Here is a 115,343-nt window from a genome sequence, read left to right on the forward strand (position 1 = left end):
ACGGACTCCGACAAGAACGGATCGACGGGACACCGCCCGCAATCCGGCAACCGACCTAACTGGTCTTACCACTTGACCACTTGACCACACGGGTCTTAGGGTTGCGACATGCCGTTCGAGCCCATCGCGCCGCGGAGCGTGCCCGAGGACGTCTACGAGCAGATCGTCGACGGTGTGTTGTCCGGTGATCTGCCCGCCGGTGACACGCTGCCGAGCGAACGCGATCTCGCGCGCATGCTCGGCGTGTCCCGCCCTGCCGTCCGGGAGGCCCTCCGTCGCGTCGCCGCCGCCGGACTGGTGTCGATCCGTCAAGGCCAGGGCACCAGGATCCTCGACCCCGCTGCGACCGGGGGCCTCGACCTGCTGCCGCGGCTGCTCGTCCGAGAGGGCCGCCTGGTGCCCGCGGTGGCGCGTTCGATCGTGGAGGCCAGGGCGCTCGTGGGGCCGAAAGTGGCCGAGCTCGCCGCGGAACGCGCCGACGAGCACGCCGTCGTCCGGCTCCGCGACTGTCTGGCGGAACTGACCGCCGATCTCGACCCGGTGCAACAGCAGGTTGTCGCCCTGGAGTTCTGGAGCCGGGTCATCGACGCGGCGGATTCGGTCGCGTTCCGCCTCATGTACAACTCGCTGCGCGCCGCATACGAACCAGCCCTTCCGGCGCTCGCGGCCGTGCTGGAGCCGGAGGTCCGGAACGTGGCCGGCTATCGCGACGTCGTCGACGCCATCGAACACCGACGGCCCGGCGAGGCGGCACGGGCCGCGCAGATCCTGCTCGCCCCGGCGACGGCCACTCTGCTCGCCCTGTGTACCGCGCTCGCCGAGGTTGAAGCGGCCGAGACCGCAGCGGCCGAGACCGATGGGGTCGAGACCGATGGGGCCGAGACCGAGAGGGCGACGAGCCCCGCACCACCCGAAGGTTGACCAGGGGCGTGCAGCCTCGGTCTGACCGCGATCCGGACAAGGGAGACCACGAATGTCAGAGACGACGAACGCCGGCACCGGTGGGTCGGGATCGATCGATGCACGCGCCCGACGCCGCGTCGACGCTGACGAACGACGACTGCGTACCTCTCGCCGCACCGTCACCCTGCGATCGGCGTTCGCCGAGTTCGTACGACATCCGTCGCCCTGGATGATCGGCGCCCTTCTGCTCGGTGCCGTCGTCGCACGAGTCTGGATCGGCGGATGGGGACTCGCCGATCTCCTCGTCCCCGTCGTGATGGTGGCGGTCTTCCCACTCGCGGAATGGCTGATCCACGTCTTCGTCCTGCACTGGCGTCCCAAGCGGATGGGACCCGTGACCCTCGACACCCTGCTGGCCCGAAAGCATCGTGAGCACCACAACGACCCGCGCGACATCCCGCTGATCTTCATCCCGTGGCGCGCCCTGATCCCGGTCCTGATCGTGGCGCTCGTCGTGGCCCTGGTGGTCTTCCGCAGCGTCGAGCGGGGGCTGACCTTCCTGGTGGTGCTCGGTCTGCTCGGCATCGTCTACGAATGGACCCACTACCTCATCCACACCGACTACAAGCCGCGCTCACGGTTCTATCGCGCGACCTGGCGCAACCATCGATTCCACCACTACCGCAACGAGCACTACTGGTTCACGGTGACCACATCGGGCACCGCCGATCGGTTGCTGCGGACCTACCCCGATCCGGACTCGGTGGACAAGTCGCCGACTGCGAAGAACCTGCACGCGCTCACCCCATCAGGTCCCGCAGATCGCGATCCATCGTCCAGATGAGGACCTCGGCGTCGACGACGGCGGTGAGGCGCTCGCCGCCGAGGTCCTCGCCACGGACCGCGTCACCCTCGTCGATCCGTGTGCCGTCGAACTCGAGTCCGCCGGCAACCACGAACAGGTGCGAGTACCGTCCCGCCGGCACCACGATCGACGTCCCCGCGCCCAGTCGCGCGACGTGCAGTCTCGCCGAGCGGTTCGCGATGCGGATGGCCGAATCGCACCCCGGATCCCCCGATGCGATGGCCACCAGCCCCCCGTCTCGCAGCTGATCCGAGATGTCGGCGTGGGCGTACGTCGGCGTGAGTCCGGGCTCGTCCGGCATGACCCACATCTGGACGAACCGGGCGGGGACCGTGCCCGCGCCCGGCCGATCGGACCAGGTGTCGTTTCGCTCCGAGTGCAGCACGCCCGTTCCCGCGCTCATCCGTTGTGCCAGACCGGGATAGACGATCCCGGTGTTCCCCTCGGAATCCTGGTGAACCAATGAGCCGGAAGTGACCCAGGTGACGATTTCAGACTCGCGGTGCGCATGTTGGTCAAAGCCCTGTAACGGAGCGACCACATCATCGTTATTCACCAACAGGACACCGTGATGGGTGTTGGATGGGTCGTAGTGATCGCCGAAGGAGAAGCTATGGCGGGACGTCAGCCAGTCGGTTGTGGTCACCACTCGGTCCTCGGCTGCAATCACTCGAAAGCCCATGCCTCATTATGGGCCGGATCAACGGGTCCCGACGCCGCGGCCCGCGCCCATCCGAGCAGTCTCGGACCGGCGGCCCGGATACTCGAGACAGGATCGTGACCGCTCTGATCCCCGAATGGAAGCTGGCAGGATCGATATCCGCTGTGACAAGAGTGAAAATTGTGAACATGAAGATCTGGGTGAAGCGTGCGCCGACAGTGGCCTGCGCTGCGGCCACATGCAGTATCGCCCTGGCGATCAGCGCGTGTGGGATCGGTGCGTCGGCCGACGACGACGACGCCGCGGGCGCGGTGCGGGCGTTCGCTGCTGCGATGGAGCGCCAGGACCCCGGTGGTGCCGCGAAGTACACCACCGCGCCCGGTCAGGCGACCGAGGCGCTGACCCTGACGCTGAACGGCATGAACGCCGAGCACCTGGACATGGCTGTCGAGAGACCCGTCGAATACAGCGACGGGACCGCCTCGTTCTCCCTGAAGAGCACCTATCGCTGGGCCAAGGACCGAACCTTCGAGACGACGAGTTCCGGCACGGCGCGGCATCTGTCGACCGGTTGGAAGGTCACCTGGGAGCCGTCGATCATCTACCCGGGCCTGCCCTACGGTGGTCAGCTCCGCGAGATCCGCACCGACGCGACCCCGCCCCCGACCGTGAACAGCCGGTCCGGCAAGACGTTCATGTATCTGCAGCCGGTCAACGAGATCGTCCTCGACCCGGCGCAGACCCGCGACCTCACGGCGTCGGCACGGGCGTTGGCGCGCACGCTGGAGCCGATCGCGCCGCTGATCACGGCGCAGGTGATCACCGAGAAGCTGGGGCAGGCGTCGGGCAAGCCGATCACCGCGGTGACGCTGCGTGACCCGGACATGCAGGTGCTTCAGTCCAATCCGGCCGCCGTGCCCGGGGTGACCGTCCGCAAGAGCGGCAAGCTCGTGATGGCGGATCGCCGCCTGTCGTCGCCGATGGAACCGGGTCTGACCAACTACTGGCAGGCCATCCGCGACGCCACCGCGGGGTGGCAGGTCCAGATGCTCGGTCCCGGTCTCAAGCCGCGCAAGCTCGCCGGTGAGCAGGGTCCGCCCGGACCGGACGTCGAGACCACCGTCGACCAGAATCTGCAGTTGTCGCTGGGTGACGCGGCCGTCGAGGTCGGCCAGCCGGCGACCATCATGGCCCTCGATGCGGGCACCGGCGCGATCCTCGGTATGGCGCAGAACAGCTATGCGGTCGAGCGCGGCATCAATGCCAACACCCCGTATCCGGTCGGCAGCACGCTGAACCCGGTGCTGGCCGGCGTCGATCGGGTCGCGAACGCGAATCAGGGTGCGGCCGAGACCGTTCTGGACCGTCTGGGCCTCGGCGTGCAGTTCACCGTGCCGGGTCTGAGCACCCCGACCCCGGATCGGCCGGGAGTGCAGACCGTCGACTTCCGGTCAGGGGGAGCGAGCTACTCGATGACGAACATGGGTGCTCTGGGCGTTGCGATGGCGCGCGCGTCGGCCGGTCAGATGTCCTCGGTCGTCCCGTACGTCATCAAGGGTGTCCCGACGAGTGTCGTCGGCGGGAAGCTTGGCGAACTCGACGGTGCGACGACGGGTCCGGTTCTGGCCGCGATGACACAGACCGCGAAGACCGGAGATGCCAGCGACCTCACCGCGGCGCCCGGGCTGAAGGCGCTGGTCGGCACCAACGGACCGCAGGGTCCGGGGTGGTTCGTCGGGCTCCAGGGCGGCAAGGTGCTGGTGGTGTACTGCGAGGGCGAGAAGTCCGGGACGGCTGCGCTGCAGGTCGCGCAGAAGTACTTCCGCATCAAGTGACCGACCGATCGGGCCGCGTCACGAGGACCGCTTGGCGACGAACGCCGCCACCGCACGCCATCCGATCAGGAAGACGCCGAGTGAGATGGTGGCGACGATGATGAAGCTGAACGCGACGCCCTGGTGGAGCAGGTAGCGCAGGACCATTGCGATCGCGACGGCACAGGACCAGACGATCAGGCCGGCCGGCACGATCCGTTCGGGCCGGAAATCGTGGCCGAAGCTGTCGTCGCTGGAGCGGACATGGGACAGGACATAGGCGATCGACCACCCGGCCGCCGCGCCGATCGCGAACGGCCAGAGGGTCTGCAGGATGCCGACGACGGTCAGGCCTTCTTCATGGCTGGACCGGCCGATCATCACGAACACGGTGATCGCGACGAGATCGAGGAGCGCGGTCACGGGCATCGGCAGTTGACGCCGGCCCGGGAGGTCGCCGACGTCGGCGACGGCTGGGGACTCCGACATGGTTTTCTACGGTAGCGGGTCGTCGGGCCTGCGGGAACTCTCCGGCTCCCCGTCCCTGCCCCCGTCCGTGTCCGCGTCGTTCATGTCCGCGTCGTTCATGTCCGCGGTGTCGTCCACTGTGTCCGCCGTATCGTCGGCGGCGTTGTCGGGTGGGTCGCCGTCCGGCTTGTCCTCGGGATCGGCCGGCCGATCATCCGGGCCGTCCTCGCTGACGTCGTCGTCGATCTCGTCCTCGAGGCTATCGCCTTGTTTGAAGCTGTTGCGGAACATCACCAGCACGACGACCCAGCCGATGGCGGCGATGAAGACGTAGCTGATCAGCCGGTAGACGAGCACCGCGGTGATGGCGTCTGCGGCGGGCATGCCGGCGCTGGTCAGTGCGGGTACGAGGACGGCGTCGACCACGCCGATCCCGCCCGGCAGCAAGGGGACCGCGGTGCCGACCGCCTTACCCGCCGCATAGGCGACCATCAGGCCGGCGATGCTGGGGTGCGCGCCGACCGCCCAGCACGCGAACGCGAGGCAGGCGACGTCGGTGACCCAGTTGAACAGGCTCCAGCCGAACGAGATCCCCAGGTCGCGCTGCGTCAGCTGGACTGCGCGCAGCTGCTCGAGCGTCTCGATGACCCGGCCGTGGCCGTGGTCGCGCGGCTTGTTGCGGACCTGATTGGTCCACTCCACGATCCGTAGGACCGTACTCTGCAACGACTCGGGGTGGCTGGCCAGGTACTGGAAGACGACCGCGACCGCGACGAAACCGACCACCGAGAAGAACACGGAGAACGGGCTGGTCTTGGCGCCGGCCAGGAGTGCACCACCGAAACCGAGGACGGCCAGGCCGACGCCGGCGAGCAGTCCCGACATCACGACCTGCCACGACGCGACGACGGGGGTGGCGCCCCACTTGCGCGTCTCCCGGTAGACGAACGCCGGCGACAACACCGGGCCACCGGGCATCGTCTGGCTCACCGAGTTCGATGCCAGGATCACCGACAGTGACTGCCATTGCGTCACCCGCACCCCCGCTGATCGCAGCAGAGCCCGCTGGACCTGCGCGAAACTGTCCATCGACAACAGGGCGGCGCCGATGCTCGCGAGAATCCACACCCAGTCGAGATCACCGATCCGGTGCCATGCCTCTTCGAGGCTGGGTGAGATCAGGACGATCTCGGCAGCCAGGATGACCAGCACGATCGCCAGCAGGAGCCACCGAAGCCACCAGAAGCGCGACCGCGTGGCCACACCTCCGGAACCGGTCCCCTCCGACGACATGTGCACACCCTATCCACAGGAACGCTCAGGATCGGTATCCGCGGCTACGCTGGCAGGCGTGAGCGATGCCGACACCGACGGCCCATCGCGACGCGAGGCTGCCCGCAGGGCCGTCGCCGTCGCGGACCGCGAAAAGGTTCATCCCTTGGTCCGGGCGACCGCCGAGTGGACGTGGCGACTGCTCGTCATCGCGGCCGGTGCCTTCGTGCTGCTCCGCATCTTCCACGAGTTCGAAGAGGTCCTGGTGCCGGTGGCGCTCGCGATCCTCGGCGCCGCGATGCTCGTGCCGGTGGTCGACGCGATGGACCGTCGGCGGGTCCCGCGCTCGCTCGCGGTCCTCGTGACCATCATCGTCGCGCTCGGGCTGCTGGCCGCGGTGATGACCTTTGTCGTGCAGGAGTTCATCCGCGGATTCCCGGAGCTGACCAAACAGATCACCGTCACCGTCGACCGCACCCGTGACTGGCTCGTCAACGGGCCCATCGGGGTCGACGACGACCAGGTGCGCAATCTGGGCAACGAGGTCACCACCTTCCTCGAGCACAACCAGGACAAGGTGACCAGCGGTGCGCTGGCCACCGCCACGACGGCGACCGAGATCATCACCGGCGCCCTGTTGTCGGTGTTCCTGCTCATCTTCTTCCTGTACGGCGGCGGACAGATCTGGACGTTCGTCACGAAACTCGTGCCGCGCCACACCCGCGGCCGGGTGCGGGCGGCCGGCACCGCCGGGTTCGGGACGCTCGTCGGCTATGTCCGGGCCACCGTGGCGGTGGCCTTTGTCGACGCACTCGGCATCGGCGTGGGGCTTGCGATTCTGAGTGTGCCGCTGGCGCTTCCGCTCGCGTCGCTGGTGTTCCTGGGCGCCTTCATCCCTATTGTCGGTGCACTCATCACCGGAACCCTGGCCGTGATGGTCGCACTGGTCACGCAGGGCTGGATCGCCGCCGTCATCGCGCTGGCGATCGTGATCGGTGTCATGCAGGTGGAAAGCCATGTGCTGCAGCCGTTCCTGTTGGGCCGATCGGTGCGTCTGCATCCGGTTGCGGTGGTGCTGGCGATCGCCGCAGGCATCGTGTCGGCGGGGATCATCGGCGGCCTGCTCGCGGTGCCGCTGATCGCCTTCGCCAACACTGCGATCCGCCACCTCGCCGACAGCGCGGCCACAGTGCGGGAGCGCGCCGCCGACCGCGACGGGAGGATGTACGTCGCCGAGCCGGATGAGCCGCGCTGGGATCGGATCGACGCCCCGGCGGAGGCCGACGAGGAGGCGCGGTCTGTCATCGCCGGACATGATGCCGAGGAGTCCGATTCGGCGGACTCCGGTGAGCGTGAGGCGACGACAGAGTCCACGACGCCGGATGCCGCGACCGCGAAGGACGACCCCGACCGGTCCGGCGACGACCGGCCCGGCGACGACCGGGCCTGACCATGGGCGGCGGGGCGCAGGCGGACGGTCGGTCGGGTCCCAGTCGTGCAGCGCAGATCGCCCGGGCCGCCGACACCGATCCGGTCGGACCGCTGTGGCGGGCCGCGCAACTGTTCCGATTCCTGTCCTACCTGTACGCGCTGGGCTTCCAGATCGCCATCAACGACGACCTCCTGCACGATGATGCGGCGTGGGTGCTCTTCGGCGTGCTGAGCGCGTGGTCGCTGGCGTCCGGGATCGCCTACCACGTCGGATTCGGCCGCACCGTGTACTGGGTGAGCGCCGACGTCGTCGTCGCCTGCGCGCTCATGCTGTCGACGTCGTATGTCGCCGAGACCTCGTGGGCGCTGAACAACCAGACGTGGCCGACGACGCTGTGGGCGGTGAACGCCGTCATCTCCGTTGCCCTGCTGGCCGGTCCGATCTGGGGAATCGTCGGCGGGCTCGTCGTCGGTGGGACGAGTTCGTTCGTCAAGGGTGCGTTCGACCTCAACTTCGGGCGCAACGCGACGATCATCATCATCGTCGCGACCGGGATGGCGGTCGGGCTCGCGGCGGTCATCGCGCGCCGCGCCCACGCCGTGCTCACCCAGGCGGCGGCGGTCGCCGCGGCGACCGAGGAACGCGAACGACTCTCGCGCGAGGTCCACGACGGGGTGCTGCAGGTGCTGTCGCTGATCGCGAAACGCGGACGGGAGATCGGCGGCGACACCGCGGAACTGGCCGAGCTCGCGGGTCAGCAGGAACGTGCCCTGCGCCGCCTGATCTCCGATGCCGACGACGACATCGACGTCGCGACCGAGGCCGTCGACCTCGCCACGATCCTTCGATCGTTCGCGGGCGAGCGGGTGTCGGTCAGTTCACCGGGGTCCGCCGTCGTCGTCGATGTTGTTGTCGCCGAACAACTCCGGTCGGTGGTGCGCAACGCGCTAGACAACGTCGCGCATCATGCCGGCGACGGTGCCCGGGCATTCGTGCTGCTCGAGGATCTCGGTGACCGCGTGGTGGTCAGCGTGCGCGACGATGGCGTCGGCATCGCCCCGGGGCGACTCGACGAAGCGCACCGGCAAGGGCGGATGGGGATCTCGAAGTCGATCGTCGGACGTGTCGAGGCACTCGGCGGTACCGCGGTCCTCGATTCAGGGCCGGGCCTGGGCACAGAATGGGAACTGACGATTCCGGTGGAGCGGGAGGGCTGAACGATGATGCGGTCGGACGACGGAGACGCTGCGGCACCGGATCGCCTGCGGGTGATGGTCGTCGACGATCATCCGATGTGGCGCGACGGGGTGGCCCGCGATCTCGAGGAGGAGGGGTTCGAGGTGGTGGCGACTGCCGACGGGGTGGGCAGCGCCGGTCGGCGTGCGGGGGCGGTGACCCCGGACGTCGTGCTGATGGACATGCAATTGCCGGACGGCAGTGGCGCGGAGGCGACCGCGGCGGTGCTCGAGGCGTCCCCGGCATCGCGGGTGCTCGTGTTGTCGGCGTCGGACGAGCGCGACGATGTGCTACAGGCCGTGAAAGCAGGTGCCAGTGGGTATCTGGTGAAGAGTTCGTCGCGGGCTGAGCTCGTGGTGGCCGTCCGCGCCACCGCCGACGGTCAGGCCGTGTTCACGCCCGGGCTGGCCGGACTGATCCTCGGCGAGTACCGGCGGATGTCCGCCGAGCCCGATCCGGATCAGACCCGGCCGTCGCTCACCGAGCGGGAGACCGAGGTGCTGCGGTACGTGGCGAAAGGATTGAGCGCCAAGCAGATCGCCAGCCGGCTGTCGCTGAGTCACCGGACCGTCGAGAATCACGTGCAGGCCACACTGCGAAAGCTCCAGCTCGGAAACCGAGTGGAGCTGACGCGGTACGCGATCGAACACGGACTGGACGGATGAACGAGCCCTACTCGACGAACGTCGTCGGCGCAGGAATCTGCGGAACGTCCTGCCCCCGGGACGATTTCCGTGTCCGGCGCGGTCGCGTTGCCTCCTGGTGGGTGTAGCGGGGAGACAATCCTGCGAGGCTGTGCGGCTGATCACGCCCGGTCTTGACCCCGTCTTGACCAAGGAGGTCATCGATACCGGTCGGCGGTGGATTGACGGGTGTGGGTGGGCAGCTGTCCGAGATGGCGGTCCGGGGTTGGTCCCGGGAAGGCGCCCGGGGGATGCGCCCGACTCAGAGGCGGCGCTGACATATTGCCGCCGGCCGCTCAGCTCTCCGACCGGCTGCGGCGCAGCAGATCCTGCACGCTGATCTGGCCGCCGTCGCCGTCGCCGTCGGCCTCGGAGCGGGCGTGCCGATCGGTGCCGCGGCGCTTGCCGGACCCGTTGCTCGTGCCGTTTCCGGTGCCGGTGCCGTCCGTGCCGTCGGGAGCCGGGCGGTCATCGTCGGCGGTGCGATCGCCGGTGAGCGACGGGTCGGCGTCGCTCAGACCGCGATCCATCGGCGAACCGCCGCTGCGGGGCGCCGGGGTCGGGCCGGGACGCTGATCCTCCGGCGCGAGTGACGCCGCGAGCGGACGTTTGCCGGTGCTGTCGAGCGCCGGGCGCCGACCGAGCGGGGAGTCGTCACGACGCCGCGGCGGGGATGTCGGACCCGACGGCGGTGTCGGGGGCGCAGGCGGCGCAGCGGGGGAAGGGCCCGGTGTGGGTGCGCGGGGCGGCTCGTCGCCACCCATGCGGATTCCGCTGGCACCGAGCCGCCAGCTACCGGTGTCGGGGCCACCCGACCGGGAGCGGGACGACCGGCCACGCATCGCCGCCGACGTCTGTGGCGGGCCGGCAGGTCGTGGCGCACCTGATCCCGGCGTGCCTGATGCGGGTGCACCAGATCCGGGCGCGCCCGCGCCGGGATCACTCGGTCGCCGGTCGGAGGGCCGCTGGCTCTGCTGACGGTCCGCAGGCGACGGCGCAGGTGCCGGTCCGGATCGCGCCGGGCCGGGAGCCGGCATCGGACGGTTCCGGGCCGACGTGCGGTCAGGTGCGGGACGGTCGGGTGCGCGGCGGGCCGGCGGTTCCGACGTCCGCGCGGGACCACGCCCCTGCGGGGATCGCGGACCCGGCCGGGGGCCGGGCGCGGCGGATCGTGTCGCGGTGGCGGTTCCGGCCGCAGCGGCCCCGACGGCCGCCGTCGCGGCAGCAGCGCGCGGCGCGGCAGACATCGCCGACGTCGGCGCCTCGGCCACGATCGTGCCCGCCGAGCGTGAACGGGCGGCCCGGGCGCTGTCGCGCATCTCGTCGGGTTCGTCGTCGAGGACGGTCTCGCCCAGGCCGATCTTGCGCTGCAGTGTCTGCATCCAGCGCGGCGCCCACCAGCAGTCGTCGCCGAGCAGCTTCATCACCGACGGCACCAGCAGCATGCGGATGATGGTCGCGTCGAGGATGAGCGCCGCGATCATGCCGTAGGCGATGTACTTCATCATCACGATCTCGGACAGCCCGAAGGCGCCGGTGACGACGACGAGGATCGCGGCGGCCGCGGTGATGATACGGCCGGTATAGGCGGTGCCGACCCGGACCGCCTCCGTCGTGGTCGCGCCCTTCTGTCTCGCCTCGACCATGCGGGACAACAGGAATATCTCGTAGTCGGTGGACAGACCGAAGATGATCGCGATGATCAGCACGAGAATCGCCGCGAACAGCGGACCGGGGGTGAAGTTCGCGAGTCCGGCGCCGTGACCGTCGACGAAGATCCAGGTGAGGATGCCGAGTGTGGCGCCGAGTCCGAGTGCGGTCATCAACGCCGCCTTGATCGGCAGGACCAGGGAGCCGAACGCCAGGAACATGAGGAACCCGGTCACCAGCACCAGGAGGATCGCCATGATCGGCAATCTCGACATCAGTGCGTCGATCGAATCCTGCGTCAGCGTCGGCGTGCCGGCGACCCACATGGTGAGCCCCTGCGTGTCGATGGCACGGAGGTCCTTGATCGCCGCGGCGGCGGTGTCACGATTGACCAGCCCCGCCGACATCTGCAGGATCTGCGGTCCGTTGTCGCCGTACTGACCGGTCAGCGCGCCGCCGTCGGAACTCGGGCTGAACTGCTTGGTGAACCCGGGGATCTTGTTGGCCTCGTCGGCGATCGAGGTGATCTTGTCGCCGCTCGCGTTGTCGTTCGGGTCATAGGCGATGACGAGCTTGATCTCTTCGGTGCGCTCGGTCGGGAAGAACTTGTCGAAGTTCTCCTGCGCGACACGGTTCGGGTTGTCGGGCGGGAGGTAGGCCTCGCTGATGCCGCCGAACTTGATGCCACCGAACGGGATCGTCAGCACGAGCAGGATCAGCACGGTCGGCACCGCGGTCGCGACCGGATGCTGCATCACCCAGCCGGCCAGCCGGCCCCAGAACCCGTTCTCGATCTCTTCCTTGGTCTTCGTGCGCCGCAGGAAGGGCAGGCCGAGCGCGTCGATCCGTGGACCCAGGATCGACAGGATCGCCGGCAGCACGGTGATCGACAGGATCGCCGCCAGCGACACCGACGCGATCGCGCCGTAGGCGACTGACTTGAGGAAGCCCTGCGGCATGATCAGCAGACACGCCAGGGCCGCGACGATGATGGTCGCCGAGAACACCACCGTCTGACCCGAGGTCATCACGGTTCTTCGGACCGCGGCCTTGGTCGAATAGCCCTCCGCGAGTTCCTCTCGGAACCGGCTGACGATGAACAGTCCGTAGTCGATCGCGATACCCAGGCCGATCAGCGTGACCACCGACTGCGCGAAGATGTTCAGCTCGGTGACCTGGGCCAGCACCTTCATGATGCCGAGCGATCCGGCGATGGTCAGGCCGCCGATGAGGACGGGCAGACAGGCCGCGACCACTCCGCCGAAGATGAAGAACAGCATGATCGCCACCAAGGGCAGGGCGATCACCTCGGCCCGGTGGATGTCCTTGTCCATACCGTCGGCCATCGATCCGGCGACCGGTTGGAGGCCGGCCATCTCGAAGGTCGTGCCCTCGAGATTGAATCTGTCCGGGATGTCGTCGAAGAACGGTTCGATCGTCTGATAGTTCTTCAGGATCGTGGTGTCGTCGTCGCCCTTGACGCCGATGCTGATGAACGCGTGCTGTTTGTCGTCGGTGAAGGTGCGCGACCGGATGGTTTCCTGTGCGGCCTTCGACGTCGCGGTCTGATCCCGCAGGTAGAAGGGGTCGATGACGCCCGGGTCCTCGCGGTTGACGATGTCACCGTGCTGCGAGATCAGATCGTCGACGAAGTTCTCCACCTTCGCGCCGAACTCGGGATCGTCGACGGTGGTGCCCTGCGGCGGGGTGATCAGCAGGATCACGTCGGAGCGGTGGTCGCGACCGAGCGAGGTGTCCGCGACCTGCGATCCCTTCACCGACTCCGACGTCGGGTCGAACCAGCCGCTCTGGCTGAGGTACTTACCCAGGTCCAGTCCGTAGAGACCGAGACCGGCCATCATCGCGATGAGTACGGCGATGACCGCGAAGCGCATTCGATAGACGAAAGTGCCGATGGCTCCGAACACGCCTGGGTCCTTCCTCTCGTCGTGAGTGGTGCTGATCGTGGTGAACAGGGGATCGATCGGTCCTGGGGCGCAGGATGACGGTTGATTCTTGCAGGTCGTCCTGATAGCTCGCTGAGTCGGCGCGCGTCGGTGTGTCCGTCGCCGTGGCGGCAGCGCGAACTCAGTGCAGCAGTGCGCGCAGCGGCCGGAACGGCGTGAGCCATGCCCCGTCGTCGGGAAGCGAATCGAGCCCGATGCGTGGCAGCGGCTCCCGGAACACCGCCGGGATGTCCTCGAGGTCGACGAACTCCAGTTCTTCGGTGGTCAGGGCCCAGCTGGCGTGCTCCCGGAACCCGATCACGGTGACCGGGAGGCCGTCGGCCGCCACCTCGAGCAGCGGCTCGCGGAACGCCTGTCCGTCCGCCGAGGCGACGATGAGGCCAGCTAGTCCCACAGTGTGCCTGCGAAGTTCGATGTGGTCGAGCATGTCGGCGTCGACATCGCTGTCGTCGGTCAGTTTGGGCTTCGCGAACACGGCATATCCGACGTTGCGCAGGGCGTCGACCCAGGGCCGCACGACGTCGGCGCTGCCGGGGACGATGTTGGTGAAGACCGTCGCCTCGGGTTCCACGGGGGTGTCGGGGAGCCCGCCGGAGATGTCGGCGGTCCGCTGCAGCAGCCATCGGCCCAACGCGTCGAACCGCGGGCGGTGCGCGGCCGTCGGGCGACCTCCGAGGATGGCGCCGAGGCCCATGTCCATGTTGGGTGCGTCCCACACCAGCAGGACCCGTGCCGACCCGGAACGGCCGGCGATCGATTCCCCGAATCCGCTGGGGGACGGGGTATCCGGGGTGTCGTCGGTCATGTCGGGTCGCTTTCGGTCGACGCGGCGGGTCTCGGTTGCGGCTTCACGTACACGAACTCGTTGACGCCGCGGCCCTCGCGTTCGGCGCGACCCTCGAACTTGGTGGTGGGCCGGGTCAGCGAGATGGGGGCGTCGAAGGTCAGCGGTATCACGTGCGGACGGTCGGCCCGCTGGGTGGCCAGACGCTCGGCGATCCACTCCGCATAGTCGGCGTGGTCGGTGGCGATGTGCAGGATGCCGCCGGGGGCGAGCCGATCGGCCATCAGTTCGATCGTGCCGCTCTGCAGCAGACGTCGCTTGTGATGCCGTGATTTCGGCCACGGATCCGGGAAGAACACCCGGACACCGGTGAGGCTGTCCGGCCCGAGCAGCTCACGCAGCACGACGACGGCGTCACCGCGCACCATCCGGATGTTGGTCAGCCCCTCCCGGTCGATGAGGCCCAGCAACTGGGCGAGTCCGGGCTTGTAGACCTCGACGGCGACGACGTCGACGTCGGGTTCCTCGGTCGCCATGGCCGCTGTCGAGATGCCCGTGCCGCTCCCGATCTCGAGGACGCGAGGTGCCTCCCGGCCGAACAGTCCCGGCAGGTCGAGCGGTGGCTCGGGCACCTGGTCGGGACCGATCGCGAGGTCGCGGCCCAGCCGGGGCCAGAGCGTCTCCCAGTTGCGTTGCTGACCGGTCGTCAGGGTGCCCCGCCGGAACCGGAAACTGGTCACCCGCGGGTACAGACGTGACTGGTCGACACTGTCGTTCACCCGACCATCGTTGCGCATCGAGGGCCGTCGAGGACAGTCGGTGCGCCTGAGCCGCCGGTCAGCAGCGCGGGCGGAGGGCAGGAACGCTACATTGCGAGGCATGCCGCACGCTGCGCCGATCGCTTCCCCGGGTGCCCTGTCGGGTATCCGGTCGAGTGCGCTCGCGCGTGCCGTCGAGTCGGGGGAGCTGGCCGCCGTCGTCGGACCGGACTCACCCGTGCGTGCCGACCTCGCCGACGCCGCCGGCCGGTACGCCCGGCCACTGCAGATCGCGGTCTGCGGGCGACCCGGCACCGGGCGCGACACCGTCGCCCGGGCGCTGCGTGAACGGCTGTCGGTCACCGCGATCGGACCCGGTGAGGTGGGCGAGGGAGCCGCCGACGCCGACCTGTGGCTGTATGTGCTGTCGGGGCCCCCACGCCGCGCCGACCACACCCTCCTCGCCACGGTCCCGCGAGACCGGACGATCGTCGTCCTCGGCAAGGCGGACACGCACGGCCTCGGCGACGCCACGGTCGCCGACGCCGTCGCGGCCGAGTGCGCCGAGACGATCGGACTGCCCGTTCACCCGATGTCGGCGCTGCTGGCGTGCGCCGATCTGTCCGACGACGAGACCGATTTCCTCCGCGGGCTGGCCGCGGCGGGCGAGACGATGCCGTCGATGGCGGCGCAGTTCCTCACCGCCTCGACGCAGAGTGCGGAGACATCTGTCGGCGATGAGCGGACCGTGCGGGCGGGTCTGCTGCGCCGGATCGATCAGCGCGGCATCGACATCGCGCTCGCCGTGCTCGCCGAGTGCGCGGGCGACGAGCCGACGGCCTCCACGGTGAACCGAGAGTTGCATGCGGAGAGCGGGATTCACGCTCTGGTACCGGCCATCCGGGAGCGGGTGGAGATCGTGCGGTACTGGCGGCTGGTCGAACTGCGGGCCCGCGTCGAGTTGCTCGCCGCGCGAGGTGCGGATCGCGACGTCCTCGAGCACCTGCTGCAGATCGGTGAGGCCGCGTGATGTCGGCGCCCGCGGGGTCGTCGGGGGCGGGACTGCTGTCGCGGGTGCACGGGCTCACCGGGTTCGATGCGGCCGCGGTCGCGGGTACCGGCACCGTGGTCGCCGTGTTCGGGGTGGGCGGCACCGGCGTGACGTGCCTCGTCGAGGCCTGCCACCTGATCGACCCGTCCGCCCCGGTCGTCGAGGGCCGGTGGGGCCGACAGCACGACGACCGCACGGTCGGTATCGCGCTGATGGTCCTCGACCCGACGTCGTCGGTGGGTGAGGAGGAGCGCGAGGCCGTCGACGAGCTGCGGTCGCGGTTCGGCATCGTCGCGCTCGTCGGTACCAAGATCGACGCCTTCTGGGAGTGGCCACGCATCCTGCGTGCGCATCGCGCGCTGCTCGACCCGCACGAGGAGCTACCGGTGTTCGCCGTGTCGTCGCTGGCCGCGCTGTCCGGGGCGCCCGACGAGTCCGGGGTCTCCGCGGTCCTCGAGTGGGCCGGCGAGCACCTTGCGGCGCCCGGCGACCTGCGGGCCGAGCGTGCCCGGGTCGCGGCCGCGCTCGGCGCCGTCGACCACGCGGAGGCCGGCCTGTACCGGCAGACCGATGCCGATGCCGCCGCGGAGGAGGCCGAGGCGCTGACGCGTCGTCGGCGGCAGCTGCTGGAATCGCGTGATCGCGGACGCGGCGACCGGTTGACCGCGGCCCGCACCGGCCTGGCCTCCGTGCGCGGGCAATCGCACGCCGACGTCGCCGCGGGCACCCGTGCCCTCGCCGCCGCGGCCACGACCCGGTCGGCGTCGCTGAACCGCCGCACCCTCGACGACTACGTGCACTGGCTGGGCGCCGAGACCGTCGCGTTGCGCGACCGCGTCGACGAGGCGACCGACGACCGTGTCGACGAGGTCCGGGCCGCGGCGCTGCTCGGCCTCGACGCCGGGCCCACCGAGGCGGGAGCGCCGGAGGTCCCGCCCGAGGAGCGCAGCCCGGAACCGCCGTTCTCGCGCCCGGTGCCGAGCGGCCGGCGCGGCGGCGAGGACGCCCTGGTGGTGGTGATCGGCGCATCGACCGGTCTGGGCCTCGGACGTCTCATCGTCGCTCCGATGGCCTCGGTCCAGACACTGCAGTGGATCAGCATGCCCCTGACCCTGCTGCTCGGGGTGGCGGCCGCCGCGCTGGTGATCCGTGTGCGGCGCGTCGCGGCACTGCGTGCGGAGATCCGCGGCTGGAGCAACGACGCCCTCGGGGAGACGCGGGGACGCCTCGATCACCGGGTGGGTGCACGGGTGGCCGCCGTCGAGCCGTATCTGATCAGTCAGATCAGCCGCTACTACGACCGCCGGGCCCGACACGTGGCCGGTCAGGTCGCCGAGATCGACGAACGACTCCGCGGCCTGCGGTCCGGCGCCGCCGACCAGGTGCATCGGGATCGGCTGGGTCGTGTGCGCAGCACGCGTCGTGAACTCGCCGCGCTCGCGGACGCGCTCGCCGGGGAGGACGATGGACCGCAGCGGTGACCGTCGCGGGCGGGACGGTCGTGAATGAGGTCGTACCCGATGGAACCGAACGGGCTCCGCGTGCGTCCTATCATCACGGTGGTGTGCGGTGGTGCCGGTACGGACGAGGCCGATACGGACGAGGGGAGTGCACGGGATGGACATGTCGTTTCTGGGCGGTGAGCCGCTTGACGGCGGGCACTACGGTGACGGGCAGGGCGGGCAGACCGGTGACGTCGATCGCGTCTCGATCGATGCCGGCGGAGGGTTCACGGCCGACCAGGTCGGATACGTCGCCCCCGCCGACGACGCGCACGCATCGACGTTCCCCGAGCCGACCTCTCCCGCGGACCACCTCTGGATGCACTCCGACGGGCGGGTCTGGGACCTCGGTCCGGCCGACGTCGACACCGATGCCGACGGCATCCGCGACTCACTGACGCGCAGCGGTGCCGGCGGCGTGACGGTCTACACCGACTCCGACCACGACGGTCAGGTCGACAAGATCACCGAGGTAGACGCCGACGGCATGTTCTCGTCGCGCACGCTCGACCCGACGAGTGGCACCTGGGTCCCGACCGACAGCGGCCGCCTCGGCTGAGGCGGACCCGCGGACCCCGCCAGACCTCGCCCGGGGGGGTTGCGAACGCCCGGAGTGTGGGATATACCGCATCTCGATCACCCCGGTACCTAGCGGGCGCTCGGTAAACGTATCCTGTGGTGACGACGACATCGCGACGGCCCTGCATCCCGCCGTCACCTCGGAGGAGACCCCATCATGACCTCAGCCACCATTCCCGGCCTCGACCCGAACACCGCCCCGACGAAACACGCCGGACTGCTGGCGTGGGTCACCGAGGTCGCCGAGCTGACACAGCCGGATCGGGTGGTCTGGTCGGACGGCAGCGATGCCGAATGGGAGCGGCTGACCACGCAGCTGGTGGACTCCGGCACCCTCATCAAACTGAACGAGGAGAAGAAGCCGAACTCGTTCCTCGCGCAATCCGATCCCGCCGATGTCGCCCGCGTGGAGTCGCGTACCTACATCTGCTCGGCCACCAAGGAAGACGCCGGGCCCACCAACAACTGGGTCGATCCGGCGGAGATGCGCGCCACGATGACCGACCTGTACCGCGGATGCATGCGCGGCCGCACGATGTTCGTCATCCCGTTCTGCATGGGCCCCCTCGGTTCCGACGACCCGAAGCTGGGCGTGGAGATCACCGACTCCGAATACGTCGTCCTGTCCATGAAGATCATGACCCGCGTCGGACCGCAGGTCCTCGAACTGCTCGGCGACGACGGGTTCTTCGTCAAGGCCCTGCACTCGGTCGGTGCGCCGCTCGAACCCGGCCAGGCCGACGTCCGGTGGCCGTGCAACTCGGAGAAGTACATCTCGCACTTCCCGGAGGACCGCGAGATCTGGTCGTTCGGTTCCGGATACGGCGGCAACGCCCTCCTCGGCAAGAAGTGCTACGCGCTGCGCATCGCCTCGGTCCTGGCTCATGACGAGGGCTGGCTGGCGGAGCACATGCTGATCCTCAAGCTGACCAGCCCGCAGAAGAAGGTCTACTACGTCGCGGCCGCGTTCCCGAGCGCCTGCGGCAAGACGAACCTCGCGATGATCCAGCCCACCATCCCGGGCTGGGAGGCCGAGACGGTTGGCGACGACATCGCCTGGATGCGCTTCGGCGACGACGGTCGTCTGTACGCGATCAACCCGGAGTTCGGCTTCTTCGGTGTCGCACCCGGCACCAGCGACGACTCCAACCCGAACGCGATGAGGACCATCGAAGCCGGCAACACCCTGTACACGAACGTCGCACTGACCGACGACGGTGACATCTGGTGGGAGGGCATCGGCGGCGAGAAGCCGGCGCACCTGACCGACTGGCTGGGCAACGACTGGACGCCCGCGTCCGACGCGAAGGCCGCACACCCGAACTCGCGCTACTGCACCCCGCTGGACCAGTGCCCGTCGCTGGCCCCGGAGTGGGATGACCCGAAGGGCGTGCCGATCTCGGCGATCCTGTTCGGCGGTCGTCGTAAGACCACCGTCCCGCTGGTGACCGAGGCGCGCGACTGGCAGCACGGCGTGTTCATGGGCGCCACCGTCGGCTCCGAGCAGACCGCCGCGGCCGAGGGCAAGGTCGGCACCGTGCGTCGCGACCCGATGGCGATGCTGCCGTTCCTCGGCTACCACATCGGCGACTACTTCGCGCACTGGCTCGACCTCGGCAAGAACGCCGACGCCGACAAGCTGCCGAAGGTGTTCTACGTCAACTGGTTCCGTCGCGGCGACGACGGCCGCTTCCTGTGGCCCGGTTTCGGCGAGAACAGCCGTGTGCTCGAGTGGATCGTCGGACGCATCGAGGGGCAGAACGAGGGCATCTCGACCCCGATCGGCATCGTCGCGAAGCCGGAGGAGATCGACGTCGACGGCCTCGGTGACGTGCCCGCCGAGGACATCGCCGCCGCGCTCGCGGTCGACGCCGACGAGTGGCGTCAGGAGATCCCGCTGATCGAGGAGCTCTTCGAGTTCGTCGGCGACAAGCTGCCGACCTCGCTGCGCGACGAACTCGATCACCTCAAGCAGCGCCTCGCCTGATCGCGCTCTAGATCCCACGCTGTCGTACGCTGGTCGCACCGTCCGCGCGGAGCTGTGACGGATGATGCGGTAGGGTCTTCCCCCATGGGACTTCGCTTGTGGGGGGCGGCGCTCGTGTCCGCTTGTGCCGTAGGTCTTTCCGTGGTGTCCGCGGGCGGTGCCGTCGCGGCCCCGTCGGATGTCGGCGCGATGTACCGCGATTCGACGGTCATCAACGGTGCGCCCACGTTCGGTGCGATCTCCGGCATCGACCGGACCGACAACGGCAGCTATGCACTGATCTCGACGGACGTGGGCCGGCTGGGGCCGGCCCGCGTCTACACCGCGAATCTGGCGTTCCGGTCCGACATCGGTTTCCTCGGCAACGGGACGATCAACGGAGGCGGTCCGATCCTGGGACCGTTCCAGATCCCGCCTCTGCCCGGTCAGGCGCAGTTCGAGGGCATCCGCCGCGTGGGCGCGGACTACGTCGTCGCGAGCGGCGGAGCCAACCAGTTCGTCCGGCAGATCGGACGATTCGGCAACCACATCCGCGACCTGGGACTGCCCAGCGCCTACCGGACCACCGCGAAGTCCGGACTGAACGGTCAGCGCGGCCTCACCGGCGTGGCGGTCGGCCCGGGCAGCCGGATCAGCGCCATCACCGCGGGCGGGCTGAAGCAGGACCCGCGCACCTCGGCGCGACTGATCACCTGGGCGGGCAAGGGCACCTCGGAGCACGTCTATCGCACCGACGGCGACAAGGTGGCCGCCGACGTCCTGTCGGTCAACAACACCGACTTCCTCGTCCTCGAACGCGGCAAGGGACGGGTCACCCGCATCTACTGGACCACCACGCGTGGAGCGCAGTCGGTCTCGGGCGCGGCGAAGCTGTCCGGCCGCGAACGCGCGATGCCGAAGAAACTCATCTTCTCCACCGCGCCGCTGTCCGGTCTGACCACCGGAAACATGTCCGGGTTGGGTTGGGGCAACTGGCTTCCCGACCGTCCGTGGCAGAACTACCGAGGACGCATCCTCTACGTCGTCACCAACAACGCGTTCGCCGGTCCGACCCGCGTCCACGCCCTCGAAGTGCACCTGCCGAAGGGCTGAGGACACACCCCGAGATCGACTCAGGGATTTTCCCGATGGCCAACCGGCTCGAGATTTGGCACGGTTGATGCCATGACTTCGGCTTCCACGGACGACCCGCACGTCGAAACACGATCGATCGCCGCCGGTGCGGCGGATCTGACCAAGGTGTACGGCACGGGTGACACCGTCGTCGAGGCCCTGAGGGGGGTCAGCATCGAGTTCCCCGCGGGGGAGTTCACCGCCATCATGGGCCCGTCGGGCTCGGGCAAGTCGACCCTGATGCACTGCCTCGCGGGGCTCGACGTCGCCACCGGCGGACGTGTGCACATCGGTGACGTCGACCTCACCGGTCTGTCGGACAAGGCGATGACCATGCTGCGGCGGGACCGCATCGGATTCGTCTTCCAGTCGTTCAACCTCGTCCCGACGCTGACCGCCGCGGAGAACATCACCCTGCCCGTCGACATCGCGGGTCGCGACGTCGACAAGGAGTGGTTCGACGCGGTGGTCGACCGACTCGGCATCACCGAACGACTGAGCCATCTGCCGAGCGAGCTCTCCGGCGGACAGCAGCAGCGTGTGGCGTGTGCGCGGGCACTCGTCGGCAAGCCGGACATCATCTTCGGCGACGAGCCGACCGGCAACCTGGATTCGCGCTCGTCGGGTGAGGTGCTGTCGATCCTGCGCGCCGCGACCGACGAGTTCGGGCAGACCGTCGTGATCGTGACGCACGATCCGCGGGCCGCCTCCTACGCCGATCGTGTGGTCTTCCTCGCCGACGGCCAGATCGTCCGCGAGCTGTCGCGCCCGTCGGCCGACGACGTGTTCGAGGTGATGAAGAACCTCGACGACGGGCCGGACGTGAATGCGGCGAGCGGGAGCGGGGCGAGCGGAGCGAGCGGGGCGAGTGAGACCGCCGCCGGGAGCGGAGCGAGCGGGGCGAGTGAGACCGCCGCCGGCGCGCATGAGGCCGACCCCGGCGACTCCGCCACGACCGCAACGGATCAGGCCACCGGCGATCACACGCCCAAACACGCGGCTCCCGCCCCCGAGGTGCGCTGAGACCATGGCGTCGTCCTCGGTGATGCGCCGGGTCTCCCTGCGGAACCTGCGCGCACACAAACTCCGTCTCTTCCTCACGGTGTTCTCGATCGTCCTGGGCACGTCCTTCGTCGCCGGGTCGATCGTGTTCACGTCGACGATCTCGAAGGCGTTCAACGACATCTTCGACTCGGCTGCGCCGGGTGTCTCCGTTCAGGTGACGCCGGAGAACAGTCAATCACCCGGTGTGCCGCAGTCGGTCTACGACGATCTGAACGCCCAGAAACAGCAGTTGGGCATCGATCGGATCGTCGCGAACTACGAGGGCCTGGTCACCATCGCGAACTCGGAGGGCAAGGCCCTGCAGACGGGGGGTGCCCCGAGTATCGGGACCGCCTACCTGCCGCCCGACGTCGCGTTGTCTCCCGACGCCGGCAAGGTCCTGCCCGGTGGTCGCGGGCCGGCGAATGCCGGTGAGATCGCACTGAATTCGTCGGCGGCGGAGAATGCGGGCCTGGCGGTGGGGTCGACGACGAAGCTCGTGCTCGGGCAGGGTTCGGCCGAACCCCGTGAGGTGAAGGTCGTCGGCCTGCTCGACCTGCCGGGCGCCACGAGTGGCTATGTGAACGTCCAGTTCGACCAGGCGACCGCGCGTGCCCTGTTCTCCGACGGCTCGCATTCGGCGAACGTGGACATGTCCGCCGTCGCCGGGGTGAGTCCGGAGCAGTTGCAGGAACGCGTGGAGAAGGCGCTTCCCGCGAACACCTACACGGTGCGGACCGGGGAGGAGGTGCGTCAGGACCAGAAGGACCAGGTCAACCAGTTTCTCACCATCTTCACCGGAATCCTGTTGGCGTTCGCGGCGATCGGCCTGATCGTCGGCACGTTCATCATCTACAACACCTTCTCGATGATCGTCGCCCAGCGGAACCGTGAGTTGGCGTTGCTGCGCGCGGTCGGTGCGAGCCAGAAGCAGGTGTCGCGATCGGTCCTGTTCGAGGCGTTCGTCGTCGGTGTCCTCGGCGGTGCCGTCGGGCTGGGCATCGGCGTCGCCCTGGCTGCGGCGTTGAAGGCGTGGACGCAGTCGTCGTCGGGTCTGCCCGACGCCCCGCTGCAGATCGGTGCGCCCGCGGTGCTGGCGGCGCTGTTCGTCGGTGTCGTGGTGACGATGATCAGCGCCTGGGTGCCGGCGGCCCGCGCGTCGCGGGTGCCACCGGTGGAGGCGATGCGCGCCGGCATGGCGGAGGGCTCGGCGCCGCTGCGGGTGCGCACGCTGATCGGTGCCGTCGTCGGGGTGGCGGCGTTGGCCGCCATCGTGATCGGGGCGATGGGCGAGGGCTTGGGGCCGGCGATCGCCGTCGGCGCGGGTGCCGCGGGGGCGATCGCCGCGGTCGTGCTGGCCGGTCCGGCCCTGTCGCAGCCGATCGTCGGCGGGCTCGGTACGGTTCTGGGGGCGCCCTTCGGCAAGCTCGGCCGTCTGGCCCGCACCAACGCCGTGCGCAACCCGCGCCGGACCGCGGCGACGGCGTTCGCGTTGACGCTGGGACTCATGCTGGTCGCCGTCATCGGCACGCTGGGGTCGTCGTTCAAGGGCACGATCGACGATGCCGTGGACACCGGATTGAAGGCCGAGTTCATCGTTGCCGGTGCCAATCAGCTCCCGGTGCCCGGCTCGGTGTCCGGCGTGGTCGCCGACACCGAGGGCGTCGGGTCGTCGGTCAGCTTCGGCATCGTGCAGTCCACGGTCGGGGACAAGTCGGTCACCGGTTACGCCGCAGTCGGCGGACAACCCGACGACGTCGCGATCCTGAACATGAAAGACGGTGCGCCCGAACAACTCCCGGACGACGGGATGATCGTCAGCGAACGCACGCAGAAGACGGAGGGCTGGAATCGCGGGGATGTGGTGAGCTTCACCGGCCCGACCGGACAGCAGGTCCCGGTCACCGTGTCGGGGGTCTACGAGGACAACGAGGCGCTGCAACCGTGGCTCGTCGGCCCCGACGTGTACGCCAAGCTGATCCCGCCGTCGGCGCAGGTGAGCGCGATGATCTTCGTGACGCCAGCGCCGGACGTGCCGGCCGAGGAGCTGCGCACGAACCTGGAGAACGCCACCGACTCGTATCTGACCGTGCAGGTTCAGGACCGCGACCAGTTCAAGAGCTCGGTGTCGTCCCAGATCGACCAGATGCTGGCCACCCTGTACGCGATGCTCGGACTCGCGCTGCTGATCGCGGTGCTCGGCATCGTCAACACGCTGGCGTTGTCGGTGGTGGAACGCAAACGGGAGATCGGCATGCTGCGGGCCGTCGGCATGTTGCGGGCGCAGGTGCGGCGCAGCATTTACCTGGAGTCGGTGCTCATCGCCATCTTCGGTGCGATCCTCGGCGTGATCCTGGGCAGCGTGATCGGGTGGGCCCTGGTGCGGACCCTGGCCAAGTGGGGACTGGGTACCCCCGTCGTGCCGTGGAGCCTGATCGGCATCACGCTGATCGCCTCGGCCGTCGTCGGTGTCCTCGCGGCGCTGTGGCCGGCGGTCCGTGCCGCTCGGACCAGGCCGTTGGAGGCGATCGCCGAGGCATGACGGGGCTCGACGCGTCACCTCGACGGCCGGCCGGTGCCGGGATGACACAATCGGTCGCATGACCCGACCCCCCGACGACCGCTGGGACCCGAACCGCGAGCATCCCGACACGCGGCGGTTCGAGCCTTCCGACGAGACCTCCGCGTACGGGCCGGACGATCCGACGGCGCCGTACGGACCGCCGCAGGCCTACACCGAGGCGGCGTCATACGGGTCCGGCTACCCACCGCCGGGCGGTCCGGGTGAACCGCCGGACGAACCGCAGCCGCCGAAGAAGAACACCGGCCGCACCGTCGGGCTGGCACTGGCGGTCATCGCCGCACTGGTCGTGCTGGCCCTCGTCGGGGTACTGATCGCGCGCGGATCCGGCGACGACGGCGGCACCGGCGCCGGGTCGAGCTCGTCGCCGGAGCCGTCGACGACGTCGTCGCGCAGCACCACCACCACGACGACCACGACCACCGAGGAGACGACGACCACGACGACACCGACGGTGCCGCCCGGTCAGGTCGTCTACCAGCTGACCGGCAACGGCGACGTCATCGGCATCCGCTTCCTCGACGGCAGCCGCTCGACGGTCGTCGCCGCGGCCGGGACGCCGTGGTCGCAGGCCGCGACCGTCACCGGGGCGACCGCCGAGATCAGTGCGATCGTCATCCGCGGTCCGGTCACCTGCAACATCCTGCGCGGGGAGGATCTGCTGTCGTCATCGACGAGCAACGGCGGACCGCTGCGCTGCGCGGCGCCGATCGGGTGAGCTGGTCCGCAGTCTCGGTGGTTGCCCCGCGTCTCAGTGTTTTCGCAGCACCAGCACGAGATTCGTGCCGAGCACCTCACGCAGTCCGGGTACGCGCATGAGCCACCACAACCGGTGCGGGAGGTAGCGGGGGAAGGCGGCGACGAGTTCGGCACGCGATCCCGCACCGGCGGCCCAGGCGAACCCCTGCGCGGCGGTCACCGGGAACAGTGAGGTGCCGAAGAGATTCTTCGGCGGGTGGCCGTGGCGGCGGGTGTACCAGCGGGCGGCGCGATGGCCGCCGGCATAGTGGGTGAGACCCATCTCGTGCCCGCCGAACGGACCCCACCACAGGGTGTAGCTGATGATCACGGTGCCGGCCGGGCGGGTGACCCGCAGCATCTCGTCGGCCATCGCCCACGGTGCGGGTGTGTGTTCGACGACGTTCGACGAGAACGTGACATCCATCGAGTCGTCGGCGAACGGGAGATGCTGGCCGGAGCCGCGGACGCCTGCGCGGTGGTCGAGCCCGCCCGCATGCATCTCGGCGGCATCGGGCTCCACCGAGATGTAGTGCGCTCCACGCAGTTCGAACGCATCGGCGAAGTAGCCGGGCCCGCCGCCGACGTCGAGGATCACGGCGTCGTCGAGCCCCGCGCCGTGCCAGTCCGCGACCATCTGCGCGGTGTCGATGGCGATCGCGCCGTAGAAGCGCGCGGGATCGGTCTGCTCGAACCGGAAGTCGTCGAGCAACCTGATCGCGCGCGACCACGTCGCGTACCGGGCGAACGTCGGCCTGCCGGTACCGGTCCTGTTGTGTCCGATCCTGCTGCGTCGGATCCCATTGCGTCCGATCCAGCGTTCGATCGCTGAGCGCCGGATTCCGTTGCGGCCCATCCCTGGTGGTCAGCCTTCCTGGTCGGCGGGAACGCCGTTCCCGGTGTCGGCGACGAGATGCCGCAGTCCCGCCATGAAGGTTCGCAGAGCGAAGACGAACTCGGCCCGCAGAGCCTCCGGCAGCGCCGGGACGACGGTCGCCACCGACGGGTAGTCGGCGGCGTCGAGCCGACGATAGTACTCGGACACCATCGCGCGGCTGGGGGACTCCTCGGCCGCCGCCTGCAGCGCGTATCCGACGATGAGTCTGGCCAGGGCGTGGTCGGCGGCGACCGCGTCCGTCGGGGACAATCCGGCGCCGAGCAGCAGACGCAGTGACTCCTCGTAGCGGATCATCCCCATCGGGCCGAAGTGCACCTGACCGGCGAACAGCGCCGCCGAATGCGGATGCCGTTCCAGCACATCGAAGGTGATGATCGCCGAACGCTCCAGGATCGTGTCCCACACGTCGTCGAGGTCCGCGTCGGCGACGGTGGTGATGATCTCGGCCATCACCTGCTCGGCCAGGCGTTGGCACAGTTCGTCCTTGCCGCCCGGGAACTGGCGGTACAGCGTCGACGTCGATGAGCCCAGTCGGCGGGCCAGCGCCCGCATCCCGAGGGCGCCGGGCCCGCCGGTGGCCAGCAGCGCGAGCGCCTCACCGAGGATCTCCTCGATCGGTAGCGGTGGACGGCCACGCGTCGGCTCGGTCATGAGTGGCGTCCTCGTTTTCGGTGATCGTCCCGGTCGCAGGTCGCCGATCGTGCGGATGACCTGCGTCGACGGCGGAACTCCATCATCGCAGCAGTGCTCAACTTCAGTTGTAGACGCCCAACGTGATTTCGGCTACAGTGTAGCCGCAACGAGGTTCTACCCCGTGGTCGGGGGACGAGGTCCTCAGGGTTCGGACGCGGTGTGGAGGGGATGCCACGTACGACCTCTGGGGGCCTCTTCTTCTGTGGTCGGTACGCTGATCTGCGATGACCGAAGCCATTCATGCGCTCCTGCTCTGCTGGCGTGACACGACGCATCCGCAGGGCGGCGGAAGCGAGCGCTATCTCGAGCGTGTGGGCGCCGAACTGGTCGCGCGCGGCATGCGGGTCACACTGCTGACCGCCTCCCACGACGGCGCCGACGCCGAGGAGATCCGCGACGGCGTCCGCATCCTGCGCGCCGGGGGCCGGCTGTCGGTGTATCCCCGCGCGGCCGCCACCATCTTCGCCGCCCGCATCGGTCGCGGACGTCTCGGTGCGAGTGCACCCGACGTGATCGTCGACACCCAGAACGGCATCCCGTTCTTCGCGGCGCTGGCCTCACCGGCCCCGACGGTGGTCCTCGTCCATCACTGTCATCGCGAGCAGTGGCCCGTCGCCGGGCGGTGGCTCGGGCGCCTCGGCTGGTTCCTCGAGTCCCGGGTGTCTCCACGCGTGCATCGCCACAACCGCTACGTCACGGTGTCCGGACCGTCGGCGGCCGAATTGTCGGCCCTGGGGGTGGATGCCGAACGGATCACCGTGATCCGCAACGGCGTGGATCCCGTGCCCGCCGCCGAGTCGGGTCCGTTTGCCGTGTCACCCTCGTCTGTGTCGCCGTCGGTCGTGTCCCCGTCCGGAGCTGACACCGGGACGGATCGCACGCCGAGGCTGTGCGTGTTGTCCCGTCTGGTGCCGCACAAGCAGGTCGAAGACGCGCTCGAGGTGGTCGCGGAGCTGCGTCACAGCCGTCCCGAGCTCGCCCTCGACGTCATCGGCGGTGGCTGGTGGGCAGACGAATTGCGCAGCCACGCACGAGAACTCGGGGTGGAACGACATGTGGTCTTCCACGGACACGTGGACGAGCGGCGCAAGCACGAACTCCTCGCACGCGCCGATGTGCACCTGATGCCCTCTCGCAAGGAGGGGTGGGGGCTCGCGGTGATGGAGGCCGCCCAGCATCGGGTCCCGACCATCGGCTATCGCAGTTCCGTCGGCCTCGTCGAGTCGATCGACGACGACGAGACCGGCCTGCTGGTGGACGGGGTCGACGAACTCGTCAGTGCCACAAGAAAACTCATCGACAACCCGGACGAGGCTGCCCGGCTCGGCCGCAATGCGCAGGCCAAGGCGTCGCGGTACTCGTGGTCGGCGACGGCGGACGGCTTCATCGCGGTGTTCGACGACGTGCGGCGCCGCGGGCCGACGCCGCGGTGATCGCGGTGGCCGCCAGGGCGAGCAGGATCGTCGACACCCAGATCACGTGGGCGGCGAGTACGGTGACCCGCGCCGCCGTCGATGCGTCGAGATCGGCGATCGGGCCCGGTATCCGGTAGAGGGTCAGGTCGTCCCCGCGGAACACGACGGTCGCCGAGGAAGCGAGATCGGCAGGTGGCGAAGCATTTTCGACGACGACCCAGCCGACTCCGAGGCCGGCCAGCGTCGACGGTGATCCACCGTCGGCCAGCGTCTTGTCGACCTCGGCTCCGCGGCCGGATGCCGGATCCACGACGACGCCGTCAACGGTGAGCAGGCCGGACTCCGTCACCGGGGCGCGGACCATGCGAGGCAGCGGATTCAGCGACGGACCGTCGGCGAACGCGTAGCGGCGAACCGCCCCCGTCGGCCAGACGGCGACGGCGCCGTGGTCGGCGGAGACCGCTGCCGACACGCGCGCCCAGTCGCCCGGATAGGTGATCGGACGGATGCTGCCGCCCACACCCCACGCCAGGTCGGGCAAGGGGGCGACGATGAGCAACGCGGCCGCGGCCATGGCGAACCCGGCCGGGACCCATCGTCGTGCGTAGGCGACCGCGCCGGCCGCGGCCACGGTGAAGTACGGCACCAGCAGCGCCAGGTACTTCTGGGTGTCGCGGAACAGGCCGATGCCGGGGACGTGGGTGGAGAGCGTCGACAGCCCGTCGGCGACCGGACCCACCGCCGTCAGCGTCACCAGGCCCGCCGTCAGCAGCGCGATCCCGGCGAGCACGGCGATCAGCCGGGTCTGCGCAGTCCGGTGCCGCCACAGCCACGCGGAACCGACCGTCACGATCAGGAGCATCGCGAGCGTCGCGACGGCGGCCCACCAGATCGTGCGGCTTGCGGGGACGGCGTCGGCGTTCCAGATGCCGCCGAGCCCGGCGACCGTCCCGAGCGTGCCGAGTCCCGGTTCGGCGCGTACACCGAAGACGGCGAAACCGCCGGCACCGGTCGTCGACGGCGCGGTGCCGAGCGCCGTCGCGGTCAGCCACGGCAGGGCGCCCAGTACCCAGATGCCCGCGGTGGCGGCGCATCCCGTCCACCGCCGTCGCCGCAGCAGTGGTGCTATCAGGATCACCGTGAGCATCACGGCGGCCAGCACGGAGCCGGTGGGGATGAATCCCGCGGCGGCCGTCGCCAAGGCCAGGTGCGCCCAGGGTGCGACATCGCGGCGGCCACTGCCTCGGCGGATGTCGTCGGCGGCGACGACGATCCAGCCGAGCGCGGCAAACGGGACCAGCAGACTCCAGTGGCCCTGCAGGAGACGTTCGGCCACATAGGGATTCCAGATCGCCAGGCCGGCGGCGACGCATGCGCCCGCGGTTCCGGCCGACGGCACCAGCCGTGCCGCGAGGCGCCCGTACCCGACACCGGCGAGAATGAGTGCGCCACCGGTGATCACGACCACGACGATCCCGCCGTCGACGACCCGGCTCGCGGCCGCGACGACCGCGTCCTGCGGAGTGGCCCGGGCGGCCACTCCGCCGAGGCCCAGCGTGGTGTCGGTGAGGAAGGACCGCGGAGTCGACACCGCATCGCGGTACAGCAGATGCCCGGACCGCAGGAGCGGGCCCAGGATGATCGCGGTCAATGCGGCCGAGACGACGGTCAGTGTCGGCAGCAGGTACCGCGGGCCGGCCACGGCCTCAGTAGTGATAGGTGTCCGACGGTGCGGGCGAGTGCACCGGGTCGTCGTCGTAGTCGGTGGCCTCGATGCCGTACGCCCGCGCCAGGTCGAGGATCTTCGTCGCGCGTGCGATACGCGGCAGGTCGGAGCCGTTGCGGATCTCGCCGCCGTCGCGTTCGAACTCGGCGAAGAACTCTCGCGCCCAGCTGATCTCGTCCTGCGATGGGGAAAGTCCCTCGTTGACGGGATGACACTGGTCGGGCGTGAGGCAGATCTTGCCGGTCATGCCGAACTCGGCGCTCACCGCGGTCGCCTCCGACAGCTTCAGGGCGCCCGATCCGACGGTCGGGCCGTCGATCGCGCTGGGCAGGTGAGCGGCCTTGGCGGCGATGGTGAATCGGGACCGCGCATAGGCGAGGGTGGCCGGGTCGTCGCCGAATCCGGTGTCCCGGCGGAAGTCGCCGATGCCGAAGGCGAGTCGGAATGTGCCCTTCGCCGAAGCGATCTCACTGATGCGTTCGAGTCCGCGGGCGGTCTCGACGAGGGCGACGATCGGCACGCCGGGCAGCCGCTTGGCGGTCTCGGACACGTGATCGACCGACTCCACCATCGCCAGCATGACGCCCCCGACGGAGGTCGTCGCCAGTGTGGCGAGGTCGTCGGCCCACCACGGCGTCCCGAATCCGTTGACCCGCACCCAGTCGGCGTTGCCTGCGGTCAGCCAGGTCATGACGTTGTCGCGGGCGGCCAGCTTGTCCTTGGGCGCGACCGCGTCCTCGATGTCGAGGACGACGATGTCGGCGCGGGAGCGCGAGGCAGGTGCGAAACGTCCCGCCTGGGCGCCGTTCACCAGCAGCCAGCTGCGAGCGAGGACCGGATCGATCCGGAAACCCTCGGGATCGGACGGGTGGTCGTCCGCGCTGTCGTCGGTCGAGGTCTGGTCGTACACCCCACCATCGTTGCCCATGGCCCGTGCGCTGCGCAAAGCGGCCCGACGGTGGCGCGGGGCGGTCGACGAGCCGGGTGTGTCACCGCGCCGGACGTCGGCGGGCGGGTGCGAGGAGTGCACACTTGATCGCATGGTGGCACGGACTCGGAGGGGCGGCGTGGCCGGTGCTCTCGGCTGGGTGGCCGCCGGTTCGATGCTCGCCAACGCGTGCGCGTACCTCATCCATCTGGCCGCGAGTCGTTGGTGGCTCGACACCGCCGACTACGGCGAGTTCGCCGTGGGGATGTCGGCGATGCTGGTGCTCGGTGTCGCGGCGCTGGGGCTGCAGGCGGTCATCGCCCGCGCCGTCGTCCGGCACACCGACCTCCGCCGGATCGGACGGGTCACGATCCTGACCACCGCATCCGTCACCGTGCTCGCGGTCGTCGCGTCACCGGTGCTGGCCGTCGCGGCGTCGGTGGGTGTCGGGACGGCCGCTGCGGCGTTGTCGGCGGCCCCGATGCTCGTCCTCATCGGCGCGGGTGAGGGGGTGCTGCAGGGCCACGGTTCGTTCCGGCTGCTCGGGTGGGTGCTGGCCACAGTCGGTGTACTGCGGACCGTCCCGGTGATCGGCGCCCTCACCGCCGGTGCAGGGCCCGCGGGAGCACTCGTCGCGGGTACGGTCGGCTCGGCGGTCGCCGCGCTGGCGGTGTTCTGGGCGGTGCGGACCGAGGGGCGCGAACGCGAGGCTCGTCCCGGTGTCGCCCCGGTGCCGGACGGACTCGATCTCCTCGACGTCGTGCGGGCGTCCGGGGTGCAGCTGGTCCTGATCATCGCCGCGTCCGTCGACCTGTTGCTGTCACGGAGCGTGCTGTCGGCCGGGGATGCGGGCATCTATGCGCTGGGCGCGATCGCCACCAAGGTGGCGTTCTGGCTGCCGCAGGCCGTCGGCGTCGTGTTCTACCCTCGGCTGGCGGATCCGGCGACGTCGCGACGCTCGCTGATGCACGCGGTCGCGGTGGTGGCCGCGATCGGTGTGGTGCTGACCGCGGGGGCCGCACTCGCCGGACCGCTGGTGCCCATCCTGATCCGTCCCGACTACGCGCCGCTCGTCGGTCTGCTGTGGCTGTTCGCGTACACCGGAGCGATGCTCGCCGCGCTGCAGGTCGCGCTGTTGTCGGCGATCGCGCGGTCCGCGACGGCGTTGTCGGCCGTGACGTGGGCGGCGGTGGCGGCCGAGGTGGTCGTCATCCTGACCGTGGTGCACAGCATCGTCACGCTCGCCGCCACCGCCGCGGTGACCGCGACCGTCGCCGCGGTCACGACGATGCTGGTGGGTCTGCGCCGGGATCAGGTTGCGGACGGTCGGTGTACGACGGATCGTCGGTTTGCGGATCGTCGGGTTCGAGACGGTCGGGCGTCGGACGGCCGGTCTCCGGATCGTCGGGTTCGGGTCGGTCGGTCATCTCACGGCCGGGTACCGGATCGCTCTCATCCGACCGGCGGCGCGGCCGGCGCAGACGGCGCGGACGCCACGCGGGATTGACGATCGCCAACCCCGCACCGATCGCGGCGATCCCGGCAATGGCCGCGAGCAGCGGGATGACCCGGCCCCAGATCGTCACGGGTGAGGCCAGCGCGGTGGCGTGGTTGCTCATCCGGCGCTGGGTCGCCTCGTCGAAGGAGAAGGTCGCCGACAGGTTCGTGACGCGGTGATCGGGCAGGCTGGGGTCGATCTGCCGATAGCTCTCGTCGACGGCGATCCGGGCGTTCAGTATGGTGCCGGTCGCGGTGTCGACGTCGAGTTGCCACGACCCGCGGTGATGCAACGTGGCGGTGACCTCGCGGCCCGGATCCACCCCCGGGATGCCGAACCACCCTGCTGGCCGCGTGATGATCGTCGGCGGCGTGCTCTGTGCGTCACCATTGCGGATCTGATGCAGGTCGGTGTCGGGGACGTCGGCGACGAAGCGTGCCGCGTCCCGTCCGTGCACGGTGACCTCGCCGGTGTGGCGCAGCGGGACCGACCGGCGAGTGGTCACGTCGAAGAACGTGTGGTCGGTGGGCGAGACGTCGAACGGCAGCAGGTAGGTGTAGCCGCGGCGGTCGGGGACCGCGACGGGTGCGGCGTTGCTGTCGTACTGGATCTCCGAGCTACCCGGCGGGCCGTCGGCGGGTGCGGTGAGCTCGGTCAGCGCGGTGGTGCGGTTGATGGTCACGCGATCGCGCACCGCCGTGACCGTCGGGTCGGTGCAGGTCGCCGCGCCGGCCGGTGTCGTGGCGTCGCTGCCCGGTCGCGGGGCCTGCGGATCGACCTCGCGGTCGTCGACCGTCAGGTTCTCCGCCCGGATGGACGTACCCGACTGCAGCGTGACGCGACGGGCGTCGGCGGGCCGGACGGCGACGACCCGTTGCTGCCGGGTCAGATCGGCGCCGACGACACGCGCCGTCGGCGAGTTCAGTGAGCAGCGGTCGAGGACGCGGGCCGCTGCGGGTGTGTCGGTCGTCTCGCCGGTGCCGGTGCCGGTGCTGGAGGCCGTGGTGGTGAGGTCGGTGCTGAGCGGGATGGTGCGTAGGTTGTCGACGAACAGCGTCGGCAGGGCGATGGCCACGGCGACCAGGAATCCGCCCACAAAGATCAGCACCGGTCCGATGAGGTCGATGGTCGACAGACGACTCGGCCCGGGTGTTGACATAGGGGCGAGGGTACTGGGCGGCCCAGCACGCGCGGCTACCCTGTTGACCAGCATGAGCATCACCGAATCTTCGGCCACCCCTGACGACGACCTCGGCAGGAGCCCCGACCGCGGCTCCGGCGGGGGCCCCGACCGCGGCTCCGGCGGGGGCGACGACCGTGGCCCCTCGACCGGTCGCGTCGGCACTCCTGAGGAGACTGCGCCGCGTGAGGAGACTGCGCCGCGTCGCTTCTTCGGGCAGCTCGAGGGCATGCGGGCCCTCGCGGCGATCGGGGTGCTCACCACCCACGTCGCCTTTCAGACGCGTGCGGTGGAGCTGCCCGTCCTGGGGCCGGTACTCGGACGGCTCGATCTCGCGGTGGCCCTGTTCTTCGGGCTGTCGGGGTTCCTGCTGTGGCGGCCATGGGTGGCGGCCGCGCACGGCGCTGCGCCGACGCCGTCGGTGCGGCGGTACCTGACGCACCGGTTCGTGCGGATCTGGCCCGCGTATCTGGTCGTCGTCGTCCTCGTCCTGACCTTGCTGCCGGACGCCAAGAACGCCGACCTCACCGTCTGGGCCGCGAATCTGACGCTGACCCAGGTGTTCGTGCCGCTGTCGCTGACCGCCGGCCTGACCCAGATGTGGAGTCTGTCGGTCGAGGTCGCCTTCTATGCCCTGCTGCCGGTCATCGGGTGGGCACTGCTGCGGCTGCGCGTCGACCGCCGCATCGATCACCGTGTCGATCACCGGGTCGGCGGCCCCACGAGTGCCGACGAGTCCGGCCGCGCCGCCTGGCGCATTCCCGCGCTGGTGGCGCTGGGCGTGGTGAGTCTGGGGTGGGCGTGGGTGGCGATGGTGCTGCCGGTCGCGGCCGGTGTCGAACCGAAGAACTGGGTGTTCGGTCACCTGCCGTGGTTCGTCGCCGGGCTCGTGCTGGCCGAACTCGTCGGCGCGATCGAGCTCGACGACCACCGGCCGGTGGCGCGGTGGGTGCGGGTCGTCGCGCGCGTCGGGGCTCACCGCGTGTGGATGGGGATCGCACTGGTGTCCGCCTATGCGCTGGCGTGCACGCCGCTGGCCGGGCCGACGGGCCTGGGGGCGCTCGCGCCGTGGCAGTTCGCCGTGAAGATGGTGCTCGGTGCGATCTGCGGATTCGCGTTGCTGGCGCCGTTGGTGTTGTCGGCACGCCCGTTCCGGGTGCTGACGTCGCGCGTGATGTTGGCGCTGGGCCGATGGTCCTACGGCATCTTCATCTGGCATCTCGCGGTGCTGGCGGTGGTCTTCCCGCTGTTCGGCATCCTGCCGTTCAACGGCGACTTCCTGGTGGTGTGGGCCATCACCCTGGGACTGACCACCGGCGTGTCCGCGGCGAGTTACGCCTTCATCGAGGAACCCGCTCGGCGCTGGCTGCGCACGCGGGAACGCAGCATGTGGGAACGCAGAAGAGACGAGCGCAGTAGAGACGAGCGCAGTAGAGACGAGCGCAGTAGAGACGAGCGCAGTAGAGACGAGCGCAGCGGTTCGACCGTCGCCAACCAGACGGTGAGTGAGACGGCGACCAGCGCCGGGAGCTGAACCCACCAGTCGAAACCGTGGTAGCCCGTCGACGCGTGCCACGGTCCGGCGGCGAGCCCCACGGTCGCCAGGGTCATCGCCGCGAAGACGACGACCACGCCGGCACGCGACCGGTGGGGAGTCAACCGCCATGCGGCCGCGCCGACCAGGGTCGACACCGCCAGACCCCACCAGCCCGAGAGCAGCCACGACGCGGCGAGCCACCCGACAGCTGCCGCTGTGGCGGTCCACAGCGGAGTGGTGGCTGAGCGTGTCGGATCGGGATCGTCGGCGGTGGTGGCGGGCGCTGCCGTCGGATCCAACGCCGCCGTCGGATCCAACGCTGCCGTCGGATCGGGTGCTGCCGCCGGATCGGGCGGCGCCGACTGGGCACCGGATGACACAGCCGGGGACGCCGACATGCGCCTGCGTCGCGGCCACCACGCGGCGGCGAGCAGCACCGCCGTGAGTGCGAGACCGACGCCGAGGGACCAGCGGTAGACCGAGTCGAATCGATAGGTGAGCGTGAGCGTGCCGCCGGTGCCGGCGGGCACGACCCAGCCCTGCTGCCAGCCGTTCATCACGACCGGCCGCAGCATCGTGCCGCCGAGTTCGGCCTGCCAGCCGGAGTTGGTGCTCTCCGGGACCACCAGGAACCGATCACCGTCGGCGCGGTCGACCCGGATCGTGCGATGGGTCGCCGACCAGTCCCCGACCCGGGGTGCGTCGGGGTCGGCGGCGTTCACCCCGGTCGCGTCGACGACCGGCAGCGAGACCTGATCGACGGTGAACGCGGTCCCCGGATTGACCGACAGTTCCTGTTCGCCGCCGCCGACGGCCACCGGACCAGGCGAGCACGGCCGTGCGACGACGCGCTGTCCGTCGCGTAACGCCTTCGCGGTGGTGCGCACCGACAACCCGATCACCTGACCGGACACGGTGATTCCGATCCCGGCATCGCAGCCGATCTCCACCGGCCGATCGGCGAGCGCGCCGGCGGTCGTCGCTGCCGGCGCCGGCTCGATCTGCACCTCGCTGATCCCGGCGGGCGCGGGACGTGCGAAGCCGAGGCTGTTGACGTCGATCAGGTCTGTCGTCTTCGTGATCGTGATGCCGATGCGGTCCGTGACCGCCGGGTCGAGGTCGACGACGCCGTCGCGTCCGACGTCGCGGACCTGGGTGCCGGTGCCCAGATCGACGCCGACCCGGGTCGGTGCGGCCGGATAGCGTTGCGGCAGAACGAGTCGGAGCCGTTCGACTCGCTGTCGCTCGGGTAGTCGGATCACCAGCTCGGGCTTCTCGCTGCGTCGCCGATCGGCCGCCGACGACCCGCTGTCGCCCTCGGGTGCGGTCCAGGTGGTGCCGACGTCGCCGTCGACCGCCGCGCCCGCATTGCCGCGCGGGTCGTCGACGCCGGTCGGCCCGTCGGCGGTGATCTGGTCGGGCGCAGAGATCAACGCTCGCAATCCGTCCCCGGATCGGGGTCGCAGCACGACACTCGGGGTCACCGCCACCGGCGCGGGCACCGACAGCGTGCGGGTGAAGATGCGTGGCGTTTCCGGGGTGAGGCCCAGGCCGGGGGCGCAGCGGACCGACGGCCCGTCATCGACGCAGGCGGACCGGCCGCCGAGTTCCTGGGTGAGCAGCCATCCCCCGACCGACGTTCCCGCGGCTGGTGTGGGGAGGGTGACCCGGTGTCGGACGGCGATCGGCATCCGGCTGGACAGGTCGGTCAGAGACACCTCGCCGATCGCGAACTGATTGCCGGCCAAGCCGTTTGCCGTGCTGATCGCGCGCAACTGCACCCACCGGGTCGGCCCGCTCGGGGCGGTGACCGTAACGGGCTCCCCGCGCTCCACCCCTTGTGCGACCGACGTGCCCGCCTCTGTCGTGACGAGGATGCCGGTCACGTCCGGTCCGATCGCCTTGGCCGTCGTGATGGTGACCGCGAGGTCGGATCGCGGTCGCGTGAAGTCCAGGCGCAACCACTGGCCGACCGCGGAGTCCAAACCGCTGCTCACCCACGCCGTGTCGGGATCGCCGTCGAAGGCCGCCGCCGTCGAGTTCGACGGTGACGTCTGACCCAGCTGGGTGGCGTCCGAGGCCGACCCCGACGTCGAGACGCGAACCTGCCCGGGTTGGTTGTCGAGCAGCCATTCACCGCGGACGAGTGGCTGCCCGGCGACGGGATAGTCGGGTGCGGCGTTCTGGGTGCGTCGTGGATCACCGGCGGCACGGATCGCGGAGCTGTGGTCGTCGACGCGGCCGAAGTCGGTCTCGCGGTCGGCAGGGGAGTCGGTGATCGTGACGCCGCCGCGACCCGCGCCGACCCCGGCCGCCCGCGCGTCGGCGTCGAGTACCGACGGCCCCATCGGCGGCAAACCGCGTCGCGCTCGGTCCTCCTGCACGGCGGCCAGCGCCTCCGGACCGCCGGCGACGCGCGGTGTGGAGTCGGCGTCGACGAGAACGGGTCCGGTCCCGGGGAACCCGACGCCACCGCGCACCGCATAGATGGAGATGGCGGGCAACGGCGGCCGTAACCCGTTGTCGCGGACGACGCCCGGCGCGCTCGGTGGGCTGACCTCGGGGCCGAACGTGGCGACCTTCGCCAGTCCGGGGGACGTCTCGAGGGCCTGTCGGGCGACCAGGGGGCGCGCGGAGCGTGAGCTGTCGGGGTCGAGATCTGCTCGCAGGACGACGAACCCGATGCCCTGCTGGGCGAGCGTCGCGGCGAGGCCGGGCGAACCGCGGCCGTTGGCGATGTCGCGTTGGATGGAGTCGAGAGCGCGGATCGCGCCGGGCGGCGTCAACGGGATGGCGTCGCGCACCGCCCACGGGTCGTCGGCGAGCGGTTGCAGCGGCTCGTCGCGGGTCAAGCCCCACAGCTGGTCGGCGAAGGGGGCGCCGGGCACCACCAGGCTGCGGGTCGCGGCGTCGCCGGACGCGCCAGGACCGTTCGGTGCGGCCGTGTTCGGGGTGGACGTGTCCGGCGTGGCTGCCCTTGTCTGGGCGTGGCTCGTCTCGTCTGTGCTCGTCTCGTTTGCGCTCGTCTCGGGCGCTGCGCTGCCGTGGTCGGAGAGCCACCGGGCGGCGGCCGACCAGTAATCGGGAATCTTCGTATAGGTTCCGGCGGGTGCGAGCTGTCCGGTCCACAGCAGGGATCCGGCCCCGATCGCGGCGACGACGACCACGATCGTCGCCGCGACCGGCCGGGAACGTTGCGGGTTCGCGAATCCGGCGAGTGCCTCACGCGCGGAGACGGTGCCGGGCAACGGGGCCCGCGCGAGCAGGTGCGCCACACCGAGGACCAGCGGGATCCTGATGAACGGCTCGAACTTGTGGATGTTGCGCAGGGCTGCGCCCGGACCGTCGAGGAACACCCGCACGGGTTCGGCGATGGGTGAGCCGAGTTGACCGGCGAAACCGACGCACATCAGCAGCAGTCCGATCGTCAGGACGGTGACCAGACGACCTCGGGAAGGCATGTGCCGCATGCAAAGTCCTGCCAGGCCCGCCGCGGCCAGCACCCCGGTGGCGAGAACCGCCGCCGGCTGGGTGACCAGCACCGCGCCCGCGACACGTTCGGGGGAGACGAACGGCGTCCACGAACTGGTCCCGCGCAGCACCTCGGTGAGTGACGTCCATTCGGTGGTGACGCGGGACGACTCGATGAAGTCCAGGAACGGCGGACTGACCCGGGACAGGATCAGCAGCGGTATCAGCCACCAGGCGCATGCCATGACGAGGCCGAGCGCCCACCACGCTCCGAAGCGCCACCAGCGTGTCGCGGGGTGGCCGGTCAGGGCGGGTGCGTGCAGCAGCCACCACACCACGGTCACCCCGACCGCCGCGACCGTCGCGACCGCGTTGACGGCGCCCATGAGCGCCACCGCGGCCGCCGACTGCGCCGCGGGCCGCCACAGTGGGCCTGCGAGTGCTGTGGTCGACGGTGGGTCGGCGGTCTCGGGGGGGCCAGACGTTGCGTCGCGGGAATTCGGCGTCCGGGCCGGTGGGTCGCGGTCGAGCACACGAACCAGTGGGATCAGCACCCATGGCGCGAGCACCATCGGCAGTGTCTCCGACGAGATGGAGCCGATCGTGGTCAGTACACGGGGACTGAGCACGAAGATGATCGCCGCGATCATCCGCGATCCGGGCGACCCGATCCGCATCGCCTCGGCGAGACGCACGATGCCGACGAATCCGACGACCAGCAGCACCGCCCACCAGAGACGCTGGATCACCCACGGAGGCAGATGCAGCACCTCGCCGAGCGCGAAGAACGAACCGTGCGGGAAGAAGTAGCCGTACGCCTGGTTCTGCACCTGGCCCATCGGCGCGTTGGGTGTCCACAGGTGCGCCGCGCGGGTGAGGAAACCGATCGGGTCGGCGGTCAGGTCGAGCTTGGTGTCGGCGGCGATGCGGCCGGGCGATTGCAGGAAGGAGACGACCAGTGCGACGAGCGCCGCCACCAGCACGCCCCGACGGGACAGGGTCGCGTCCGGTGGTGCGCTCGGCGAATCGCTCGACGGTGTGCTCGGCGACGCGCCGAGCCGGGCCGAGGTCACCGCGCCTGGGTCAGTTGTCGGCTCCGGAGTCGCCTCGGGTGCCGTAGTCGACCGAACCCTGCACGAACCCGCTGTTGGGATTGACGTTGTTGACGTCGGTCGAGGGGCTCGTCTCCGTCGTCAGGAACCCGCCGAGGAACACGGCGCCGAGGCCCACCACGATGCCGGCGACCCCGGCCACGGCTCCGGCCACGAGGCGGTTGTTGGTCATGGCGACGAAAATACCATCGACGATGTGAGCGTCCGCTGAGCGTGCGGTCAGTCCGACAGCACGGGCACCAGCAGTCTCGACGAGCTCGCGATCGTGTTGCGGCGCGCCTCACCCACGTCGGCGTGGCGGAATCCGAGGATCGTCGGCGCGTCGTCGGCCTGATCCGAACTGGTCAGGACGAGCCGGAGCGGTGGCCCGGTGCCAGTCGTCGAGCGTTGGCGCCACGCGTGCGCGACTGCCGACGCCGGTACTCCGGTCAGCCGGTATTCCGGTCAGAGCGTGACCGGTGGCTGTTTCTCGCACTGAGCGGGGACGATGAACACCGGTCTGTGGCAGTGCTTGAGGACCCGCTCGGCAACGCTGGAGTGCAGCAGTGCCCGCAGGCCGGACGCGCCGCGAGTGCCGGCCACGAGGAGATCGACGTCGAGTGCGTCGGCCGCGGCGACCAGCGCACCCCACACCGTCGACTCGACCTCGACGAGCGATCCGCGAGCGGTCAGGCCGACCGAGACCGCGAGTTCGACGCCGTGCCGGTTGATGGTCTCGGCCTCCACTTCGAGTGCGTGGTCGACGCCGGCTTCGAGTCGCGTGTCGATGAAGGGTTGCATGCCTCCGGACAGGGTGGACAGGCGTGTCGGCGACATCCCGCCGGGCTGCCACGCCGTCACGACGTAGGTGGTCCCGGAACGAAGGAACTGACCTGCATAGCGGATGGCGCGATCGGCGTTGGGTGAGCCGTCGTAGGCGATCATGAGGACGTTCTGGACACCCGGGGTCTGACCGTTGCGGGGTTGGCCGACCGACGCGGTGCTCTCAGGAGACGCGGTGCTCCCTGGAGTGGTCCGATCCTGCGGACTCGGAACCGGCCTTGTGGGGGAGACTCTGTCGACTCCCCGGGTGGTCGGAACATCGCTTTCCCCACCACCGGTTCCCGTATCGGACGTCGCGGTGGCGGTATCGGCTGGGGTGGACCCCACGTCCATTGCCCCAGGTTACATGCCAGACTCGTCGCATGGGCTCAACTCGGCGAGGACACGTGGTTCGCGGCGCGCTGGCGTTGGTGGTGGTCGCGGTCGTGGGGATCGTCGGCGCGGGTTGTGCGAGCGCAGAGCCGCCGGGCGGCTCCGGTGGCGCGACGTCGACGTTCAGCGTCAGCCCCTCACCGGCGGAGACGTCGTCGAGTGCGGCGTCGCCTGTCGCAACAGCTTGCGGTGCAACGCAACTCGCGAAGATGACGCTGAGACAGAAGCTGGCTCAGCTGATCGTCGTCGGCGTCACCGGCGCGGCGGACGCCCAGGCCATCGTCGAGAAGGAGCAGATCGGCGGCATCTTTGTCGGGAGTTGGACCGACAAGTCGATCCTCACGAGTGGCGCGGCGGCGCGGATCTCGCGCACCAGCCCCGTCCCGCTCATGGTCACGGTCGATCAAGAGGGCGGTCGGGTGTCGCGGTTGTCGTCGTTGGGTATCGACAGTCCGTCGGCCCGCGAACTCGCTGCGGCACGCACACCCCAGCAAGTGCAGACGTTGGCCGCATCCATCGGCAAGCAGTTGCGGCGGCTGGGCATCACCGTCGACTTCGCGCCCAGCGTCGACGTGAGCAACGAACCCGACGACGAGGTGATCGGCGATCGGTCCTTCAGCAACGACCCCGCCGTGGTGACCGAGTACGGTTCGGCATTTGCGGCCGGTTTGGCGTCGGCCGGGATCACGCCCGTGTACAAGCACTTCCCGGGCCACGGTCACGGTTCAGGTGACTCGCATCTCGGCGTCGTGGTGACGCCCCCGCTGTCGTCGTTGGAGCGCAGCGACCTGGTGCCGTACAAGACGTTGCTGCAGAATCCCGGGAAGGCCGCGGTGATGGTTGGTCATCTGATCGTCCCGGGGCTGACCGGGCCGGAGACCCCGGCGAGCATCAGTCCGCGCGCGATCGGCATGCTGCGGTCCGGGCAGCCCTACGGCGGACCGCCGTTCGACGGCGTGGTCTTCTCCGACGATCTGTCCGGCATGGCCGCCATCAGTGCCCGCTATCCGATCGAGGAAGCTGCCCCGATGGCGATCCGCGCCGGCTCCGACATCGCGCTCTGGCTGTCGACCGACCGGGTCTCGTCGGTGCTCGATGCGCTCCAGCGGCAGGTCGCGTCCAAGCGACTCACCGAGGATCGGGTTGACCGCTCGGTCGTGCGCATCCTGCGCTCGAAGGGCGTGCTGACGTGCTGAGCGGTAACAGGTTTCGTGCGCGACGTGACGGTCGCGACGTTGTGGGCGCGGCGTGATGGGCGCGGCGCGGCCTGGCGAGCGCGGCATCGTCAGCGCGGCATCGTCAGCGCGGCATCGTGAGCCCGACGTGGTGATGGCGACACGGTGGGTGCGACATGGGCGCGTACAGCGAGGTGAGTGCAGCGTGGTGGGTACAGCGAGGCGCGTACAGCGAGGTGAGTGCAGCGTGGTGGGTACAGCGAGGCGCGTACAGCGAGGTGAGTGCAGCGTGGTGGGTACAGCGTGGCGAGTACAGCATGGTGAGAACCGCATGGTGAGAACCGCATGGTGAGAACAGCATGGTGAGTCCGACACCGCCGCCGCGGCCGAAGGTGGCGATCACGCCGATGCGTCCGGCGCGTGGAGTGCGACCTCGGTTCGCTGCCGTGGTCGTCGGGCTCTGGGCGCTGGCGGTGGCATTGGTCGTGGCCAGTGTCCTGCTTGTGGCGACGCACCTCACCGAGGTCCGGGTGGCACTCGCGGTGGACCTCGCCCGCGAGCGGCCGGATGCGACCGGTGACGAGGTCGTTCGCGCGATCAACATCGCGCTCCTCGCCGGTGCCGTCGTCGCAACTGTCGTCGTGCTGGCGGCGGTGGTCGGATGTGTGCACGCGTGGGAGGGAAGGCGTTCCGCGCGTGGCTGGTTCGCCATCGCAGGCATCGCTGCGGCCGCGCTCGCCGTTGGTGGTGCGGTGACGATCGGATCGTCGTCGCAGGCAGTGGCCGACGCAGGACTGCCGACCGCGTTTCAGTGGATCGTGCCGGCGATCGCCTGTGCCCTCGGCGTGATCGCGACCGTGATCGCGATCATCGGGGATAGGTGACGATCACGTCCCCGTCTTGTGGCTTGCGCCAGCGGATCGTGCGATCGGTGTGCATGGTGGGGATCCAGAGCCCCATGTGTTTGCGCTGATGATCCGGGAGACAGAGCGGGATGAGGTTCTCGAGCAGCGTCCAGCCTCCCGCCATCGGGTCTGCGTGGTCGAATTTGACGAGGTGATCGAGTTGGCACAGGTGTGCCGGCACCGAGCACATCGGATAGCGGCACGTCTGATCGGAGCCTTCGACATCAGCGCGCAGGCGTGCTGATGGCGCGTAGGTCAGCGCGCCCGGTGGCGGTTGGATGAATCCGCCGTGGCCGGTCGGGTCGACCGGTCGTGCCGGGGCACGGTCGGTGATGATCAGCCCTGCAGATCTCGGCGGCGGAGTTGTCGGGGTGATGATCCGGGATCGCGGCGCCAGGTCGGCGGCCAGTTCAGGATCGATGGCCCCGTAACCGCGGAGCCGGGGCGGTCGCCGGTCGGTCGGGTCGACGATCAATGTCCACGGCGGCTGTTCCGACGCGCTCACGCCCGCAGACAGATCGGCGGTGCCAGATTCGGTGCCGGATTCGGTGCCAGATTCGGTGCCGGACAGGTCGTCGGGCTCGGACGGAGTGGGCAGCAGATCGGAGTCAGTGCCGGACAGCTCATCGGAACCGCACCTCGTGTCCGACGGATCCCCGGCCTCGAACTCGCTATCCAACGGATGCTCGGATTCGCCGTCAGTGCCGGATGCGGTGTCGGCATCGGAGCCTGCGCCGGACCCGGTGTCCGGCGAGCTGTCGCACACCGGTGATGCGGCGTGTGGGGTGTCGGTATGCGGCGAGTCGATCGCGGCAGAGTCCGCGATGTCACCTCCCTGATCGCCACGGTCCTCCGATCGTGTTGAGAGTGCCGCATCCGAAGGAACATCGGAACCGGCATGCTCATCTGCGCCGGCACCGGCACCGGCACCGGCACCGGCACGACCCGCGCTGCCACCGCGCCTATCCCCGACACTGCGGCCACCGCCACCGCCACCGCCGCCGCCCACATCGCCATGGCGACGGCCACCTGAACCGCGACCACCGCCGCCACCGCCACGACCAACACGGCAGTCGTCGCGTCCACAACGGCAGTCGAGGCGGGCGCCGGGTACGCCGATGAGTTCTGCGTGGGCCATGACGCGTTGTTGACCGGTGGCCCGTGGGTCGGCAGGGCACACGCGCGCCGACAGCAGCTCACGGATTCTGTGCCCGAGGAAGACACCCTGTTCGGCGGGCGCGCAGATCTCGATGGTCGTATGTCCGGCCGCGTCAGTGGTGATGGTGATGTTCTGCCACGCCTCGGCGAACTCTTCGCGCACCTCCGCGGCGCGATCGGGATCGAGATCGACGATCAGATCGTTCAAGGCGCCCTCGAGCGCTTTGTCCGTGGTCGGGCGATCCGCCAGATCCAGGGCGAGATCCTCGAAATCGATGATCAGCTCATCGGAATCGCCGGCGCCGAGATCGACGTCGGCGTCCACGTCGGAATGCACGCCACCGTCGGGGTCGACATCCACGCCACCGTCAGCATCGATCCCTCCGTCCCTGCCGACATCAGGTGCAGTGTCCGCGACGCCGGCTTCACCAGGCGAATCCGCCAGCAGGTCATCGAGCGTCGGCGACCCGCCGGCGTTCGCAATGGCGTCGTCCTCTCCGCGCCCGCGAGCCCCGCTGCCCGGGGCGTCGGGCTCCCCGTCCGCGACGTCGAGCCCGCCATCGGTGAGTTCGACGTCCGGCGCGACCTCTGCGGCCCGCAGGAGCTTCTCGACCCGGTTCGTGCTGAAGTCGCCCGCCAGATACCGGGCCTTGATCTTCGGATGGCGTTGCAAGGCCTCGCCGTCCGCCATCCACCGCCCGGCCTTGTTCTTCGAGACCCGCAGACCCAACGCCACGGCGTCGAGGGACGCCCGCTCGGCGGCCCTGCGCCCGGACATCCGGCCTCTGGGATGCTGCGCAGAACCCAGGGTCTCGTTGTACGCGGACTCGCCGATCTGCTGCGCCAGCAGCACTGCGCGCGCCTCGTGCTGGCGACTCAACCGTAGGTGAGCCCGCGCCCTCGCAGCCGTATCCGCCGACGACAGTTCCGCCGACGACGCGATGTGATCGACGGGATCGAACAGGGCATCCATGGCGGTGGCACCTTCGGGTGGCGTGGGAATGGGGCTGTCGACATCTGCCCGTCATCGAACGCATCACCCGCGTGGAATCAACTGCCGAGGAGACTACCTCCCGGCCCCGACACCTTCGGCACCACGTGCGCGGGTTGTGGACAACTCACGACCAGTGACCCAGTCCCGTGCCCGACGCGCACGGTCCGCACGCTGAGGTGCCCCGCGAAGACGTCTGGATGCACCGACACCGACCCCACATCAGCCCACCAGAACCAACCCCGGATCCTCACATCGACACGTCGGCCCGATCTGCTACCGTATCGAGCTGCGCGACAACGCCTTCAGCACTGCGCACGGCGGTCGCGCACGCAGCGGACGCGTCCGCGGACACCAGCGGATGAGCCGCACGGCCGCGCCAGAGTTGGGCCGCGGCGACGGCCGCAGAACGGATGACGTCCCGATCGGTGTCTGGGTCGAGGCCCAGTCGGGTCGCCGGGTCGACCCCGTGCCCGCCGACGATCCGTGCCAGTTCTTCGGTCTGGTCTGCGGGTAGACCGGCGCCGCCGGACCGAAGGACGTTGAGCAGCCGCAACTCCCGGAATCCGTGGACGTCGGCGAGCGAACGCCGGACCGACGCCCGTACGGCGTCGGCATCGGTGCCCTCGGCCCGCGACAGCACGTGGTCGAGAGTCACGAGCACGGAGTGCGCCTTCAGCTGGTCGGCCCGCTGACCGAACTGCACATCGATGATGGCGCTCAGCTCGGACAGTCCGCTGCGCGCGACGAGTTCGTCGGCCAACTGGCTCGACGTCGTGATACCGAACCGGATCAGCGTGACGCCCATGCGGATCCCGAACACACCGAAGCGATCCGCGAGTGCTGACCGTACTGCCGGTTCGACGTGCGGGAGCACGTCGGGCCGGACGAACCGGTCGACGGTCAGAAGTGCGGTCTCCAGATCGGGCGCGGGCGCGCGGGCGAGCTCGGTCAGGGCGCGGAACTCCGTCTCGCGCATGGTGCGTGCGCCCAGCGCGAGCAGGCCGGCGACCGGTACGACGGCCTGGCACAGTCCGGTTCGTGACAGCTCGGCGCCGTAGCGCGCGGCGATCTGCTCGGCCGACATCATCGCATCCATGCGGCCGGCACCGAGTTCGTCGGCGCGAGAGACGACTCCGATCACGCCGAGCGGACCCGATCCGCCGCCGATGGCCGTCGAGATACGGCGCAGCATGCCGGTGTCGGCCGCCGACAGCGTGCGCATCAGATACACGACGGCATCGACCCCGGACTGGCCGTCCTCGGGTGCCAGGAGACGGATCGTCGACGCCGACAGATCGGTCGACAACGAGGCGGTTCCGGGCGTGTCCACGATCGTCCGGGACTGCAGTGCACGCGAAGGCCATTCGACGTCGAGGTGGTCGACCCGCTCGGCGGTCAGCGCACCGAAGTCGAAACCCAGCCGTCCGCGGTTTCGGGTGACCGGGATCGCGGCGACCGTGCCGTCGTCGACGTGGGCGGTCACCGACGCCGCCTGTCCGCGGCGATACCAGGTGACCACACGCGTGCACTCGGTCGCATCGGTCGGCGCAATATCCTGTCCGACAAGAGCATTGAGAAGTGTCGACTTGCCGGCCTTCAGCGATCCGGCGAGTGCGATCCGGATGGGTTCGTCGAGTCGTCGGGCACATCGCTCGACCGCCTCGGCCGCATCCCGGTCGGAGGCGACGGCGCGACGGGCCTCTCCGATCAGTCCGCGTGCGTTCTCGAGATCGGGCATCAGTTGCTCACCCGTCCGGCGTCCAGGTGATCGGCGGCGCGTCGCAGCGCGGCGATCTCACCCAGTGTCTTCTCGGCGATCGCGGTACGCGACGACCGATCCGAATCAGCCAGCGCAGCAGCGGATTGCGCCGCGCTGAGCGACTCCGAGATGGATCGCGACGTCTGTTCGGCGACCGACGTGAAGTGGTCCCTGAGTACGCGCTGGATGACGCGGAGCCGATCACGCGACTCCTTGCCGACCTGGAAGCTCACATCATCGGTGAAAGCACGCACCGCGGCCTTCGCCTTGCCGCGCCGCTCCACGACACGCGCCTGCTTGTCATCGCGGTAGGCCTTGCTGCCCAACAGGACCCCGGCTCCGACGGAGACCGGATTGATCAATGCCATGCCCATCATGGTGGAGATCAGACCGAACATCAGCACGCCTCCATAGGAGCCACGCATGCCGACGAGCATCTTCTGGGTGATCCCGGTCTTGCCGGCGTCGAGGGTGGCCAGTTCGGCGACGGCGTCGAAGATGCCGTCGAGATCGGCCGCCTCGACATCGGGCAACGTGTCGGTGCCGGCCTCGGCGAAATGCTCGGCGACGCGTTGCGCGAGCCACACCGAACGTTCATGTGCCCAGACGAAGTTGTCGCCGACGACACCGGCGGTCTGTTCGGCGAGCCACTCGCCGAACTGCTCCCAGTCGGCGCCGGGATCGCCGTCGTCGATGGCACGTTCGGCCTCGCGGGTGACCGCCCGAAGACGATCGCGCAGGTCGTGATCGATGTCGGCGGCGAGGTCGCCGATACCGTCGGCCAACGTCTGTTGCCACTGGGCGGACTGCCTGCGCATGGCCTCGGCCCTGACCTTGGCCTGCTGCAGGCCGTCGACGGCGCGTCGCGCCGTCTCCGGATCTCGAAGGGCCGCCAACTCGCTGCCCACCGTCAGGGCGAGGTGCTCGGAGACGACGCGCAGATCCGTCGACACCGTCGAACGGCTCGCCTGCTGCGCGGTCGGGACGACCCGCTCCCGGAGATAGCGGTAGAGGTCGACGAACCCGGCCTCGGCGTTGAGTTGTTCATCCTGCAGCCGCAGTGCATGTACCCGCAGCGCCGACGACACGGGTAACAGCGGGATGTCGATACCTCTGGCGGACAAGTGATTCCGATCGGCATCGGCGATGGCGCGCCAATGCGGATACAGGTCGACCTTGGTGAGCAGGCACGCTACCGTCGGACACAGCTCGGTCACCTGCTCCAGGAACCCCATCTCGGGCGCGGTGAACTCCTGGCTGGCGTCGCTGAGGAAGAGAACCGCGTCGGCTGCGGCGACCATGCCGAGAGTTGCTGCGGCGTAGGGGTGTCCGTGACCGCCGACGCCGGGCGTGTCGACGACGACGAGGCCGTCGGCGAGCAGCGGTCCGGGAGCGGCGATCTCCAGGCGGGCGACGTCGCGACCCTGTGCGAGCGGGGTTGTCGGGGTGATGGCGGTGATGTCGGACAACGCCACCGGGATGCGATCCTGGTCGCCGGCACCGACCACGAGGTGGGCGGTCGGCGCCGGTGCGTGGGAGATCACGGTCGGCACGGCGGTCGTCTCGTCGTCGCCGACCGTGCAGACCTCCAGATTGAGGAGCGCGTTGACGAACTGGCTCTTGCCCTGTTTGAGCTTCCCGACTACGACGATGCGCAGGCGGGGATCGGTGAGCCGCGTTCGGGCTCCCGCCAGGCGGGTGACGAGATCGCCTCGCCCGGCGTCGGCCGCGATCTCGGTCATCCGCGACAACAGATCCGGGATCGCCGGACTGCCCGCAGAACTGCTCGCCGGCCCGCTGCTCGTCGGACCTCTGCTGACCTGCGCGCTGCTCACACTGTTCGTCGACATGGTGTCCTCACGGTAGCGATCTCGGACGGGGATCATCCGCCGAACGCACCGCCGTCGTGATCGGTGGCGTGCGAGGTGTCGGTGTGCACGCTGGTGTCGGTGTGTCCGTCGACGCCGAGTCCGCCACCGAGCCCACCGCCGAGACCGCCGGTCAGTCCGCTCGTGAGGCCTCCGTCGCCGGAGAGGTCGGACGTGAGACCGGTCGTCGCGTGAGTCGCGGTATCGAGGGTTCCGTCGACCGCGCCACCCGCCACTCCGGTGACGCCACCCGCAGCGCTGCCGACGCCGTCCACCGCAGCGCCGCCGGCCCCGGCAACACCGGTGGCGGCACCTGCGACGGCATCCACACCAGCGGCCGCACCGGTGTCGACGCCGGCCGATCCGCCGGCGGACGTCGAGGCGTCGCCGGAGGCGCCGGCGCCCCCGGTCAGCGAGGTCCCCGCGTCGCCGAGTGTGCCACCCAGATCGGCGCCGCCGAACCCGTGACCGTCACCCGAGAGCCCGAGTCCTCCGGTGAGTCCGGAATCGCCGGTCAGGCCGAGGTCGCTGGTCAAGCCGGAGTCGCCCGAGAGCCCTAGCCCGCTCGTCAACCCGGAGTCGCCGGAGAGTCCGAGGTCGCTGGTCAACCCGGAGTCGCCCGAGAGCCCCAGCCCGCTCGTCAACCCGGAGTCGCCCGAGAGCCCCAGCCCGCTCGTCAACCCGGAATCACCGGTGAGGCCCAGCCCGCTGGACAGTCCGAGACCCTGGGTCAGTCCGAGGCCTCCGGTCACATCGTCGCCGCCGATCCCGACGGTCGCCGAGGACACCGCGTCGATCTCGCCGGTCACCAGGGTGCCGATGCCGCCGACCGACGCGAGACTGGAGTCCAAGGTCGCGGTGATGCCGTTCGCGGTGGAGGTGTCCAGATCGAGTGCGGTGCCGAGTGCGCTCGTCAATGCCGAGTCGATGCCGGCGCCACCAGCCAACTGGCCGGTCAGGTCGCCACCGAGACCACCGCCGACGGCGGCGCCGAGAACCGCGCCGAGCGACCCGCCGAGCTGAGCGCCGACGTCGCCACCTGCGCCGAGTGCGCCGGCCAGGGTGGTGCTGAGATCTGTTGTCGCACCGCCGATCACATCGGTATCGAGCGTCCCCCCGAGCGCGGCGTCGAGCGCGCGGCCGAGGTTGGTGACGAGTGCGCCGTCGACGCCCAGAGCGGTCCCGAGGTCGGCCGCCAGGAGCTGGCCGACGCTGATGCCGGAGGCCGCGCCGAGCAGGCCGTCGACTCCGGCTGCGCCACTGAGCATCCCGCCGAGGGAACCGCCCAGTGCGGCGGCCAGATCACCGCCGGCACCACCGACGGCACCGAGGTTGGCGGCCAGATCGCCGGCGAGCCCGCCATCGAGGAGTCCGCTGAGGTCGGCCCCGAGGAGTCCTCCCGCACCCAGTGCGCCCGACAGCGCCGCGCCCAGGTCGGCGCCGGCACCGGCGCCCAGCGCACCGGAGAGCACCGACGACAGTGCGGTGTCGAGACCCGCGCCCGCATTGAGGAGCCCGTCGACGGTGGCTCCCGCGGACAGCCCGCCCAGGTCGAGACCGAGATCGGCGTCGAGGGCAGTGCCCAGTGCTCCGCCGAGGGCCGCACCGAGATTCGTCGCGATCTCACCGCCGGCACCGAGCGAACTCTCCAGCGCCGCGCCGACGGCGGTCTGGACATCCCCGCCGGCCGCCAGGACCGCGTCGAGCCCGCTGCCCAGCGCCGCGTCGAGCGCCGCCGAGAGTCCGGCATGCGCACCTCCGCCGACGCCGAGCGCGGCGGCGATCGCGCCGCTCATGACCGTGCTCAGTGCCGCGCCGCCGGTGAGTGCGAGCCCACCGGCCGCGGCAGCACCGCCGGTCAGCACGGCGGTGAGCGCCGTGCCGAGGTTCGCGGCGACCGCGCCGCCCGCGCCGAGGCCGGAGCCGAGTGCGCCGGTCAGGCTCGCTCCGAGCTCGCCGGACAAAGCGCTGATCGCCTGTGCGTCGAGGAGACCGGCCAGTGCGGTCTGCACGCCGCCGGCCGCCTCGAGGGTGCCGTCGAAGGCTGCGGCCAGATCGGTGGCCAGTCCGGCGTCGAGTCCGAGTGCGCCCGAGAGCACCGCCGACACCGATCCACCGGCCCCCAGGCCCGCGGAGAGTGCGGTGGCGAGGTCGGCACCGAGTCCCGCGCTGCCGCCGACGGCCGCACCCAGCAGCCCGCCGAGGGTGGCGCCGAACGCACCGGCGGTCTCGCCGCCGAGCGCCAGGCCCGACGCCAGCGTCGTCGAGAGCGCCCCTTCGGCGCCCGCGGCCAGACCCCCGCCGGCGATCAGCACGGCGTCGAGCGCGGCTCCGAACTGTCCGACGAGGCTGCCCTCGGCGCCGATCGCGGTCGCCAGGGCCTGCGCGATGGTGGCGCTTGCACCGGCACCGAGGTCGACCCCCCCGGCGACCACGGTGTCGAGTGCAGCGCCGATGGCTCCACCGAACTGGGCGGCCACCGAGCCGCCCGCGGCGATGCCGGCGGCCAGCGTCGCGCCGAGCCCGACGGCGAGCTGACCGGCGAGATCGAGGTCGCCGAACGCGATGCCACCGAGGTCGATGTCGGCGAGGCCGATACCGGACAGGTCGACGTCGCCGAGGCCGATGCCGCCGAGGACACCACCGAAGTCGATGTCACCGAGGTCGATACCGCCCAGACCCACACCGCCCAGACCCACACCACCCAGTCCCAGTCCGCCCAGTCCCAGTCCGCCCAGTCCGATACCACCGAGGTTGATGTCGCCCATGCCGATCCCGCCCAGTCCGATGTCGCCGGTGCCGACCCCGCCACCGGTCACCCCACCGCCGATGACGCCACCACCGGCGCCGCCACCGATGACACCACCACCGATCGCGCCGCCACCTGCGCCGATGCCGCCGGCGAGGCCTCCGCCCGCACCCGCGATGGCGCCCAGTCCGGCGCCCGCTCCTGCTGACACCAGCCCGGCGTCGGCGATCAGCGGCGCAGCAGCCGAGATGTCGGCGGGGCTGACCCCGTGCAGGCCGGCGGCGGCGAGAGTCGCCTCCGGATTGCGGCAGTAGGCGTTGATCGTTTGCTCGTCGCGCAACAGGCCGAGAATGAAGTCGAGAATGGCGTTGGTGCTCATGCGAGTCGTCTCCTCGTCGGGCGAGATCGGGTCGATCCCGTGATGGTGTCGACGCTAGGCATCGGCACACCCGCCGACATCGGGGAAAAGCCCTAGTTCCCCGATACCCCCTACGCCCGGCGCCGATCCCCCCGGGCGACGCGCGGGCATCGGGGACGGGTCGGGGATCGGCCCCCTACTTCGTCTCGACCGCTAACGGCCAGGTCCCCGCGCACGACACACTCAACAAGCGCGCCGCACGGATGCCGGTCGGTGCAGACAGGAGTGAGGCCATGACGCTCGGGATCGGCGTGACCATCGGGGCCGACAACTGTGTCGCGACCGCGGCCTCCGCGGACGCCTGGGAGACCACCGTCCGACGGTCGACGGTCGACCTCGTCGGCCGTGACGACTTCCTCGACCGCGTCGGCGACCCGGTCGGCATCGTCGACGACAACGGCGACCCCGTCCCGGCCGCCGACGTCTACGCGGAGGCGGTGGACGCCATGGTCGCCGCGGTCCGCGCCGAGCTCGGCGACCTCACGGATGCCCGGGTGACCGTGCTGCACCCGGACACCTGGACGCCGGCCGCGGTCGACGAGGCCCGCGACGCCCTGCACGGCTGCGACGGTCTCACCGGGCTGTCGATCGGCTGGGCGGCGACATCATCGGCGGCCGTCGCGGCCGCGGAGCACTCCCACGGCGCGTTCGGAGACGGTGCGACCCTCGTCGCCTACGACCTCGGCGCGTCCACACTCACCGCCGCTGTCGTCCGGGCAGGGGAGGTCCCGGAGATCATCGGACGGCCCCTCGCATCGTCGGCGATCAGCGGCCGCGAGTTCGACCGGCTGATCCTCGCCGAGATCCTCGACGTCACCGGACTGTCCGGCGAGCTGGCCACCATCGCCCACGACGACCCGTCGGTCATCGACGACCTCGCCGACCTGCGGGAACGGTGCCGCACCGCCAAGGAATCCCTGTCCGTCGACACCGATGCGGTGGTCGACGTCGCCGTCGGAGAGCATCAGACCCAGGCGCGGCTCGTCCGCGAGGACGCCGAGAATCTCCTGCGTGCCCCGATCCTGGAATCGGTGTCGCTCATCCGGGAGGCGTTGATCGCCGCCGACGTCACACCCGAACAGGTCACCGCGATCGTCGCGACGGGCGGTGGTGCGTCGATCCCGCTCGTCACCGAGCTGCTGTCGACCACCCTGCGACTGCCGGTGCTACTCGACCCGGAGCCGCTCTCCGGGGCGGCCGCGGGTGCCGCGTTGCTCGCCACCCGCGGTGTCGCGGAACCGGCCACCGATCTCCTCCCGGTCGTCAGCGGCGCAGCAGCGTCGACGGCGATGCTGCCGGCCCAGCCGCCGGTACGGGAGGTCATCCCGGCGCCCACCCTCACCGCCGACGAACCCGAACCGCGGCTCGGCCGTGGCCGCCGAGGCATGCTCATCGGCGTCGGAACCCTTGTCCTGGCGGCGATCACCGCCACCGGGCTGTCCGTCGGGACCGGACTGATCGGTCCGAGCGCCGACCCCGTCACCCCGGCACCCGCCGGCGCCGCGACGTCGGAGAAGCCGCTCACGACCGCCGGCAGTTCGGCCCGCACCCCCACCGGTACGACCGCAGGTGCGGCCCCCGTCCAGACGCGCCGTCCCGCCGGCACACCGCAGGACGCGCCGGCAGCGAATCAGACTCCCGCGAACCAGAATCCGGCCGCACCCAACACCCGTGCGCAGGGGCCGACGACTCCCCCTGCTCAGAGCCCCGGCACGCAGAGTCCCGGGTCCCAGAGTCCCGCACCGCAGAATCCGGCGCCACAGGACCCGGGCTCCTCCAACCCGCCTGCGCCGTCGACGAACACTCCGCCACCGGAGTTCCCCGAGTCGTCGGGCGGCAACGGCGGCGGAGGCAATGGCGGCGGCAACGGCGGCGGAGGTACTGGTGGCAGCGGTAATGGCGGCGGCGTCACGCAACTCCCGGGCCGCGTGCTCGAAGGTACCGGCGACACGGTCTGCGGAGTCGCGGGCGTTCTCTGCCGGTGACCGGCAGCCCGGTGCCCGACACCCCAATGACCGGCAGCCCGGTGCCCGGCAGCCCGGTGCCCGGCAGCCCGGTGCCCGGCAGCCCAGTGACCGGCAGCCCAGTGACCGGCAGCCCAGCGCCCGACAGGGCAGCGCTCGACAGGATCGTCCGGGACCTCGGCGTCCCCGGATCCGCTCTCGACTGCGCCCTCATCGTCGGACCGCCCGGAACCGGACGATCGACCATCCTGCGCGCGGTCGCAGAACAACTGCGTGACAACGGTGTTCGCGTGATCGTCGGGGTCCCCGCCGACGTCCCGGCGCCCTCGGTGCAGCAGCCGCGACGACCGATCGTCGTCGCCGACGACCTGCACACCTGGCCTGCCGAGTTGCTCGACATCCTTGCCCGGCGTCTCGACGACGGATCGGTGGGTGTCGTCGGCGTGACCGAGAATCGTGACCGTGACCCCGCGATCGCCGATCTCATCTCCCGAGCCCGCCGCAGCGGCACCGAGGTGCTCCGGCGTCCGATGTCGACCGGCGCGGTGATCGACCGGGCCGCTGCGCAGGGACTCTCGCTCGACGCGACGACCGCCTCGCACATCCGCCGCCGATGTGCGGGCGCCTCTGCCGTGATCGACGTCGTCCTCGGCATCGTCGCCTCGGGTGAGGACGAGGGCAGGAGCGATGACCTCGGTGTCGGTGTCGATGCGGGTCTCGGTGCGGGTGCGGGGGAGCGCACCGGAACCGTTCTGCCGGTGCGTGATCCGATCGCGATCGCCGACCGGGTCGCCCGCGATCATCGGCACCGCGTCTTCCGGAACCTCGACGACGACACTCTCGCGGTGCTGGCGCTGGCGTCGTCACGCGCAGCGCTCGACCCGGTGTCGGTGTCGGCCACACTCGAGATCACCGCCGACGACGCGGCCTCCGCCCTCGATCGTGCCCGCGGCAGCGGATTCCTCGGTGGCTCCGACGTCTTCCCCGCCGGCGCCATCGAGACCCTGTGCGAGGTCGTCGGCCCGGAGCGGCTCGCCGGCCTGAGCCGCCGGGCCGTGCGTGTTCGCCTGCGCTTCGGGGCACCGAGCGTCGACGACGCCCTGCGTGCCGTCGGTGCCGGGATCGTCGATCCGATCGTCGTCGAGACCCTCTGTGCTGCAGCACGAGACAGTGAACCGTCGCGCGCAGCGGCACTCCTCGAGGCGGCCGAGGCCGCGGGTGGCGACCCCGCCGTCCTGCGTCCGGCGCGCGCCCGGCTCGCTCTCGGCGGCGGGGATCTCCCCGGTGCGGCCCGCCTCGTCGACGACCTCATCGCCGGCGTCACCGAGCCCACCGAACATGTCGCCGATGCGATCGCCGTCGCGGCCGCCGTGGCGAGCGCCTCCGGACGCCACACGCAGGCCGCCGATCTGTTCCGATGGCTCGGCCCCGAGCTCGTCGCCGGCCATCGGGTCGCCGCGGTCGACGCTCTCCTCACCGTCGGCGATCGCTCCGGCGCAACAACTGTCGGGCAGCCGGGCCGACGACCGCCCACGGTGACGCGCTTCGCCGAGGACGCCGCGATCACAGCCGTGGTGACGGACGACGGCGGGAATGCAGCAGTCGAGGAGCTGGTTCGCGCGTGGTCGTCGGTGGGCGATCCCGCACGGCTGAGGGAGCTGGGCTGGACCTCGTTCGCGCTCGCCGTGCACAGTGGTGACCAGGTCGCTGCGGGTTCTCTCGCCGATCTGATCTGGGGCGACACCGACGATCCCCACCGCGCCCTCGCTGACGCGTGGACTGCGCTGTGCGCGGGCGACGTCGACGCCGCGGCCGCGGAGATCTCCACCGGGCCCCCGACGGCCCTGCCGACGGTCCGCCTGCGTCAGTTGGCGATCGCACTCGGTGTCGCTGGACGCACCGGCGACACCGCCGGGCTGGCGGCGATCTGGCGGGAGGCCGTCCCGCTCATCGTGTCCGTCGAGATCGGCCTGGCCGACGTGACCGTCCTCGGCGAACTGTGGCTGGCCGCCGCCCGGATCGGCGACACCGCACGGATCACCCGACACGTCGCCGCCGTCGACAGTCTCCTCGACCGGCTCGACGACCGTACGGTGTGGCGGCCGCTGTGGACCTGGTACGCACTACGCGCCGGGCTGTTGGCCGGTGATCTGGCCGGTGCCGACAACCGGGCGGGTGACCTGGGCGCGCTGGCGGCGCGTCCGGGCGCCACCCGATTCGTTGCGGTGCTGAGCGAGGCCGCCGCGGTCTCGGTCGCGGTGGCCGCCGGTGCCACTTACGCCGCCGCGACCCCACTGTCCGCGCAGCGCATCACCGCGGCCGTCGCAGGCCTCGATGCCGTCGGCCTGCGCGGAGATGCCGGACGACTCGCTGCCGACGCAGCGATACGCACCGACGACACGGCCGTCGCGACGACTCTCCTGCGAACCGCCCGATCGGTGGGGTCGGACCGAGCGGTGACCGCAGGCCGGCGGGTGGGCGCGCCGGCGGACGACGTCGACGGCCCGTTGACCGACCGTGAGGCGGAGGTCGCGCGCGAACTGCTGGCCGGATTCACCTATCGAGAGATCGGCGAGCGACTGTACATCTCCGCGAAGACCGTCGAGCACCACGTCGCACGCATCCGCCGCCGGCTCGATGCCGGCTCGCGGTCCGAACTCCTCGCCGCAATCCGCGCCGCCGGGTATCAATGAACTTACCGCGCGGTAAGATGATCCGAACGCCCACGACCGTGGTGCGACGATCGGCGAAGGAGTGACGATGGCCGGCGGTACGAAACGGCTGCCCCGCGCGGTGCGGGAACAGCAGATGCTCGACGCCGCGGTCCAGGTCTTCTCCGAAAACGGCTTCCGTGAGGCGTCGATGGATGCGATCGCGGCCGAGGCCGAGATCAGCAAACCGATGCTCTACCTCTACTACGGCTCCAAGGACGAACTGTTCAGCGCGTGCATCGAGCGGGAATCCGGCCGGTTCATCGATGCGATGAGCGTCGGGTTCGACCCGTCTCTGCGCCAGCGCGAGCAGGCACGCACCGTCGTCAAGGAGTTCCTGCGGTTCGTCGACGAGCACCGCCAGTCGTGGAAGGTGCTCTATCGCGTCGCCGTCGGAACCCAGACGTTCGCCCACTTCGTGACCGAAAGCCGTAAGCGCGTCACCGAGATGGTCACCGAACTCATCCGCGCGGGCACCACCGTCGAGGGCGCTCGCGACATCGACTTCGAACTCACCGCCGTCGCACTCGTCGGCGCGGGCGAGGCCGTCGCCGACCGCATCACCGAGGGCGACGTCGATCTGGAGACCGCGACCGATCTGCTCGTCGGCATCACCTGGCGCGGCCTGAAGGGTGTCGGCACCGCGGACATGCCGGTCGAGTGATCGCGGCGGGGAGCGGGTCGACGTCGGTGACGACACGTACCCCATCTGTCAGCAGCCACCTTCGCGGGTCCGAAGGTTGGCTCCCGACAGATGCGGTGGCTGTCGGCCGACTGCCTTCGCGGCCTCGCGTGACGTTCCGCGGAACGCGACGCAGTTCTTCGCAGATTCATCTGAACGTCTGCCGGATTTGACAGATTTGCACCTCTGCCATAGTCAGGAGATCGAGCAATCGGGGGAACCATGTCGGAATTGGTGGTCGATCCGTCTGCAGTTGGTGCAGCGGCGACGGAGATATCTCATTGTGCGTCGCGGCTGATGGCGCAGGAACTCACCTCGTACGCGGGCCTGGAAGGGACCACGGCGACTTTCAGTCAGCTGGCGGGACAGTTCACCGGTGCGACGAACGATATGTCGGTCGTCGCTGCGACCGCGGATCAGCAGATCTCTGCGTGCCTGGCCAACGCGTCGGGAACGGTCTCGGCGTTTTCGGAGTTGGTCGTCGGCGTGAAGAACCTCGCCGGTGACGCAGAACTGCATGTTCGTCGTTCTCAGCTTGCCTATGTGACAAGTGCAGGCGACTAGATGTTGTCGATCCTGACGGCAACAGCTGCAGTCAGTGATTGGGACAGCGCAGACCTCGAGATCAAAGACATGGAGGAGAGTTGGATCAAGGTGACAACTCAATCGACTGGCGCAGTGTGAGGACCTACTTCACCGGGAAGGTGTCCATGCTCGTGACCTATCCGATCATCGGATTCGCTGCCGGAATCCTCATCGGCTATCTCGCGGGCTGAACTGATGTGCCGGAGCCGAGTGACCCCAGGCCCAGGCGACGTCGAGCACGATAGGCGAAACGCTAGGCATCGGTCGACGTCAGCGCGCACATCGTGGAGCGCACAGAGGTCACCGCCGACGCGAGGCGTGTCAGTCCACCTGAGCGACAGCACTGTGCAGTTCTTGCTGGCCCCCGTGATCTTGGCCCCAACACTCATCGCCTTCGCAGCCGGGTTGGCCACCGCAGATGCTCTGTTTCGATAGGTCGTCGACCATGTCGCCGAACTCCTACACCGGTTATCCATTCCTGCGTTCGTTGAATACTAGTGGCGTAGGCAGTGAAATCAGGCGCGAGAACCAGCCCGGTAACCTCGACCCGTGCACGTGATCGCCGACTGGCTCGTCGAGGTCGTGAAGTCGGTGCCGTCGTGGGCGGTGTATCTCGTTGCGTGCGCCGTCGGCTACGCCGAAACGTCCACTCTGATCCTGGGGCTCATCCTGCCGAGTGAAGCGGTGCTGTTGGCCGCAGGTGTCGCCGCGGCCGTCGGTCCGACGTCGATCGGTGTCCTTGTCGTCGCGGTGTGCCTGTCCGCGACCGCGGGCGACGTCACCGGGTACTGGATCGGGCGCCGTTCCGGTCATCGTGTGAAGGCGTCGCGGGCGGGCCGACGTTTCGGCGACGAACGCTGGCGACACGCGGAGGAGCGGATCGATCACGACGGGATGGTGGCCGTGGTGACCGGTCGCTGGATCGGCTACGTGCGCACGCTCGTTCCGCCGGTGGCGGGAATGGTGCAGATGCAGACGCTCACGTTCGTCATCGCGGACCTGATCGGCGCCACCACCTGGGCGACCACCGTGCTTCTCGTCGGATACTTCGCCGGCGCGGCGCTGGGCGCGACATTGCTGCTCTACGCGGGCGTCGCGATCGTGCTGGTGGCGGGCGGCTGGTATCTGTTCCGGCGATGGCAGGAGCGACGGACGACCTGACCGGGCAGGTGCCAGGCGTCCCGTCCACCCGCCCGACAATCGGCCCGCGCTGATTCTCGGCGACCGCGTCGTCGTGCTCGGCCGTGCCGGACAGCCCCTGCGGGCCGTCGTCGACGTGCCGCATCCCCGCGACCGCGCCCGCCGCGACGACCCGACGACCGTCGTCGTACGCCGCACGATCACCGACGCCCTGGAGGACCGATGACCACACCCGCCACGATGGATGTCCCCGACATCGCCGACCGCACGCGCCTGGAGTGCGACGTCCTGGTGATCGGCGGCGGCACCGCCGGTGCCATGGCGGCCCTGACCGCCGGCGAGAACGGCGCATCGGTGCTCCTGCTCGACAAGGCCCACGTGCGTCACTCTGGCGCCCTCGCGATGGGCATGGACGGCGTCAACAACGTGGTCATCCCGGCAAGGCATCGCCCGAGGACCATGTCGCCGAGATCACCCGTGCCAACGACGGAATCGTGAATCAGGAGACCGTATACCGGACGGCGACACGTGGATTCGCGATGATCGGCCGTCTCGAGCGGTATGGCGTGAAGTTCGAGAAAGGACGAATACGGCGAGTACGCCGTCCGCCGAGTCCACCGCTCGGGCTCCTACGTGCTGCCCATGCCCGAGGGCAAGGACGTCACGAAGGCGCTCTACCGGGTATTGCGCAAACGTGAGATGCGCGAACGTATCACGATAGGGAACCGGTTGATGCCGGTGCGTGTGCTCACCTCCGGTGGTCGCGCCGTCGGCGCGGCCGCGCTGCGCACCCGGACCGGGGGGTTCGTCGAGATCGCGGCGAAGACGGCCATCCTCGCGACGGGTCCCTGCGGTCGGCTCGGGCTGCCGGCATCCGGCTATCTCTACGGCAGCTATGAGAACCCGACGAATGCCGGCGACAAGTACTCGATGGCCTACCACGCGGGAGCCGAACTCAGCGGTATCGAATGCTTCCAGATCAACCCGCTCATCAAGGATTACAACGGCCCCGCCTGCGCCGACGTAGCCAACCCGTTCGGCGGCTATCAGGTCAACGCCGCGGGCGAACGGTTCGTCGAATCCGACTACTGGTCCGGCGACATGATGGCGGAGGTCACACGGGAGATCGAATCGGCCCGCGGACCCATCCATCTCAAGGTGAGTCACCTACCCGACGAGACACTCGGCGCGCTCGAGTCGATCCTGCACACCACCGAACGACCGACCCGCGACCGGGCCCGGCCGGGGCGAGGAGAGTCCCCATCGGACCGACCCTGCGCCGACAGAACCCGCGACAGCGTCGCCGCGTATCGTCGAACTACTCGGACTCACCGCACACCATGCCCGCGACGTCGAGCCATATCTGCACGACGACGACGCAACCGTGCGGCGGGCCGCGATCGACGTGTTGACCGAGAACACGCCGGAGGGATTCGCCGCCGCACTCGCCGCCGCACTCGGGGACGCGGATCCCTCGGTGCGCACCGCTGCTGCACAGTCTTCGGGAGCTCGTCGAGCTCCTCGAGCCGTCCGAATCGTTCGTCGAGGCCCTGACGGTTCACACCCGTTCGGTCGACGCCGACGTGCGCGCCGCCGTCCGCCGAAGCGCCTGAGTTCTTCCCCCACAAACACGTTCGTCCCCCGGCTGCAACCGGGGGACGAACGTGATGCTGGAGGAGGAACTCAGGCAGCCGCGCTCAGGCGCTGCGTGTGGTGGCCGTCAGGTGCGGATAGCCCTTGCGACGGTTCAGGATCGAAATGTCGAAACCTCCGGACACAGTCGGCCCGCTCGCTGCGCTCCCGGCGCCGGACGCAGTCGGCCCGCTCGCTGCGCTCCCGGCGCCGGTGCCGTCGATGCGCCGCGTGTACAGGTTCACCTTGGCCGGCAACAGGATCGGCTTGCCGAACCGCACCGAGTAGGTGACGTCGTCGGGGAGCTGGGCCTCGACGTTGGCGACCGCGGCTGCCGCACTCCACATCCCGTGTGCGATGGCTTTCGGGAAGCCGAACGCCTTCGCGGTCAGGTTCCCCATGTGGATCGGATTACGGTCGCCGGAGGCCTCCGCGTACTGCCGGATGCGACCCAGATCCACCGACAACACCGAATCCGGTGGCGGGGGAGTGGTCTGCTTCGGCTCGGGCCCGCGCGGCTCGTCGGACAGACTCGTCCGCTGCTGCTTGAGGAACGTGGCCACCTGGGCGGTCACCAGCTCGGACCCGACGCTGATCCGCGAGACCATGTCGATGAGCAGTCCCTTGCGGTGCTCGCGCAGGTTCTCCGCGTGCGTCTCGATCGACAACGGCTCGTCGATGCCGATGGGTCGGAGCCGGTGGATGCTGTTCTCCACATGGACCGAACCGACGGCACCGAACGGGAAGTCGTTGTCGGTCATGACCTTCATGGCGAGCGGGAACTGCAGCACGAACGGATAGGTGAGCGGCAGCGTCGCGCCGAACCGCTGGCCGGTGACGCGCGTGTAGGCGTGCAGTTGGCTCGCATCCACCCGGATGTCCTCGAGCCGGTAGGTGCGGTCGGGGATCGTGGCATCGGCCCGCACCGTCGCCGGCTTCCCGATGACCGGCAGCATCGCGCCGACGGCCTTCGAGTACACCTCGGCGGTGCCGGGGGCGCCCTGCAGCGTGATCGTCTTACCCATCACGCACCCAGGAATCCCTGGCCGCACACGCGGACCACGTTGCCGGTGATGGCGCTCGATGCCGGGCTGGCAAAGTACGCAACGGTCTCTGCGACGTCGACGGTCTGCCCGCCCTGCTGCAGCGAGCTCATGAGCCGGCCCGCCTCACGCGTCGCGAGCGGGATCGCGGCCGTCATCTTGGTCTCGATGAACCCCGGTGCCACCGCGTTGATCGTGATGCCCTTCTCGCCGAGGATCGGTGCGTAGGTGTCCACGAGTCCGATCACCCCGGCCTTGGATGCGCCGTAGTTGGTCTGGCCGCGGTTACCGGCGATGCCGGCGATCGACGACACGTCGATGACCGCGCCGCCCTCCTTCAGCGCGCCCTTGGCCAGCAGGTCGTCCACCAGACGCTGCGGTGCGATGAGGTTGACGCCGATGACCGCGTCCCAGCGTGCGTCGTCCATGTTCGCGAGCAGCTTGTCGCGGGTGATGCCGGCGTTGTTGACGATGATGTCGATGCCACCGTGGCGCTCGAGCGCATGGTCGGCGAGCTTGGTGCCGGCGTCGTCGGCGGTGACGTCGAGCGGGAACGCGGTGCCCTTGATCCGGTTCGCGGTCTCCGACAGGGCCTCTCCGGCCTGCGGGACGTCGGCGGCGATCACATGGGCACCGTCGCGGGCGAGGACCTCGGCGATCGTCGCACCGATACCGCGCGCGGCACCGGTGACCACGGCGACCTTGCCTGCCAGGGGCTTGTCCCAGTCGGCGGGCGCCGCGGCGTCGGCGTCACCGACGCGGATGACCTGTGCGTCGACGAACGCCGACTTCGCCGACAACACGAAACGGATCGTCGACTCGAGGCCGGTCAGGCCGGTCTTCGCGTCGGGGGAGACGTAGACGAGCTGTACGGTCGCGCCCTTCTGTAGCTCCTTGCCGACCGAGCGGGTGAAGCCCTCGAGCGCGCGCTGTGCGATGTGCTCGTTCGGCTCCGTGACCAGTTCGGGCGTGGTGCCGATGACGAGCAGGCGGGCACACGGTGCCAGCGACCGCATGTTCGGGCCGAAGAACTCGAACAGCTGCCGCAGCTCGGCGGACGAGGTGATACCGGTGGCGTCGAAGACGAGTGCGCCGTACTTGTCGGCGCCGCGGCCGGTCGTCGCATTCTGGATCACGTCGTAATCCGGGGTCGACAGGATCTCGCGCAGCGGTTCGACGACGCGGCCGCTACCGCCGAGCAGCACGGGTCCGGGCAATGCGGGTTCGGACGCCTTGTAGCGACGAAGCGTCGGCGGGACCGGGAGGCCGGCCTGCTTCGCGATGAACGAACCGGGCGCGGAATGGACGAAGTTCGAATACAGGCCAGTGGCTGCCACGGGAGATCTCCTCTGTCTTCAACGGTGTCTTCGACGGCAGGTCGAGGTGGGGAAGCAGGTGTGCGACGACGCTCACGCCGAGCGACGTTCGACAACTAACTTACTCATGAGTAAGAATAGCGTACAGACATCGAACTACACCCCCCTGGGAGATCGAAGTGGCTCAGCAACCCAAGACCCGCACCCTGCGTCCGGTCGCGATCCTCGGCGGCAACCGAATCCCGTTCGCCCGCCAGGACAAGTCGTACGCCGAGGTCAGCAACCAAGAGATGTTCACCGCCGCCCTCGACGGCCTGGTGAGTCGCTTCAACCTGCAGGGCGAGCGCCTCGGCATGGTCGCCGGCGGCGCGGTGCTCAAGCATTCGCGTGATTTCAATCTCATGCGCGAATGCGTCCTCGGATCGGCCTTGTCGCCGTACACGCCCGCCTTCGACATCCAGCAGGCGTGCGGCACCGGCCTGCAGGCCATCGTCGCGGTCGCCGACGGTGTCGCGTCCGGCCGCTACGACGTCGCCGTCGGCGGTGGCGTCGACACGACCTCCGACGCCCCGATCGGTGTCTCGGAGTCGATGCGCCGGCAGATGCTGCAGGTCAACCGGGCCCGCAGCACCAAGGATCAGGTGCTGGCGGCAGCGAAGCTGCTGCCGAAACTCGGCATCGAGATCCCGCGCAACGGCGAGCCGCGCACCGGCATGTCGATGGGTGAGCACGCCGCGATCACCGCCAAGGAGTTCGGCGTCAAGCGCGCCGACCAGGACGTCCTCGCCGCGGCGAGCCATCAGAACATGGCCGCCGCCTACGACGCCGGGTTCTTCGACGATCTGATCACGCCGTTCCTCGGGCTGACCCGCGACGAGAACCTGCGTGCCGATTCGTCGGTCGAGAAGCTGGCCAAGCTCAAGCCGGTCTTCGGTGTCTCGCTCGGCGACGCCACGATGACCGCCGGCAACTCCACCCCGCTCACCGACGGCGCGTCGACGGTCCTGCTGGCCAGCGACGAGTGGGCAGACGAGAAGGGCCTGCCCGTGCAGGCCTACCTCATCGACAGCGAGACCGCCGCGGTCGACTACGTCAACGGACCCGACGGGCTTCTCATGGCGCCGACCTATGCCGTGCCGCGTCTGCTCGAGCGCAACGGACTCACGCTGCAGGACTTCGACTTCTACGAGATCCACGAGGCGTTCGCCTCGGTCGTGCTGGCGACCCTGACCGCATGGGAGTCCGAGGAGTACTGCAAGGAGCGCCTGGGCCTCGACAACGCGCTCGGTGCCATCGACCGGACCAAGCTCAACGTGCACGGTTCGTCGCTGGCTGCGGGACATCCGTTCGCGGCCACCGGTGGCCGGATCGTCGCGCAGGCGGCGAAGACCATCAAGGCCAACGGCGGTGGACGCGCCCTCGTGTCGATCTGCGCGGCCGGTGGTCAGGGTGTGACGGCGATCATCGAAGGCTGAATCGTTTTTCAACATCTCGAAGCGGTAAATGACGGGCCCTGACCTGCGGTGAGTGTGCGAGATCATTCGCCCAGGTCGGGCCTGTTGCGCAACAATCAGGTCACACCTCACGGAAATTTCCTCGCGGAAAGATGTAACGCGACGAGAAATAGCGTAGATATACGAGTAGCTCCGGCTGAGCTGCCAGACCCCCGACCCGGCAGCTCGGCCGGGGCGCCTTCTTTTCCAGCGCCCCTTATGGTTGTGACGTGAGCAGATACCCGGCCGTGCGTGCGGTGCTGCGTATCGTCGTCGGAGTCCTCGCGCTCGCCGGCATCGCGCTGGCCACCGACCTCATCCTCACCAAGGGATCCACCGCGCGTGGTGTCGTCGTCGCCGGCATCCCGGCCGGACACCTCGACGACGCGCAGGCGCAGACCGTTCTCGATGACCTCGCCGATCGCGCCACCCGCCGGGTCGCGTTGAGCACATCGACCGGCACCGTGACCGTGCCCCCGGATGCGCTCGGGCTGACCTTCGACCGCGACGCCACCCTCGAACGGATGATGGAACAGCCCCGCAACCCGGTCACGCGGGCGCTCGGCCTGGTGGGGGTCGAGCGGACTGTGCAACCGGTCGTGCGGGTCGACCGCGCGGCCGTGGACGCCACGCTCGACGCGAACCGTCCCACCCTCGAGAAGGCCGCCGTCGAAGGTGGGGTGCACTACGACGGTGCCACCCCGGTCGCCGACCTCCCGGCGGCGGGCCAACGGGTGGCCCGCGACGCCGCGATGGCGACGCTGGCGGATCGCTGGCTCTACGCCACGCCCGTGTCCCTTCCGCTGGAGGACTTCTCACCGACGGTCTCCGCCGATGTGGTGCGCCAGACCGTGGCCGGCGCCGCCATCCGCGCTGTCGCCGGGCAGCTGACGTTCCGCGGAACGCGACCCACGACGGTCCGCGTCGAGCCGGCGCAACTCGGCTCGATCCTGACGTTCGGACCCGACGGCAACGGCGGTCTGCGGCCCGTGATCGACCGCAAACGTGGCGTCGAGCTGCTCGGTCCGAGGCTGGCCCGGACCGAACGTGCACCCGTCGAGGCGAGGATCAGTGTGTCGTCGGGCCGGCCGACGGTAGTGCCCTCGCGCGACGGCTCCCGGGTCGACTGGGAGAAGACGTTCGACTCGGCCACGGCCGTCGCCACCGGCGCCGACGCCTCCGACGCGCGTGTCGTCGAAGTCGCCTACGAGCAGGTCAAGCCACGCCTGGACACCGCGGCCGCGAACAGGCTCGGGATCCGCGAGGTCGTCAGCGAGTTCAGCACCTCCGGATTCAGCAGCGAGTCAGGGGAGAACATCCGTCTCGTCGCGCAGGAAGTCGACGGTGCGCTCGTGAAGCCGGGTGCGACGTTCTCGCTCAACACCCACACCGGGCCGCGGGGCAGCGCCCAGGGATACGTGACGTCGACGATCATCGATCACGGCCATGCCGAGAAGGCCGTCGGCGGTGGCATCTCCCAGTTCGCGACGACGCTCTACAACGCCGCCTACTTCGCCGGACTCGAGGACGTCGACCACACCGAACACAGCTACTACATCTCCCGCTATCCCGAGGCGCGTGAGGCGACCGTCTTCGAAGGCGCCATCGACCTGAAGTTCCGCAACAACTCTCGCACGGGCATCTATATCGAGACCGGGTGGTCGCCGTCGGGTGTGACCGTGCGGCTGTGGGGGACCAAGACGCGCGAGGTGCAGTCGGTCACCGGCGACCGGTCGGCCTACACCGATCCGCCGTCGCTGAAGTTCCCGAAAGGCGACAACTGCATCGCGTCGAGTGGCAGTCGCGGCTTCACCACGTCGAACACGCGGATCATCACCGACGTGCGAACCGGTGCCGAGATCGGACGGCACACCCGGACCGTGAAGTACGACCCGGAACCCAAGGTGTCCTGCGTCTGATCCCGGACTCGCAGATCGGAGTCCGATCCCCTCTGGACCGAGCGATAGAACGCTCGATAGGCTCCGGAACGTGGATATCAACGGAGCTAGTGCAATTGTCACGGGCGGCGCATCCGGCATCGGTGCGGCGTCGGTTCGCCAGCTGGCGGCCAAGGGGGCCAAGGTCGTCGTCGCCGACCTGCAGGCCGACAAGGGGGAGGAGCTGGCCAAGGAGGTCGGCGGGATCTTCGTGCCTGTCGACGTCACCGACACCGCGCAGATCGAGGCGGCCATCAACGCCGCCGGCGAGCTCGGCCCGCTGCGGGCGCTGGTGAACTCGGCCGGCATCGGCTGGGCGCAGCGGACGATCGGCAAGGACGGCGAGTTCGCCTCCGCCCACAACCTCGATGCGTACAAGAAGGTCATCGCGATCAACCTGGTCGGCACCTTCGACTTCATCCGTCTCGCCGCCACCGCGATGAGCCGCAACGAGCCGCTGGAATCCGGCGAGCGCGGTGCGATCGTCAACATGGCCAGCGTGGCGGCGTTCGACGGTCAGATCGGCCAGGCGTCGTATTCGTCGTCGAAGGGCGGTGTCGTCGGCATGACCCTGCCGGTCGCCCGTGACCTCGCCGCCGTCGGCGTGCGTGTCAACACCATCGCCCCCGGCCTGATCGACACCCCGATCTACGGCGAGGGGGAGGCCGCCGAGGCGTTCAAGGCGAAGCTCGGCGAGTCCGTGCTGTTCCCGCACCGTCTCGGCAAGCCGGACGAACTGGCCTCGATGGTCGTCGAGCTGGTCACCAACTCGTACATGAACGCCGAGGTGATCCGCGTCGACGGCGGCATCCGGATGCCTCCGAAGTAGTCCCCGAAACAGTTCTTCCCCCGGCTCTGTTTTCTTCCGCCAGTTGCAACTGGCGGAAGAAAACAGAACCGGGGGAAGAACTTTCAGGGTCGGGGCGCGACGGCCGGTGGCCGGTCAGAAGACCGACTCGTCGACCTCCATGATGTCGGCGTCGATGTTCTCGACGGTGCCGCGGATCGCGGTCAGCTGCGGGAGCATCGACTTGGCGAAGAAGCTCGCGACCGCGATCTTGCCCTCATAGAACGACTTGTCGTCCGACGACACGCCCGCATCGAGTGCGGCGAGCGCGATCTCGGCCTGACGCAGCAGCAGCCAGCCGATGATCAGGTCGCCGACGGAGAGCAGGAACCGCACGGAGCCGAGGCCGACCTTATACAGCTCGGCCGGGTTCTCCTGGGCGTTCATCAGGTACCCGGTGAGGGTGGCGGTCATCGCCTGCACGTCGTCCATCGCGGTCTTCAGCAGAGCGCGCTCCGCCTTCAGGCGACCATTGCCGGCCTCGGTGTCGAGGAACTTCTGGATCTGGCCGGCGACGTGGGCGAAGGCTTGACCCTTGTCGCGGATGATCTTGCGGAAGAAGAAGTCCTGCGCCTGGATGGCCGTGGTGCCCTCGTACAGCGAGTCGATCTTGGAGTCGCGGATGTACTGCTCGATCGGGTAGTCCTGCAGGAAGCCCGAACCGCCCAGCGTCTGCAGCGACTCGTGGCCGAGGATGCCGTAGGCACGCTCGGAGCCGACACCCTTCACGATCGGCAGCAGCAGATCGTTGACCTTGTGCGCCATCTCGGCGTCGGCGCCGGAGACGATCTTCGCGGCGACGGGGTCCTGGTGCGATGCGGTGTAGAGGTAGACGGCACGCAGACCCTCGGCGTAGGCCTTCTGGGTCATCAGCGAACGGCGGACATCCGGGTGATGGGTGATCGTCACGCGCGGCGCGGTCTTGTCGGTCATCTGGGTCAGGTCGGCACCCTGGACACGCTCCTTCGCGTAGTCGAGAGCGTTGAGGTAGCCGGTCGACAGCGTCGAGATGGCCTTGGTGCCCACCATCATCCGGGCGTGCTCGATGACGTCGAACATCTGCGCGATGCCGTCGTGTACCTCGCCGACGAGCCAGCCGACGGCCGGGGTGCCGTGCTGACCGAAGCTCAGCTCACAGGTCGCCGACGCCTTGATGCCCATCTTGTGCTCGACGTTGGTGACGAAGACGCCGTTGCGCTCGCCGAGCTCGCCGGTCTCGTGGTCGAAGTGGAACTTCGGCACGAAGAACAGCGACAGGCCCTTGGTGCCCGGCTTGGCGCCCTCGGGGCGGGCCAGCACGAGGTGGAAGATGTTCTCGGTCATGTCCTGGTCGGCGGAGGTGATGAACCGCTTCACGCCGTCGATGTGCCAGGTGCCGTCCTCCTGCTTGACGGCCTTGGTGCGCGCGGCGCCCACGTCGGAGCCGGCGTCCGGCTCGGTGAGCACCATCGTTGCGCCCCAGCCACGTTCGGAGCAGATGGCCGCCCACTTCTTCTGCTCGTCGGTGCCGTTGTCGAAGAAGATGTTGGCGAAGCCCGAGCCGGCGGCGTACATGAAGACCGGAGGATTGGCGCCCAGGATCATCTCGCCGATGGCCCAGTACAGCGAGCGCGGGGCGGGCAAGCCGCCGAGCTCCTCGTCGATGCCGATCTTGTCCCAACCACCCTCGACGAGGGCGTTGTAGGAGGCGGCGAAGCTCTTGGGGATGGTGACGCTGTGGGTCTCCGGGTCGAACACCGGCGGATTGCGATCGGCGTCGGTGAACGACTCGGCGATCGGCCCCTCGGCCAGGCTCTTGACCTCACGGAGCATGTCGACGGCGGTCTCGTGATCGAGGTCGCCGAAGTCCCCGTCCTCCAGGACCTTGTCGAGTTCGAACATCTCGAACAGGTTGAAGTGCAGGTCACGCATGTTGCTCTTGTAATGGCCCATGGAAAAACTTCCTTCTCTGACAGGTCTGGGTGGGCTATGAGTCCTGGGCGCGAGAGTAAGTTACTCGCCGGTAACTACAGGATAGCGCCATCCGGGGTACAGAGCAATTGATCGGTCTGTGATCTGCGTCGACCGAGGTGAGCGGTCGCGGCGGGTCACCCGCCCGCAGGTGTGCCTACAGGGCTTCTCGCAGGTAGGCGAGATCTGTCGGGATCCCGTCGGCGGGGGTCTCCAGGATGACCGGGGCATCGGCCGCGGCGGCCACGGCGACGAGAACCTCGGGATCGATGTGTCCGTCGCCGAGGTTGGCGTGCCGGTCGCGACCGGAGTCGAACTCATCACGCGAGTTGTTGAGGTGCACCAGATCGATCCGCCCGGTGATGCCCTTGACGCGTTCGACGAGTCCGACCAGATCCTCGCCGCCGGCCCAGGCATGGCAGGTGTCGAGGCAGAAACCGGCCTGCTCGAAGTCGCCGACCGACTCCCACAGCCGGTCGATGGCCTCGAGGGTGCGGGCCATCGCGTGATCGCCGCCCGCGGTGTTCTCGATCAGGATCGGGACGCCGAATCCGCCCTTGTCGACCTGACGGTCGAAGAGCTTGCGCCAGTTGGCGAATCCCTCCTTGGCGTCCTCGCCGTCGCGCAGGTGGCCGCCGTGTACGACCAGGCCGAAGGCGCCGAGCTCGGCGGCCGCGGTCGCCTGCTGCTCGACCGCCTTGCGTGACGGCATCCGCAGCCGGTTGTTCAGGCTGGCGACGTTGATCTGGTAGCTGGAGTGGACGACGACGTCGATCTCGGAGTCGCGGATCGCGGCCGCGTCGTCGCGAGCCTCCGGCTTCTTCCAGCTCTGTGGATCGGTCACGAACATCTGGAAGACGTCGATGCCGAGTTCGCTCGCGGTGGACAGGGGGTCGGCGTCCTCACGCAGATGTGCTCCGATGCGCATGGGTCAAACGATAGTGCCCCGTGGCGAGGAGCCCTGCTCTCAGTCGTCGAGTGCGGGGACCGTCTCGATGGTGATCGGCACTCCGGTGGCGATGAGCAGGCGGCAGGGCGCGTCGCTGCCGTGATACAGACTGAGCCACTCGTGACCTCTGCTGCCCGCTGCGTACACGGTGTCGAGGGTGCGGTTGAGTCGCTGCTCCGCTTCCTTGGTGATGATGTAGCGCTGGTCGCCGTAACGCAGATACCGGTCGGGCACCGGGACTCCTCCCCATCGGTGTGATACCGATCACCATCCTAGGTGTTGTCCCAACAGTTCACCGAGCACCCGGCGGTTTGCCGGGCCCCGAACAGGGAATGATCACTAGGCTGACGGCAGGTGAACGTGCAGGGTGCCCCGACGTGGGCGTGGGTGGGCAGGAACTCGGGTGAGCATTGACGACACGGTGAACTCCCGGGTGCCCGACGATGCGGCCGCCCGTGACACCTCTGCCGACGGCGTCGAACCCATCCTCGACGACATCTCGGCCGCTGCCGCCCCCGACACCGACCCGGTGAACCGGCGCGACCTGACGATCGTGCGCCGCATCGCGATCGCCGCGTGGGTGGGGTTCATGATCTACGAGATCGCGGTCAACGGCGTGGCCTTCGACCGCACGCAGCTGATCGTCCTGTTGTGCCTCGGCATGCTGGCCGCGACCATCGGCCGTCGGCGCGCGATCAGCGTGATCATCGACTGGCTGCCGTTCGCGCTCATCCTGATCCTCTACGACTGGACCCGCGACGTCGCGCGCATCGTGGACATGCCGACGCAGTGGCATCTGGCCGCCGACGTCGATCACTGGCTGTTCGGCGTCAACCCGACGGTGTGGCTGCAGGAACACCTCAAGCAGGCGTCCCCGCCCTGGTGGGAGGTCGTCACCAGCGTCGTCTACATGTCGTACTTCATCGTGCCGTACGCGGTCGCCGCGGTGCTGTGGCTCAAGGATCGTTCGGCATGGCGACGGTATGCGGCGTGCTTCGTCGCGACTACCTTCCTCGCGCTCGTCGGCTACACCCTGGTGCCTGCCGCACCGCCGTGGGCGGCCGCGCGCTGTACCGCGGAACAACTCGTCGACCATCCCCGCGAACCGCACTGCATGGCCACGGAGGGGGCCGTCGCGAACGGCGGGATCCTCGGCGAGGTCACGCCGACCAACCCGGACGCGCAGCCGTATGTGGAGCGGATCTCCGCGCGCGGCTGGAACTTCCTCAACATCCACGCGGCGTCGACACTCGTGGAGGTCGGGCAGGGCAAGGCCAATCTGGTGGCGGCGATCCCGTCCCTGCACGCGGGCCTGACGATGTTGCTGGCCCTGTTCATGTGGCCGCGGGTGAAGGCGTTGGGGAAGACACTGTTCATGGGGTACGCGCTCGCGATGGCGTTCACCCTCGTCTACACGGCCGAACACTATGTCTTCGACATCATCCTCGGCTGGGGGCTCGCGGCCTTCGTCATCCTGGTCGCGAGCATCGTCGACAAGCGCTGGTTGACACCACGTGCGGAACGGCGGCGCGCACAGAGGGAGATCACGCAGAGGGAAGGCGCGCAGAGGGAAGGCGCGCAGAGGGAAGGCGCGCAGAGGGAAGGCGCGCAGAGGGAAGGCGCGCAGAGGGAAAGCGCGCAGAGGGAAGGCGCCGGACGCGAAGCGCCCGAACCGGACACGGAAGTGCCCGCACCCGGTCGGTAGTCTCGTCGTCATGTCCTCGTCCCGTGTGCGCCCGCTGATGCGTGGCGTCGCGGGCGCCGGACTCATCATGGCGCTCGCCATGGCGATCCTCGTGATGCACTCGGTGATCGCACACTGCGCCACCGGGCACGAGGCGACCGGTCAGGAGATCGGCGGGTCGCACGGCCAGTCGACGATGCACTCCGCCCACCAGTCCCTCGACGATCGCGACACGATCGGCGGCGCCGGCGACTGCGACCCACACGACCACGCGTGCGTCTTCATCCGGGCCGGCGAGCCCGCCGTCGTCATCCTCGGCATCCTGGTTCTGGCCTGGGGATTTCCCATCCCGCCGCTGCTGCGGTCGATCCGTGTCCTGCGCACACTGCGGGCCGGCCGTCCACCACCGTGGGCGATGCCGACCCATCTGCAACTCCAGGTGATCCGCTGCTGATGGACGTCTACCGGACCCACGTGCCCTGAGCGCACGGTCGGTGCCCGGCCGACGCCATACCCGCCTGCCACACCGGCAGAGCGGTTCTGCAGCACTGCGTTCTCGAGCAGTGCCTTCCCGAAGGATCACTTGTGAAGAATCGACAGAAGTTCTTGTACGCCACCATCTCCGCGTCGACGGCTGCGGCTCTGTTCGCCGGGTGCTCGACCTCCGACGACGAGCCGACGACACCGTCGGCTTCGATGGAGCACGGCGGCGCGCATTCGGCCGCCCCGACATCGTCATCGGAGTCGGCGACCCACAACGCCGCCGACGTCACCTTCAACCAGATGATGATCCCGCATCATGAGCAGGCGGTCGAGATGGCCGGTCTCGTCCGAGGACGCAGCACCGACCCCGCGCTGCTCGAGCTCGCGACCCGGATCGCGGACGCCCAGCAACCCGAGATCGACGAGATGACCGCTCGTCTGTCCGGGTGGGGGATCGACGCCGCCGGCGGTGGTCACGCCGCCGGCGGTCATGAGGGACATGACATGTCGGGCATGATGAGCGAATCGGACATGTCCGCATTGACGGCCGCGCGAGGTGCGGAGTTCGATCGACTGTGGCTCGAGGGGATGATCCGCCATCACCAGGGTGCGGTCGAGATGGCCGACGACGAACTCGCCTCCGGGATCGACGGGCCGTCACGCGCCCTGGCGGAACAGGTGAGAAAGGCCCAGCAGGCCGAGATCGACGAGATGAGAAGGATGCTCGGACAGTGATCGTCCCACGATGATCAGAACGGGCCGGGCGCACCCTGTCGGGGTTCGCCCGGCCCGTGCCGGTCGTTCGTGGCGTCCATCGGAGTTCCCGGCGTCCTCTCTCCGGGGCCTCTACTCGGGTCGACGCAGCGGCAGGCGCATCAGGTAGACCTGATAGCCGGTGTAGATCGAGTAGGTGAAGTAGACGTTGTTGCCCTTCGACCAGGGGTGGATGAAGGGCGCGTAGCCCGAGTAGGGGTTGTTCGCCGGGACGACGACCTCACCGGAAGTCCATGGACCCCACGGATTGTCGGCGGTCCGCAGCACCACGCCCGAATCCTTGGTGCCGAGGGAGATGTACTTGCCGAGGTAGTCGTTCCACGCGACCGACAGCTCGCCGGTCGGCGAGCCCATCACCGGGGTGGCCGAGTCCGGATTGTTGCGCACCCACCGTCCGTAGGAGAAGTACTCGTACTTGCCGAGATGCTCGATGTCCCTCTCGTCGACACGGGCGAGATAGACAGCACCCCAACGGCCGTCGGACGTTCCGTAGGTGTAGACGGTGTGCCCGACCTTCAGGTAGGCGGCCATCTGGAACTTCGCGTTGCCGCCGCCGTTGGGCCGGAAGGCGTTGACGGCCCGCCAGTTCTGCCCGTTGTCGGTCGACGCGGCGAGACCGGACCAGTTCGTGTACCAGACACCGGGCTGTCCCCAGTGTTTCACCGACATCACGTTCATGTACTGCTTGCCATTCGCCGCGACCCCGGCGGTCGGGATGATGGTGATCTCGCGACGCAGGTTCGGCTTCAGCAGCCGCTTGGCGTGCCCGGGCGGGCCCGCGTGCCCGGTGAACGTCATGCCGTCGGCGAGGTTGCGGTCGCGGCTGCGCAGCAGCACGTTGGAACGCCAGTACCAGAGTTCGCCGTAGAGCAGGGACCAGCCGTTGAACGACTGGGTGTCGCCGAAGGCGGCCATGATCTCGCCGTGCCCGTTGTCCCACAGGACGCCGAGGTCGGTGCCGACGATGTTGTATCGGCCGATGGTGTCGTTGATCGACCCCGGTCCGGTCAGGCGCGCGACGATGGTGCCGTTTCCGGCCGCCACGGGTGCCGCGTCGGCCGTCGGGGTTGCCAGTCCAGCGGTGAGGGCGGTGGCGAGCGCGGTGACCGCCATCGCCATACCCCACCGTCGGTTGCGCCGCGTCATGCGCGTGACCCTATCAAGACCCCACGGTGATTGGTGCGTGACGTGAGACGATCGTTCAGGTTCGCGAGTCCCGTCCTGCGCGGCGCTTCCCCAGGTCGCTCCCTCATGCCTCGGTGTATCGGCCTCCGGTGTCGACCGCAGTGAAGTCGATCGTGGCCGCAGCGTTGTTCACCCCGGTCACCATGCCCACGCCGAACTGTCCGTCCAGGTCGTACAGGTTGGTCGTGCTCGTCGAGATGCCGTCGACCTCGACGTGGGCGGCCGCCTCGACACCGATCCGTGACCCGACCGGCAGACGCGACAGCGCGACCGTGAGATCGCAGTTGATGAACGCGATCCCGGCGCTGCCCCAGTTGCACACCAGGCTCGTCGACTCCCCGCTGATGGCGGCCCGTTCGAACGGCGACGGTTCCTCTCCGGCGACCGTCGACACCGCGCGCGTCCACAGCCACTTGCGCCGGCCGTCCTGATGGGAGCCCATGTCCTGACTCCAGGTGATCTCGCCGTCCGGGCCGGCCGCGCCGTACCACGGGTAGTGGTCGTCGGGATCGGAGTCCGGTGGGCGGAACCGGATCGACTCGGCGGGGCGCGACCATCGCTCACCCGGTGGGTTGTCGCTCTCCTTCACGAACACGGTGGTGCTGCGGGCGACCGTGACCGGAGCCGAATCGTCGTCTGATTGGAGGACATCCACCTCAACGACCTTGATGCGGCCGCCGTCGCGGATCAGGCGCGCCCGCGTGCTCGTCGGGGCGTCTCGGGCGACCTTGAACAGGTCGATCGTGAAGCGGGCGGGCCGGAAACCGGTCGCGCTGAACTCCTCCTCGGCGGCCCGGGCGGCGACGGCGCAGACAGCCGGTCCGTTCAGCGTTCCCGGGGCCCAGAGACTGGCCGCGAACCGCGTCGGGATCAGGCGGTCGTCGTCCCGCGAGAAAAAGGCGATCGACGACATGTGTCCCCCTCGGTCGTAATAACCTTCGTCCATGACAATTGCAGATTACGCACGCCAGATTCCCGACGAACTGGTGGCCGCGGTCCGTTCGATGATGATCGTGACCTCCATCGTCGGAATCGTCCTGGGCATCATCGCGCTCGTGTGGCCGGCCGCGACCCTGTTCGTGATCGGCGTCCTCTTCGGCATCTCGCTGATCGTCGCGGGATTGTTCCGTCTCTACACGTCCTTCGCGTCGTCGCTGCTGTCCGGCGGCTGGCGGTTCGTGCTCGGACTCATCGGCGCCCTCATCCTGATCGCCGGGATCATCGCCCTCTTCAATCCGGAGGAGTCGCTGCTCTTCCTGGCCATCTTCATCGGCGTCGGCTGGATCTTCCAGGGCGTCGCCGACCTGTCGCATGCGGTCGCGGGTTCGCTGCACACGCCGCGGTGGCTGCTGGTGCTGTCCGGGGTCGTGGCGATCGTCGCCGGCATCGTCATGCTCTTCATCCCCGGCCTCGCGCTCGCGACATTCCTGTGGGTCGCGGCGATCATGCTGATCGTGGTCAGCGTCGTCACGCTGTTCACATTGCCGAAGAAGGTCGACCAGCCGGTCTGAGGCGCCGACGCCGATCAGGCGATCGCGAGACCGTCGAACGTCACCGAGGCCCGTGCGGTGTCGGTGTCGTCGGCGATCACGTCGATGAGGGCGTTGATCGTCACGAGCACGTCTTGGCCGTGCAGGAGCCGCGCACGATCGATGGGCCCGGGGTCACCGTCGATCATCGTGCGCGGGTCGGCTTCCGCGCGGTGGGCGACGGCCGCGGCGAGCAGGCGGCGCGCCTGCTGCTGATCGTCGTCCCACAGTGCATCCGCGGTGGTCAGGTAGAGCCGGACCGCCGGCGGATAGTCGTGCAGATGCACCAGGGCCCACGCCCAGTGTTTGGCGACGTCGACGGTGTCGGACTGCGCCGGACCGTGGGTTCGCAGGTACTTTCCGTGCAGTTCGCGGCACAGCGGCGTCGAATCCGCCCATAACTCGAGGTGGGACATGCATCGCACGCAGTCGTGCAGATTCGACAGGTACATCAGCGAGTACGGTCCCTCGCGGCGCGACCGGATCTCACGGAGGACGGAGAACTCGGCGAGGGCGTGCGAGAACTCACCGGCCGACAGGTACGTCTGCGCCTCCTCCTGCATCTCGTCGAGCATGACCTGATTGTCGTCGACTCCGGCGTCGAGCGGGTGATTTCCTCGGAAACGACTCGGCCGCCACCCCTTTCGAGGTGGCGGCCGAGTCGTGTCAGCGGATCAGTACTGCGGCAGCGCCGGAGCGCTGGACCTCAGTACTGGGGGTTCGGCGGATACGGCGGCGGTGCGACGCCACCGGGTGCGCCGATCGGTGCGATCAGCCCACCGGTGAAGTACCGGTAGGCGTAGTTCGTCGCGATCATCGTGACCGGCAGGGTGACCAGCAGGCCGACGAGGCACAGGATCGCGCCGACGATGTTGAGGCCGATGACCGCTAGCGCCAACAGGAACAGCGGTCCGGCGTTCTTGCTGATCACCGAGAAGCTGGCCTTGATGCCGGCGATCGGGTCGAGGTCCCGGTCGACGACGAAGGTCAGCGACCAGTACGCGAGAAACGCGAAGACGATGCCCGGGATGATCAGCAGGATCAGACCGATCGCGGTGCCGAGACCGACCAGAAATGCGGTGATGATGACGGCACCGATGTTGACCTCGAAGAACCGGCCGATCGACGGCTTGGCGCCGCTGGTCTCGTCCAGTGCGCCACGTGCGTACGCCCCCTGGAAGATGTAGCCGACGATGGTCGAGATGATGCCGAACAGTGCGCTGATCCAGAAGATCCGGCCGTAGTCCGACGAGACGTTGTTCAGCCAGCCGATCAGGCCGGAGACGACGAGGGAGATCAGGATGATGACGATCCAGGAGACGGCGTTCTCCTTGTAGCGGTTCCAGCCGTAGCTGATGGCCTCGCCGATGGAGAACTGTGCGGGAGGCGGCGCGCCGAATGCCGCGGTGCCGTAGTTCCCGGGTGCACCCGGGGCGCCGGGAGAGCCGTAGCCACCTGCCGGTTGACCGTAGCCACCGGCCGGTTGGCCGTAACCACCTGCGGGCTGACCGTATCCGGGGTCACCGCCGGGCTGGCCGTAACCGGGTCCCGGCTGACCGGGCTGACCGTAGCCGCCACCGGGAGGCGGCGGGGGAGATCCGGGAGGGGGAGTACCGGGAGGAGGCGAGCCCGGGGGAGGGTAGGAACCCGGCGGGGGATAGCTGCCACCACCCTGTGGCGGAGTGGACTCCGGCGGCGGGTACGACCCCGGCGGCGGATAGGACGGCGGCGGGGTACCACCGGCGTTCGGATCGTCCGGCGTGCCGGGATTGTGAGGATCGGGCGGTGTGGTCATGGCTGGGAGGATACGGCCACAGCGGGCAGGTCAACAGTGTTTCTGTCGACGCGTCGTGTCAAAGAATGACGAAATCACCTCGGGGCGGTCATGTCGGGTGAGGCAGGTCACACCGTCGGGTGGATCCGCCTCGGCAGGACTGGCATCGTGAACATCGTGAGTGACGACATCGGCAGCATCTCCGAAGGCTCTGACGGCGAGTACAGTCTCGACGACGACGATCAGCTCCAACCCGAGGACACGCTCGACGATCGTGGTGTCGACGACGTGCTCGACGAGGGCTACTCTCCGCCGGACCACCGACCGAGCGGTGCGCAGCGCGGACTGACCGCCCAGGAGCAGCGCGAGGGCGAGACCCTCGATGAGCGTCTCTCCGAGGAGGAGCCCGACGTCGGCGCGTCCGATCCGCTCGACGACATCGACGCCGACAACCGAAAGGACTGGCGGTCACACGCATCCGACCGCGACGCCGACTACGACGACGCCGATCAGGCGGGCAACGGACGTGCCGGAAGGTTGATCGCCCCCGACGAGGGGACCGGCATCGACGACGAGCAGGAACAGGTCGCCACCGACGCCGGCATCGACGGCGCGGGCGCCTCCGCCGAAGAGGCCGCGGTGCACTACATCGACGTCGACGAGGTCGAGGAGTCCGAAGAGGCAGCCGAGAACGACTGAATCACCTCTGCGTGAACTGATCGAGGGTCTCGAGGATGAATGTCCGTGCCGCATCGGCACGGACACCGAGGGATTCCAGTACCGCCGCGAGTGCGGGATCGGCGAACAGCGCCAGCAGAAGGTGTTCGGTGCCCACGTAGTTGTGGCCCATGTCGACAGCGGTGGTCACGGTCTTCTCGAGTACGGACTTCGACCGGTCATCGAAGGGCACCAGCGACTTTCGGCTTCCGGTCTCCTCGGGGTCGCCGGCCGGCACGGTGCAGGCCTCCGCCAGCACGGCCAGCTCGACGCCCTGGGCTCGCAGCGTGAGGTCCGCGACCGATTCGGGCGCGACGGACAGGCCCCGGGCGAGATGTTCCGGTGTGACCGACGCGGCATGCTCGGCGATCGCCAGATTGTTGGCTTCCGCGACGACGTTGCGGGCCCGAGGTGTGAAGCGCCCGAACGGATTCGACTCGTCCGCGAGCGACGTATCGGGAGTCGGCGTCACGAAGCGCTTCTGCGCGGCCTGCTTGCTGACGCCCATGCTGGTGCCGATCTCGGTCCAGGAGGCGCCCGCGCGACGAGCCTGATCGACGAAATGGCCGATGAGGTGATCGGCGATCTCGCCGAGATGCTGACCGGCGACCACGGCGTCGGAGAGCTGTTCGAGCGGGTCGTCGTGCACCTTGCGGATGGCGGCGATCAGGTCGTCGAGACGGATGTTCTCCATGATGACGGGTTTCGGCATGCGTCAACCATAGGTTGACGCACAGTTCGCGTCAACCATGCATTGACGATGAAACCGCGATGAGCGGTTCTTGTCGGTGGCATGTGATGCGATGACCGCGAGTGTCTCGACCCGGATATTCGTTGACAGCGGTGACGGCCGTGGGAACGATGGAGCCGAGGGTTGCCCGTCCATCTGCCGGTTCAGCACGAGCCGGTCCACAGGAACCGGGAGGTACCGGTGAGCATCACCAAGCCCAGCATCACCCCATCCGTTACTCACACATCCGTTCCAGCGGAGACATCCGTTCCGGCGGTGTCCGAGTCGAGGTCGCAGGCCGACAGGTTCCTCGCGGTCCGCGGACTGACCGACGCCCTGACGGCGAGCCTGTCCGCCGAGGACCAGACCCCGCAGTCGATGACCGACGCGAGCCCGGTGAAATGGCATCGGGCGCATGTCACGTGGTTCTTCGAGGAGTTCATCCTCCGCAACGATCCCTCGTACGTCGTCTACGACGAGTCCTTCCGATATCTCTTCAACAGCTACTACGAGGCGGTCGGAGCGCGGCATCCGCGCCCCGAGCGCGGGCTGGTGACCCGACCGGGCGTCGCCGATGTCGGCCACTACCGCGAGTACGTGGACAACGCGATGGTCGACGTCCTCGAGCGCGGCGCCCTCGACGACGACGTGCTCGCCCTCGTCGAACTCGGTTGCCACCACGAGCAGCAGCACCAGGAGCTGCTGCTCATGGACCTCAAGCACCTGTTCTCCACCCACGCGTTCGCCCCGGTGTACGTCGAGCGGGTCGCCGACGAGTCCGGTACGCCTGATCCACTGACCTGGCGGTCGGTGGCAGGTGGGGTGAAAGAAATCGGCGCCGGGAGCGGAGCGAGCGGGCCGGGTCAGTTCGGCGCCGGGAGCGGAGCGAGCGGGCCAGGTCAGTTCGGCGCCGGGAGCGGAGCGAGCGGGCCAGGTCAGTTCGGCGCCGGGAGCGGCAGCGGTTTTTCCTACGACAACGAGGGTCCGCGGCATCGGGTGTTCCTGGAGGACTTCGAGATCGCCGAGCGCGCGGTCACCAACGCCGAGTGGCTGGAGTTCATCGCCGACGACGGCTACCGGCGTCCCGAGTTCTGGCTGTCCGACGGGTGGGCCCACATCCGCGAGACGGGCTGGCAGGCGCCGGGGTACTGGCAGCAGGTCGACGGGGAGTGGACCACGTTCACGCTGTCGGGACGTCGCCGGCTCGTCCTCGACGAGCCCGTCCTGCACGTCTCGTTCTACGAGGCCGACGCGTACGCACGGTGGGCGGGAGTTCGTCTCCCCACCGAATTCGAGTGGGAGACGGCCGCTGTCACCGGGTCGTCGACGCGGGGGCAACTGCTCGATCCGGCCCGATGTCATCCGGGCCGCGCCGGCAGCACCATGATCGGCGACACGTGGCAGTGGACGGCCAGTGCCTACCTGCCATATCCGGGGTTCGTCCCCGCCAACGGCGCCGTCGGTGAGTACAACGGCAAGTTCATGTCCGATCAGCATGTGCTGCGCGGCGCGAGCGCGGTGACGCCGCGTGGTCACGAGCGGGCGACCTACCGCAATTTCTTCCCGGCCTCGGCGCGCTGGGCGTTCTCCGGACTGCGGTTGGCCCGGTGATCACCGGTATCGAGGACCCGCTGGCCGCCGACGTCGTCGCGGGCCTGTGGGCCGATCCGCCGACCCTGCCGACGAAGTGGCTCTACGACGAGCGCGGCAGCAGATTGTTCGACGAGATCACCCGGCTGCCCGAGTACTACCCGACGCGGCGGGAGACCGAGATCCTCGAGGCACGCAGTGCGGAGATCGCGGCCGTGACCGAGGCGTCGACGATGGTCGAACTCGGGTCGGGCACGTCGACCAAGACCCGCCTGCTGCTCTCCGCGTTCGCCGAGCGTGCCGATCACGAGGGCCGGACGTTTCGCTACGTCCCGCTCGATGTGAGCACAGAGACCCTCGAGTCGTCGGCGGCCACGTTGCGGGTCGACTTTCCGGGCATCGACATCGTCCCGGTGGCCGGCGACTTCACGAGCGCCGATCTCATTGTGCCGCCCTCCTCGGGGCCACGTGTCGCGGTGTTCTTGGGCGGCACCATCGGCAACTTCGACGACGAGGCGCGAGCGGCCTTCTTGCACACCATCGCCGGAGCCCTCGACCCGGGCGACTACTTCCTGCTCGGCGCCGACCTGATCAAGGACACCGGCCGGCTCGTCGCCGCCTACAACGACAAGGCCGGGGTGACCGCCGATTTCAACCGCAACATGATCGAGGTGCTGCGGACCGGTCTCGACACGCGGGGTCTGTACGCCGACGATTTCGATCACGTCGCCCGGTGGAATCCGAAGCGTCACCGCATCGAGATGTGGCTGCGCGCGCGACGCGACGTCGTCGTCGACATCCCGATCCTCGACCGTCGCTGGGAGCTGGCGGCCGGAACCGAGGTGCTCACCGAGATCAGCACCAAATTCGACCGCGCGACATTGGCCGACGAGCTCGCGACCGCGGGGCTCGACGTGACCCACACCTGGACCGACGACGCCGGCGACTTCCTGCTGACGCTCGCCCGGCGGTGACCACGCGGGTCAATCGGCGAGCAGTTCGGCCACGCGTGGGATCACCTGGGTGCCATAGAGTTCGATACTGCGCATGAGTTTGTCGTGCGGCAGCGTGCCGTGCGAGTACTTCATGTCGAAGCGGCTCAGGCCCAACGCTTTCGACGTCGCGGCGATCTTGATGGCGACTGTCTCCGGCGATCCGACGTACAGCGACCCCGACGGCCCTGTCGACCGATCGAATTCGATGCGTGTCGGCGGCGGCCAGCCGCGCTCGCGCCCGATCCGTTCGACGTAGACGCGGTAGTGGGGCCACAACTCCTCGCGCGCCTGCTCGTCGGTGTCGGCGACGTGGCCGGGGGAGTGCACGCCCACCGGCAGATCCGTCGGCTGATCGAGTTCGGTCAGGGCCCGCCGATACAGGTCGACGTACGGGGCGAACCGCAGTGGATCGCCGCCGATGATGGCCAGCATCAACGGAAGGCCGCAGGACGCCGACCGGATCACCGACTCGGGGCTGCCGCCGACCGCGATCCAGGTCGGCAACGGCGGCTCGGCGAGTTGTGGGAACACCGACTGCTCGGTCAGCGGGCCCCGTGTGGAACCCGACCACGTGACCGGCTGCCCGGAGCGCAACGCCGCGAACAACGACAGCTTGTCGGTGAACAGCTCCTCGTACTCGGACAGGTCGAAGCCGAAGAGCGGGAACGACTCCGTGAACGAGCCACGCCCCAGGATCACCTCGGCCCGCCCGTTCGACAGCGCGTCGACCGTGGAGAAGCGTTCGAACACACGGATCGGGTCGTCCGAACTCAGCACCGTCACCGCCGAACCCAACCGCATCCGACTGGTCCGCGCGGCGACCGCGGCCAGGATCACCTCGGGCGCCGAGACCGCGTAGTCATCGCGGTGATGTTCACCGACGCCGAGGAAATCGACCCCCACCTCATCGGCGAGCACGGCCTGGGCGAGAACGTTGCGGATGGTCTGTGCCGCTGTCAGCGGGATGCCGGTGTCGTCGACGGTGACGTCGCCGAACGTGTCAAGACCCAACTCCATAGGAGCAAATGTAGCCAATCCCTGCTGAACATCAGGTGCTGTCATAAGCTGAACGCGCGCTGAAGACCGTCGGCGTCATGACAGATCAAGGAGAGCACTCCCATGTGGGATTCGTTCTGGGACTTCATCTGGTACACGATCGTCATCTTCGCGTTCGTCGCGTACCTGATCGTCCTGTGGTTCATCATCACCGACCTGTTCCGCGACCACAAGGCGTCCGGTTGGCAGAAGGCCGCGTGGGTCATCTTCCTGGTGATCTTCCCGTACCTGACGTCGATCGTGTACCTGCTCGCGAAGGGCCGCGGCATGGCGGAGCGCCAGCAGGCGGCGGCGAAGGAGGCCAAGGCCGCCACCGACAGCTACATCCAGTCGGTCGCCACGAAGAGCCCCGCCGAACAGATCGCCGACGCCAAGTCCCTTCTCGACGCGGGCACCATCACGCAGGAGGAGTACGACTCGCTGAAGGCGAAGGCCCTGGCGTAAGGCAGTTCTCGCGGCCGCCGTGGTGCGGGTATGGCAGTTATGTTGCGAAGGGATCGGCAGTGTGGCCGACGAGATCAGCGACCGAACCGATGACGCGGGTGGGCCGGTAGGGGTACAGCTCGACCGAGGTCGGTGTGGAGATGCCGGACAGTACGAGGATCGTCTGCAGGCCGGCCTCCATGCCGGAGATGACGTCGGTGTCCATGCGGTCACCGATCATCAGGGTCGTCTCCGAGTGGGCGCCGATCTGGCGGATCGCCGACCGCATCATCAGCGGATTCGGCTTGCCCACGTAGTACGGCTCGCGGCCGGTGGCCCGGGTGATGAGTGCGGCGACCGCGCCGGTCGCCGGCAGCGAACCGCTCGCCGACGGACCGGTCGCGTCCGGGTTGGTCGCGATGAACCGGGCGCCCCGCTCGACCAGCCGGATGGCCGTCGTGATGGCCTCGAACGAGTAGGTGCGCGTCTCGCCGAGCACCACGTAGTCCGGCTCAGAATCGGTGATCACGTAGCCGATGTCGTGTAGGGCCGTGGTCAGCCCGGATTCGCCGACCACGTAGGCCGACCCGCCGGGCCGCTGCGAATCGAGGAACCGCGCCGTGGCCAGCGCCGACGTCCAGATCGCGGCCTCCGGGATGTCGAGGCCGGTGCGTAACAGGCGGGCGCGGAGATCCCGCGGTGTGCGGATCGAGTTGTTCGTCAGCACGATGAACGGGATCTCGTTGTCGCGTAGTTCGGCGAGGAACGCATCCGCGCCGGGGATCAGGTGCTCCTCGCTGACGAGCACGCCGTCCATGTCCATCAGGTAGTTCCAGGCCATGCCCCGAATTATGGCGGTCTCACACCCGGGTCGCGCCAAACCCGGCGAATACGCCCGCTCGCTGACACAATGACGCTCACGCCAGACCAGCCCCCAGCCCAACTCCCCAGCCCACCCAGCAGAGGTCGTAGGTGATCGGTTACCTGTGCAAGCGCATCGCCTCGTGGGCGGTCCTTGTCGTCATCGCCACGAACTTCGCTTTCTTCCTGGCCACCTGGTTCCTCGATCCGCGCTCGAACTACGCCGAGCGCAAGCCCCCGCTACCGGCCGAGGTCGTCGACAACACCCTGAGCACCTACAACCTCAACGACAAGACGCCCGTCCTGGAGCGGTGGTGGACGTGGCTGACCGACATTCTGCTGCACTGGGATTGGGGTTCGACGCCGGTCGGGACCAGTGTCAACGGCCAGGTCGCCTTCCGCCTGTGGTCGTCGGTCCAGCTCCTCACGGCCGCCACGGTGCTGGCCACCCTCCTCGGGATCGCCCTCGGCGTCTACACCGCGCTTCGCCACTACCGGCTCGCCGACCGCGCGTGGCAGTTCGTCTCCATCGTGATGATCAACGTGCCGGTCGCCGTGGCCGGCCTCGCCGTCGTCCTGCTGGGTATCGCGATCAACCAGCAGGTCGGTCATACCGTCGTGTTCGTCGCCGGATCGTCGAGCATCGATGTCCATGGCTTCTTCCCGGTCCTGCTCGATCGGCTCAAACACCTGATCCTGCCGACGATCACGCTGGTCGTCGTGCAGTACGCGGGCCTGCATCTGATGCAGCGCTCGCTGCTGCTCGACACGATCGACGCCGACTACGTGCGCACGGCACGGGCCAAGGGGCTCACCCGCGGCGTCGCGGTCCGCAGGCACGCGCTGCGCACCGCGATCATCCCGGTCGCCGTCGGTATCGCCTTCGCCATCCCGGCGGTCTTCACCGGCGCCGTCATCACCGAGACCATCTTCGGATGGGAGGGCATGGGCCGGTATTTCGTCACCTCCATCAACACGAACGACGTGTACGGGGTCGTCGCGGTCGCCGCGTTCGGTGCCGTCGCGACCGCGGTCGGCGCGATCCTCGCCGATCTCGCCGTCGTGTATCTCGATCCGCGCGTGCGGGTGACCTGAGAGTGAGACGACAGTGGTGAGAACGACAGTGGTGAGAACGACAGTGGTGAGACCGCAATGGTGATGATGCCGCCCGAACCGAATCGCGAGGAACCGCCGCGCGCCGAGACCGCGCGTCGTCGCGGCCATCACGACCCGACGGCGACCGCACCCGTCATGGGGGAGACCGGCGGACTGCTCGCCGACGGCGTCGGCCCCGTCGAGGACAGCCTCGAGACTCCGATCGCCCGCGGGCGGTCCGGCCGTATCCTGCTGATCGCCCGACGATTCGCCCGTAACCGCACCGCGCTCGCCGGCCTGGTCATCTTCGTCCTGCTCGTGCTGTTCGCGGTGTTCGGCGGTTTCCTGACGCCGTGGTCGTACACCGACACCGACTTCCTCGCGATCGGTTTCCCACCGTCGTCGGGACACTGGTTCGGCACCAACGACGCGGGCAACGACCTCTACGCGCAGGTCGTCCACGGTCTGCAGCGGTCCCTCGTCATCGCTCTCACCGTGTCGATCGGGACGACCATCATCGCCGCGTTCGTCGGAGCGTTCGCCGCCTACTTCGGCGGGTGGGTGCAGCGCGCCATCCTCGGTGTCATCTATCTGCTGCTGGTGATCCCGACCTTCCTGATCATCGCGCTCATCTCCAACAAGACCGGCGGCGACTGGCGCTGGCTCATCGTCGTCTTCACCGTGACCGGCTGGATGATGTTGGCGCGCATCATCCACTCGATGGCCCAGTCCATCCGGGAGCGCGACTATGTCGCGGCCGCACGGTATCTCGGGGAGCCGCCGTTGACCATCGTGGCCCGCCACATACTCCCCAACCTGGCATCGCTGCTCGTCATCAACTTCGCCCTCGGTGTCGTCGCGACCGTTCTCGCCGAGACCGGGCTGTCGTTCCTCGGCCTGGGCGTGCAGATCCCCGACGTCACCCTGGGCGCGTTGCTGCAGTCGGGCGCGGGTGCCCTGTTCGCCTCGCCGTGGCTGTTCTACTTCCCGGCCGCGGTGCTGACCCTGCTGACCGTGTCGATGGCGCTGATCGCGGACGGCCTGCGCGACGCCCTCGACCCGACCTCGGGCTCGGGGGCACGGGCATGAGCACGGAGACGGACGCCCCGGTGCTGTCGGTGCGGGATCTGCACGTGGCGTTCGGCTCGGAGGCCGGTCGGGTCGAGGCCGTGCGCGGCCTCTCCTTCGACGTCGCCCCGGCCACGACACTGGCGATCGTCGGCGAGTCGGGGTCGGGGAAGTCGGTGTCGGCGTTGGCCGTTCTGGGTCTGTTGCCGGCGTCCGCAGAGGTTCGGGGGTCGGTGACGGTGAGCGACCGCGAGCTGATCGGGCTCGGCGACAAGGAGATGTCGGCGGTGCGCGGGCGGGAGATCTCGATGATCTTCCAGGATCCGTTGTCGTCGCTGACGCCGGTGTTCACGGTCGGCGCGCAGATCGTCGAGGCGCTGCAGGCCCATCAGGACATCGGGCGCCGGGCCGCGACCGAGCGTGCAATCGAATTGCTCGACCTCGTCGGCATCCCCGACCCCATCCGCCGGTCGACCTCGTTCCCGCACGAGCTGTCCGGCGGGATGCGTCAGCGCGTGATGATCGCGATGGCCATCGCCAACGATCCGGCGGTGATCATCGCCGACGAACCGACCACGGCCCTCGACGTGACCATCCAGGCGCAGATCCTCGACCTGCTCGCGACGGCCCGGGCCGAGACCGGTGCCGCGATGGTGCTCATCACCCACGACCTCGGTGTGGTCGCCGGTACCGCCGACGACGTCATCGTCATGTACGGCGGACGCGCCGTCGAACGGGCGGCGGTGGATCCGCTGTTCTCCGAGCCGCGGATGCCGTACACGATCGGCCTGCTCGGGGCGATGCCGCGGGTCGACCGGGTCACCGAGTCCCTCACCCCGATACCGGGCAGCCCGCCGGTCCTGATCGACCCGCCCGACGCCTGCCAGTTCGCGCCGCGGTGCCCGATCGCCGTCGACGACTGCCATCACGGGGAGCCGCCGCTGACCGCGGTGGCACCCGACAGTGCACCCGGCGCCGCCCACGCCACTGCCCACGCCGCCGCCTGCATCCGGGTCGGGGAGATCGCCGCCGACGGCACCATCGACGGCCGGCCGGTCTTCGACGATCCCGGGCTCCCGGCACACACCCCGCCGTCGGACCCGACGGACGAGATGCTGCTCGAGGTCACCGGTTTGCGCAAGGAGTTCCCGCTCACCAGGGGACTGCTGCGGCGCCGCGTCGGGACGGTGCGGGCCGTCGACGGCATCTCGTTCGGCATCCGACGCGGCGAGACCTTCGCCATCGTCGGCGAATCGGGTAGCGGCAAGTCGACGGCACTGCTCGAGGTGATGGATTTCGCCCAGCCCGCCGGGGTGGTCCGATTGTCGGGCACCGATCCGTCGTCGCTGTCGCGCCGTGCGGCGCGGGTGTTGCGCCGAGACATGTCCATCGTGTTCCAGGATCCGTCCGAAGCGCTCGATCCGCGGTTCACCGCGTTCGACATCGTGGCCGAACCCTTACGGGCGCTGGGCCTGTCGCGGGCGGACACCGACACTCGGGTGGCCGGGCTGCTGCGTCGCGTCGGACTCGACCCGGCTCACGCCGACCGCTACCCGTCGGCCTTCTCCGGCGGGCAACGACAACGCCTGGCGATTGCGCGGGCCCTGGGCACCGACCCCCGGCTCATCATCCTCGACGAGCCGTTGTCGGCGCTCGACGTCTCCGTGCAGGCCGACATCGTCAACCTCATTCGGCGCCTGCAGGCCGACGGCGACGTCTCCTATCTCGTCGTCGCGCACGATCTGTCGGTGATCCGGCACATGGCCGACCAGGTGGCGGTCATGTACCTCGGGAGATTCGTCGAATTCGGTTCCACCGCACAGGTGTTCGAGAGTCCGGCGCATCCGTACACGCAGGCGCTGCTGTCGGCGGTCCCGATCCCGGATCCCCGCGCCGAGCGCGCACGATCGCCGATCGTGCTCCGCGGCGAACTGCCCAGTCCGTCGGAGGAGATCGCCGGATGTGCGTTCGCCGGACGATGTCCGCTGCATCTGACGCTGCCGGACGCGGACCGCGATCGGTGTCGGTCCGAGGTGCCCGCCGTCCGCGAAACCGCACCCGGGCATGGCGCGGCCTGCCATTTCACCGATCGCATGCCGGTGTCGGCGGAGGTGGACAGATGAGATACCCGATCGTGCGCCGACTGATCGTACTGGTCGCGGCTGCGGTCCTCGGAGTCGCCGGCACCGCCGGTTGCGGTGTGGCGCTGGATGACTCCGCGATCTCCACGAGCGGTGCGGACCTCAATCCGCAGCCGCGCGAGAACCTCCGCGACGGTGGGAGCCTCACGACCGCTGTCCCCGAGGTGTCCCCGCAGTGGAACACCTTCCACGCCGACGGTTCGGCCTACACCCTGCTGATGTGGCGGTGGTACAACCCGACATTGGCGTACTTCGCGCCGGACGGCACCTACTCGTTCAACCGCGACTACCTCACGGACGTACGCAAGGAACTCGTCGACGGCAAGACCGTCGTCACCTACACGATCAACCCGAAGGCGTACTTCAACGACGGCACACCGATCGACTACCGGGCGTTCGTCAACACCTGGCGCACCAGCAGCGGAACGGATCCGGACTACATTGTGGGTGCCACCGACGGCTACGACCAGATCGAGTCGGTGACGCGGGGTGTCGACGACCGGCAGGCCGTCGTCCGGTTCCGGGGTGTCTGGGCGTGGCCCGACGGGCTGTTCAATCTGCTGTTGCACCCGAAGGTGTCGACCGCGGACCTGTACAACACGACCTACCTGCAGAACCCGCATCCGGAGTGGGGAGCCGGGCCGTACACGGTGAACAGCTACGACCCGAACACCGGCGTGGTCGTGTTCACCCGGAACCCGAAGTGGTGGGGCAAGCCCGGAAAGCTGGATCGGCGGGTGTTCCGACAGATGGAGGATCAGGCCGCGATCAACGCGTTCCGCAACGGCGAGCTCGACGCCATCGGCGTGGCGAGCAAGGACTCCCGCGCTCAGGTGATCACCATGGGCGGCGTCGACATCCGCACCGCCGCGTCGCCGCAGCAGTCGCTGCTCGTGGTCAACCTCGACACCCCGATCCTCGCCGATCGCCGCGTCCGCGAAGGACTGTTGTTCGGCGTCGACCGCAGCACCCTGGCGCGCATCCGGTTCACCGGCCTGAACTACTCCGAGCCACTGCCGGGATCGTTGCAGATGTACTCGTTCCAGCCCGGCTACGAAGACAACCTCGACGGTGTCATCGGCTACGACCCCGACCGGGCCCGCGCGATCCTCGACGAGGCCGGATGGGTGGTCGGCGACGACGGCACCCGCGTCAAGGACGGTCGACGCCTGTCCGTGACGCTCCCGATCCTCTCCGACGCCGCCGCCAGCCAGAACCTGGCCCGTGCGTTCCAGGCGATCCTCAAGCAGGTCGGCGTTGATGTCGTCATCGCCCTGCGCCCTGCGTCGGACTTCTCGAAGGTCGTGGTGAACAAGGAATTCGACCTGTTCCTGATCGGCTTCTCGTCCAGCGATCCGTTCGGCATGGCCTATCTGTGCCAGACATGGTGCGAGGGTTCGCAGCTGAACAAGGCGGGAGCGGGATCACCGGAACTCGACGCCGAGATCGCCCGGGTCGCTGCCATTCCCGAACCGGCCGCCCAGATCGCCGCCGGCAACAAGGTGGAGCGACAGGCCTTCGCCCAGTACTCGGATCTCCCACTGTTCAACGGGCCGTCGATGGTGGCGGTCAAGGAGAAACTCGCCAACTACGGTGCGGGCCAGTTCTACATCGGGCCCGTCGAGGACATCGGGTGGCAGAAGTGATCGCGGCCGACATGAGCATCACCACTGGGCAGTGGGCAACTGGATGGTCCGGTCATCCCTACGTCAGCGGTGACGGTCATGCGTTCGACGTGCGGTCAAGCAGGGGACCGACCAGCGATCAGCCCTCCGAGACGCGCCACAGCGGATTGACCGGGCCGTGGCCCGCACCGAGCGGATAGGCCGACTGCAGGCCACGGGTCACCCACCGCTTGGCGAAGCCCACAGCGTCGGGTACGGAATACCCATGGGCCAGCGCGCAGGTCGTCGCCGCGGCCAGTGTGTCGCCTGCTCCGTGGTCGTGGCCGGTGTCGATCCTCCGATGATCGAACTGGCGGAAATCGTGGCCGTCGAACAGCAGATCCGGGCTGTGATCCGACGACCGCAGATGACCGCCCTTCACCAGCGCCCAGCGCGCGCCGAGATCGTGCAGGGCATGTGCCGCGGACCGTTGCGACGCCGCGTCGACCACATCGATCCCGGTGATGAGCCGGACCTCGTCCAGGTTCGGCGTCACCACCGTCGCGAGCGGGATCAGACGCGACCGCAACGTGTCCAGCGACTCGGTGGCCAGCAGCGGATCACCGTGCATCGACGCACACACGGGGTCGACGACGAGCGGCACGTCGGCGTCGCGACCGATGCCGAGCTCGCTGCATGCCTCGGCGACGGCCTCGATGATGGGGCCCGACGCCAGCATCCCGGTCTTGGCTGCGGCGACACCGATGTCGGGTACAACGCTGTGCATCTGGGCGGCGACCGTCTCCGGGGCGATCTCCTGAAAACCCTGCACACCCAACGAGTTCTGCACGGTCACCGCGGTGACCGCGACACAGCCGTGCAGACCCAGCAGGGCGAACGTCCGCAGATCGGCCTGGATGCCGGCGCCGCCGCCGGAGTCCGATCCGGCGATGGTCAGGACGCGCGTCGGCGTGATCCCCGGTGCGGCCGTGGGCAATCGGAGATCGTCCGGTCCGGGATCGGTCATGGTGTTCCGGCCGCCTCGAGCGGCAGATAGACGCGGCCGCCGGCCTCGGTGAACTCGGCCGACTTGGCGGCCATCTCCTCGGCGATCTTACGGTCGATGTCCTCGGCGGTCACCAGGTTGTTCTCCTCGGCGTAGGCGCGGACGTCTGCCGAGATGCGCATCGAGCAGAATTTCGGCCCGCACATCGAACAGAAATGTGCGGTCTTGGCGGGTTCGGCCGGAAGCGTCTCGTCGTGGTACTCGCGAGCCGTGTCGGGGTCCAGGGCCAGGTTGAACTGGTCGGTCCAGCGGAACTCGAAGCGCGCCTTGCTCAATGCGTCGTCACGTTCCTGCGCGCGCGGATGTCCCTTGGCGAGGTCGGCCGAGTGCGCGGCGATCTTGTAGGTGATGACGCCGACCTTCACGTCGTCGCGGTTGGGCAGGCCCAGATGCTCTTTCGGAGTCACGTAGCACAGCATGGCGGTGCCTGCCTGGGCGATCATCGCGGCACCGATCGCCGAGGTGATGTGGTCGTAGGCGGGAGCGATGTCGGTGGCCAGAGGGCCGAGGGTGTAGAACGGTGCCTCCTCGCACAGTTCCTCCTCGAGGCGTACGTTCTCCGCGATCTTGTGCATCGGGACGTGGCCCGGTCCCTCGATCATCACCTGCACGCCATGCGATTTCGCTTTCGTCGTCAACTCGCCCAGGGTGCGCAGCTCGGCGAACTGGGCCTCGTCGTTGGCGTCGGCGATCGAGCCCGGGCGCAGGCCGTCGCCGAGGGAGAAGGTGATGTCGTAGCGGGCGAAGATCTCGCACAGGTCGTCGAAATGTGTGTAGAGGAACGACTCCTCGTGATGGGCCAGACACCATGCGGCCATGATCGATCCGCCGCGCGACACGATGCCGGTGACCCGGCGCGCGGTCAGCGGCACGTACCGCAGCAGGACGCCGGCGTGCACGGTCATGTAGTCGACGCCCTGCTCCGCCTGTTCGATCACGGTGTCGCGGTAGATCTCCCAGGTCAGCTTCGTCGGATCGCCGTTGACCTTCTCGAGCGCCTGATAGATCGGCACCGTGCCGACCGGCACCGGCGAGTTGCGCAGGATCCACTCGCGGGTCATGTGGATGTCCTTGCCGGTGGACAGATCCATGATCGTGTCGGCACCCCACCGGGTGGCCCACACCATCTTCTCCACCTCCTCGGCGATGGAGCTCGTCACCGCCGAGTTGCCGATGTTGGCGTTGACCTTCACCGCGAACCGCTTGCCGATGATCATCGGTTCGCATTCGGGGTGGCGATGATTGGCGGGGATCACCGCCCGGCCCGAGGCGACCTCGGCGAGGACGAGGTCGACGTCGACGTCCTCGCGGGCCGCGATGAACCGCATCTCGTCGGTGACGATTCCCGCACGTGCCCATGCCAGCTGTGTGGCGGCGCCGTCGACCGGGTCGGGCCGGTGCCACGAGTCGCGGGTGGGCGCCAGACCTCGTTCGACGTCGACAGTCGCGCTCGCATCGGTGTAGGGGCCCGAGGTGTCGTAGACGTCGAGGTGCTCACCGTTGGTCAGCGAGATCCGTCGCTGCGGCACGCGCAGGTGGTCGATCTCGCGGTAGTGCTTCGCGCTGCCCTCGATCGGGCCCGTCGTGAGGATCGACGCAGCGAGATCGACAACGGTGGGTGTGGACGCAGATGTGGATACAGATGTTCCCATGAGGGCTCCCTACGCCGGCATTATCCGGACAGGTTCAGGCGGTCGGCGACCGCCTGTCGCCATCTCAGCCCCCGGTCATCGTGGGAGCCCCCGCGTTGTGTATTTGTCGGGCCCGGAGGCTGTTACCGGACCAGTGAACACCCTAGCGCGTCGTCGGCCTCGAGACCTTGTTCGCCGTGCGAAAAATATGCGTCGGTTTCGCGTGACCTACGGCAACGTAGGGTAGCCTGTGACCCGGATCACAAGAGGTCCTCGTCGTCGTCGGGAAGGGGAGTCCGGGCAGCGGCGGTCAGTGCAGCGTGTCCGCAGGAGGGGATCGTGCAGAGGAAGAATCGACGGCGGCCACCGCAGTCTGCGCAGGCGATCCTGCAGCAGATAGCCCAGGTGGTCCACAACACCGACCGGGAACGCTTCGAGTTGTGGGTCGCCGGCGACCTCGTCGGAGTGCTCGGTTACAGCACCGAGGTCGTCGAGGGTCGCCCGACCGTCACGATCCTGCACACCGTGCTGTACGACGAGTACACGGGTCACGGACTCGGAACCCGGTTGATGGTGGGTGCGATCGGCTATGTGCGGGAGCAGGGGGCGCGGCTGCGCCCGGTGTGCTCGTTCACCAAGTCGTACCTCGACGCGCATCCCGGGATCGTGGCGCTCGCACCGGCGTGATCGTCCGTCCGAGGGACGCGGCGTGAAGTTAGCGTAGGCTAAGCTGGCGATCGTTGCTGCACTCGAGGGGAAGGTCCGTCCGGACATGGTCGAGACGAAATCCAAGTCGCGCGGATGGCAGGGAGCCGTCCTCAAACTGCTCGGAGCCGATGACTACGAGTTGACGGTCACGAGCAACGAACAGGTCACCGACGAGTACATCCGGCTGGGATTCACCGGCGGCGGTTTGCTCGCCGACCGCCCGGTCCACCCCACGATGTGGGTGCGCATCTGGTTCGAGAACAAGCACGGCAAGATGCATCAGCGCGGCTACACACTGGTCGACCCGGTCCGGGCGACGGATTCGTTCTCCATCGAGTTCGCCATCCACGACGGTGCCGCCGCCCGATGGGCCCTCGCGGCCGAGCCCGGGGACACCATCGGAGCCACGTTCATGGGATCGAAGTTCGCGATCCCCGAGCCGGCACCCGCGGGGTGGCTCATCGCCGGCGATCCGGCCGCCCTCCCGGCGATCAACTCGCTGCTCGACGCCATCTCGGCGTCGGCCAATCCGTCGGCTCCGGCGACGGTGTGGTTCGAGTACACCCACGAGTCGGACAAGACGCTCCCGCTCCGCCTTCGGGACCAGGACACCATCAACTGGATTCACCGGGGAAGCGACGGCGATGCGATCGTCGACGCCGTCAAGGACGCCGCTTTCGACGCCACCGGCCACTTCGGATGGGTGGCCCTCGACATGAAGGCGACCCGCGCGGTGTCGGCGTCGTTCAAGAACGACTACAAACTCGGCAAGACGGCCGTGAAGGCCCAGGCGTATTGGCGCGCCAACGGCCCCGAGTCCTGAGGCGATCCGGTCGGTCCCGTACGGCTTGGCCCACGCGCAGATCGAACCCACGTTCGCTGACCGTGCCCAGAATCTCGCTGATCGTGCCCACTTTTTCGTCGATCGTGTTCTGACGCGCCGACGTGCCCGCTCGGTCGGCGCGTCAGGTCTGGCGCTGGGCACAGTCGGCGAAAAGCTGGGCACGATCGGCGGAATCCGGGACACGGTCGGGCGAAGACCGGCTGCTCGCAAATCGCACTCGGATAGGTCTGCCCGTCGCGCAGTTGCAGGCGCAGGGCTTGTTCGCGGCGGTGCCGGTGGAGAAGGTGTCGGCGCTCGACGGCCAGGTCGCGGTCGTCGCGCCGATCGATATGCCGTTGTCGCAGTTGCAGAACGACAACCTCATCAACTCGCTGCCGGTCACCCGGGACGGTCGGGCCATCGAACTCGCCGAGACCGACCCGATCATGCAGGCGATGTCGGCGGGTACGCCCGAGTCGTTGCGGTTCGCTCTCCAACGGCTCACCCCGATGCTCGCCACTGCGGCGGCGAAGGTGCAGTGAATCCGAGTGGAGATCGTCTGATCGGAGGATTGGCCTGATGACGCAGCTAGGTTAGCCTGTCCTTCATCGTGGGGCTCGGGGGCTGTACTCCCGGAGAGGGGATACGGCACAGTGGCGGAGTTCGACTACGACGCGAACGACGACGGTCGCGCGTCAGCCTCGGGTGTGAGCATCGCGACGATCCTGGCGTCGGCAGGAGTCGCGGCCATCGTGTCTGCGCTCATCGTCAGCATCGGCGTGGTGGGGATTCTGGTCGCCGACCAACGAGCAGGCGAAGCTTCCGGCGCGCAGACCCCGACGGTTGTCAACCTCGGAGCCGCCGGGCCGGCAACTCCTGCCGGTGCGGCCCCGAACGTTGTCGTGCCGGGGAATGCCGCTCCTGCGCAGGATGCCCCTCCCGCAGGCCAGGCGCCCGCGGGCGAGCAGGTTCCGGAAAGTGACGGCGGAGCCGGCGCTGGTACCTCTGCGGCCCCGCCTGCCGAAGCGCCGCAGGGCGGGGCTGCTCCCGTACCGCCGACGGCAGGCCCGGCTCAGCCCGCTCCCGCGGCATCCTCTCCCGCCGCGCTGACGCCCGGTCAGCTCAACACGAAGATCAAGCTGATCATGAACACCGGAGCTGCGCGAGCCGCCCGCGCGAACGAACTGCAGAGTGGCGAACGAGGACTCAGGTCCATCGACCAGGTTGCGCAGATGCTGCGGGTGAGCGGCGCCGGGTTCACGTATCAGATGATCGGCCCGGTACGGCTGAACGGAACCAGTCTCAGCGCGACCCTGCAGATGTCACTGGTCGGCAATGGATCGCGGTATCGCCAGCTCACCTGGGTGTGGAGCGGGAACAAGTGGAAGCTTTCCGATCGGAGCGTCTGCGATGTCGCCGCGTATGCATTGATCCCGTGCTCGGTGTGAATCGGCATCCGGACATGAGGTGGAGTGAGGTGACCGGATCCGTTCGCAGATCGCTCACGGCGTTGCTCCTCGTGGCGGCCGTCGTGCTCACGGGTGTAGCGTGCTCGTCGACAGACGAGCAGTTCACCGCTCCGGTGCAGATCAACCTCCCCGACGGCCGACAGGTGACCGTCGACGGCACACCGAAGCGGATCGTGACGCTCGGCGGTCAATGGACTGATGTCGCGCTCTCGTTCGGGGTCGTCCCCGTCGGCTACTACGACTCGCTGAAGCAGCAGACGGGCAGCGCGCCGCCGTGGTTCGGGGACCGACTGGCGGACTCGACTCCGATCGAGCTCGAAGGGGATGTCGTCGGCGCCGTTGCCGCACTCGAACCCGACCTGATCCTGGCTCCCGGATTCGCGTCGATGTCGGGCAGCTTCGAGAATCTGTCCAAGCTCGCGCCGACCATCGACAAGATCAGCGGCCAGCAGGTCGATCCGTGGGAGGACATGGTCACCCTGATGGGCACCATCCTGCATCAGCCGGACAAGGCCACGGAGATCATCGCCGGGGTGACGGCGAAAGTCCACGAGATCACCACCGAGTTCCCCGGACTGCGTGGCAAGACCTACTCGTTCGCCTATCTGTATGGATCGGACCAGATCTCGGTTCTCGGCGATGCATCGGACGGTGCTGCGAAGCTCTTCACATCGTTGGGCCTGACCATGGCGCCGCAATTGATCCGACAGTCGTCGCGGGCGGGACAGCCCCGCTTTCAGGTCAGTACCGAGAACATCCCGATGCTCAGCTCCGATCTGTTGGTGATGGCAGCGCAGACACCCGCTCTGCAGGAGCGCATGGAGGCTCTGCCCGGGTACCGGAATCTCCGCTCGGTGAGAACCGGTGCTGTGGCGATGATGTCGACCGTACAGATCAACGGAGTGAATGAGCCGTCACCCAACTCGATTCCGTACGCCTTCGAGCAGATGAGGCCCGCACTGGCAGCGGCCAGCCAATCCTGACCGCGATGCGCGGCGTCGTAGGACACGATCGGTGAAGAACTGGACCCGGTCGGCGCGATTCTGGACCCGATCGACGAGAAACTGGGCACGATCGGCGTGAAAGGGGCGTCAGCCCAACGACTCCCGCAGCGCCGCCTTGTCGATCTTGCCGACGGCGGTGACGGGTAGTCCGGGAACCACCACGAGCGAGTCGGGCAGTTTGAACGACGCCAACCCTCGGTCGGTGAGGAAGGCGCGTACCTGCGGCAGCGCGAGTTCCTCGTCGCGCGGATGCTCGTGCGACAACACCACCGCTGCGCAGATCCGTTCTCCCAGTGAGTCATCCGGTAGTCCGATCACGGCGGCCGCGCGGATCGACGGATGCGCCAGGAGATTCTCCTCGACGTCGTCGGCGGCGACGTTCTCGCCGGCACGCACGATGGTGTCCTTGATGCGCCCGGTGACGGCCAGATGCCCCGACGGCAGCCGGCGGACGCGGTCACCGGACCGGTAGAAGCCGTCCGGGGTGAACGATCGCGCGTTGTGGTCGTCGGCGCGGTAATACCCGCGGATCGTGTACGGGCCGCGGACGAGTAGCTCGCCGTCGACGCCATCGGGGACGTCGTCGCCGTCCTCGTCGACGACACGGACCTCGTCGTACTCCGACATCGGTGCCCCCTGTACCCGGTGGACCAGATCGCGCGGGTCGTCGAGGCGGGTGTAGCAGATCAGGCCCTCGGCCATGCCGAACACCTGCTGCACGACGTCCCCGAGCGCGGCATCGAGGGCGACCGCATCGGGTTCGGCGAGTTTGGCGCCACCGACCTGCAGCAGCCGCAGCGATGAGATGTCGGCGGGTTCCCATTCGGTTGCGGCGCACCATACCTGGGCGAGGGCGGGTACAAGCGCGGTGGCGGTGATCCGATGCTGCTCGATGAGGTCGAAGGTGTTGTCGGGGCTGGGGTCATCGGTCACGATCGTGTGCCCGCTGGCCCACATGATGCCGAGCATGCCCGGGCAGCACAGGGGAAAGTTGTGGGCACCGGGCAGCGCGACGAGGTAGGTGTCGTCGGCGGTGAACCCGGCGATCTCGGCCGACCGTCGTGCGTTGAAGGCGTAGTCGTTGTGGGTACGCGCGATGAGTTTCGGCAGGCCGGTCGTGCCACCCGAGATGAGGAACAGCGCCGGCGTGTCCGGGTCGGTGTCGGTGGCGGCAGGGAGTCCGGTCTCCGCCGGATCCGCGTCGGGCAGCGGCTGATGTGTCCCGGGGTCACCGGCGACGAAGACGCTGCGCACCTCCGCAATCCGCGACTGCAACTCGGCGGCCAACTCACGATGGTCGTAACCGCGCCGACCGTCCTCGGTGACGTAGGCGACGGCGCCCGACCCTGCGGCCAGATGCGCGATCTCGGCGATGCGGTGGGCGGGCAGCGTCATCACCGGGACGATCCCGGCTCGTAACAGGCCGAAGAAGGTGATCACGAACTCCGCGGAATTGTGTTGCTGCAGGATCACCCGGCTGCCCGGGACGAGACCGGCGGCGACGAAACCGGCCGCCCGACGTCTCACCCGATCGTGCAGTTCGGCGAACGTGAGGGTCGTCGGCCCGTCGATGGACGCGTCGGTCAGCCCCGGAGCGTCGGGTCGTCGCGTCGCGGCCCGCTCGAGAAGGTGCCACAGCGGGGCCTCGGCGAAGATGCCGGCGTCCCGGTACCTCGCGGCGGCGTCGGCCGGATGTGGGCGGAAGCCCTCGGCGAGGTCGTCGACGACGTCACTCATGGATGTATTCAAACACATGGGCCGTTAGGGCAACCTAAGTCACAACAGGTGTTCTGTGCTACTCCGCGCCGGTAGATTAGCCTGGCCTAAGGCATTCCTGCCCGAGGTGTTGTCCTCTGGTCGAACCACAAGGAGGTCCGGGTCATGTCGTTGACCGTCGACTCGACCCCCACCGGGGATCGCCACAGATCCGGTGACATCACCGGTCATCCGGCGCAGATCTGCGCGGCGTGGGCGGACTCAGGCGGGGTCGCCGAGTACGTCGTCTACGAACGTGCTGGTCGATGGGTGTTTGCTGCAGGTGTCGCGGCACGCATCGTGCTCACCGCCCAGACGGTGGAGGTCACCGACGCCGACGGCACGCGAACCACGCGCCCGTGGAGCGGAGACCCGTCCGACGCTCTCGCCGATGCGCTGGCCGCACTGTCCTCACCGGAGTGGCGGGTGTACGGCTGGGTCGGTTTCGACTACTGCGCGCCGCATCACGACCTCGCCGATCGCGTCGCCGACGACACGATCCTCGCCCACCTGATCATCCCCGAGTTCGAGGCGACCGTGGACGCCGACGGCATCGACACCGGAACCGCGGGCCCGGACGTCGCGCAGCGACTGCAGGACCTGGCGTCGTCGACCACCCCGGACACGGAACCCTCGCCGATCGAGATCCGGACCGATCCGGACGACTATCGCGGTCGGGTCGCGCGGGCCGTCGGCGAGATCGCCGCGGGGCGCTACCAGAAGGTCATCATGTCCCGCCGCGTCGACATCCCGTTCGCCGTCGACCTGCCCGCCACCTATGCACGTGGACGTCTCGAGAACAATCCCGCACGGTCCTACCTCCTGAGGCTCGGCGGGCTGTCGGCGGCCGGGTTCAGTCCCGAGCTCGTCGTCGCCGTCGACATCGACGGCACCGTCGTGACCGAGCCACTGGCCGGCACACGCGCACTCGGACGGTCGGCGGAACTCGACGCCGCGGCGGCCGTCGAGCTGCTCAGCGACGCCAAGGAGATCGCCGAGCACGCGATGTCGGTGCGGGCGTGCTTCGACGAGATCGAGTCGGTCTCGTTGCCGGGCACGACCGCGGTGAGTGAGTTCATGGTGATCCGGGAGCGTGGCAGCGTCCAGCACCTGGCGTCGACGGTGCGCGGTGAACTGCGGCCTGACGCGGGCCCGTGGCAGGCGCTGACCGTCCTCTTTCCGTCGATCACCGCGTCCGGCATTCCGAAGGCGGCCGCGCTCGACGCCATCTACCGTCTGGAACCGGACCGCCGCGGGCTGTACTCCGGGGCCGTGGTGACCGCCACCTCTGCGGGCGAACTCGAGGCCACCCTGGCGCTCCGCACGATCTTCGACTCCGACGACGGGGCGTGGCTGCGCGCCGGTGCGGGGGTCGTCGGGCAGTCCGACCCCGACCGCGAGTTCGAGGAGACCTGCGAGAAGCTGGCCAGCGTGGCGCCCCACGTGATGCGCCGGCGCGGGTCGTGACCGCCGACCGCATCCCCGCCCGCCATCCCGACAGAGCATCAGAGACCACAGCGTCAGAGACCACAGCGTCAGAGACCACAGCGTCAGAGACCAGAGACAGAGAGGAGTCCGCATCGATGAACGCCGAACACGAGGTCCGGCAGGCCATCGCATCGGCCCTCGGTGTCGACGCCGACGAGATCGGTGAGGACGCCGACCTCATCGAACTCGGCCTCGACTCGATCCGCATGATGAAGATCGCCGGCGGCTGGCGCAAGCGCGGTCATCGGCTCAACTTCGCTCAGCTGGCCGCCTCGCCGACAGTGGACGCGTGGGCGACGATGCTCGCGGCGACCGCGCCGGCCGTTGCCTCGCCGAGCGACCCGCGTGAGTCCGACGCCGGTGAGTCCGCCACTCCCGAGTCCGCCACTCCCGAGTCCGCAGCCCCAGAGTCCGCAGCCCCAGAGCACGACACCCCGGCACCCGTCGACGCCTCGACACACACCACACCCGCCGCCGACGACCCGTTCCCGCTGGCCCCGATGCAGCACGCCTACTGGATCGGCCGGACCGACGCCGCCGACCTCGGGAACGTTGCCGCGCACCTCTACGTCGAGTTCGACGGCGCGGGACTCGAACCCGACCGTCTCCATGCGGCGGTGACCGCGCTCGTCGCCCGGCACCCGATGCTGCGGGCGCGGTTCCTGCCCGACGGCACCCAGCAGATCCTCGCGCGCCCGGCACGCGACCCGTTCTCGGTCCAGGATCTGCGTGACCGGACCGCCGACGACGCAGACCGTGCTCTCGACGCCACCCGCGATCGCACCAGCCATCAGAAGATGGATGTCGCGTCGGGGCAGGTCATCGACATCACGCTGAGCCTGCTGCCGGCGGGGCGACACCGGCTCCACGTCGACGTCGACATGCTGGTCGCCGATGCGATGAGCTACCGCATGCTGCTGGCCGATCTCGTCGCCCTCTACGACGGCGACGAGCTCGACCGTCTCGACGTCACCTATCGCGACTACCTGCAGCGGCGTGCCGAGGACCCGGACCCGGCTCACGACCGCGATCGCGACTGGTGGGCCGGGCGTCTTGACGACCTGCCCGCCGGCCCTGCGCTGCCGACGCGACCGGACCTGCGCGCCGACGACGCGAACCGCGTTGTCCGGCACCATTACTGGCTCGACGCCGACGCCAAGGAGGAGCTGCTGGCGGCGGCCCACGAGCGTGGCGTCACCCCGGCCATCGCGCTGGCGGCAGTGTTCGCCTCGACACTCGGAGCGTGGTCGGCCGACGACCGCTTCCTGCTCAACGTGCCCCTCTTCCATCGGGAGCCCGTGCATCCCGACATCGACCGGGTGTCCGGCGACTTCAGCTCGTCGATCCTCATCGACGTCGACACCCGGCATGCCGACTCGGTGCTCGGCCTGACCCGGTCGATGCAGAAGACGATGCACGAGAACGGCTCCCACTCCGCGTACGGCGCACTCGAGGTGCTCCGCGACCTCGGACGTGCCCGCGGGGAGCAGGTGCTCGCCCCGGTCGTCTACACCAGCGCACTCGGATTGGGAGAGCTGTTCTCCGAGAATGTGCTCGAGCGACTCGGCGATCCGTCCTGGATCGTCTCGCAGGGGCCGCAGGTGATGCTCGACGCCCAGGTGACCGAGGTCCGCGGCGGGCTGCTCCTGAACTGGGATGTGCGCGAGGCGGTGTTCCCGGACGGAGTGGTGGACGCGATGTTCGCCCACTACGTCGCGGCCATCGAGCGCCTGCGCACCGGCGACGCCGGATGGATGGCGACCTCCGCACCGTCGCTGCCGGCGGATCAGCACGCGGTACGACAGCGGGTCAACGACACCGCCGGGCCCACCAGTGAACGCGTGTTGCACCAGGAGTTCTTCTCCCGCGCCATCTCCGAACCCGAACGCACAGCACTGATCTGGCGCGACGGCGAGCTGACCTACGGCGAACTCGCGCGCCGCGCGCTGACCGTCGCGGGGGCGCTCCGGTCGGCCGGTGTCCTGCCCGGGGATGCGGTCGCCGTCTCGCTGCCCAAGGGACCGGATCAGGTCGTGGCGACCCTCGGCGTCGTGGCGACCGGTGCCATCTGGGTGCCCATCGCGCACGATCATCCACCGCGACGGCGGGCCATGATCCTCGACACCGGCGATATCCGGGTCGTCCTGGGCGAGGGGCGTGCCCTCGACGAGCTGCCGGACGGCGTCGCCGGACTCGACCTCGCGAGCGCGCTCGACCACCGCACCTCGTTCACCGAAGCCGTGCTGCCGCCGCGCGAGTCGATCGCCTACATCCTCTTCACATCCGGCTCGACCGGGACCCCGAAGGGAGTCGAGGTCTCCCACCGGGCGGCCATGAACACCATCGACGACATCAACGACCGGTTCGGCGTCGGCCCTGCCGACCGGACACTCACCGTCGCGGCGCTGGAGTTCGACATCTCGGTCTACGACATCTTCGGCATCTTCAGTGCCGGCGGTGCGGTGATCGCGGTGGCCGCCGACGACGCTCGCGATCCCTCCGCCTGGCTCGACCTGCTGGCCCGGCACGGTGCATCGGTGCTCACCTGCGTCCCGAGCGCCCTCGACATGCTGCTGACCGTCGCCGAGTCCGCGCACGCGACCGGCGATGGGGCCCGCCTGGACTCACTGCGCGCGGTGCTGCTCGGTGGCGACTGGGTGGGCGTCGACCTGCCGCGCCGGCTGCATGCGCTCGCGCCCGCCGCCCGGTTCGCCGGCCTCGGCGGAGCCACCGAGTTCGCCATCCACGGCACCGTGTGCGAGGTCGTCGATCCGCCCGCCCACTGGACGTCCGTCCCGTTCGGCACCCCGCTGCGCAACGTCGAATGCCGCGTGGTGGATTCGTCGGATCGGGACCGGCCCGACTGGGTGACCGGGGAGTTGTGGGTGGGAGGAGCCGGCGTAGCACACGGCTACCGCAACGACCCCGATCGCACGGCCGAACGCTTCGTCGAACGGGAGGGGCGTCGCTGGTACCGCACCGGTGACCTGGCGCGCTACTGGCCGGACGGCACCATCGAGTTCCTCGGCCGCGCCGACCACCAGGTCAAGGTGCGCGGCTTCCGCGTCGAACTCGGCGAGGTCGAGGGCGCACTGCGTGCGGTGGGCGGGGTCCGTCACGCCGTGGCGACCCTGACCGGCACACCCGGCGGCCCGCGCGCACTCGCCGCGGTCGTCGCCACCGGTGAATCAGCCACGGGCCGGCAGGCCGCCCCGACGGCGGACCGCCTTCTCGACGACCTCCGAGACCTGTTGCCCGGATACATGATCCCCTCCCGGCTCGAGGTCGTCGACCATCTCCCGCTGACCTCCAACGGCAAGCTCGATCGCACGGAGATCGCCCGGATGGTGGCCGCCTCCGGCTCGGACGACCACCCCGGAAGTCGGCGGGTCGAGCCCGACGGCGACCTCGAACGGGCGCTGCTGTCCATCGTCGCGGACGTGCTGCGCGCCGACGAGAGACACCTCGGCGTGACCGACGACTTCTTCGCGGTCGGTGGGGATTCCGTGCTCGCCACCACCGTGGTCGCCCGCGTGCGCGAATGGCTCGACGCGCCGCAGGTCGGTGTCGTCGACATCTTCGCCGCGCGAACCGTGCGCGATCTCGCCCGCCGGATCGACGCCGCCGACGAGCGGCCGGGACGGCTCGACCAGGTGGCCGCACTCTATCTGGAGGTCGCGGCCATGGACGACGAGCAACTGTCGGAGTCACTCGGATGACCGCACCGCCGACCGGCACCCTCCTGATCATCGGCGCCGGCCCGAAAGCCCTTGCGGTGGCGGCCAAGGCGAAGGTGTGCCGCGACCTCGGGATGCCGGCGCCGCACGTGAGGGTGATCGAGGCCCACGCCGTCGGTGCCAACTGGCAGTCGATCGGCGGATGGACCGATGGCCGCCACCGGCTCGGGACCAGCCCGGAGAAGGACATCGGTTTCCCGTACCGCTCGGCGTTCGCGGGACGGGGAGGCAAGGACGCGGCCGGCGGTGACCTCAACGCCGAGATCTCCCGCCGCATGCTGGACTACAGCTGGATGTCCTTCCTCGTCGAGCACCAGACCTATGCCGAATGGATCGACCGCGGCCGACCCAATCCGCACCATCACGTGTGGGCGCGCTATCTGCAGTGGGTGGCGACCCGCATCGATCTCGACGTCGTGAACGGCACGGTCCGTGCGGTGTCCACGGACGACGAGACCTGGAGTCTCGACGTCGTCGCCACCGACGGCACGAGCAGCGAGATCGTCGGAGACGCACTGATGATCACCGGGCCGGGCGCCAGCGAGACGGCGTTGCTCGACGACGAACGCGTGCTGTCCATCGCGTCCTTCTGGGATCGTGTGTCCCGCCGTGACCTCCCGGTCGCCTCGCGTGCGGCGGTGATCGGTGGTGGAGAGACCGCCGGTTCAGCGCTCGACGAACTCGCCCGCCACGAGGTCATGACGGTGTCGGTCATCTCGCCGGGCGCCACCATCTACACGCGCGGCGAGAGTTACTTCGAGAACGCCATGTTCAGCGATCCGACCGGCTGGGCCAACATCTCCCCGGACGAACGCCGCGAGGTGATCCGTCGCACCGACCGCGGCGTGTTCTCCGTCCGGGTGCAGGAGAACCTGCTGGGTGACAATCGAATTCACCACCTGCAGGGTCGCGTGGTGGCCGCGCGCCGGGCCGGTGAGATGATCGCGGTCACCTTGCACAATCCGGGGCGGCCCTCCGCGACACACACATTCGACCTGGTCGTCGACGCGACCGGTGGCCAGCCGCTGTGGTTCCTGGACCTGTTCACCGACGACGCCGCGGATCTCCTCGAACTCACCCTCGGCTGGCCGCCGACACTCGAACGCGTCGAATCGGTGATCGGACACGATCTCGCGGTCACCGGGTTGACGCCGACGTTGTTCCTGCCCAACCTCGCCGGTTTCGCGCAGGGTCCGGGGTTCCCGAACCTCAGCTGTCTCGGCGAGCTGTCGAACCGCATCTTGCGGATCTCGACCCGTCGGCGCCGCGACAGCCGAGCGACGAACTCCGTCGGAGAGGCCGGCTGATGCGCCGCTCAGAGTCCGTGCGGGACATCCTCGGCGGTACGCCCCAGGATGTGCAGCGCGATCCGACGGTCCGGGCGGACATCGAACTCACCCACGTCGGTCCACCCACGCTTGAGCAGCGCCCGGCGCATCCGTGCATTGCGCGCATCCGGCTCGAGAACCACACGGCGACATCGTGGTTCGGCATCGAACACCGCGGTGGCGAGATCGGCCATGAATCCCGACATCACGCCTTTGCCGGTCATCGCAGGGTCCGCGGTCGCGACGTGCAGGCCCATGTCGTGCGGGTCCACCGGATAGAGTCGGGCGATCTCGTCGCGCGCCGGGCGGTACAGCTCGATGTAGGCGACGTCGGTGCCGTCGAGGGACACGATGAGCGGACGCGAGTAGTCGCCGGACAGTCGGTGCGCCGCGTCGGCACGCCACCGCTCCTCCGGCCACTCCTGCTCCCAGGTCTGCGCCAGATGTGGCCGGGCGAACCACGACACCAGCATCGCGGGGTCTCGGTCCGGGTCGACCGCACGCACCGCGAAGCGTCCGACCGCAGCCGGCACCACCGGTGGTCCCGCCGCCGCGACTTCGGCTGGGACGTCGGTGATCTCACGACCGATCTCGTACTGATCGCTCGACGCTGTGTCGGCGGAATCCATGCCGGAGCACTCCGTTCGGTCTCAATGATGGGTTCGGTCTCGATGATGGCCTCACGCCAGGCTAACCCATGCCCCGGTCACCCCAGCCCACTCCCGGAGACGACGACATGACGCAGAAGCAGGACAGCCCGACCCGACCCGCACTCGGTGCGCTCCGACAGTTCCACCAGCCGCTACGCCCGGACCTTCCTCCGCTGCTCGTCTTCCCGCATGCCGGCAGCGGTGCCTCGGCCTACCGCGCGCTCTCGGAGGTGTTCAGCAGACAGTTCACCGTGCTGATCATGCAGTATCCGGGGCGTCAGGACCGGATGCGTGAGACTGCGGCCGGCGACCTGGGCGACCTCGCCGACGAGGCCGTGCGTCACTACGTGAGCCGACCGGACGCCACGACCGCACCGCTCACGGTGTTCGGCCACAGCCTCGGCGCGCTCGTCGGCTTCGAGTTCGTCCGGCGGGCCGAGGACCGGTCGGTGCCCCTCACCGGGCTCGTCGTCTCCGCCGCGACCGCACCGAGCCGGGTGGCCGATCTACCGCCGCATCCGACCGACGACGAGGGCCTGATGGCTCACCTCTCGGTTCTCGACGGAACCGGCACCGGTGTGATGGGCAGCGAGGCGGTGATGCGGATGGCGCTGCCGGTGTTGCGCGCCGACTACCAGGCGTTCGACGGCTACCGCTGCGCGCCGGACGTCCGCATCGCCACGCCCATCACGGTCATCGGCGGCGCCGACGACCCGGTCATCAAACCGCACGATCTGCACACCTGGTCGGCACACGCCGAGGACGTCACGGTGAGCGTGTTCGACGGCGGACACTTCTACCTGCACGAGAGCGGACCGGAGATCCTCGAGGTGCTCACCGAGGCGCGCGATGCCGGGCGCACGGATCAGGTGCACCGATGACTCCCGGTGTCGAGTCCGTGGTGATCGCCGGGATGGCCGTGGAGGCGCCCGGCGGCATCGAGACGCCCGAGGACTACTTCGCCGCCCTCGCCGACGGCGTGGAACTGATCGAATCCTTTCCCCGCGACCGTGATTGGCCGGTCGACCAGGTGCTCGCGCTCGGTGGGCTCGAGGGCTGGGGATCGGTGCCGGACGCGGGCGGATTCCTGCGTGGTGCCGCCGAGTTCGACCCCTTGTTCTTCGGGATCAGTCCGCGAGAGGCGGTCGCGATGGACCCTCAGCAGCGGGTCGCGATGCGGGTGGCCTGGCGCGCCCTGGAGAACGCGGGCATCAATCCCGCGTCCCTCGGCGACGAGGAGGTCGGCGTGTACATGGGGGCATCGATCGCCGAGTACGGTCCGCGCGCGGCCGCCGTCAACGAGTACTCCGGGCATCGGATCGCCGGTACCGCCCTGGGGGCCGTCGCCGGACGGATCTCGCACTCCCTGGGCCTGATCGGGCCGTCGATGACCGTGGACACCGCATGCGCATCATCGCTGACCGCACTGCATCTCGCCGCGGCCGCCATCCGGTCCGGCGACTGCGAATGGGCGCTGGCCGGTGGGGTCTGCGTCATGGGATCGCCGGCCGCATTCGTCGAGTTCGCCAAGAACAACGGACTCGCCACCGACGGGCACCTGCGGTCCTACAGTGCGTCGGCGACGGGCACCCTCTGGGGTGAGGGCGCGGGCGTGGTCGTCGTCGAACCCGAGGGTCGGGCCCGGCGACTCGGCCACCGCATCCTCGGAACCGTTCTCGCCAGCCGCGTCAACCACAACGGGCGGGGGGCACCGATTGTCGTGCCGAGCGCGGCGGCCCAGCAGCGACTCGTGGAACGCACCATCGCCGCCGCCGGGATCTGCCCGGCGGATGTCGATGTCGTCGAGGGACACGGGACCGGCACCCCGCTCGGCGACCCGATGGAGCTCGAGGCGCTGCAGAACACCTACGGGGCGTCGCGGCCCGCCGACGACCCGGTTCTGCTCGGATCGGTGAAATCCAATGCGGGACATGCCCAGGCGGCCGCCGGGATCATGGGCCTGATCAAGGTTCTGCTCTGCGGGGCCAACGGGGTCACGGTACCCAGCCTGTTCGCCGACGACCCGACCGACCGACTCGACTGGGGCCGTGGCGCACTGCGCCTGTCCACCGAGCGTCGCGCGTGGGCCCCGCGAGGTGGGCACCGGTACGCGGCGGTGTCGAGTTTCGGTGTGTCGGGGACCAACGCCCACGCCATCATCGGCATGCCCGTCGACGCCGGCGCAACAGTCGGTGACAGTGCAGCACTCGATGCAGCACTCAATGACAGCGCAGGGAGCGAGGTCGCCCATGTCTGACCACGCCGGCACCATCCCCGACGCCGCCGCTTCGACGTCCGGGCCCCGTCTTCCCGACGGACGTGTCCCGATCCTGATCTCCTCGGACACCGCCGAACTCGTCGTCGAAGAAGCGGCCGCGATCAGGGACTGGGTGCGCGCGCACCCTGAGGTCGACCCGGCCCGCGTCGGTGCGCATCTCCTGCGGACCCGACCGGCCCGCCGCCACCGCGCGCTTGTCACCGCCGTCGACCACGCCCAGCTCGCCGACGCGCTCGACGCCCTCGCCGCGGGGCGCGTGCACCCCGACGTCGTGCGGGGAGCCGGCGCGGCCACACCCCGCCGGATCGCCTACACCTACCCGGGCCAGGGCAGTCAGCGTCCCGGGATGGGGGCCTCGTATTACCGGTTGTCCGAACACTATCGACGCGAGGTCGACGCGTGCCACGTGCAGTCGATGCGGCTGTTCGGCGCGTCCCCCCGCGACTACGTGCTGGGCGAACTCGATGCCGATGATCCGTCCGCGACCGACGTCCGGACCGTTCAGCCGGCACTGTTCATGCAGATGGCGGGTCTCACCGCGATGTGGGATGCGGCGGGCGCCACCCCCGCACTGACCGTGGGACATTCGCAGGGCGAGATCGCGGCCGCCTATCGCAGCGGCGCGATGACCCTGTCCGACGCGCTGACCATCGTCACCATCCGTGCGCGTCTCGTCCACGAGTTGTCGCCGCGCGGGCACACGATGGCCGTCGTCGGGATCGACGTCGACGAGTGCGAGGACATGCTCGCGCGGAACTCGGGATGGGCGCAGCTGTCCGTGGTCAACTCGGCCCACATCCTGTGCATCTCGGGCAAGCGCGAGGCCGTCCTCGGCATGGTGGACACGCTGAGTGCGCAGGGCACGTTCGCCAAGGAGATCCGCGTCGAGTACCCGGCGCACACCAGCATCGTCAGCGAATACCAACCGGCGTTCCTCGACGCGCTGGGCACCTACCTGGAGAACGAGTCGATGCTCGCGGGGACGATGCCGTGCATCGGTGCCACCCTGGGCGGTGCTGTCGACGAGACGATGTCGTTGGGCGACTACTGGTTCTGGAATCTGCGCAACCGGGTCCGCTTCGACAAGGCGATGGCCGACGCCGTCGTCAGCCATCGCGCGGACTTCTTCATCGAGATGTCCGAACATCCGACGCTCCTGCTGGCCATGGGGGAGACCCTCTCCGACGTCGACGAGGCCGGCCTCGCCGCGCGCCCGGTGATCGGCACGTCCCGACGCGATGCCGCCGGGCTCGAGGAGTTCACCCGCAACGTCGCCGCCGTGGCGGTCGCCGACAGCGGATTCCGCTGGGACGCACTACTACCCGCCGACACCGCGGTCGGCATACCCGAAGCGCCACTGAGAGGGTTCCCCAACACCGTCATGCGTCGGGTCCATCTGTGGGCCGATCGTGAGGCGGGCCGCGACGACGAGGTCAACGCCCCGGGCTGGGCGGCACGACAGGCCGGGAACGCGGTGCATCGGCTGGTCGAGACGTGGCGACCGTGCAAGCGTCGGAGTCTGTTGCCGCCGAGGCGGATCGCGGTCCTCGACCCGACCGGACAGTGCGCCGACCTGGCGCGCGAGATCGAGGCGGCAGCGCAGCATCAGGGTACCTCGGCGGTCGTCGTCGGCGCGGGTGATCAGCCCGTGGAGGCCGACGCCGCGGTCCTGCTGATGGGGCCCTCGGGAACGAAACCCGATGGTGCGCAGGAGCATCTGGCCGACATCCTCGTCGACGGACGATGGCGTGGCGGACTCGATCCGATCCCCGCGCAGTTCTGGTGGGTGACCGTCGGTGGTGAGCGGGTCGTCGGCGCGGACCCGACGCCGGACCTCGTGCATGCCGCGCTCACCTCGGCGCTGCGCTGCGCGGCCGCCGACCATCCGTCCGTGCGGTTCCGGCATCTCGACCTGGATCCCGCGTCCGAGGGCGATCCCGGCGCCGACGTGGTCACCGCTGTGCACGTCGCCGACGAGCCCGAGCTCGCGGTGCGCGACGGTGCGCTGTACGTCAAGCGGCTCGAGCAGGCCGACTCCGGCGAGGCGGCCGGTGGCGACGTCGGCGGCGATATCGGTCGGGAGGCGGCACCGGATCTGACCCATGTCCTCATCACCGGCGGCACCGGCAAACTCGGACTCGAGTTCGCCGACCACCTGGCCGCGTCGGGCGCCGGACGGATCACCCTGGTCAGCCGCTCCGGCGGCACCGCCGACGTCACCCGCCGCATCGAGGCGCTGCGCCGACGGCACGACACCGTCGTCGAGGTGGCGCGCTGCGACATCGGCGACGAGGGCGCACTCGCCGGCCTCGCCGCTGCGCTGCCCGAGCCGGTGACCCTCGTACTGCATGCCGCCGTCAACTACGTCGCGGCACCCGCCGGTGACATCACCCGCGCCGACCTCGACGACGCGGTGCGGGCCAAAGTGACCGGTCTGCGGTCGGTGCTCGCGGCGATCCCGACCGCCGACGACGTCCGCGTGCTGCTCTGTTCGTCGCTGGCGGCGACGCTGGGCGGGCGCGACCAGGCGCTCTACGCGCTCGGCAACCGGATGCTCGACGTCATCGCGGCCGAACTCCGGGCCGACGGAACCCGGGCGGCCTCCATCCAGTGGGGCCTCTGGCGGGTGCAGGGGCCACTCGACGACGCCGGTGTCGCGCGGGTGCAGGGCGCCGGGGTCGTGCCGATGACACCGTCGTCGGCGCTGACGGTGGGGTTGAGCGATCTGTCGGCGGACAGCATCGTGGTGTCGGCGGACTTCGCCGAGCTGCGCGACGTGCTCGCCCTGCTCGGTTCCCAGCGCCTGCTCGCCGACATCCCGGACGACCCTCACCCCGCAGTCGTCACGGCCGCCCCGGCGCCGCCCGCGGAGGTCACGGCGACGTTGTACGCAGATGCCGGGCCGGCCAGTTCCGTGTCCACCGCGGCGGGGGCAGGAGATGCCGCGGGTTCGGCCTCGCCCCGACCGACGACATCCGTCGCAGATCTGCTGCGATCCGAGCTCGCGCTGACGATGGGTCTCGACCCGGCCCAGGTCGATCTCGACCCGGACCTTCCGCTCGTCGCACTCGGACTCGACTCCCTGCAGACGCTGGACTTGCGCAAACGCGTCAAGACCGTCCTCGACCAGGACCTTCCGATCGAGGCGATCCTCGGTGGCGCGACGTTGCGCGAGGTCGTCGAGATGATGGGGTGACGGCCACACCATCCGATCAAGTAAGGTCACACTAAATGACAGTGCACCCGGCTCTCGGGGGGAGCCGACGATCAAGCGCTGTCGCCGACTAAGGGGAGCCCATCATGTCGCCTGACTATGACGACACCGACACCGGTCCGATCGGATCGCGCGCCTACTCCGCGTCGACGCCGGAGTCCGACGACAGCGAGCCCACCCGCGGTGACCAGCGCGCCACTCGCGGCGGCGATGGGGTCAGCTGGCCGACCGTACTCATGGCCGGCGGCATCTCGGCCATCATCTCCGCACTCGTCGTGACCATCGGCGTCGTCGGTCTGCTGCTCTCCGACATCGGGCGCGACAACAACGCGTCGTCGAACACCCAACCGACCGTGGTGAACCTCGGATCGGCGCAGAGTCAGGTCCCACAGGCCGGCGCACCGCAGGCCGCACCGCGGGCAACGGCCCCCGGCGCTCCGGCAGTCGGCGAACCGGCCGGGCCCCCCGGCGAGGGCAGCAGCGCGGATCTCCCGGCCGGCGGAGCCTCCGGGGGCGGACTCGCACCCGGGGCCGCACCCCAACCCGCGCCCGAGGTCCCGGCCGCACCCCAGCAGACTCAGCAGACCCAGCAGCAGACGCAGACCCCGACGTCGCGACCGACACCGACCGTCGGACAGCTGCAGGGTGATCTGAACTCACTCGTCGGTGGCGGTTCGACAGCGCAGAAGGGGCAGCGGCTCGAGGGCGGCCAGCGCGCCGCCACCCAGGCGCAGCCGATCGTGCTGCTGCTCCAGCGCTTCAAGCCGCTCGGCTTCACCTATCGCGTCGTCGGCCCGGTCAGCGTCAACGGCAACACCGCCAAGGCCACCCTCGAACTCCGGTCGCCCGGCTACCAGCCGGCCCGGATGCCGGTGTACTGGGTCTGGAAGGACGGCCAGTGGAAGCTGTCCAACCGTTCCATCTGCGACATCGGGTCCTACGCGCAGATCCCCTGCAGCCTCTGACCGACGTGGGTTGGTTAGGTTTACCTCTGTAGACTGGCACCCATGTCTGACGAGCTGACGCGGCGGAAGAAAGAGCTGCTCCGGCAGCGCCTCGAGGCGGGTGGGCTCGCCCGCTCGGCCACCGCCGAGGCGCCCCGCCCGATCACCCGACCGGACGGCGCGACGAGCGATCTCTCACCGGCACAGAGGCGCCTCTGGTTCGTCTCACATCGCGACCCGCAGGACACCACCCTCAACGTCGGCGTCGCCTACCGACTCGACGGACCGCTGGCACCCGACCGTCTGCGGTCGGCGTTCGAGGCCGTCGTCGCCCGTCACGAGATCCTGCGCACCACTTACGAACTCGACCCCACCGGTGAGCCGCGGGCGCGACACCACGCGACCGGCCACATCGACTGGCGAGACCTCGACATCAGTGACCTCGCGCCTCGCAGCCGCGATCGACGCCTCCAAGTGCTCGCACGACGCGAGTTCGGGACCCCGTTCGACCTGACCACCCACCTCCCGCTGCGCCTGCTGCTCGTCCGCGTCGCCGACGACGCCCATGTCCTGATGCTCACCGTCCATCACATCGCCTGGGACGACGAGTCCTGGGCCGTGCTGTTCGGCGAGATCAACCGCCGCTACAACGACGACGCCGGGGCCGAACTCCCCACTCTGCCAGGACAGTACGTCGACATCCCGTCAGCCACGGACGACACTGTCGCCGACGACCTGGCGTTCTGGCGTGACGAGCTCACGCCCATCCCGGAACCGCTCGGGTTGCCGACGTCGCGGCGCCCGGCCACCGGACCGCGGATCAGCGCACGGCTGCGTCGCGAGGTCCCGGCCGATCTGACGGCGGCCGTCGACGCCGCCTCGCGACGACTCTCGGTGAGTCCCTTCACCATCCACGCTGCGATCGTCGACCTGCTCGTCCACCGACTCACCGGCGCCACCGATTTCACCGTGGCCGTTCCGGTCACACATCGCCCGGCCGACGCCGCGGAGCTCATCGGCTACTTCGGCAACACGGTCCTCCCGCGCACGCGTCTGTCCGCCTCCGACACCTTTGACCAACTGGTGGCGGCCGCAGGTGAGCGGATCGTCACGGCCATCAGTCACCAGAACGCACCGGTCGACGTCGTGGTGGGGGCACTGAACCCGGAGCGGGGCAGCGGGACCGACGGCCTCGGCCGCATCGTGTCGGTCAGCCTCAGTGCCCGCAGCAGCGCCGACGGATTCGCCCTCGACGGGATCGGCGCGAGTCACCTCGACGACCTCGGTACCCCCAACGGTCAACTGCCCTTGGAGTTCACCGTCGTCGGAGGTCCCGCATCGGACGTCGAACCGTACATCGAACTCGAATACGACACGGCGCTCTTCGGTGCCGACGTCGCGGACGGGATCGTCGAGGCTCATCTCCACCTGCTCCGAGCCGCGACCGCGGAACCGGACCGTCCGGTGCGCGATCTCGGCCTGCTGACGCCGTCGGCTCACGATCGTGTCCTCGCCGCATCCACCGGTCGGCGGGCGGACGTGACCGACGCGACCGTCGTCGACCTGTTCGCCGCGGCCGTCGGCTCACGCCCCGACCACGAGGCAGTCGTGTCCGACGACGCGACCCTCACCTACCGGGAGCTCGACGAACGCTCGAACAGTCTCGCGCACTGGATGATCCGATCCGGCATCGGTCCTGAGACGCTCGTCGGTCTGCGGATGGCCGCCTCGGTCGGATTCGTCGTCGCCGCGCTGGCCGTCCTCAAGGCCGGTGCCGCCTATCTGCCGATCGACCCGGACTACCCGGCCGACCGCACCGACTTCCTCATCGCCGACGCCGATCCGCTCCTCGTGCTCGACGCGGATGCGCTGTCCGCCGCGGAAGGCGAGGCGGCCGACCTGGAGCCCGACGCGCCGACCGACGCCGACCGGCTCGCGCCGCTGCGGCCGGACAACCTCGCGTACATCATCTACACGTCCGGATCTACCGGCACTCCCAAAGGTGTCGCGGTGGCGCACAACGCGATCGCCGATCACCTCATCGGGTTCGGGGCCGGCGAGGTACTCGGCCCCGACGATCGCCTCGTACAGACGTCGTCGGTGAGCTTCGACGCCTCCATGTTCGAGATCTTCTGCACACTGTCCGTCGGCGCGACCCTCGTCGTACCGAAACCCGCAGCGGTACAGGACATCGCCTACATGGCGGACCTGCTGGTGCAGCAGCGGGTCACCGTGATGCACATGGTGCCGACCCTGCTCGCCACGCTGCTCATGGTCCCCGAGGTCAAGCAGTGGACCATGCTGCGGACCGTCCCGGTCGGTGGCGAGGCCTTCTCGGGCGAGGTCGCCGACTCCTTCACCGCGACCTTCGACGCAGCGCTGTCGAACAACTACGGCCCGACCGAGGCCGTCGTCGCCGCCACCCACTACCCGATCGATGCCCCGCAGGGCAATTCGATCGTCCCGATCGGCACCCCGAACACCAACGTCACCAGCTACCTGCTCGACCCCGGCCTCCACCTCGTCCCCGACGGCGTGGTCGGCGAGATCTACCTGGGCGGGCCACAACTCGCGCGCGGCTACCTCGGCCGACCGCCGCTGACCGCGACCCGGTTCGTCGCCGACCCGTTCGTGCCGGGCGGGCGCATCTACCGCACCGGCGACCTCGCGCGCCGCAACGACGACGGTCAGCTCGAGTTCGTCGGCCGGGCAGACGAACAGGTGAAGGTCCGCGGCTACCGGATCGAACTCGGCGAGGTGGAGGCCGGACTCGCCGAACACCCCGACGTCGCACACGCTCTCGTCCTGGTCGAGGCCGACGACGCCGGTGCGCGACTGGTCGCCTACGTCATCCCCGAGGATCACGCCGGCGCGGCGATCGACCTCGACGAGGTCCTGCGCTTCGCCCGCACCACCCTGCCCGGGCACATGGTGCCGTCGGCGATCGCGATGATCGACGAGGTGCCGCTGACCACCCACGGCAAGCTCGATCGTGAGGCACTGCCCATCCTGTCGACGTCGGCGGCAGACGACCGCGCCCCGCGGACACCCACCGAGAAGCGGATCGCGGGCGTCTTCGCCGGGCTGTTCGGACGCGACGACATCACCGCAGGGTCCTCGTTCTTCGACCTCGGAGGACACTCCCTGCTCGCCGCGCGACTGGTCACCACCTTGACCACCGAGTTCGGTATCGACGTGGATGTCCGCCTGCCCCTGGACAACCCGACCGTCGAGCAGCTCGCCGCGGCGGTCAATGCGGCCGTCGTCGACGAGTTCGGCATCGACCTGGACGAACTCGGCGATCTGGACGACCTGGGTGATCTGGCGGGCGACGACGGTGGGTTCGCCGGCCTCACCGTCGTCGAGCCGGCACCCGCGGCCGACGCGCCGTCGACGGGCCGGCCGCCGCTGACCCACGTCGATCGGTCCGATCCGATCCCACTGTCGTTCTCGCAGTTGGCGATGTGGTTCCAGCATCGGTTCGAGGGTCCCGGCGTCGCCGGCAACATCCCGCTCGCGTTCCG

General features: G+C 69.2%; 85 protein-coding genes, 4 pseudogenes and 1 riboswitch (1 of these 90 running past the window's edge). Of the genes and pseudogenes, 55 read left to right on the forward strand and 34 right to left on the reverse strand.

What is annotated here, in order from left to right:
• The first annotated feature begins 108 nt into the window (after positions 1-108).
• Both QSJ19_RS13500 and QSJ19_RS13505 read left to right on the forward strand, forming a co-directional pair.
• The gene (locus QSJ19_RS13500; protein WP_286321097.1) at positions 109-921 is read left to right on the forward strand and encodes a FadR/GntR family transcriptional regulator; all 813 of its coding nucleotides are present in this window, start codon (positions 109-111) and stop codon (positions 919-921) included.
• Between the two features lie 52 nt (positions 922-973).
• Positions 974-1,747, forward strand: a complete 774-nt coding sequence (locus QSJ19_RS13505) for a sterol desaturase family protein (protein WP_286321099.1) — start codon at positions 974-976, stop codon at positions 1,745-1,747.
• Here QSJ19_RS13505 and QSJ19_RS13510 read toward each other — a convergent pair.
• Complete coding sequence (locus tag QSJ19_RS13510) at positions 1,704-2,450, reverse strand: pirin family protein (RefSeq protein ID WP_286321101.1); 747 nt, start codon at positions 2,448-2,450, stop codon at positions 1,704-1,706. The genes QSJ19_RS13505 and QSJ19_RS13510 overlap by 44 nt on opposite strands.
• 167 nt (positions 2,451-2,617) lie before the next feature.
• Here QSJ19_RS13510 and QSJ19_RS13515 point away from each other — a divergent pair, with 167 nt between their 5' ends.
• Positions 2,618-4,264, forward strand: coding sequence for an NTF2-like N-terminal transpeptidase domain-containing protein (locus QSJ19_RS13515; protein WP_286321102.1), 1,647 nt, complete (start codon positions 2,618-2,620; stop codon positions 4,262-4,264).
• Between the two features lie 18 nt (positions 4,265-4,282).
• On the opposite strand, the gene QSJ19_RS13520 is transcribed toward QSJ19_RS13515, so the two are convergent.
• Both QSJ19_RS13520 and QSJ19_RS13525 read right to left on the reverse strand, forming a co-directional pair.
• Positions 4,283-4,732: a DUF3054 domain-containing protein gene (locus QSJ19_RS13520; protein ID WP_502876165.1), complete on the reverse strand. Its 450-nt coding sequence runs from the start codon at positions 4,730-4,732 to the stop codon at positions 4,283-4,285.
• A gap of 6 nt (positions 4,733-4,738) precedes the next feature.
• Complete coding sequence (locus QSJ19_RS13525) at positions 4,739-6,004, reverse strand: lysylphosphatidylglycerol synthase transmembrane domain-containing protein (protein WP_286321103.1); 1,266 nt, start codon at positions 6,002-6,004, stop codon at positions 4,739-4,741.
• A 58-nt stretch (positions 6,005-6,062) separates the two neighbouring features.
• Here QSJ19_RS13525 and QSJ19_RS13530 point away from each other — a divergent pair, with 58 nt between their 5' ends.
• The 3 genes from QSJ19_RS13530 to QSJ19_RS13540 are packed head-to-tail and all read left to right on the forward strand — an operon-like array spanning position 6,063 to position 9,316.
• Entirely contained in the window at positions 6,063-7,433 is a 1,371-nt protein-coding gene (locus QSJ19_RS13530) for an AI-2E family transporter (protein WP_286321104.1), read from the forward strand.
• Positions 7,434-7,435: 2 nt separating this feature from the next.
• Positions 7,436-8,632, forward strand: a complete 1,197-nt coding sequence (gene macS, locus QSJ19_RS13535) for a MacS family sensor histidine kinase (protein WP_286321105.1) — start codon at positions 7,436-7,438, stop codon at positions 8,630-8,632.
• A gap of 3 nt (positions 8,633-8,635) precedes the next feature.
• Positions 8,636-9,316 carry a response regulator gene (locus QSJ19_RS13540; protein ID WP_286321106.1) on the forward strand — a complete coding sequence of 227 codons (681 nt, stop codon included), beginning with the start codon at positions 8,636-8,638 and terminating at the stop codon, positions 9,314-9,316.
• Positions 9,317-9,630: 314 nt separating this feature from the next.
• Here the strand turns inward: QSJ19_RS13540 and QSJ19_RS13545 are convergent, their stop codons facing one another.
• From QSJ19_RS13545 to trmB, 3 genes are all read right to left on the reverse strand, one after another.
• Positions 9,631-12,912 (reverse strand): MMPL family transporter, encoded by a 3,282-nt coding sequence (locus tag QSJ19_RS13545; protein ID WP_286321108.1) that lies wholly within the window; start codon positions 12,910-12,912, stop codon positions 9,631-9,633.
• 160 nt (positions 12,913-13,072) lie between these two features.
• Positions 13,073-13,756, reverse strand: a complete 684-nt coding sequence (locus tag QSJ19_RS13550; protein ID WP_286321111.1) for an NYN domain-containing protein — start codon at positions 13,754-13,756, stop codon at positions 13,073-13,075.
• A complete protein-coding gene (gene trmB, locus QSJ19_RS13555) occupies positions 13,753-14,532 on the reverse strand; it encodes a tRNA (guanosine(46)-N7)-methyltransferase TrmB (protein ID WP_286321113.1) in 780 nt (259 codons plus the stop codon). Before trmB ends, QSJ19_RS13550 begins: the two co-directional genes overlap by 4 nt.
• Positions 14,533-14,614: 82 nt before the next feature.
• Between trmB and QSJ19_RS13560 the strand changes: the two genes are divergently transcribed.
• The 8 genes from QSJ19_RS13560 (at position 14,615) to QSJ19_RS13595 (ending at position 25,068) form a co-directional block, all read left to right on the forward strand.
• Positions 14,615-15,523, forward strand: coding sequence for a hypothetical protein (locus tag QSJ19_RS13560; protein WP_286321114.1), 909 nt, complete (start codon positions 14,615-14,617; stop codon positions 15,521-15,523).
• Positions 15,523-17,025, forward strand: a complete 1,503-nt coding sequence (locus QSJ19_RS13565) for a GTPase domain-containing protein (protein WP_286321115.1) — start codon at positions 15,523-15,525, stop codon at positions 17,023-17,025. Before QSJ19_RS13560 ends, QSJ19_RS13565 begins: the two co-directional genes overlap by 1 nt.
• Positions 17,026-17,161: 136 nt before the next feature.
• Entirely contained in the window at positions 17,162-17,605 is a 444-nt protein-coding gene (locus tag QSJ19_RS13570; protein ID WP_286321116.1) for a DUF6802 family protein, read from the forward strand.
• 177 nt (positions 17,606-17,782) lie between these two features.
• The gene (locus tag QSJ19_RS13575) at positions 17,783-19,612 is read left to right on the forward strand and encodes a phosphoenolpyruvate carboxykinase (GTP) (protein WP_286321117.1); all 1,830 of its coding nucleotides are present in this window, start codon (positions 17,783-17,785) and stop codon (positions 19,610-19,612) included.
• 84 nt (positions 19,613-19,696) lie between these two features.
• On the forward strand, positions 19,697-20,704 hold the full coding sequence (locus tag QSJ19_RS13580) for an esterase-like activity of phytase family protein (RefSeq protein ID WP_286321118.1): 1,008 nt from the start codon (positions 19,697-19,699) through the stop codon (positions 20,702-20,704).
• A 72-nt stretch (positions 20,705-20,776) separates the two neighbouring features.
• Positions 20,777-21,748, forward strand: a complete 972-nt coding sequence (locus tag QSJ19_RS13585) for an ABC transporter ATP-binding protein (RefSeq protein ID WP_286321120.1) — start codon at positions 20,777-20,779, stop codon at positions 21,746-21,748.
• 4 nt (positions 21,749-21,752) lie between these two features.
• Positions 21,753-24,311, forward strand: coding sequence for an ABC transporter permease (locus QSJ19_RS13590; protein ID WP_286321121.1), 2,559 nt, complete (start codon positions 21,753-21,755; stop codon positions 24,309-24,311).
• Positions 24,312-24,369: 58 nt separating this feature from the next.
• A complete protein-coding gene (locus QSJ19_RS13595) occupies positions 24,370-25,068 on the forward strand; it encodes a hypothetical protein (protein ID WP_286321122.1) in 699 nt (232 codons plus the stop codon).
• A gap of 33 nt (positions 25,069-25,101) precedes the next feature.
• Here QSJ19_RS13595 and QSJ19_RS13600 read toward each other — a convergent pair whose 3' ends face one another.
• The gene (locus QSJ19_RS13600; protein WP_286321123.1) at positions 25,102-25,944 is read right to left on the reverse strand and encodes a class I SAM-dependent methyltransferase; all 843 of its coding nucleotides are present in this window, start codon (positions 25,942-25,944) and stop codon (positions 25,102-25,104) included.
• A 9-nt stretch (positions 25,945-25,953) separates the two neighbouring features.
• Positions 25,954-26,637 carry a TetR/AcrR family transcriptional regulator gene (locus QSJ19_RS13605; RefSeq protein WP_286321124.1) on the reverse strand — a complete coding sequence of 228 codons (684 nt, stop codon included), beginning with the start codon at positions 26,635-26,637 and terminating at the stop codon, positions 25,954-25,956.
• 266 nt (positions 26,638-26,903) lie between these two features.
• Here QSJ19_RS13605 and QSJ19_RS13610 point away from each other — a divergent pair, with 266 nt between their 5' ends.
• Positions 26,904-28,112, forward strand: a complete 1,209-nt coding sequence (locus QSJ19_RS13610; protein WP_286321125.1) for a glycosyltransferase family 4 protein — start codon at positions 26,904-26,906, stop codon at positions 28,110-28,112.
• On the opposite strand, the gene QSJ19_RS13615 is transcribed toward QSJ19_RS13610, so the two are convergent.
• The 3 genes from QSJ19_RS13615 to pgfA form a co-directional block, all read right to left on the reverse strand.
• Complete coding sequence (locus tag QSJ19_RS13615) at positions 28,063-29,796, reverse strand: MmpA family trehalose lipid delivery protein (protein ID WP_286321126.1); 1,734 nt, start codon at positions 29,794-29,796, stop codon at positions 28,063-28,065. The two genes, QSJ19_RS13610 and QSJ19_RS13615, sit on opposite strands and share 50 nt — an antisense overlap.
• 4 nt (positions 29,797-29,800) lie before the next feature.
• Positions 29,801-30,748, reverse strand: a complete 948-nt coding sequence (locus tag QSJ19_RS13620; protein WP_502876177.1) for an HpcH/HpaI aldolase/citrate lyase family protein — start codon at positions 30,746-30,748, stop codon at positions 29,801-29,803.
• Between the two features lie 1,280 nt (positions 30,749-32,028).
• Positions 32,029-33,405, reverse strand: a complete 1,377-nt coding sequence (pgfA, locus tag QSJ19_RS13630) for a cell envelope lipid trafficking protein PgfA (RefSeq protein ID WP_286321127.1) — start codon at positions 33,403-33,405, stop codon at positions 32,029-32,031.
• A 250-nt stretch (positions 33,406-33,655) separates the two neighbouring features.
• Here pgfA and QSJ19_RS13635 point away from each other — a divergent pair.
• A pseudogene (locus QSJ19_RS13635) lies at positions 33,656-34,696 on the forward strand (acyltransferase family protein); the annotation flags it as partial.
• A gap of 62 nt (positions 34,697-34,758) precedes the next feature.
• On the opposite strand, the gene QSJ19_RS26975 reads toward QSJ19_RS13635, so the two are convergent.
• The 3 genes from QSJ19_RS26975 to QSJ19_RS13650 all read right to left on the reverse strand — a co-directional run bounded on the left by QSJ19_RS26975 (position 34,759) and on the right by QSJ19_RS13650 (position 40,470).
• Complete coding sequence (locus QSJ19_RS26975; RefSeq protein ID WP_502876178.1) at positions 34,759-39,417, reverse strand: alpha-(1->3)-arabinofuranosyltransferase domain-containing protein; 4,659 nt, start codon at positions 39,415-39,417, stop codon at positions 34,759-34,761.
• A gap of 100 nt (positions 39,418-39,517) precedes the next feature.
• Positions 39,518-39,718 carry a DUF2613 family protein gene (locus tag QSJ19_RS13645; protein WP_187586943.1) on the reverse strand — a complete coding sequence of 67 codons (201 nt, stop codon included), beginning with the start codon at positions 39,716-39,718 and terminating at the stop codon, positions 39,518-39,520.
• A 272-nt stretch (positions 39,719-39,990) separates the two neighbouring features.
• Positions 39,991-40,470, reverse strand: a complete 480-nt coding sequence (locus QSJ19_RS13650; protein ID WP_502876167.1) for a universal stress protein — start codon at positions 40,468-40,470, stop codon at positions 39,991-39,993.
• A gap of 260 nt (positions 40,471-40,730) precedes the next feature.
• Between QSJ19_RS13650 and QSJ19_RS13655 the strand changes: the two genes are divergently transcribed.
• A complete protein-coding gene (locus tag QSJ19_RS13655) occupies positions 40,731-41,936 on the forward strand; it encodes a glycoside hydrolase family 3 N-terminal domain-containing protein (RefSeq protein WP_286321128.1) in 1,206 nt (401 codons plus the stop codon).
• Positions 41,937-42,274: 338 nt separating this feature from the next.
• Entirely contained in the window at positions 42,275-42,799 is a 525-nt protein-coding gene (locus QSJ19_RS13660; RefSeq protein WP_286321130.1) for a hypothetical protein, read from the forward strand.
• Here QSJ19_RS13660 and QSJ19_RS13665 read toward each other — a convergent pair.
• The 4 genes from QSJ19_RS13665 to QSJ19_RS13680 all read right to left on the reverse strand — a co-directional run bounded on the left by QSJ19_RS13665 (position 42,783) and on the right by QSJ19_RS13680 (position 51,727).
• Positions 42,783-44,951: an HNH endonuclease signature motif containing protein gene (locus tag QSJ19_RS13665; RefSeq protein ID WP_286321132.1), complete on the reverse strand. Its 2,169-nt coding sequence runs from the start codon at positions 44,949-44,951 to the stop codon at positions 42,783-42,785. The genes QSJ19_RS13660 and QSJ19_RS13665 overlap by 17 nt on opposite strands.
• Positions 44,952-45,219: 268 nt before the next feature.
• Positions 45,220-46,710, reverse strand: coding sequence for a dynamin family protein (locus QSJ19_RS13670; protein ID WP_286321134.1), 1,491 nt, complete (start codon positions 46,708-46,710; stop codon positions 45,220-45,222).
• Positions 46,710-48,581: a dynamin family protein gene (locus QSJ19_RS13675; protein ID WP_502876168.1), complete on the reverse strand. Its 1,872-nt coding sequence runs from the start codon at positions 48,579-48,581 to the stop codon at positions 46,710-46,712. Before QSJ19_RS13675 ends, QSJ19_RS13670 begins: the two co-directional genes overlap by 1 nt.
• 32 nt (positions 48,582-48,613) lie before the next feature.
• Positions 48,614-51,727, reverse strand: coding sequence for an IniB N-terminal domain-containing protein (locus QSJ19_RS13680; RefSeq protein ID WP_286321136.1), 3,114 nt, complete (start codon positions 51,725-51,727; stop codon positions 48,614-48,616).
• A 272-nt stretch (positions 51,728-51,999) separates the two neighbouring features.
• On the opposite strand from QSJ19_RS13680, the gene QSJ19_RS13685 reads away from it, so the two are divergent.
• The 9 genes and pseudogenes from QSJ19_RS13685 to QSJ19_RS26790 form a co-directional block, all read left to right on the forward strand.
• Complete coding sequence (locus QSJ19_RS13685; protein WP_286321138.1) at positions 52,000-53,751, forward strand: Hsp70 family protein; 1,752 nt, start codon at positions 52,000-52,002, stop codon at positions 53,749-53,751.
• An 11-nt stretch (positions 53,752-53,762) separates the two neighbouring features.
• Complete coding sequence (locus QSJ19_RS13690; RefSeq protein ID WP_286321139.1) at positions 53,763-56,423, forward strand: helix-turn-helix transcriptional regulator; 2,661 nt, start codon at positions 53,763-53,765, stop codon at positions 56,421-56,423.
• A gap of 67 nt (positions 56,424-56,490) precedes the next feature.
• Entirely contained in the window at positions 56,491-57,105 is a 615-nt protein-coding gene (locus QSJ19_RS13695) for a TetR/AcrR family transcriptional regulator (protein ID WP_286321141.1), read from the forward strand.
• A 240-nt stretch (positions 57,106-57,345) separates the two neighbouring features.
• The gene (locus QSJ19_RS13700; RefSeq protein ID WP_286321143.1) at positions 57,346-57,687 is read left to right on the forward strand and encodes a hypothetical protein; all 342 of its coding nucleotides are present in this window, start codon (positions 57,346-57,348) and stop codon (positions 57,685-57,687) included.
• 80 nt (positions 57,688-57,767) lie between these two features.
• A complete protein-coding gene (locus QSJ19_RS13705) occupies positions 57,768-57,899 on the forward strand; it encodes a hypothetical protein (protein ID WP_286321145.1) in 132 nt (43 codons plus the stop codon).
• Positions 57,900-58,257: 358 nt separating this feature from the next.
• Positions 58,258-58,869, forward strand: a complete 612-nt coding sequence (locus tag QSJ19_RS13710; protein WP_286321146.1) for a DedA family protein — start codon at positions 58,258-58,260, stop codon at positions 58,867-58,869.
• Between the two features lie 46 nt (positions 58,870-58,915).
• Positions 58,916-59,074 (forward strand): annotated as a pseudogene (locus QSJ19_RS13715) (ABC transporter ATP-binding protein); the annotation flags it as partial.
• Positions 59,075-59,088: 14 nt separating this feature from the next.
• A pseudogene (locus QSJ19_RS13720) lies at positions 59,089-60,102 on the forward strand (FAD-binding protein); the annotation flags it as partial.
• Between the two features lie 151 nt (positions 60,103-60,253).
• A pseudogene (locus QSJ19_RS26790) lies at positions 60,254-60,370 on the forward strand (hypothetical protein); the annotation flags it as partial.
• A gap of 175 nt (positions 60,371-60,545) precedes the next feature.
• Here QSJ19_RS26790 and QSJ19_RS13725 read toward each other — a convergent pair.
• Together QSJ19_RS13725 and QSJ19_RS13730 are read right to left on the reverse strand one after the other, a co-directional pair.
• Entirely contained in the window at positions 60,546-61,505 is a 960-nt protein-coding gene (locus tag QSJ19_RS13725) for a MaoC/PaaZ C-terminal domain-containing protein (RefSeq protein ID WP_286321148.1), read from the reverse strand.
• Positions 61,505-62,860, reverse strand: coding sequence for a 3-oxoacyl-ACP reductase (locus tag QSJ19_RS13730; RefSeq protein ID WP_286321150.1), 1,356 nt, complete (start codon positions 62,858-62,860; stop codon positions 61,505-61,507). The genes QSJ19_RS13725 and QSJ19_RS13730 overlap by 1 nt, the downstream gene beginning before the upstream one ends.
• Positions 62,861-63,018: 158 nt before the next feature.
• Between QSJ19_RS13730 and QSJ19_RS13735 the strand changes: the two genes are divergently transcribed.
• The 3 genes from QSJ19_RS13735 (at position 63,019) to QSJ19_RS13745 (ending at position 67,098) form a co-directional block, all read left to right on the forward strand.
• Entirely contained in the window at positions 63,019-64,314 is a 1,296-nt protein-coding gene (locus QSJ19_RS13735; protein WP_286321152.1) for an acetyl-CoA C-acetyltransferase, read from the forward strand.
• 248 nt (positions 64,315-64,562) lie between these two features.
• Positions 64,563-66,251: a VanW family protein gene (locus tag QSJ19_RS13740; RefSeq protein WP_286321153.1), complete on the forward strand. Its 1,689-nt coding sequence runs from the start codon at positions 64,563-64,565 to the stop codon at positions 66,249-66,251.
• 70 nt (positions 66,252-66,321) lie between these two features.
• Entirely contained in the window at positions 66,322-67,098 is a 777-nt protein-coding gene (locus QSJ19_RS13745) for an SDR family NAD(P)-dependent oxidoreductase (protein WP_187586215.1), read from the forward strand.
• 114 nt (positions 67,099-67,212) lie between these two features.
• Here the strand turns inward: QSJ19_RS13745 and QSJ19_RS13750 are convergent, their stop codons facing one another.
• The 3 genes from QSJ19_RS13750 to QSJ19_RS13760 form a co-directional block, all read right to left on the reverse strand.
• Positions 67,213-69,048: an acyl-CoA dehydrogenase gene (locus QSJ19_RS13750; protein WP_286321154.1), complete on the reverse strand. Its 1,836-nt coding sequence runs from the start codon at positions 69,046-69,048 to the stop codon at positions 67,213-67,215.
• A gap of 175 nt (positions 69,049-69,223) precedes the next feature.
• Positions 69,224-69,994, reverse strand: coding sequence for a deoxyribonuclease IV (locus tag QSJ19_RS13755; protein WP_286321156.1), 771 nt, complete (start codon positions 69,992-69,994; stop codon positions 69,224-69,226).
• 39 nt (positions 69,995-70,033) lie between these two features.
• Positions 70,034-70,249, reverse strand: a complete 216-nt coding sequence (locus QSJ19_RS13760; protein WP_286321157.1) for a hypothetical protein — start codon at positions 70,247-70,249, stop codon at positions 70,034-70,036.
• Between the two features lie 169 nt (positions 70,250-70,418).
• On the opposite strand from QSJ19_RS13760, the gene QSJ19_RS13765 reads away from it, so the two are divergent.
• From QSJ19_RS13765 to QSJ19_RS13775, 3 genes are all read left to right on the forward strand, one after another.
• A complete protein-coding gene (locus QSJ19_RS13765; protein WP_502876170.1) occupies positions 70,419-71,720 on the forward strand; it encodes a phosphatase PAP2 family protein in 1,302 nt (433 codons plus the stop codon).
• A 10-nt stretch (positions 71,721-71,730) separates the two neighbouring features.
• The gene (locus QSJ19_RS13770; protein ID WP_286321158.1) at positions 71,731-72,153 is read left to right on the forward strand and encodes a hypothetical protein; all 423 of its coding nucleotides are present in this window, start codon (positions 71,731-71,733) and stop codon (positions 72,151-72,153) included.
• A 131-nt stretch (positions 72,154-72,284) separates the two neighbouring features.
• Complete coding sequence (locus QSJ19_RS13775; RefSeq protein WP_286321159.1) at positions 72,285-72,917, forward strand: DUF305 domain-containing protein; 633 nt, start codon at positions 72,285-72,287, stop codon at positions 72,915-72,917.
• A 111-nt stretch (positions 72,918-73,028) separates the two neighbouring features.
• Here the strand turns inward: QSJ19_RS13775 and QSJ19_RS13780 are convergent, their stop codons facing one another.
• Positions 73,029-74,102, reverse strand: coding sequence for a glycoside hydrolase family 183 protein (locus QSJ19_RS13780; RefSeq protein WP_286321160.1), 1,074 nt, complete (start codon positions 74,100-74,102; stop codon positions 73,029-73,031).
• Positions 74,103-74,205: 103 nt separating this feature from the next.
• Positions 74,206-75,054, reverse strand: coding sequence for an acyl-CoA thioesterase domain-containing protein (locus tag QSJ19_RS13785; RefSeq protein WP_286321162.1), 849 nt, complete (start codon positions 75,052-75,054; stop codon positions 74,206-74,208).
• Positions 75,055-75,085: 31 nt separating this feature from the next.
• On the opposite strand from QSJ19_RS13785, the gene QSJ19_RS13790 reads away from it, so the two are divergent.
• Positions 75,086-75,652, forward strand: coding sequence for an HdeD family acid-resistance protein (locus tag QSJ19_RS13790; RefSeq protein ID WP_286321164.1), 567 nt, complete (start codon positions 75,086-75,088; stop codon positions 75,650-75,652).
• Positions 75,653-75,666: 14 nt separating this feature from the next.
• On the opposite strand, the gene QSJ19_RS13795 is transcribed toward QSJ19_RS13790, so the two are convergent.
• Together QSJ19_RS13795 and QSJ19_RS13800 are read right to left on the reverse strand one after the other, a co-directional pair.
• Entirely contained in the window at positions 75,667-76,245 is a 579-nt protein-coding gene (locus QSJ19_RS13795; RefSeq protein ID WP_286321166.1) for a hypothetical protein, read from the reverse strand.
• A 131-nt stretch (positions 76,246-76,376) separates the two neighbouring features.
• Positions 76,377-77,465 (reverse strand): DUF2189 domain-containing protein, encoded by a 1,089-nt coding sequence (locus tag QSJ19_RS13800; RefSeq protein ID WP_286321168.1) that lies wholly within the window; start codon positions 77,463-77,465, stop codon positions 76,377-76,379.
• A 156-nt stretch (positions 77,466-77,621) separates the two neighbouring features.
• On the opposite strand from QSJ19_RS13800, the gene QSJ19_RS13805 reads away from it, so the two are divergent.
• Positions 77,622-78,143 carry a DUF5709 domain-containing protein gene (locus QSJ19_RS13805; RefSeq protein ID WP_286321170.1) on the forward strand — a complete coding sequence of 174 codons (522 nt, stop codon included), beginning with the start codon at positions 77,622-77,624 and terminating at the stop codon, positions 78,141-78,143.
• A gap of 1 nt (position 78,144) precedes the next feature.
• Here the strand turns inward: QSJ19_RS13805 and QSJ19_RS13810 are convergent, their stop codons facing one another.
• Positions 78,145-78,873 (reverse strand): Clp protease N-terminal domain-containing protein, encoded by a 729-nt coding sequence (locus tag QSJ19_RS13810; protein ID WP_286321171.1) that lies wholly within the window; start codon positions 78,871-78,873, stop codon positions 78,145-78,147.
• Between the two features lie 294 nt (positions 78,874-79,167).
• On the opposite strand from QSJ19_RS13810, the gene egtB reads away from it, so the two are divergent.
• Positions 79,168-80,502, forward strand: coding sequence for an ergothioneine biosynthesis protein EgtB (gene egtB, locus QSJ19_RS13815; RefSeq protein WP_286321173.1), 1,335 nt, complete (start codon positions 79,168-79,170; stop codon positions 80,500-80,502).
• Positions 80,499-81,455 carry an L-histidine N(alpha)-methyltransferase gene (egtD, locus tag QSJ19_RS13820; RefSeq protein WP_286321175.1) on the forward strand — a complete coding sequence of 319 codons (957 nt, stop codon included), beginning with the start codon at positions 80,499-80,501 and terminating at the stop codon, positions 81,453-81,455. The genes egtB and egtD overlap by 4 nt, the downstream gene beginning before the upstream one ends.
• A 9-nt stretch (positions 81,456-81,464) precedes the next feature.
• Here egtD and QSJ19_RS13825 read toward each other — a convergent pair whose 3' ends face one another.
• Positions 81,465-82,493, reverse strand: coding sequence for an LLM class flavin-dependent oxidoreductase (locus QSJ19_RS13825; RefSeq protein WP_286321180.1), 1,029 nt, complete (start codon positions 82,491-82,493; stop codon positions 81,465-81,467).
• A gap of 102 nt (positions 82,494-82,595) precedes the next feature.
• On the opposite strand from QSJ19_RS13825, the gene QSJ19_RS13830 reads away from it, so the two are divergent.
• A complete protein-coding gene (locus tag QSJ19_RS13830; RefSeq protein WP_286321182.1) occupies positions 82,596-82,976 on the forward strand; it encodes an SHOCT domain-containing protein in 381 nt (126 codons plus the stop codon).
• A 37-nt stretch (positions 82,977-83,013) separates the two neighbouring features.
• Here QSJ19_RS13830 and QSJ19_RS13835 read toward each other — a convergent pair whose 3' ends face one another.
• Complete coding sequence (locus QSJ19_RS13835; protein ID WP_286321183.1) at positions 83,014-83,796, reverse strand: HAD-IIA family hydrolase; 783 nt, start codon at positions 83,794-83,796, stop codon at positions 83,014-83,016.
• A gap of 131 nt (positions 83,797-83,927) precedes the next feature.
• On the opposite strand from QSJ19_RS13835, the gene QSJ19_RS13840 reads away from it, so the two are divergent.
• From QSJ19_RS13840 to QSJ19_RS13855, 4 genes are read left to right on the forward strand one after another with little or no spacing between them, the layout of a single operon-like run.
• The gene (locus QSJ19_RS13840; protein ID WP_286321185.1) at positions 83,928-84,911 is read left to right on the forward strand and encodes an ABC transporter permease; all 984 of its coding nucleotides are present in this window, start codon (positions 83,928-83,930) and stop codon (positions 84,909-84,911) included.
• A 57-nt stretch (positions 84,912-84,968) separates the two neighbouring features.
• On the forward strand, positions 84,969-86,000 hold the full coding sequence (locus tag QSJ19_RS13845) for an ABC transporter permease (RefSeq protein WP_502876172.1): 1,032 nt from the start codon (positions 84,969-84,971) through the stop codon (positions 85,998-86,000).
• Positions 85,997-88,102 (forward strand): ABC transporter ATP-binding protein, encoded by a 2,106-nt coding sequence (locus QSJ19_RS13850; RefSeq protein WP_286321187.1) that lies wholly within the window; start codon positions 85,997-85,999, stop codon positions 88,100-88,102. The genes QSJ19_RS13845 and QSJ19_RS13850 overlap by 4 nt, the downstream gene beginning before the upstream one ends.
• Positions 88,099-89,766, forward strand: a complete 1,668-nt coding sequence (locus tag QSJ19_RS13855) for an ABC transporter family substrate-binding protein (RefSeq protein WP_286321189.1) — start codon at positions 88,099-88,101, stop codon at positions 89,764-89,766. The genes QSJ19_RS13850 and QSJ19_RS13855 overlap by 4 nt, the downstream gene beginning before the upstream one ends.
• 118 nt (positions 89,767-89,884) lie before the next feature.
• Here the strand turns inward: QSJ19_RS13855 and thiD are convergent, their stop codons facing one another.
• Together thiD and thiC are read right to left on the reverse strand one after the other, a co-directional pair.
• Positions 89,885-90,751 (reverse strand): bifunctional hydroxymethylpyrimidine kinase/phosphomethylpyrimidine kinase, encoded by an 867-nt coding sequence (gene thiD / locus QSJ19_RS13860; protein WP_286321190.1) that lies wholly within the window; start codon positions 90,749-90,751, stop codon positions 89,885-89,887.
• Entirely contained in the window at positions 90,748-92,442 is a 1,695-nt protein-coding gene (gene thiC, locus QSJ19_RS13865) for a phosphomethylpyrimidine synthase ThiC (protein ID WP_286321191.1), read from the reverse strand. The genes thiD and thiC overlap by 4 nt, the downstream gene beginning before the upstream one ends.
• A riboswitch (TPP riboswitch) is annotated at positions 92,432-92,546 on the reverse strand. Its footprint overlaps the gene before it by 11 nt.
• 214 nt (positions 92,547-92,760) lie before the next feature.
• On the opposite strand from thiC, the gene QSJ19_RS13870 reads away from it, so the two are divergent.
• From QSJ19_RS13870 to QSJ19_RS13890, 5 genes are all read left to right on the forward strand, one after another.
• On the forward strand, positions 92,761-93,108 hold the full coding sequence (locus QSJ19_RS13870; protein ID WP_286321193.1) for a GNAT family N-acetyltransferase: 348 nt from the start codon (positions 92,761-92,763) through the stop codon (positions 93,106-93,108).
• Positions 93,109-93,193: 85 nt separating this feature from the next.
• Complete coding sequence (locus QSJ19_RS13875; protein ID WP_286321194.1) at positions 93,194-93,952, forward strand: siderophore-interacting protein; 759 nt, start codon at positions 93,194-93,196, stop codon at positions 93,950-93,952.
• A gap of 122 nt (positions 93,953-94,074) precedes the next feature.
• Complete coding sequence (locus QSJ19_RS13880) at positions 94,075-94,494, forward strand: hypothetical protein (RefSeq protein WP_286321196.1); 420 nt, start codon at positions 94,075-94,077, stop codon at positions 94,492-94,494.
• A gap of 111 nt (positions 94,495-94,605) precedes the next feature.
• The gene (locus QSJ19_RS13885; RefSeq protein WP_286321198.1) at positions 94,606-95,400 is read left to right on the forward strand and encodes an MTB12 C-terminal domain-containing protein; all 795 of its coding nucleotides are present in this window, start codon (positions 94,606-94,608) and stop codon (positions 95,398-95,400) included.
• 29 nt (positions 95,401-95,429) lie between these two features.
• Positions 95,430-96,404, forward strand: a complete 975-nt coding sequence (locus tag QSJ19_RS13890) for an ABC transporter substrate-binding protein (RefSeq protein WP_286321201.1) — start codon at positions 95,430-95,432, stop codon at positions 96,402-96,404.
• A 108-nt stretch (positions 96,405-96,512) separates the two neighbouring features.
• Here the strand turns inward: QSJ19_RS13890 and QSJ19_RS13895 are convergent, their stop codons facing one another.
• Entirely contained in the window at positions 96,513-98,162 is a 1,650-nt protein-coding gene (locus QSJ19_RS13895) for a (2,3-dihydroxybenzoyl)adenylate synthase (protein WP_286321203.1), read from the reverse strand.
• A 144-nt stretch (positions 98,163-98,306) separates the two neighbouring features.
• Between QSJ19_RS13895 and QSJ19_RS13900 the strand changes: the two genes are divergently transcribed.
• The 3 genes from QSJ19_RS13900 to QSJ19_RS13910 all read left to right on the forward strand — a co-directional run bounded on the left by QSJ19_RS13900 (position 98,307) and on the right by QSJ19_RS13910 (position 104,712).
• Positions 98,307-99,647 carry a salicylate synthase gene (locus QSJ19_RS13900; protein WP_286321205.1) on the forward strand — a complete coding sequence of 447 codons (1,341 nt, stop codon included), beginning with the start codon at positions 98,307-98,309 and terminating at the stop codon, positions 99,645-99,647.
• 116 nt (positions 99,648-99,763) lie between these two features.
• Positions 99,764-103,387 (forward strand): non-ribosomal peptide synthetase, encoded by a 3,624-nt coding sequence (locus QSJ19_RS13905; RefSeq protein ID WP_286321207.1) that lies wholly within the window; start codon positions 99,764-99,766, stop codon positions 103,385-103,387.
• On the forward strand, positions 103,384-104,712 hold the full coding sequence (locus tag QSJ19_RS13910) for a SidA/IucD/PvdA family monooxygenase (protein WP_286321209.1): 1,329 nt from the start codon (positions 103,384-103,386) through the stop codon (positions 104,710-104,712). Before QSJ19_RS13905 ends, QSJ19_RS13910 begins: the two co-directional genes overlap by 4 nt.
• Positions 104,713-104,720: 8 nt before the next feature.
• Here the strand turns inward: QSJ19_RS13910 and QSJ19_RS13915 are convergent, their stop codons facing one another.
• Entirely contained in the window at positions 104,721-105,362 is a 642-nt protein-coding gene (locus QSJ19_RS13915; protein ID WP_286321210.1) for a GNAT family N-acetyltransferase, read from the reverse strand.
• A gap of 68 nt (positions 105,363-105,430) precedes the next feature.
• Here QSJ19_RS13915 and QSJ19_RS13920 point away from each other — a divergent pair, with 68 nt between their 5' ends.
• The 5 genes from QSJ19_RS13920 to QSJ19_RS13940 form a co-directional block, all read left to right on the forward strand.
• Positions 105,431-106,264: a thioesterase II family protein gene (locus tag QSJ19_RS13920; RefSeq protein ID WP_286321212.1), complete on the forward strand. Its 834-nt coding sequence runs from the start codon at positions 105,431-105,433 to the stop codon at positions 106,262-106,264.
• Positions 106,261-107,640, forward strand: coding sequence for a beta-ketoacyl [acyl carrier protein] synthase domain-containing protein (locus QSJ19_RS13925; RefSeq protein WP_286321213.1), 1,380 nt, complete (start codon positions 106,261-106,263; stop codon positions 107,638-107,640). Before QSJ19_RS13920 ends, QSJ19_RS13925 begins: the two co-directional genes overlap by 4 nt.
• A complete protein-coding gene (gene nbtC / locus QSJ19_RS13930; RefSeq protein ID WP_286321215.1) occupies positions 107,633-110,857 on the forward strand; it encodes a nocobactin polyketide synthase NbtC in 3,225 nt (1,074 codons plus the stop codon). The genes QSJ19_RS13925 and nbtC overlap by 8 nt, the downstream gene beginning before the upstream one ends.
• Before the next feature lie 104 nt (positions 110,858-110,961).
• Complete coding sequence (locus QSJ19_RS13935) at positions 110,962-111,840, forward strand: MTB12 C-terminal domain-containing protein (protein WP_286321218.1); 879 nt, start codon at positions 110,962-110,964, stop codon at positions 111,838-111,840.
• 42 nt (positions 111,841-111,882) lie between these two features.
• On the forward strand, positions 111,883-115,343 hold the 5' portion of the coding sequence (locus QSJ19_RS13940; RefSeq protein WP_286321219.1) for a non-ribosomal peptide synthetase. The gene runs 1,912 nt beyond the window's last position; only the first 3,461 of its 5,373 coding nucleotides appear in the window; its start codon is at positions 111,883-111,885; the stop codon falls past the right edge of the window.

This window comes from Gordonia sp. ABSL11-1 (assembly GCF_030315685.1).
In the GTDB taxonomy this organism is placed as follows: domain Bacteria; phylum Actinomycetota; class Actinomycetes; order Mycobacteriales; family Mycobacteriaceae; genus Gordonia.

What these genes read in the sequence shown, in the direction of transcription:
- QSJ19_RS13500 (WP_286321097.1), top strand. Translation starts at nt 109, where the DNA reads ATGCCGTTCGAGCCCATCGCGCCGCGGAGCGTGCCCGAGGACGTCTAC.
- QSJ19_RS13505 (WP_286321099.1), top strand. Translation starts at nt 974, where the DNA reads ATGTCAGAGACGACGAACGCCGGCACCGGTGGGTCGGGATCGATCGAT.
- QSJ19_RS13510 (WP_286321101.1), bottom strand. Translation starts at nt 2,450, where the DNA reads ATGGGCTTTCGAGTGATTGCAGCCGAGGACCGAGTGGTGACCACAACC.
- QSJ19_RS13515 (WP_286321102.1), top strand. Translation starts at nt 2,618, where the DNA reads ATGAAGATCTGGGTGAAGCGTGCGCCGACAGTGGCCTGCGCTGCGGCC.
- QSJ19_RS13520 (WP_502876165.1), bottom strand. Translation starts at nt 4,732, where the DNA reads ATGTCGGAGTCCCCAGCCGTCGCCGACGTCGGCGACCTCCCGGGCCGG.
- QSJ19_RS13525 (WP_286321103.1), bottom strand. Translation starts at nt 6,004, where the DNA reads ATGTCGTCGGAGGGGACCGGTTCCGGAGGTGTGGCCACGCGGTCGCGC.
- macS (WP_286321105.1), top strand. Translation starts at nt 7,436, where the DNA reads ATGGGCGGCGGGGCGCAGGCGGACGGTCGGTCGGGTCCCAGTCGTGCA.
- QSJ19_RS13540 (WP_286321106.1), top strand. Translation starts at nt 8,636, where the DNA reads ATGATGCGGTCGGACGACGGAGACGCTGCGGCACCGGATCGCCTGCGG.
- QSJ19_RS13550 (WP_286321111.1), bottom strand. Translation starts at nt 13,756, where the DNA reads ATGACCGACGACACCCCGGATACCCCGTCCCCCAGCGGATTCGGGGAA.
- trmB (WP_286321113.1), bottom strand. Translation starts at nt 14,532, where the DNA reads ATGCGCAACGATGGTCGGGTGAACGACAGTGTCGACCAGTCACGTCTG.
- QSJ19_RS13560 (WP_286321114.1), top strand. Translation starts at nt 14,615, where the DNA reads ATGCCGCACGCTGCGCCGATCGCTTCCCCGGGTGCCCTGTCGGGTATC.
- QSJ19_RS13565 (WP_286321115.1), top strand. Translation starts at nt 15,523, where the DNA reads ATGTCGGCGCCCGCGGGGTCGTCGGGGGCGGGACTGCTGTCGCGGGTG.
- QSJ19_RS13570 (WP_286321116.1), top strand. Translation starts at nt 17,162, where the DNA reads ATGGACATGTCGTTTCTGGGCGGTGAGCCGCTTGACGGCGGGCACTAC.
- QSJ19_RS13575 (WP_286321117.1), top strand. Translation starts at nt 17,783, where the DNA reads ATGACCTCAGCCACCATTCCCGGCCTCGACCCGAACACCGCCCCGACG.
- QSJ19_RS13580 (WP_286321118.1), top strand. Translation starts at nt 19,697, where the DNA reads ATGGGACTTCGCTTGTGGGGGGCGGCGCTCGTGTCCGCTTGTGCCGTA.
- QSJ19_RS13585 (WP_286321120.1), top strand. Translation starts at nt 20,777, where the DNA reads ATGACTTCGGCTTCCACGGACGACCCGCACGTCGAAACACGATCGATC.
- QSJ19_RS13590 (WP_286321121.1), top strand. Translation starts at nt 21,753, where the DNA reads ATGGCGTCGTCCTCGGTGATGCGCCGGGTCTCCCTGCGGAACCTGCGC.
- QSJ19_RS13595 (WP_286321122.1), top strand. Translation starts at nt 24,370, where the DNA reads ATGACCCGACCCCCCGACGACCGCTGGGACCCGAACCGCGAGCATCCC.
- QSJ19_RS13600 (WP_286321123.1), bottom strand. Translation starts at nt 25,944, where the DNA reads ATGGGCCGCAACGGAATCCGGCGCTCAGCGATCGAACGCTGGATCGGA.
- QSJ19_RS13605 (WP_286321124.1), bottom strand. Translation starts at nt 26,637, where the DNA reads ATGACCGAGCCGACGCGTGGCCGTCCACCGCTACCGATCGAGGAGATC.
- QSJ19_RS13610 (WP_286321125.1), top strand. Translation starts at nt 26,904, where the DNA reads ATGACCGAAGCCATTCATGCGCTCCTGCTCTGCTGGCGTGACACGACG.
- QSJ19_RS13620 (WP_502876177.1), bottom strand. Translation starts at nt 30,748, where the DNA reads ATGGGCAACGATGGTGGGGTGTACGACCAGACCTCGACCGACGACAGC.
- pgfA (WP_286321127.1), bottom strand. Translation starts at nt 33,405, where the DNA reads ATGTCAACACCCGGGCCGAGTCGTCTGTCGACCATCGACCTCATCGGA.
- QSJ19_RS13645 (WP_187586943.1), bottom strand. Translation starts at nt 39,718, where the DNA reads ATGACCAACAACCGCCTCGTGGCCGGAGCCGTGGCCGGGGTCGCCGGC.
- QSJ19_RS13650 (WP_502876167.1), bottom strand. Translation starts at nt 40,470, where the DNA reads ATGATCGCCTACGACGGCTCACCCAACGCCGATCGCGCCATCCGCTAT.
- QSJ19_RS13655 (WP_286321128.1), top strand. Translation starts at nt 40,731, where the DNA reads ATGGGCTCAACTCGGCGAGGACACGTGGTTCGCGGCGCGCTGGCGTTG.
- QSJ19_RS13660 (WP_286321130.1), top strand. Translation starts at nt 42,275, where the DNA reads ATGGTGAGTCCGACACCGCCGCCGCGGCCGAAGGTGGCGATCACGCCG.
- QSJ19_RS13665 (WP_286321132.1), bottom strand. Translation starts at nt 44,951, where the DNA reads ATGGATGCCCTGTTCGATCCCGTCGATCACATCGCGTCGTCGGCGGAA.
- QSJ19_RS13670 (WP_286321134.1), bottom strand. Translation starts at nt 46,710, where the DNA reads ATGCCCGATCTCGAGAACGCACGCGGACTGATCGGAGAGGCCCGTCGC.
- QSJ19_RS13675 (WP_502876168.1), bottom strand. Translation starts at nt 48,581, where the DNA reads ATGTCGACGAACAGTGTGAGCAGCGCGCAGGTCAGCAGAGGTCCGACG.
- QSJ19_RS13680 (WP_286321136.1), bottom strand. Translation starts at nt 51,727, where the DNA reads ATGAGCACCAACGCCATTCTCGACTTCATTCTCGGCCTGTTGCGCGAC.
- QSJ19_RS13685 (WP_286321138.1), top strand. Translation starts at nt 52,000, where the DNA reads ATGACGCTCGGGATCGGCGTGACCATCGGGGCCGACAACTGTGTCGCG.
- QSJ19_RS13695 (WP_286321141.1), top strand. Translation starts at nt 56,491, where the DNA reads ATGGCCGGCGGTACGAAACGGCTGCCCCGCGCGGTGCGGGAACAGCAG.
- QSJ19_RS13700 (WP_286321143.1), top strand. Translation starts at nt 57,346, where the DNA reads ATGTCGGAATTGGTGGTCGATCCGTCTGCAGTTGGTGCAGCGGCGACG.
- QSJ19_RS13725 (WP_286321148.1), bottom strand. Translation starts at nt 61,505, where the DNA reads ATGGGTAAGACGATCACGCTGCAGGGCGCCCCCGGCACCGCCGAGGTG.
- QSJ19_RS13750 (WP_286321154.1), bottom strand. Translation starts at nt 69,048, where the DNA reads ATGGGCCATTACAAGAGCAACATGCGTGACCTGCACTTCAACCTGTTC.
- QSJ19_RS13755 (WP_286321156.1), bottom strand. Translation starts at nt 69,994, where the DNA reads ATGCGCATCGGAGCACATCTGCGTGAGGACGCCGACCCCCTGTCCACC.
- QSJ19_RS13770 (WP_286321158.1), top strand. Translation starts at nt 71,731, where the DNA reads ATGTCCTCGTCCCGTGTGCGCCCGCTGATGCGTGGCGTCGCGGGCGCC.
- QSJ19_RS13780 (WP_286321160.1), bottom strand. Translation starts at nt 74,102, where the DNA reads ATGACGCGGCGCAACCGACGGTGGGGTATGGCGATGGCGGTCACCGCG.
- QSJ19_RS13785 (WP_286321162.1), bottom strand. Translation starts at nt 75,054, where the DNA reads ATGTCGTCGATCGCCTTTTTCTCGCGGGACGACGACCGCCTGATCCCG.
- QSJ19_RS13790 (WP_286321164.1), top strand. Translation starts at nt 75,086, where the DNA reads ATGACAATTGCAGATTACGCACGCCAGATTCCCGACGAACTGGTGGCC.
- QSJ19_RS13795 (WP_286321166.1), bottom strand. Translation starts at nt 76,245, where the DNA reads ATGCTCGACGAGATGCAGGAGGAGGCGCAGACGTACCTGTCGGCCGGT.
- QSJ19_RS13800 (WP_286321168.1), bottom strand. Translation starts at nt 77,465, where the DNA reads ATGACCACACCGCCCGATCCTCACAATCCCGGCACGCCGGACGATCCG.
- QSJ19_RS13810 (WP_286321171.1), bottom strand. Translation starts at nt 78,873, where the DNA reads ATGCCGAAACCCGTCATCATGGAGAACATCCGTCTCGACGACCTGATC.
- QSJ19_RS13825 (WP_286321180.1), bottom strand. Translation starts at nt 82,493, where the DNA reads ATGGAGTTGGGTCTTGACACGTTCGGCGACGTCACCGTCGACGACACC.
- QSJ19_RS13830 (WP_286321182.1), top strand. Translation starts at nt 82,596, where the DNA reads ATGTGGGATTCGTTCTGGGACTTCATCTGGTACACGATCGTCATCTTC.
- QSJ19_RS13835 (WP_286321183.1), bottom strand. Translation starts at nt 83,796, where the DNA reads ATGGCCTGGAACTACCTGATGGACATGGACGGCGTGCTCGTCAGCGAG.
- QSJ19_RS13845 (WP_502876172.1), top strand. Translation starts at nt 84,969, where the DNA reads ATGGTGATGATGCCGCCCGAACCGAATCGCGAGGAACCGCCGCGCGCC.
- QSJ19_RS13850 (WP_286321187.1), top strand. Translation starts at nt 85,997, where the DNA reads ATGAGCACGGAGACGGACGCCCCGGTGCTGTCGGTGCGGGATCTGCAC.
- QSJ19_RS13855 (WP_286321189.1), top strand. Translation starts at nt 88,099, where the DNA reads ATGAGATACCCGATCGTGCGCCGACTGATCGTACTGGTCGCGGCTGCG.
- thiD (WP_286321190.1), bottom strand. Translation starts at nt 90,751, where the DNA reads ATGACCGATCCCGGACCGGACGATCTCCGATTGCCCACGGCCGCACCG.
- thiC (WP_286321191.1), bottom strand. Translation starts at nt 92,442, where the DNA reads ATGGGAACATCTGTATCCACATCTGCGTCCACACCCACCGTTGTCGAT.
- QSJ19_RS13875 (WP_286321194.1), top strand. Translation starts at nt 93,194, where the DNA reads ATGGTCGAGACGAAATCCAAGTCGCGCGGATGGCAGGGAGCCGTCCTC.
- QSJ19_RS13895 (WP_286321203.1), bottom strand. Translation starts at nt 98,162, where the DNA reads ATGAGTGACGTCGTCGACGACCTCGCCGAGGGCTTCCGCCCACATCCG.
- QSJ19_RS13900 (WP_286321205.1), top strand. Translation starts at nt 98,307, where the DNA reads ATGTCGTTGACCGTCGACTCGACCCCCACCGGGGATCGCCACAGATCC.
- QSJ19_RS13905 (WP_286321207.1), top strand. Translation starts at nt 99,764, where the DNA reads ATGAACGCCGAACACGAGGTCCGGCAGGCCATCGCATCGGCCCTCGGT.
- QSJ19_RS13910 (WP_286321209.1), top strand. Translation starts at nt 103,384, where the DNA reads ATGACCGCACCGCCGACCGGCACCCTCCTGATCATCGGCGCCGGCCCG.
- QSJ19_RS13915 (WP_286321210.1), bottom strand. Translation starts at nt 105,362, where the DNA reads ATGGATTCCGCCGACACAGCGTCGAGCGATCAGTACGAGATCGGTCGT.
- QSJ19_RS13920 (WP_286321212.1), top strand. Translation starts at nt 105,431, where the DNA reads ATGCCCCGGTCACCCCAGCCCACTCCCGGAGACGACGACATGACGCAG.
- QSJ19_RS13925 (WP_286321213.1), top strand. Translation starts at nt 106,261, where the DNA reads ATGACTCCCGGTGTCGAGTCCGTGGTGATCGCCGGGATGGCCGTGGAG.
- nbtC (WP_286321215.1), top strand. Translation starts at nt 107,633, where the DNA reads ATGTCTGACCACGCCGGCACCATCCCCGACGCCGCCGCTTCGACGTCC.
- QSJ19_RS13935 (WP_286321218.1), top strand. Translation starts at nt 110,962, where the DNA reads ATGTCGCCTGACTATGACGACACCGACACCGGTCCGATCGGATCGCGC.